The organism is Caballeronia terrestris (assembly GCF_001544515.1).
GTDB lineage: Bacteria > Pseudomonadota > Gammaproteobacteria > Burkholderiales > Burkholderiaceae > Caballeronia > Caballeronia terrestris.
In genome coordinates this window covers 1-114,153 of record NZ_FCOL02000006.1, presented here as the reverse complement: position 1 = coordinate 114,153, position 114,153 = coordinate 1, and the positions used below count along the sequence as shown (strand labels likewise).

The 114,153-nt window shown below is 63.6% G+C and carries 107 protein-coding genes and 1 tRNA gene (1 of these 108 only partly in view); 67 read left to right on the top strand and 41 right to left on the bottom strand.

The window, feature by feature from the left end; all coding sequences use genetic code 11:
- On the bottom strand, nt 1-114 hold the 5' end (the start) of the coding sequence (locus tag AWB67_RS07560; protein ID WP_087655622.1) for a DUF6515 family protein. The gene continues 273 nt to the left of window position 1, outside the view; the window shows 114 of its 387 coding nt (coding positions 1-114); it begins with the start codon at nt 112-114; the stop codon falls past the left edge of the window.
- Between the two features lie 390 nt (nt 115-504).
- On the opposite strand from AWB67_RS07560, the gene alaS reads away from it, so the two are divergent.
- The gene (gene alaS / locus AWB67_RS07555; protein ID WP_087655621.1) at nt 505-3,129 is read left to right on the top strand and encodes an alanine--tRNA ligase; all 2,625 of its coding nucleotides are present in this window, start codon (nt 505-507) and stop codon (nt 3,127-3,129) included.
- A 186-nt stretch (nt 3,130-3,315) separates the two neighbouring features.
- Nucleotides 3,316-3,510, top strand: a complete 195-nt coding sequence (locus tag AWB67_RS07550; protein ID WP_374729804.1) for a hypothetical protein — start codon at nt 3,316-3,318, stop codon at nt 3,508-3,510.
- 5 nt (nt 3,511-3,515) lie between these two features.
- Here AWB67_RS07550 and AWB67_RS07545 read toward each other — a convergent pair whose 3' ends face one another.
- Entirely contained in the window at nt 3,516-4,715 is a 1,200-nt protein-coding gene (locus AWB67_RS07545; protein ID WP_087655619.1) for a YbfB/YjiJ family MFS transporter, read from the bottom strand.
- Nucleotides 4,716-4,814: 99 nt separating this feature from the next.
- On the opposite strand from AWB67_RS07545, the gene AWB67_RS07540 reads away from it, so the two are divergent.
- The 7 genes from AWB67_RS07540 to AWB67_RS07510 all read left to right on the top strand — a co-directional run bounded on the left by AWB67_RS07540 (nt 4,815) and on the right by AWB67_RS07510 (nt 10,781).
- Entirely contained in the window at nt 4,815-5,747 is a 933-nt protein-coding gene (locus tag AWB67_RS07540; RefSeq protein WP_087655618.1) for a LysR family transcriptional regulator, read from the top strand.
- A gap of 61 nt (nt 5,748-5,808) precedes the next feature.
- Nucleotides 5,809-6,840, top strand: coding sequence for a threonine aldolase family protein (locus tag AWB67_RS07535; RefSeq protein WP_087655617.1), 1,032 nt, complete (start codon nt 5,809-5,811; stop codon nt 6,838-6,840).
- 4 nt (nt 6,841-6,844) lie between these two features.
- On the top strand, nt 6,845-7,282 hold the full coding sequence (locus AWB67_RS07530) for an acyl-CoA thioesterase (RefSeq protein WP_087655616.1): 438 nt from the start codon (nt 6,845-6,847) through the stop codon (nt 7,280-7,282).
- 2 nt (nt 7,283-7,284) lie between these two features.
- Nucleotides 7,285-8,235, top strand: a complete 951-nt coding sequence (locus tag AWB67_RS07525; RefSeq protein ID WP_327365483.1) for a branched-chain amino acid ABC transporter permease — start codon at nt 7,285-7,287, stop codon at nt 8,233-8,235.
- Entirely contained in the window at nt 8,228-9,346 is a 1,119-nt protein-coding gene (locus AWB67_RS07520) for a branched-chain amino acid ABC transporter permease (RefSeq protein ID WP_087655615.1), read from the top strand. The genes AWB67_RS07525 and AWB67_RS07520 overlap by 8 nt, the downstream gene beginning before the upstream one ends.
- On the top strand, nt 9,343-10,080 hold the full coding sequence (locus AWB67_RS07515) for an ABC transporter ATP-binding protein (protein WP_087655614.1): 738 nt from the start codon (nt 9,343-9,345) through the stop codon (nt 10,078-10,080). Before AWB67_RS07520 ends, AWB67_RS07515 begins: the two co-directional genes overlap by 4 nt.
- The gene (locus AWB67_RS07510) at nt 10,077-10,781 is read left to right on the top strand and encodes an ABC transporter ATP-binding protein (protein WP_087655613.1); all 705 of its coding nucleotides are present in this window, start codon (nt 10,077-10,079) and stop codon (nt 10,779-10,781) included. Before AWB67_RS07515 ends, AWB67_RS07510 begins: the two co-directional genes overlap by 4 nt.
- Here AWB67_RS07510 and iolB read toward each other — a convergent pair.
- The 7 genes from iolB to AWB67_RS07470 all read right to left on the bottom strand — a co-directional run bounded on the left by iolB (nt 10,778) and on the right by AWB67_RS07470 (nt 20,286).
- Entirely contained in the window at nt 10,778-11,584 is an 807-nt protein-coding gene (gene iolB / locus AWB67_RS07505) for a 5-deoxy-glucuronate isomerase (protein WP_087655612.1), read from the bottom strand. The genes AWB67_RS07510 and iolB overlap by 4 nt on opposite strands.
- Nucleotides 11,581-12,486: a myo-inosose-2 dehydratase gene (gene iolE, locus AWB67_RS07500; protein ID WP_087655611.1), complete on the bottom strand. Its 906-nt coding sequence runs from the start codon at nt 12,484-12,486 to the stop codon at nt 11,581-11,583. Before iolE ends, iolB begins: the two co-directional genes overlap by 4 nt.
- 11 nt (nt 12,487-12,497) lie before the next feature.
- On the bottom strand, nt 12,498-14,399 hold the full coding sequence (gene iolD / locus AWB67_RS07495) for a 3D-(3,5/4)-trihydroxycyclohexane-1,2-dione acylhydrolase (decyclizing) (RefSeq protein ID WP_087655610.1): 1,902 nt from the start codon (nt 14,397-14,399) through the stop codon (nt 12,498-12,500).
- Nucleotides 14,396-16,375: a bifunctional 5-dehydro-2-deoxygluconokinase/5-dehydro-2-deoxyphosphogluconate aldolase gene (locus AWB67_RS07490; RefSeq protein ID WP_087655609.1), complete on the bottom strand. Its 1,980-nt coding sequence runs from the start codon at nt 16,373-16,375 to the stop codon at nt 14,396-14,398. The genes iolD and AWB67_RS07490 overlap by 4 nt, the downstream gene beginning before the upstream one ends.
- A gap of 10 nt (nt 16,376-16,385) precedes the next feature.
- Nucleotides 16,386-17,174 carry an ATP-binding cassette domain-containing protein gene (locus tag AWB67_RS07485; protein WP_087655608.1) on the bottom strand — a complete coding sequence of 263 codons (789 nt, stop codon included), beginning with the start codon at nt 17,172-17,174 and terminating at the stop codon, nt 16,386-16,388.
- Nucleotides 17,175-17,187: 13 nt separating this feature from the next.
- Nucleotides 17,188-18,351 carry an ABC transporter permease gene (locus tag AWB67_RS07480; RefSeq protein WP_087655607.1) on the bottom strand — a complete coding sequence of 388 codons (1,164 nt, stop codon included), beginning with the start codon at nt 18,349-18,351 and terminating at the stop codon, nt 17,188-17,190.
- A gap of 882 nt (nt 18,352-19,233) precedes the next feature.
- Nucleotides 19,234-20,286, bottom strand: coding sequence for a sugar ABC transporter substrate-binding protein (locus tag AWB67_RS07470; RefSeq protein WP_087655605.1), 1,053 nt, complete (start codon nt 20,284-20,286; stop codon nt 19,234-19,236).
- 193 nt (nt 20,287-20,479) lie between these two features.
- Here AWB67_RS07470 and AWB67_RS07465 point away from each other — a divergent pair, with 193 nt between their 5' ends.
- Genes AWB67_RS07465 through AWB67_RS07450 form a run of 4 tightly spaced genes read left to right on the top strand, consistent with a single transcriptional unit; the run spans nt 20,480 to nt 23,663 of the window.
- Nucleotides 20,480-21,361: a MurR/RpiR family transcriptional regulator gene (locus AWB67_RS07465; RefSeq protein ID WP_087655716.1), complete on the top strand. Its 882-nt coding sequence runs from the start codon at nt 20,480-20,482 to the stop codon at nt 21,359-21,361.
- Nucleotides 21,351-22,355 carry an inositol 2-dehydrogenase gene (gene iolG / locus AWB67_RS07460; protein ID WP_087655604.1) on the top strand — a complete coding sequence of 335 codons (1,005 nt, stop codon included), beginning with the start codon at nt 21,351-21,353 and terminating at the stop codon, nt 22,353-22,355. Before AWB67_RS07465 ends, iolG begins: the two co-directional genes overlap by 11 nt.
- Complete coding sequence (locus AWB67_RS07455) at nt 22,352-23,386, top strand: Gfo/Idh/MocA family oxidoreductase (RefSeq protein ID WP_087655603.1); 1,035 nt, start codon at nt 22,352-22,354, stop codon at nt 23,384-23,386. Before iolG ends, AWB67_RS07455 begins: the two co-directional genes overlap by 4 nt.
- Nucleotides 23,387-23,435: 49 nt before the next feature.
- Nucleotides 23,436-23,663, top strand: a complete 228-nt coding sequence (locus AWB67_RS07450; RefSeq protein ID WP_062637362.1) for a sulfurtransferase TusA family protein — start codon at nt 23,436-23,438, stop codon at nt 23,661-23,663.
- 78 nt (nt 23,664-23,741) lie between these two features.
- Here AWB67_RS07450 and galU read toward each other — a convergent pair whose 3' ends face one another.
- Nucleotides 23,742-24,623 (bottom strand): UTP--glucose-1-phosphate uridylyltransferase GalU, encoded by an 882-nt coding sequence (galU, locus tag AWB67_RS07445; protein ID WP_087655602.1) that lies wholly within the window; start codon nt 24,621-24,623, stop codon nt 23,742-23,744.
- Between the two features lie 65 nt (nt 24,624-24,688).
- Nucleotides 24,689-27,556, bottom strand: a complete 2,868-nt coding sequence (locus AWB67_RS07440; protein WP_087655601.1) for a valine--tRNA ligase — start codon at nt 27,554-27,556, stop codon at nt 24,689-24,691.
- A 150-nt stretch (nt 27,557-27,706) separates the two neighbouring features.
- Between AWB67_RS07440 and AWB67_RS07435 the strand changes: the two genes are divergently transcribed.
- From AWB67_RS07435 to AWB67_RS07415, 5 genes are all read left to right on the top strand, one after another.
- Complete coding sequence (locus tag AWB67_RS07435; RefSeq protein WP_087655600.1) at nt 27,707-30,070, top strand: UvrD-helicase domain-containing protein; 2,364 nt, start codon at nt 27,707-27,709, stop codon at nt 30,068-30,070.
- A gap of 5 nt (nt 30,071-30,075) precedes the next feature.
- On the top strand, nt 30,076-30,822 hold the full coding sequence (locus AWB67_RS07430; RefSeq protein WP_327365477.1) for a 5'-methylthioadenosine/adenosylhomocysteine nucleosidase: 747 nt from the start codon (nt 30,076-30,078) through the stop codon (nt 30,820-30,822).
- 88 nt (nt 30,823-30,910) lie between these two features.
- Entirely contained in the window at nt 30,911-31,150 is a 240-nt protein-coding gene (locus tag AWB67_RS07425) for a hypothetical protein (RefSeq protein ID WP_087655598.1), read from the top strand.
- Nucleotides 31,147-31,629, top strand: a complete 483-nt coding sequence (locus tag AWB67_RS07420; protein ID WP_235025068.1) for a hypothetical protein — start codon at nt 31,147-31,149, stop codon at nt 31,627-31,629. The genes AWB67_RS07425 and AWB67_RS07420 overlap by 4 nt, the downstream gene beginning before the upstream one ends.
- 62 nt (nt 31,630-31,691) lie before the next feature.
- Entirely contained in the window at nt 31,692-33,584 is a 1,893-nt protein-coding gene (locus tag AWB67_RS07415; protein WP_087655596.1) for a propionate--CoA ligase, read from the top strand.
- A gap of 73 nt (nt 33,585-33,657) precedes the next feature.
- Here AWB67_RS07415 and AWB67_RS07410 read toward each other — a convergent pair whose 3' ends face one another.
- The gene (locus AWB67_RS07410; RefSeq protein WP_087655595.1) at nt 33,658-34,908 is read right to left on the bottom strand and encodes an MFS transporter; all 1,251 of its coding nucleotides are present in this window, start codon (nt 34,906-34,908) and stop codon (nt 33,658-33,660) included.
- Nucleotides 34,909-35,273: 365 nt separating this feature from the next.
- On the opposite strand from AWB67_RS07410, the gene AWB67_RS07405 reads away from it, so the two are divergent.
- The gene (locus AWB67_RS07405; RefSeq protein WP_087655594.1) at nt 35,274-36,926 is read left to right on the top strand and encodes a methyl-accepting chemotaxis protein; all 1,653 of its coding nucleotides are present in this window, start codon (nt 35,274-35,276) and stop codon (nt 36,924-36,926) included.
- Between the two features lie 172 nt (nt 36,927-37,098).
- Here the strand turns inward: AWB67_RS07405 and AWB67_RS07400 are convergent, their stop codons facing one another.
- Nucleotides 37,099-38,574 (bottom strand): HDOD domain-containing protein, encoded by a 1,476-nt coding sequence (locus AWB67_RS07400; RefSeq protein WP_087655593.1) that lies wholly within the window; start codon nt 38,572-38,574, stop codon nt 37,099-37,101.
- A gap of 147 nt (nt 38,575-38,721) precedes the next feature.
- The gene (locus AWB67_RS07395; protein ID WP_087655592.1) at nt 38,722-40,575 is read right to left on the bottom strand and encodes a putative bifunctional diguanylate cyclase/phosphodiesterase; all 1,854 of its coding nucleotides are present in this window, start codon (nt 40,573-40,575) and stop codon (nt 38,722-38,724) included.
- Nucleotides 40,576-41,025: 450 nt separating this feature from the next.
- Here AWB67_RS07395 and AWB67_RS07390 point away from each other — a divergent pair, with 450 nt between their 5' ends.
- From AWB67_RS07390 to AWB67_RS07380, 3 genes are read left to right on the top strand one after another with little or no spacing between them, the layout of a single operon-like run.
- A complete protein-coding gene (locus tag AWB67_RS07390) occupies nt 41,026-42,306 on the top strand; it encodes an EAL and HDOD domain-containing protein (RefSeq protein ID WP_087655591.1) in 1,281 nt (426 codons plus the stop codon).
- Between the two features lie 60 nt (nt 42,307-42,366).
- Nucleotides 42,367-42,930, top strand: a complete 564-nt coding sequence (locus tag AWB67_RS07385; RefSeq protein WP_087655590.1) for a peroxiredoxin — start codon at nt 42,367-42,369, stop codon at nt 42,928-42,930.
- A 19-nt stretch (nt 42,931-42,949) separates the two neighbouring features.
- Complete coding sequence (locus AWB67_RS07380; protein ID WP_087655589.1) at nt 42,950-43,441, top strand: hypothetical protein; 492 nt, start codon at nt 42,950-42,952, stop codon at nt 43,439-43,441.
- 10 nt (nt 43,442-43,451) lie between these two features.
- Here the strand turns inward: AWB67_RS07380 and cydB are convergent, their stop codons facing one another.
- Nucleotides 43,452-44,456, bottom strand: a complete 1,005-nt coding sequence (gene cydB / locus AWB67_RS07375; protein WP_087655588.1) for a cytochrome d ubiquinol oxidase subunit II — start codon at nt 44,454-44,456, stop codon at nt 43,452-43,454.
- A 14-nt stretch (nt 44,457-44,470) separates the two neighbouring features.
- Nucleotides 44,471-45,898, bottom strand: coding sequence for a cytochrome ubiquinol oxidase subunit I (locus AWB67_RS07370; protein ID WP_087655587.1), 1,428 nt, complete (start codon nt 45,896-45,898; stop codon nt 44,471-44,473).
- Between the two features lie 346 nt (nt 45,899-46,244).
- On the opposite strand from AWB67_RS07370, the gene sugE reads away from it, so the two are divergent.
- The 8 genes from sugE to AWB67_RS07330 all read left to right on the top strand — a co-directional run bounded on the left by sugE (nt 46,245) and on the right by AWB67_RS07330 (nt 53,661).
- Nucleotides 46,245-46,565, top strand: coding sequence for a quaternary ammonium compound efflux SMR transporter SugE (sugE, locus tag AWB67_RS07365; RefSeq protein WP_087655586.1), 321 nt, complete (start codon nt 46,245-46,247; stop codon nt 46,563-46,565).
- 229 nt (nt 46,566-46,794) lie between these two features.
- Nucleotides 46,795-47,424 (top strand): DUF4126 domain-containing protein, encoded by a 630-nt coding sequence (locus tag AWB67_RS07360; RefSeq protein WP_087655585.1) that lies wholly within the window; start codon nt 46,795-46,797, stop codon nt 47,422-47,424.
- A gap of 59 nt (nt 47,425-47,483) precedes the next feature.
- Nucleotides 47,484-49,973, top strand: coding sequence for an ABC transporter permease (locus AWB67_RS07355; RefSeq protein WP_087655584.1), 2,490 nt, complete (start codon nt 47,484-47,486; stop codon nt 49,971-49,973).
- Between the two features lie 26 nt (nt 49,974-49,999).
- Nucleotides 50,000-50,404 (top strand): group II truncated hemoglobin, encoded by a 405-nt coding sequence (locus AWB67_RS07350; protein ID WP_087655583.1) that lies wholly within the window; start codon nt 50,000-50,002, stop codon nt 50,402-50,404.
- Nucleotides 50,405-50,637: 233 nt separating this feature from the next.
- Entirely contained in the window at nt 50,638-50,940 is a 303-nt protein-coding gene (locus tag AWB67_RS07345) for a helix-turn-helix domain-containing protein (RefSeq protein WP_087655582.1), read from the top strand.
- Complete coding sequence (locus tag AWB67_RS07340; protein ID WP_087655581.1) at nt 50,937-52,160, top strand: type II toxin-antitoxin system HipA family toxin; 1,224 nt, start codon at nt 50,937-50,939, stop codon at nt 52,158-52,160. The genes AWB67_RS07345 and AWB67_RS07340 overlap by 4 nt, the downstream gene beginning before the upstream one ends.
- Before the next feature lie 203 nt (nt 52,161-52,363).
- On the top strand, nt 52,364-53,095 hold the full coding sequence (locus AWB67_RS07335; protein WP_087655580.1) for an alanyl-tRNA editing protein: 732 nt from the start codon (nt 52,364-52,366) through the stop codon (nt 53,093-53,095).
- The gene (locus AWB67_RS07330) at nt 53,095-53,661 is read left to right on the top strand and encodes a DUF924 family protein (protein ID WP_087655579.1); all 567 of its coding nucleotides are present in this window, start codon (nt 53,095-53,097) and stop codon (nt 53,659-53,661) included. Before AWB67_RS07335 ends, AWB67_RS07330 begins: the two co-directional genes overlap by 1 nt.
- On the opposite strand, the gene AWB67_RS07325 is transcribed toward AWB67_RS07330, so the two are convergent.
- From AWB67_RS07325 to AWB67_RS07280, 10 genes are all read right to left on the bottom strand, one after another.
- Nucleotides 53,658-54,404 carry an SDR family oxidoreductase gene (locus AWB67_RS07325; protein ID WP_087655578.1) on the bottom strand — a complete coding sequence of 249 codons (747 nt, stop codon included), beginning with the start codon at nt 54,402-54,404 and terminating at the stop codon, nt 53,658-53,660. The two genes, AWB67_RS07330 and AWB67_RS07325, sit on opposite strands and share 4 nt — an antisense overlap.
- Before the next feature lie 27 nt (nt 54,405-54,431).
- The gene (locus tag AWB67_RS07320; RefSeq protein ID WP_087655715.1) at nt 54,432-55,016 is read right to left on the bottom strand and encodes an LOG family protein; all 585 of its coding nucleotides are present in this window, start codon (nt 55,014-55,016) and stop codon (nt 54,432-54,434) included.
- The gene (locus tag AWB67_RS07315) at nt 55,016-55,747 is read right to left on the bottom strand and encodes a TetR/AcrR family transcriptional regulator (RefSeq protein ID WP_087655577.1); all 732 of its coding nucleotides are present in this window, start codon (nt 55,745-55,747) and stop codon (nt 55,016-55,018) included. Before AWB67_RS07315 ends, AWB67_RS07320 begins: the two co-directional genes overlap by 1 nt.
- Nucleotides 55,748-55,895: 148 nt before the next feature.
- On the bottom strand, nt 55,896-56,495 hold the full coding sequence (locus AWB67_RS07310; RefSeq protein WP_087655576.1) for a diacylglycerol kinase: 600 nt from the start codon (nt 56,493-56,495) through the stop codon (nt 55,896-55,898).
- Entirely contained in the window at nt 56,492-57,523 is a 1,032-nt protein-coding gene (locus tag AWB67_RS07305) for a glycosyltransferase family 4 protein (RefSeq protein WP_087655575.1), read from the bottom strand. The genes AWB67_RS07310 and AWB67_RS07305 overlap by 4 nt, the downstream gene beginning before the upstream one ends.
- A 26-nt stretch (nt 57,524-57,549) precedes the next feature.
- Nucleotides 57,550-58,485, bottom strand: coding sequence for a UDP-2,3-diacylglucosamine diphosphatase (locus tag AWB67_RS07300; RefSeq protein ID WP_087655574.1), 936 nt, complete (start codon nt 58,483-58,485; stop codon nt 57,550-57,552).
- A 409-nt stretch (nt 58,486-58,894) separates the two neighbouring features.
- Nucleotides 58,895-59,410: an RDD family protein gene (locus tag AWB67_RS07295; RefSeq protein WP_087655573.1), complete on the bottom strand. Its 516-nt coding sequence runs from the start codon at nt 59,408-59,410 to the stop codon at nt 58,895-58,897.
- 5 nt (nt 59,411-59,415) lie between these two features.
- Nucleotides 59,416-60,168, bottom strand: coding sequence for a DUF3106 domain-containing protein (locus AWB67_RS07290; protein WP_087655572.1), 753 nt, complete (start codon nt 60,166-60,168; stop codon nt 59,416-59,418).
- Between the two features lie 18 nt (nt 60,169-60,186).
- Nucleotides 60,187-60,627, bottom strand: coding sequence for a DUF3619 family protein (locus AWB67_RS07285; protein WP_087655571.1), 441 nt, complete (start codon nt 60,625-60,627; stop codon nt 60,187-60,189).
- Nucleotides 60,624-61,187 (bottom strand): RNA polymerase sigma factor, encoded by a 564-nt coding sequence (locus AWB67_RS07280; RefSeq protein WP_087655714.1) that lies wholly within the window; start codon nt 61,185-61,187, stop codon nt 60,624-60,626. The genes AWB67_RS07285 and AWB67_RS07280 overlap by 4 nt, the downstream gene beginning before the upstream one ends.
- A 375-nt stretch (nt 61,188-61,562) precedes the next feature.
- Between AWB67_RS07280 and AWB67_RS07275 the strand changes: the two genes are divergently transcribed.
- The 6 genes from AWB67_RS07275 to AWB67_RS07250 all read left to right on the top strand — a co-directional run bounded on the left by AWB67_RS07275 (nt 61,563) and on the right by AWB67_RS07250 (nt 68,520).
- Nucleotides 61,563-63,326 carry an acetolactate synthase 3 catalytic subunit gene (locus tag AWB67_RS07275; RefSeq protein ID WP_087655570.1) on the top strand — a complete coding sequence of 588 codons (1,764 nt, stop codon included), beginning with the start codon at nt 61,563-61,565 and terminating at the stop codon, nt 63,324-63,326.
- 101 nt (nt 63,327-63,427) lie between these two features.
- Nucleotides 63,428-63,919: an acetolactate synthase small subunit gene (gene ilvN, locus AWB67_RS07270; protein ID WP_035939651.1), complete on the top strand. Its 492-nt coding sequence runs from the start codon at nt 63,428-63,430 to the stop codon at nt 63,917-63,919.
- Between the two features lie 70 nt (nt 63,920-63,989).
- Entirely contained in the window at nt 63,990-65,006 is a 1,017-nt protein-coding gene (ilvC, locus tag AWB67_RS07265) for a ketol-acid reductoisomerase (protein WP_087655569.1), read from the top strand.
- Between the two features lie 105 nt (nt 65,007-65,111).
- Nucleotides 65,112-65,756, top strand: coding sequence for a phosphatidylserine decarboxylase (locus AWB67_RS07260; protein WP_087655568.1), 645 nt, complete (start codon nt 65,112-65,114; stop codon nt 65,754-65,756).
- A 34-nt stretch (nt 65,757-65,790) separates the two neighbouring features.
- Nucleotides 65,791-66,654, top strand: a complete 864-nt coding sequence (pssA, locus tag AWB67_RS07255) for a CDP-diacylglycerol--serine O-phosphatidyltransferase (protein ID WP_087655567.1) — start codon at nt 65,791-65,793, stop codon at nt 66,652-66,654.
- 324 nt (nt 66,655-66,978) lie between these two features.
- Nucleotides 66,979-68,520 carry a 2-isopropylmalate synthase gene (locus AWB67_RS07250; RefSeq protein WP_087655566.1) on the top strand — a complete coding sequence of 514 codons (1,542 nt, stop codon included), beginning with the start codon at nt 66,979-66,981 and terminating at the stop codon, nt 68,518-68,520.
- An 84-nt stretch (nt 68,521-68,604) separates the two neighbouring features.
- On the opposite strand, the gene AWB67_RS07245 is transcribed toward AWB67_RS07250, so the two are convergent.
- From AWB67_RS07245 to AWB67_RS07235, 3 genes are all read right to left on the bottom strand, one after another.
- Nucleotides 68,605-70,173: a SulP family inorganic anion transporter gene (locus AWB67_RS07245; RefSeq protein WP_087655565.1), complete on the bottom strand. Its 1,569-nt coding sequence runs from the start codon at nt 70,171-70,173 to the stop codon at nt 68,605-68,607.
- 76 nt (nt 70,174-70,249) lie between these two features.
- Entirely contained in the window at nt 70,250-70,894 is a 645-nt protein-coding gene (locus AWB67_RS07240; protein ID WP_087655564.1) for a carbonic anhydrase, read from the bottom strand.
- A gap of 210 nt (nt 70,895-71,104) precedes the next feature.
- Entirely contained in the window at nt 71,105-71,617 is a 513-nt protein-coding gene (locus AWB67_RS07235) for a hypothetical protein (protein ID WP_087655563.1), read from the bottom strand.
- 216 nt (nt 71,618-71,833) lie between these two features.
- On the opposite strand from AWB67_RS07235, the gene AWB67_RS07230 reads away from it, so the two are divergent.
- The 28 genes from AWB67_RS07230 (at nt 71,834) to AWB67_RS07095 (ending at nt 98,800) form a co-directional block, all read left to right on the top strand.
- Nucleotides 71,834-73,081: a branched-chain amino acid ABC transporter substrate-binding protein gene (locus AWB67_RS07230; RefSeq protein WP_374729803.1), complete on the top strand. Its 1,248-nt coding sequence runs from the start codon at nt 71,834-71,836 to the stop codon at nt 73,079-73,081.
- Nucleotides 73,082-73,254: 173 nt separating this feature from the next.
- Nucleotides 73,255-73,524 (top strand): 30S ribosomal protein S15, encoded by a 270-nt coding sequence (gene rpsO, locus AWB67_RS07225; protein WP_035924595.1) that lies wholly within the window; start codon nt 73,255-73,257, stop codon nt 73,522-73,524.
- Between the two features lie 315 nt (nt 73,525-73,839).
- Complete coding sequence (pnp, locus tag AWB67_RS07220) at nt 73,840-75,984, top strand: polyribonucleotide nucleotidyltransferase (RefSeq protein ID WP_200822191.1); 2,145 nt, start codon at nt 73,840-73,842, stop codon at nt 75,982-75,984.
- A gap of 146 nt (nt 75,985-76,130) precedes the next feature.
- Nucleotides 76,131-77,156 carry an NAD(P)H-quinone oxidoreductase gene (locus AWB67_RS07215; RefSeq protein ID WP_087655561.1) on the top strand — a complete coding sequence of 342 codons (1,026 nt, stop codon included), beginning with the start codon at nt 76,131-76,133 and terminating at the stop codon, nt 77,154-77,156.
- A gap of 174 nt (nt 77,157-77,330) precedes the next feature.
- Nucleotides 77,331-78,104 (top strand): triose-phosphate isomerase, encoded by a 774-nt coding sequence (gene tpiA / locus AWB67_RS07210; RefSeq protein ID WP_087655560.1) that lies wholly within the window; start codon nt 77,331-77,333, stop codon nt 78,102-78,104.
- Between the two features lie 77 nt (nt 78,105-78,181).
- Nucleotides 78,182-78,547 carry a preprotein translocase subunit SecG gene (gene secG / locus AWB67_RS07205; protein WP_087655559.1) on the top strand — a complete coding sequence of 122 codons (366 nt, stop codon included), beginning with the start codon at nt 78,182-78,184 and terminating at the stop codon, nt 78,545-78,547.
- A gap of 127 nt (nt 78,548-78,674) precedes the next feature.
- A tRNA-Leu gene (locus AWB67_RS07200) sits at nt 78,675-78,759 on the top strand.
- Nucleotides 78,760-78,932: 173 nt separating this feature from the next.
- On the top strand, nt 78,933-79,292 hold the full coding sequence (locus tag AWB67_RS07195; protein ID WP_087655558.1) for an NADH-quinone oxidoreductase subunit A: 360 nt from the start codon (nt 78,933-78,935) through the stop codon (nt 79,290-79,292).
- Between the two features lie 61 nt (nt 79,293-79,353).
- Entirely contained in the window at nt 79,354-79,833 is a 480-nt protein-coding gene (locus tag AWB67_RS07190) for a NuoB/complex I 20 kDa subunit family protein (RefSeq protein ID WP_087655712.1), read from the top strand.
- A 19-nt stretch (nt 79,834-79,852) separates the two neighbouring features.
- The gene (locus AWB67_RS07185) at nt 79,853-80,455 is read left to right on the top strand and encodes an NADH-quinone oxidoreductase subunit C (protein WP_087655557.1); all 603 of its coding nucleotides are present in this window, start codon (nt 79,853-79,855) and stop codon (nt 80,453-80,455) included.
- Nucleotides 80,456-80,464: 9 nt separating this feature from the next.
- Nucleotides 80,465-81,718, top strand: coding sequence for an NADH-quinone oxidoreductase subunit D (locus AWB67_RS07180; protein ID WP_087655556.1), 1,254 nt, complete (start codon nt 80,465-80,467; stop codon nt 81,716-81,718).
- 147 nt (nt 81,719-81,865) lie between these two features.
- Nucleotides 81,866-82,351: an NADH-quinone oxidoreductase subunit NuoE gene (nuoE, locus tag AWB67_RS07175; protein WP_087655555.1), complete on the top strand. Its 486-nt coding sequence runs from the start codon at nt 81,866-81,868 to the stop codon at nt 82,349-82,351.
- On the top strand, nt 82,348-83,670 hold the full coding sequence (nuoF, locus tag AWB67_RS07170; protein WP_087655554.1) for an NADH-quinone oxidoreductase subunit NuoF: 1,323 nt from the start codon (nt 82,348-82,350) through the stop codon (nt 83,668-83,670). Before nuoE ends, nuoF begins: the two co-directional genes overlap by 4 nt.
- 30 nt (nt 83,671-83,700) lie before the next feature.
- Nucleotides 83,701-86,040, top strand: a complete 2,340-nt coding sequence (gene nuoG, locus AWB67_RS07165) for an NADH-quinone oxidoreductase subunit NuoG (protein ID WP_087655553.1) — start codon at nt 83,701-83,703, stop codon at nt 86,038-86,040.
- A complete protein-coding gene (gene nuoH, locus AWB67_RS07160; RefSeq protein WP_087655552.1) occupies nt 86,041-87,105 on the top strand; it encodes an NADH-quinone oxidoreductase subunit NuoH in 1,065 nt (354 codons plus the stop codon).
- A gap of 18 nt (nt 87,106-87,123) precedes the next feature.
- Complete coding sequence (gene nuoI, locus AWB67_RS07155) at nt 87,124-87,612, top strand: NADH-quinone oxidoreductase subunit NuoI (protein WP_062637266.1); 489 nt, start codon at nt 87,124-87,126, stop codon at nt 87,610-87,612.
- 157 nt (nt 87,613-87,769) lie between these two features.
- Nucleotides 87,770-88,459 (top strand): NADH-quinone oxidoreductase subunit J, encoded by a 690-nt coding sequence (locus tag AWB67_RS07150; RefSeq protein WP_087655551.1) that lies wholly within the window; start codon nt 87,770-87,772, stop codon nt 88,457-88,459.
- A 19-nt stretch (nt 88,460-88,478) separates the two neighbouring features.
- Complete coding sequence (gene nuoK / locus AWB67_RS07145; protein WP_007588140.1) at nt 88,479-88,784, top strand: NADH-quinone oxidoreductase subunit NuoK; 306 nt, start codon at nt 88,479-88,481, stop codon at nt 88,782-88,784.
- Nucleotides 88,785-88,801: 17 nt separating this feature from the next.
- Complete coding sequence (nuoL, locus tag AWB67_RS07140) at nt 88,802-90,862, top strand: NADH-quinone oxidoreductase subunit L (protein ID WP_087655550.1); 2,061 nt, start codon at nt 88,802-88,804, stop codon at nt 90,860-90,862.
- A 13-nt stretch (nt 90,863-90,875) separates the two neighbouring features.
- Entirely contained in the window at nt 90,876-92,366 is a 1,491-nt protein-coding gene (locus tag AWB67_RS07135; RefSeq protein WP_087655549.1) for an NADH-quinone oxidoreductase subunit M, read from the top strand.
- A 25-nt stretch (nt 92,367-92,391) separates the two neighbouring features.
- The gene (nuoN, locus tag AWB67_RS07130; RefSeq protein WP_087655548.1) at nt 92,392-93,864 is read left to right on the top strand and encodes an NADH-quinone oxidoreductase subunit NuoN; all 1,473 of its coding nucleotides are present in this window, start codon (nt 92,392-92,394) and stop codon (nt 93,862-93,864) included.
- Nucleotides 93,864-94,166, top strand: a complete 303-nt coding sequence (locus tag AWB67_RS07125) for a DUF2818 family protein (protein WP_087655547.1) — start codon at nt 93,864-93,866, stop codon at nt 94,164-94,166. Before nuoN ends, AWB67_RS07125 begins: the two co-directional genes overlap by 1 nt.
- Before the next feature lie 41 nt (nt 94,167-94,207).
- Nucleotides 94,208-94,807, top strand: a complete 600-nt coding sequence (locus AWB67_RS07120; RefSeq protein ID WP_087655546.1) for an NUDIX domain-containing protein — start codon at nt 94,208-94,210, stop codon at nt 94,805-94,807.
- A 204-nt stretch (nt 94,808-95,011) separates the two neighbouring features.
- On the top strand, nt 95,012-95,461 hold the full coding sequence (locus tag AWB67_RS07115; protein WP_087655545.1) for a DUF1178 family protein: 450 nt from the start codon (nt 95,012-95,014) through the stop codon (nt 95,459-95,461).
- A 57-nt stretch (nt 95,462-95,518) separates the two neighbouring features.
- On the top strand, nt 95,519-96,715 hold the full coding sequence (locus AWB67_RS07110; RefSeq protein ID WP_087655544.1) for an acyl-CoA dehydrogenase family protein: 1,197 nt from the start codon (nt 95,519-95,521) through the stop codon (nt 96,713-96,715).
- A gap of 10 nt (nt 96,716-96,725) precedes the next feature.
- Complete coding sequence (locus AWB67_RS07105) at nt 96,726-97,835, top strand: acyl-CoA dehydrogenase family protein (protein WP_087655543.1); 1,110 nt, start codon at nt 96,726-96,728, stop codon at nt 97,833-97,835.
- Between the two features lie 48 nt (nt 97,836-97,883).
- Complete coding sequence (locus tag AWB67_RS07100) at nt 97,884-98,342, top strand: MaoC family dehydratase (RefSeq protein ID WP_087655542.1); 459 nt, start codon at nt 97,884-97,886, stop codon at nt 98,340-98,342.
- Nucleotides 98,339-98,800 carry a MaoC family dehydratase gene (locus tag AWB67_RS07095; protein WP_087655541.1) on the top strand — a complete coding sequence of 154 codons (462 nt, stop codon included), beginning with the start codon at nt 98,339-98,341 and terminating at the stop codon, nt 98,798-98,800. The genes AWB67_RS07100 and AWB67_RS07095 overlap by 4 nt, the downstream gene beginning before the upstream one ends.
- Before the next feature lie 6 nt (nt 98,801-98,806).
- Here AWB67_RS07095 and AWB67_RS07090 read toward each other — a convergent pair whose 3' ends face one another.
- From AWB67_RS07090 to AWB67_RS07065, 6 genes are all read right to left on the bottom strand, one after another.
- Entirely contained in the window at nt 98,807-99,496 is a 690-nt protein-coding gene (locus AWB67_RS07090; RefSeq protein ID WP_087655540.1) for a glutathione binding-like protein, read from the bottom strand.
- 123 nt (nt 99,497-99,619) lie between these two features.
- Nucleotides 99,620-100,846 (bottom strand): acyl-CoA dehydrogenase family protein, encoded by a 1,227-nt coding sequence (locus tag AWB67_RS07085; protein WP_087655539.1) that lies wholly within the window; start codon nt 100,844-100,846, stop codon nt 99,620-99,622.
- A gap of 28 nt (nt 100,847-100,874) precedes the next feature.
- Nucleotides 100,875-101,981, bottom strand: a complete 1,107-nt coding sequence (locus AWB67_RS07080) for a phosphotransferase (RefSeq protein ID WP_087655538.1) — start codon at nt 101,979-101,981, stop codon at nt 100,875-100,877.
- Between the two features lie 84 nt (nt 101,982-102,065).
- Entirely contained in the window at nt 102,066-102,794 is a 729-nt protein-coding gene (locus AWB67_RS07075) for a histidine phosphatase family protein (protein ID WP_087655537.1), read from the bottom strand.
- Nucleotides 102,791-103,579: an oxepin-CoA hydrolase, alternative type gene (locus AWB67_RS07070; protein WP_087655536.1), complete on the bottom strand. Its 789-nt coding sequence runs from the start codon at nt 103,577-103,579 to the stop codon at nt 102,791-102,793. Before AWB67_RS07070 ends, AWB67_RS07075 begins: the two co-directional genes overlap by 4 nt.
- Before the next feature lie 3 nt (nt 103,580-103,582).
- A complete protein-coding gene (locus AWB67_RS07065) occupies nt 103,583-105,118 on the bottom strand; it encodes a 3-hydroxyacyl-CoA dehydrogenase (RefSeq protein WP_087655535.1) in 1,536 nt (511 codons plus the stop codon).
- A 109-nt stretch (nt 105,119-105,227) separates the two neighbouring features.
- Between AWB67_RS07065 and AWB67_RS07060 the strand changes: the two genes are divergently transcribed.
- Nucleotides 105,228-105,875 carry a glutathione S-transferase family protein gene (locus tag AWB67_RS07060; RefSeq protein WP_087655534.1) on the top strand — a complete coding sequence of 216 codons (648 nt, stop codon included), beginning with the start codon at nt 105,228-105,230 and terminating at the stop codon, nt 105,873-105,875.
- Between the two features lie 33 nt (nt 105,876-105,908).
- On the opposite strand, the gene AWB67_RS07055 is transcribed toward AWB67_RS07060, so the two are convergent.
- Both AWB67_RS07055 and AWB67_RS07050 read right to left on the bottom strand, forming a co-directional pair.
- Nucleotides 105,909-107,090, bottom strand: coding sequence for a pyridoxal phosphate-dependent aminotransferase (locus AWB67_RS07055; protein ID WP_087655533.1), 1,182 nt, complete (start codon nt 107,088-107,090; stop codon nt 105,909-105,911).
- A 34-nt stretch (nt 107,091-107,124) separates the two neighbouring features.
- On the bottom strand, nt 107,125-107,610 hold the full coding sequence (locus AWB67_RS07050) for a putative toxin-antitoxin system toxin component, PIN family (protein WP_087655532.1): 486 nt from the start codon (nt 107,608-107,610) through the stop codon (nt 107,125-107,127).
- A 56-nt stretch (nt 107,611-107,666) separates the two neighbouring features.
- On the opposite strand from AWB67_RS07050, the gene yaaA reads away from it, so the two are divergent.
- Entirely contained in the window at nt 107,667-108,446 is a 780-nt protein-coding gene (gene yaaA / locus AWB67_RS07045; protein ID WP_087655531.1) for a peroxide stress protein YaaA, read from the top strand.
- A gap of 18 nt (nt 108,447-108,464) precedes the next feature.
- Entirely contained in the window at nt 108,465-109,619 is a 1,155-nt protein-coding gene (locus AWB67_RS07040; RefSeq protein WP_087655530.1) for a M14 family metallopeptidase, read from the top strand.
- Nucleotides 109,620-109,706: 87 nt separating this feature from the next.
- Here the strand turns inward: AWB67_RS07040 and AWB67_RS07035 are convergent, their stop codons facing one another.
- From AWB67_RS07035 to AWB67_RS07020, 4 genes are all read right to left on the bottom strand, one after another.
- Entirely contained in the window at nt 109,707-110,297 is a 591-nt protein-coding gene (locus tag AWB67_RS07035; RefSeq protein WP_087655529.1) for a BspC domain-containing protein, read from the bottom strand.
- A gap of 127 nt (nt 110,298-110,424) precedes the next feature.
- On the bottom strand, nt 110,425-111,099 hold the full coding sequence (locus tag AWB67_RS07030; protein WP_087655528.1) for an energy-coupling factor ABC transporter permease: 675 nt from the start codon (nt 111,097-111,099) through the stop codon (nt 110,425-110,427).
- A 354-nt stretch (nt 111,100-111,453) separates the two neighbouring features.
- Entirely contained in the window at nt 111,454-112,266 is an 813-nt protein-coding gene (locus AWB67_RS07025) for a LuxR C-terminal-related transcriptional regulator (protein ID WP_087655527.1), read from the bottom strand.
- 195 nt (nt 112,267-112,461) lie between these two features.
- Nucleotides 112,462-113,676, bottom strand: coding sequence for a DUF2863 family protein (locus AWB67_RS07020; protein WP_087655526.1), 1,215 nt, complete (start codon nt 113,674-113,676; stop codon nt 112,462-112,464).
- Nucleotides 113,677-114,153 lie beyond the last annotated feature (477 nt).

Genomic DNA, 114,153 nt, shown 5'->3' with positions numbered 1-114,153 from the left:
GACGTGGACGTTGTTCACGCGGGCATCGCGGCCCCGGACTTCGGCGCTGGCGTTCATTGCGATGGCGAGGGTGGCTACGCTCAGGGCGAGCGTCATCAGGAGGCGGTTTGTCATGCTGGAATCGTGGTTCTCATGCTCGGGACGCCTTGCGGCGCGGGTGGAGTTCGGCGTTTTCAGCGAAGCTGTGAAGCCGCGACGTGTGCCCCTTTTTGGGGCCGCTGCAATCTCTCACGCACGCCGGGACGGGTCAATTTTCGAGATGCCATGCATCAACGTTTCACATTTCGCAACGCCGGCCACGCTCGGCCGAACTTCGCGCGCCGCCCTGAAAACCGCGCCGAGACTGGCGCTCAGCGATCCGACAGCGATCCCGTATAATCAATGACCACCTTTGTCCGCGCGTTCGCACCCGGCGCGCGGCAAAACCGGCACAGTAGGCGGCGTGAGCCAAGCCCTCGCCGCCAGTCCGACGCCTCACAAAACAGCAGACCGCCCCAGTACGCCATGAAAGCTGCCGAAATCCGCGAGAAATTCCTGAAGTTCTTCGAATCGAAGGGCCATACGATCGTCCGTTCGTCGAGCCTCGTGCCCGGCAACGACCCGACGCTGCTCTTCACCAATTCGGGCATGGTCCAGTTCAAGGACGTGTTCCTCGGCGCCGAGTCGCGCCCGTACTCGCGCGCGACCACCGCGCAGCGCAGCGTGCGCGCGGGCGGCAAGCACAACGACCTCGAAAACGTCGGCTACACGGCGCGGCATCACACGTTTTTCGAGATGCTCGGCAACTTCTCGTTCGGCGACTATTTCAAGCGCGACGCGATCCACTACTGCTGGGAACTGCTGACGAAGGTCTACAAACTCCCCGCTGACAAGCTCACCGTCACCGTCTATCAGGAAGACGACGAGGCCTACGGCATCTGGGAAAAGGAAATCGGCGTGCCGGCCGAGCGCATCATCCGCATCGGCGACAACAAGGGCGCGCGCTACGCCTCCGACAACTTCTGGCAGATGGCCGACACCGGCCCGTGCGGCCCGTGCTCAGAAGTGTTCTATGACCACGGCCCGGAGATTTGGGGCGGCCCGCCGGGATCGCCCGAGGAAGACGGCGACCGCTTCATCGAGATCTGGAATCTCGTGTTCATGCAGTTCAACCGCGACGCTCAAGCCAACATGACGCCGCTGCCCAAGCAATGCGTCGATACGGGCATGGGGCTGGAGCGGCTCGCGGCGGTGCTGCAGCACGTCCACAGCAATTACGAGATCGACCTGTTCCAGACGCTCATCAAGGCTGCGGGCCGCGAAACCGATACCGCCGACCTCGAGAACAATTCGCTGAAGGTGATCGCCGACCACATCCGCGCGTGCTCGTTTTTGATCGTCGATGGCGTGATTCCCGGCAACGAAGGCCGCGGCTACGTGCTGCGCCGGATCGTGCGCCGCGCGATCCGCCACGGCTACAAGCTCGGCCGCAAGGGCGCGTTCTTTCACAAGCTCGTGCCTGACCTCGTCGAGGAAATGGGCGCGGCTTATCCCGAATTGAAGGATGCACAGGCGCGCGTCACTGACGTGCTGCGCCAGGAAGAGGAACGCTTTTTCGAGACGATCGAGCACGGCATGTCGATCCTCGAAGGCGAACTCGCGGCGCTGGAAAAGAAAGGCTCGAAGACGCTCGACGGCGAACTCGCGTTCAAGTTGCACGACACCTACGGCTTCCCGCTCGATCTGACGGCGGACGTGTGCCGCGAGCGCGGCGTGACCGTCGACGAACCCGCCTTCGACGACGCTATGTCCCGCCAGCGCGACCAGGCGCGCGCGGCCGGCAAGTTCAAGATCGCGACGGGCCTCGAATACTCGGGCGCGAAGACCACGTTCCACGGCTACGAGAAGGAAATCTTCGACGACGCCAAGATCGTCGCGGTGTATGTCGAAGGCGCGTCGGTGCAGGAGGCGAAGGCCGGCCAGCAAGCCGTCGTCGTGCTCGATCACACGCCGTTCTACGCCGAATCAGGCGGTCAGGCGGGCGACCAGGGCGTGCTCGCGAACGCGAGCGTGCGTTTCGCTGTCCTCGATACGCTGAAGGTGCAGGCCGATGTCGTCGGGCATCACGGCTCGGTGGAGCAGGGGACGCTCAAGGTTGGCGACGTCGTGAAGGCCGAGATCGACGCCATCCGCCGCGCCCGCACCGCGCGCAACCACTCCGCGACGCACCTGATGCACAAGGCGCTGCGCGAGGTGCTCGGCGGCCACGTGCAGCAAAAAGGCTCGCTCGTCGATGCCGACAAGACGCGCTTCGACTTCGCCCACAACGCGCCGGTGACCGATGACCAGATCCGCCGCGTCGAGGCCATCGTGAACGAGGAAGTGCTCGCGAACGCGCCGGGCATCGTGCGCGTGATGCCGTACGACGAAGCCGTGAAAGGCGGCGCGATGGCGCTCTTCGGCGAAAAATACGGCGACACCGTGCGCGTGCTCGACCTCGGCTTCTCGCGCGAACTCTGCGGCGGCACGCACGTGCATCGCACGGGCGATATCGGCTTCTTCAAGATCGTGATGGAGGGAGGCGTGGCGGCGGGCATTCGCCGCGTCGAGGCGATCACCGGCGACAACGCCGTGCGCTTCGTGCAGGAACTCGATGCGCGCATCAACGCGGCGGCCGCCGTGCTGAAGGCGCAGCCGTCGGAGCTGACGCAGCGCATCGCGCAGGTGCAGGAGCATGTGAAGTCGCTGGAGAAGGAACTCGGCGCGCTGAAGTCGAAGCTCGCATCGAGCCAGGGCGACGAACTCGTGTCGCAGGCGGTCAATGTGAGCGGCGTGCAGGTGCTCGCCGCGCAACTCGATGGCGCCGACGTCAAGACGCTGCGCGAAACCGTCGACAAGCTGAAGGACAAGCTAAAGAGCGCGGCGATCGTGCTGGCTTCCGTCGATGGCGGGAAGGTCAGCCTGATCGCGGGCGTGACAGCGGATGCATCGAAGAAGGTGAAGGCGGGCGAACTCGTGAACTTCGTCGCGCAGCAGGTGGGCGGCAAAGGCGGCGGCCGGCCCGACATGGCGCAGGCAGGCGGCACGGAGCCGGCGAATCTGGCAGCGGCGCTGGCGGGTGTCACCGGCTGGGTGCAGCAGCAGCTTTGATGTTTCGGGCGCCTGTTACGGGCGCCGTGCTTTAGAAAAACCTGCTTCGTTCGACGGAGCAGGTTTTTTTTTATGTCCTTGCAAAACGCCAACAGGTACGCGCCGTGCGGATACCAAGCCACCTCAACCAATAAACAGGGACCCTCGATGAATATCAAACTTGCCTCTCTTGCCCTTGCATCGACGATGCTGATCGCAACCGGCGCCGCAGAGGCGAAGGGCTGTATCGAAGGCGCGGCCGTCGGTGGCGTGGCGGGACACGTGGCCGGCAAGCACGGCGCGGTCGGCGCAGCGGGCGGCTGCGCCATCGGCCATCACGAAGCGAGCAAGAAGGACAAAGCGCAGAAGGATGCCGCCGCGAGCCAGCCGGCGGCGAAGTAGGGAGCTCAACCGCGCGGCCGATGCCGCATCGCCACTCCGACCAGCCCCGCACTTCCACCAGCCAGCGCCGCAACCGCCAGCCACAGCGCGATCGAAAACGATCCGGTGTGCGCGGCGATCGGCGCGGCGACGAGCGGCCCCGCGATCTGTCCAAGGCCGTAGGCCGCCGTCGCGTAACCCATCAGCCCGGCTGCGCGCTCGCCGCGTAGCCGCCGCGCTTCGCGCATCGCGAAAAGCGTGATCGCGGTGAACGGCAAGCCGATCAGCAAACTGCCGACGGTGAAGCCGACCGTCGTCGGAAAGACGATCCCCGATGCGATTCCCAACGCCTGCAGCACGTAGCAGCCGGCTAGAAGCGTGCGATTGTCCCAAGCGATCGGCAAGCGCGCGGCGATCAGCGCACCTGCGATCAGCGCCGCGCCGAACATCGGCCAGAACAGGTCGGGCCAGGGCGATCCCGGCAATGCGTGTCGCGCGATGACAGGCAGGAAGGTTGCCGTGATGATGTAGCCGAAGCCCGGTAGGGCGTAGAGGAACACGAGCCACGCGGCCTGTGCCCGATGCGCTGTGACCGGTACGAAAGCGCTCGCGCCGGCTTGAGCGACAGGCTTTCCCGCAACGCCGGAAGCCTTCCCGAAAATTCCCCAAACGAACGCGCCGGCGACCGCCGATAGCACCGCGAACCCGATCCACGCCACGTTCGCACCGAGCGCTCCGGCCGCTCCTCCGAGCAACCCCGTCACGACGATCCCCACACCCGGCCCCGTGTAAATCACGCCGCTCCAGCCGTGCGCGCCGAGTTCGGCGAGCCGCCGCAAGCCCCACTGCGACGCGAACACGAAGGTCCACGCGCTCACCACGCCTCCGACGAACCGCACGATCGCCCAGAGCCAGAACGCATCGGTGACGCCCATCGCGAGCGTCAGGACGACTGTCGCGACGAGGCCGCCGCGCACCATCTTCGCGGGATCGGCGGAAATGGCCGCGCACGACAGCGCGCCCACGAAATAGCCCGCGTAGTTGAACGACGCGAGCCAGCCGCCGTGACGGATATCGAGGGCACCGCTCGCGAGCATCATCGGCAGGAGCGGCGTGAACGCGAAGCGCCCGACGCCGAGCGCAACCGCCAGCACGACGGCGCAGCCGAGCGCGGCATCGCGTGCGGGATGACGGGCGGAGAGGTGAAGCGGCAGCAAGGCGGACATTTTTAGCGCACCGGGAAGAACTTAAGCCTATGCTAACTTGACCGATCCATCCTGAAAAATGAATAATCGAGATTGAATGGATCACCAGGAGAGATTCAAATGGATCTCGCAGCGCTTCATATTTTTCGTACGGTCGTGCGCGAAAACGGCGTAACGCGTGCGGCGGCGAAGCTGAACCGCGTGCAGTCAAACGTGACGACGCGCATCAAGCAACTCGAAGAGCAACTCGGCGCCGAGCTTTTCACGCGCGACGGCCGTCGACTCGTGCTGACGCCCGCCGGCGAGACACTCCTGCCCTACGCCGAGCGCCTGCTCGCGCTTGCGGACGAAGCGCGCCATGCGATCGCGGAAAACCGTCCGCGCGGGCGTTTGCGGCTCGGGACGATGGAAAGCACCGCCGCGAGCCGTCTGCCGCGCGCGCTTGCGCAGTATCACCAGAACTGGCCCGAGGTGACGCTCGAACTCGTGACCGGCGTGACGCGTGACCTGATCGAGAGCGTGCGCAATTTCGAAGTCGATGCCGCGCTCGTCGCGAAGGCGCCCGGCGCGCAAACCACGCCCTCCGATACCTTCGATTACGTGCCGGTCTTTCACGAGGAACTCGTGATGCTGACGCCGCGCGGGCATCGACCGATCGTTAGCGCGCGAGATATCGCGCTGTCGACTCTGGTCGCGTTCGAGCGCGGCTGCGAGTACCGCGCGTATGCGGAACGATGGTACGAGCGCGACGGCGTGCGGCCGGCGCGCGTGCTCGAACTCGGCTCGTACCACGCGATCATCGCTTGCGTGGCGGCGGGCGCAGGCGTCGCAGTCGCGCCGCGCGCGGTGCTCAGCAGCACGCCGAGCGAGGGCGTCGCGGTGCATGCGCTGCCGTCGATCGGCATCATCGATACGCTGCTCGTCTGGCGGCGCGGACATTTCTCGGCGGCGCTCAACGTGCTGCGCGAGATGCTGCTCGCGGATGCGGCGGCGCTCGAATCGGCCCACGAACCTGTCGAAGCCTCGCCAGAGCCGGCTCATCCCGCGCGCTGATTTAGCACGGGCTAAAATGGCCCGCACTACCGACCCACCACGTGACCTCAAGAAAAACCGCATGCAACATTTCGCCTCCGACAACTACGCCGGCATCTGCCCCGAAGCGCTCGCTGCGCTGATCGACGCCAACAACAGCGGCCACGAGCCGTCCTACGGCGAGGATTCGTGGACGCAGCAAGTCTGCGACCGCATCCGCGACCTGTTTCAGACCGATTGCGAAGTCTTCTTCGTGTTCAACGGCACGGCGGCGAATTCCCTTGCGCTGGCGTCGCTGTGCCAGTCGTACCACTCGGTGATCTGCCACGAACTGGCGCACGTCGAAACCGACGAATGCGGCGGCCCCGAATTTTTCTCCGGCGGCTCGAAGCTCCTCACCGCGACCGGCGCGAACGGGAAGCTCACGCCAGATGCGATCGAAGCCGTCGTCACGCGCCGCGCGGACATCCACTATCCGAAGCCGAAGGTCGTCACGCTCACGCAATCGACGGAAGTCGGCACCGTGTACACCGTCGAGGAAGTGCGCGCGATCGCGGCGATCGCCAAGCGGCGGCATTTGACGGTCCACATGGACGGCGCGCGCTTCGCGAACGCGGTGGCGTCGCTCGACGTGCATCCGTCGGAGATCACGTGGCGCGCGGGCGTCGACGTGCTGTGCTTTGGCGGCACGAAGAACGGCCTGCCGGTGGGCGAGGCGGTCGTCTTCTTCGACAAGGCGCTCGCCGCCGATTTCGCCTATCGCCTGAAGCAGGCCGGGCAACTCGCCTCGAAGATGCGCTTCATCTCCGCGCCGTGGCTCGGCCTCCTCGATAACGACGTCTGGTTGCGCAATGCGCGCCACGCGAACGCGATGGCGCGCCTGATGACCGAGCGCCTCGCCGGACTCCCCGGCGTGAAGGTACTGTTCGAAACGCAATCGAACGCGGTGTTCGCGGAACTGCCGCAACATGTGGCGCTCGCGCTGCGCAACAAGGGCTGGAAGTTCTACCAGTTCATCGGCTCGGGCGGCTGCCGGCTGATGTGCGCATGGGATACGAAGCGTGAGACCGTAGAGCAATTCACCGACGAAATCCGCACGCTCTGCGCGGCGTAGAACGATGACCAAGCCGCTTCCGACAACCCGCGCCGACTATCCGCACTTCCTCGCGATCCCGACGCGCTGGTCCGATAACGACGTTTACGGCCATGTGAACAACGTCGTGTACTACAGCTACTTCGATACGGTCGTGAACGAGTATCTGATGCGCACCGGCGTGCTCGACTTCGAGCGCGGCGCGACGATCGGCCTCGTCGTCGAGACGCATTGCAACTATTTCGCGTCGATCGTGTTTCCGGAGCGCATCGAGGCGGGTCTGCGCGTGGCGAAGTTCGGCGCCACGAGCGTGCGCTACGAAGTCGCGATCTTCAGCGAAGGCGCGAGCGAGGCGGCGGCGCACGGGCATTTCGTGCATGTGTACGTCGATCGCGTGACGCGCAAGCCGGTCGCGTTGCCCGACGCGCTGCGCGCCGCGCTCGAACCGCTCGCGAACGCCTGAGCGTGCAGTCGTTCGTCCAGTGGTTCGCCCTCAGCCTGCTCAACGGCGTGAGCGTGGGGCTGCTGCTCTTCATGCTGTCGGCGGGGCTGACGCTGATTTTCAGCATGCTCGGCGTACTCAACTTCGCGCACGCGAGTTTCTACATGCTCGGCGCGTACACGGGCTACGCGCTCGCCGCGCACGGCGGATTCTGGTTCGCCCTGATCGCGGCGCCCTTGATCGTAGGTATGTTGGGCGCGCTGTTCGAGCGCTTCCTGTTGCGCCGCGTTCATGCGCGCGGCGCACTCGCCGAACTGCTGCTCACGTTCGGCGCGGCGTATCTGATCGCTGAAGCGGTGAAACTCGTCTGGGGATTGGCGCCGCTTGCCGCATCGATTCCTTCTTCGCTCGATGGCCCGCTCTTCAAGCTCTACGGCGCAGCGTTCCCGCGATATCGCGCGTTCATGATGGCGTTATCGATCGCGATGCTCATCGCGTTGTACGCGGTGCTGCGCGTCTCGAAGACGGGGCTCATCGTGCGCGCCGCGCTTACGCACCCGTCGACCGTCGAGACGCTTGGCCACGACGTGCCGCGCGTCTTCACGATGGTATTCGCCGTCGGCACCGCGCTCGCCGCATTGGCCGGCGTGATCGGCGCGCCGCTCTCCGTGATCGAGCCGTCGATGGCCGATGCGATGGGGCCGATCGTGTTCGTCGTCGTGGTGATCGGCGGATTGGGGTCGCTGGGCGGCGCGCTAGTGGCATCGCTTGTGATCGGCTGTGTGCAGACGTTTGCGGTGGCTAGCTCGGCGTCGTTAGGCAGCATCGCGGCGATGCTCGGGGCTTCGGTGCCCGAGGCGTGGGCATCGTTGACGGTGGCGCAGGTCGCGCCCGTGCTGCCTTATTTGCTGCTCGTCGCGATGCTGAGCGTGCGTCCGCGCGGACTCTTCGGCGAGCGTGGCGACAATGCGTAGATCGCTCGTGCCGTGGCTCGTGCTGATCGCGGCGCTGGGCATTCCGGCGTGCTTCTCGTCGCAAAGCTGGCTCTTCGCGTACCTTGCGCAAACCGCGACGATGATCGTCTTCGCGCTCTCCTACAATCTCCTGCTCGGCGAGACGGGACTGCTCTCGCTGGGCCACGCCGCGTATGCGGGCCTCGGCGCGTTCGCCGCGGCGCACGCATTCAATCGATACGACGTGCCGCTGCCGCTCTTGCCGCTTGCAGGCGGCGCGGCGGGCGCGCTCGCGGGCGTGCTGTTCGGCTTCATCTCGACGCGCCGCGCAGGCACCCCCTACGCGATGATCACGCTAGGCATCGGCGAACTCGTCGCGGCGAGCGTGTGGCTCGTGCCGGGCTGGTTCGGCGGGGAGGGCGGTGTATCTATCGATCGCGCGAGCGGTGCGCGCTTCTTCGCGTGGACGTTCGGCCCCGCGCGCGAAGCGTACGCGTTGATCGCGGCGTGGTGCGTGATCGCGTGCATCGCGATGTTCCTGTTCTCCCGCACGCCGACGGTTCGCCTAGCGAATGCTGTGCGTGACAACGCCGTGCGCGTCGCGGCGATCGGCTTCGATCCGCGGCGCGTGCGCTTCACGATGTCTGTCGTGTCGGCGTTCTTCGCGGGCGTCGCGGGCGTGCTAGGTTTGATCAACGTCGAGCTTGCATCGGCGGAAGGCGTCGGCTTGGCGCGCTCGGGGAGCGTGCTGATCGCGACGGTGATCGGCGGGGCGTCGTCGTTCTTCGGGCCGGTGTTGGGCGCTGCGGTGTTGACGTTTTTCAGCGTCGCGGTTGCAAGCGTGTCGCCGGCGTGGATGATGTATCTGGGCGTCTTTTTCGTGTGCGTCGTCGTGGCCGCGCCCGATGGCATTGGCCGGCGCGCTTCGCCTCTTGCGGTTCTCGCGGCGCTGGCGTGGGTGCTCGCCATCGTCATCGCCAGCGAAGTCGCCTACGCTATGCAGTTCGCGACCAGTAGCGACGGGCTCGCGCATCTCGCGGGCTTCGCGCTCGATGGCAGGACGTTGACGCCGTGGCTCCTTGCTTCAATAAGCGTTTTGATCGCTGCGTTCCTGACGCGCCTCGCACGATGACCGCCGCGCTCGAACTCCATCACATCACGAAGCGCTTCGGCGCAACGGAGATCCTGCGCGGCGTCGATCTGTCGATCGAAAAGGGCGAGCGCCATGCGCTGATCGGCCCCAACGGCGCGGGCAAATCCACGCTCTTCGATCTGATCTCCGGCCGCACGCGAGCGAGTGGGGGACGCGTCGTCCTGAACGGCATCGACATCTCGCGGATGCCTCCATACCGCATCGCGCGCTGCGGACTCGCGCGCAGCTTCCAGACTACGAGCGTGTTCGCGGGCCTCTCCGTCTTCGATAACGTACGCTGCGCGGCGTCATCGCGCTTTTTCGATCGATGGCTGCGTCCGCGCGTGATTGACCAGCGCGCGCACACGATCCTCGATGCGGTTGGCCTCGCCAGCCGCGCCGATGAACTTGCCGCGAGCCTCAGCTACGCGGAACAACGCGCGCTTGATCTTGGCATCGCGCTCGCGACCGACGCATCAACCTTGTTACTGGATGAACCGACCGCTGGCATGAACCGCGCGGAAGCCGCGCGCGCACTAGACCTGATTCGCGCGACGACCGAAGGCCGCACGTTGCTGATCGTCGAACACGATATGGAAGCGGTGTTCGCGCTCGCCGATCGCATCTCCGTGCTCGTGCGCGGCCGCGTGATCGCAATGGGCACACCCGCGCAGATTCGCGCGGACGCGCGCGTGCGCGAAGCGTATCTCGGCGATGGGGAGGTGCCGCGATGAGCGCGCTGCTGCTCGACATCGAGGGCTTGCACGCGTGGTACGGCGCGAGTCACGTGCTGCACGGTGTAACGCTATCGATCGCTGATGGCGAAGTGCTCGCTTTGAGCGGACGCAACGGCTCGGGCCGCTCGACGCTCGCCAAGGCGATCATGGGACTCGTGCGCGCGAAGGGGAGCATGCGGTTCCTGGGCCGCCCGATCGTGGGCATGCGGCCGTTCCGCATCGCGCGTCTGGGCGTCGGCTACGTGCCCGAACAGCGCGACGTCTTCCCGACGCTGACCGTCCGCGAAAACCTCATGCTCGGCGAGCGATCACGCGCCGAACGCTTCACCCTCGACGACGCCATGAGCCTCTTCCCTGTGCTGAGCGAACGAGCATCGGTGAACGCGGGCGCGCTGTCCGGCGGCGAGCAGCAGATGCTCGCCTTGGCGAGGACGCTCGTCGGCGATCCGCGACTCGTGATCATCGATGAGCCCGCCGAAGGACTCGCGCCGCAAGTGGTCACGCAACTTACCGAATGCCTCGCGACATTGAAACAACGCGGCCTCGCGATGCTGCTGATCGAACAGCGCATGACGATCGCGCGCACTCTGGCGAATCGCGTCGCGGTAATGGGCCACGGCGCAATCGTCTTCGACGGCAGCTTCGACGCGCTCGCCGCCGACGAGCGCATCACGAACGACTGGCTTTCGATCGGTTAGCTCTTGCTGTCGCGCTCGAAGATCCATTCGTGCTTCGGATCGTTCTTGAAGTGCCACGTCCTTTTGTTGCCCGCCATCACGTTCAGATAATAGTTGTCGTAGCCATACGGAACGACGACCGGGTGATAGCCGCGCGGCACCATCACGATGTCGTGATTTTCGACGGCCATCGTTTCGTCTAGATCACGTTCATCCGTATAGACGCGCTGGAACGCGAACCCCTGCGGTGGATTCAGGCGGTGATAGTAAGTCTCTTCGAGCGAACTCTCGATGGGCACGTTGTCCTTGTCGTGCTTGTGCGGCGGATAGCTCGACGCATGTCCGCCGGGCGTCCTCACCTCGACCACGAGCAAGCCTTCCGCCGGCTCCGTCTGCGGAAGAATATCGCATACGTATCGCGTATTCGCGCCTTTGCCGCGTGTCGAGCGCGCCATCTGCGAAGGCTCGATGAGACGCGGCGGGTACTTGCCGGTCGCCGGCGCACTCGCAACGCCAATCTCGCTCTCGCGATCCGCGCGCACGATCGCGGCGAGCTTCGGCGGCAAGTAGAGCGCATACGGCGCCGTATCCTCGAACACGCTGTCGCGCTTGCCGATCGACTCCCAGCGCTGATCGCCCGCTTCGACCGTTACCGTGCCCGTCAAGACGACGATGCACACCTCGCGGTCCGCTTCATAGACGTGGATGAGATCGCCGCCATCCAGACGATACGCCGCGAAGCCGACATGCTTCCAGCCGGCCGATTCCGGTGTCACGCGCGCGATCGTCTGGTCCTCGCGCGATGCCTTGACTAGCAGACTCATGCTGCCTCCTCGATGTTTGCGTCGACCAAAGCGCGCAGCGTGCGATAGCCTTTCTCGGCATACGCATAGCTCGGCGCGATGACCGGGTCCTGTTCGGCTTCCACGACGAGCCAGCCACGATAGCCGTGGCGCTTGAGGCGCGCGATGATCGAGGCGAAGTCGACCGTGCCGTCGCCGGGCACGGTGAACGCACCGTTGATCACCGCATCGAGGAAGCTCCAGTTGCGGTTGCGTGCGAGCCTGATGATCTCCGGCCGCACGTCCTTGCAATGCACGTGGCACACGCGGGCGATGTGCTTGTCGAGCACCGTCAGCGGATCGCCGCCCGCGAACGTGATGTGGCCCGCATCGAAAAGCAGGCCGACGTCGTCGCTCGTCAGGCTCATCAGACGATCGACGTCGGCGGGTGTTTCGACATATGCGCCCATGTGATGATGGTACGCCACGCGCACGCCGCGCGAGAGCGTGTATGCGGCGAACGTGTTCAGGCGCTCGGCGTACTCGCTCCAGCGCGCATCGGAGAAGAAGCGCGGACGCTGATAGAGCGGCTGCGGCGCGCCCTGGATCGAGTTTGCGACTTCGCCATAGACCATGACCGTCGCGCCGTTTTTCGCCAGCAGATCGAGATGCGGCCCGACGGCGGCGATCTCGTCCTCGGCGCTGCGTTCCGCAAGCCTTCCCGAGTACCAGCCCGACACGAGCGCGAGGTCGTATTGCGCGAGCAGCGTCTTCAGCGCCTGCGGCTCGCGGGGAAACTTGTTGCCCAGTTCGAAGCCTTCGTAGCCGATGCGGCGTCCTTCCGTCAGCGCGACATCGAGCGGCGTCTCGCCGCCGAGCGACGGCAGGTCGTCGTTCATCCACGAAAGCGGGTTGATGCCGATGCGTACATCGAAAGTCGTCATTGAAGTTTTCCTTATTGACTAGTGCTCGTCGATCGGGCCGTAAGCGCGCGTTCGTAGTCCGCGCGCGCGTCGCGCACTGCCTCGCGTTCCGACACTTCCGGCACTGCGACTTCCCACCACCAGCCGCCTTCCTCGGTGGGTCGAGCGGGATCGGTATCGATGCTGATCAGGTAGCTGCGATCGGCGGCGCGTGCGCGCTGCATCGCGGTTTCGAGTTCGCCGATGTTCGCGACGTGCTCGGCCACCGCGCCGAGCGAGCGCGCATGCATCGCGAAGTCGATCGCGGGTGCGCCTTGCGGGCCTTGCGTGCAATCGTCGATGAGGTTGTTGAACGGCGCGCCGCCGCACGCCTGCTGCAAGCGGTTGATGCAGCCGTAGCCGCGATTGTCGAGCAGCACGACGATCAGCTTCGCGCCGAGCATGACCGATGTGGCAAGCTCGCTGTTCATCATCAGATAGCTGCCGTCGCCGACGATCACGATCACTTCGCGATCCGGCTTCGCAAGCTTGGCTCCGAGGCCACCCGCGATCTCGTAGCCCATACACGAGTAGCCATATTCGACGTGATAGCCGCCGGGCGTGCTCGTGCGCCAGAGCTTCTGCAAATCGGCGGGGAGCGTCCCAGCCGCACACACGACGATGTCGTTCCGAGCCGACTGTGCATGCGAGCGCTGCACCGCGCCGATCACGTCGGCTTCGCGCGGCAAGAGGCCTTCGTGCGGCGGCGTGTGCGTCACGCTCGCGACCGCTGTGCGCCAGTCGTCGGCGAGATGATGCGCGCGCGTCGTCCATTGCGGCGCGGCGCGCCAGTCGCCGAGTGCCTGGCTCAACGCATCGAGCGCGAGTCCCGCATCGGATTCGACGGCGATGCTGTTTCGCTTCAGCGCATCGAATGCGTTCGCATTGATGCCGATAAGACGTGCTTCTGCGAAGAGCGTGTTCGAACCCGTCGTGAAGTCCTGCAGACGCGTGCCGACGGCGAGCACGCAATCGGCCGCATTGGCGAGTTCGTTGGCCGACGACGATCCCGTCACGCCGATACCGCCGACGTTCAAAGGATGATCCCAGGGCAACGCACTCTTGCCCGCCTGCGTTTCCGCGACCGGGATGCCGTGGCGTTCCGCAAACGTGCGCAGCGCATCCGTCGCTTCGCCGTAAAGCACGCCGCCGCCCGAGACGATGACCGGCTCGCGCGACTCGCGCAACGCGGCGGCGGCCTCCTCGATTTCGTATTTCACCGGCGCGGGCGCATGAAACGGCACGACGCGCGGCTCGAAGAACGAGGCGGGGTAGTCGTAGGCCATCGCCTGGACGTCTTGCGGCAACGCGAGCGTGACGGGGCCGCACAGCGCGGCATCGGTCAGCACGCGGATCGCGCGCGGCAACGCGCTCAACAACTGCGCCGGATGCACGATGCGATCGAAGTAACGCGAGACGGGCTTCAGCGCTTCGTTGGCGGACACGCCGCCGTCGTGCGCGTCCTCGACTTGCTGCAGCACCGGATCGGGCGCGCGCGAGACGAAGATGTCACCGGGCAGCAGCAACACCGGCAAGCGGTTCACATGCGCGAGCGCGGCAGCCGTGACGAGGTTCGTCGCGCCCGGTCCGATCGAAGTCGTAACCGCCATCATGCGTCTGCGGAAATTCGCCTTCGCGTAGGCGATCGCACTGTGCGCCATCGCCTGCTCGTTGTGCGCGCGATAGACCGGCAGTTCCTCGCGATGCTGATAAAGCGCCTCGCCGATCCCCGCGACGTTGCCGTGGCCGAAGATCGCGAAGACGCCGCCGAAAAGCGCTTCGCCCGATGCCGTGCGTTGCGCGGCGAGATAGCGCACGAGCGCTTGCGCTGTGGTGAGACGTACCGTTCCCATGACGGCGTGCTCCGATGTCCTATGCATAGCGCGCTGGTTCATGCTGCCTGCTCCTGTCTCGCTGCAACGCCGCTGCCGGCGCGCGCGTTGCGCCATGCATCGATCAGCGTTTCGAACGTGCGGCGCACGCGCGCGATGAGTTCGTCGTCGTCGATCTGGTTCGCCAGCCACGCGTGGCTCGGCTCATGAAAGATCGTGCGCCCGACCGTGAAGCCGCGACACGTGCTCGACGCGGCCGCCGCCTTGAAGCCGTCGCAAAGCTGATCGACCGCCGCCGACAGGCCCAGCAGCACGACGCCCCGGCAAGCCGGATCGCGCTCGGCGATGAGCGCGTCGATCGCGTGCCATTGCTGCGCGCTCATCGGTTCGAGCTTCCACCACTCCGGATAGATGCCGAGGTTATAGAGCCGCTTCAATCCACGATAAACCGTATCGTCGGCGACTGCAGGGCCGTTCTTCGGCACGATCACTTCGAGCAGCAATTCGTGTCCGCTCGTCTGCACCGCGTCGTACAGCGCGCGGATCTGCGCTTCCTGTTCGAGCCGCAATTCGTGCGGATGATCGGGATGATATTGAACGAGGCACTTCGCCACATGTTCGCGCGGCCATTCGATCAACGTCGTCCCGATCGAGCGGCCGTGATCGAAGACGAGGGGCAGCGACCCCGGCAACTCGACAGGACGACCGATCCACCAGCCGCGTCCTGTGGCTGAGTTCAATGCATCCTGTCCATACCGATCGTCGATCAATACACCGATGCGGCCTTCGAGCCCGAGCTGCTTTTCCGTCTGCGCGACCGCTTCTACGAAGAGCCCTTTGAGCTTCGCGATGCGTGTTTCATCGGCGCCGGTCTGCTGCGCGAGATCGAAGAACTGGTTGCGATGATCGAACGCGAAGCCGAGCACTTCGTCCCATTGCTTGCGATTCGGGCTTACACGATGCAAGCGCGCGAGCGTCGCATCGCGATCGGGGCGGCGCATGCGGACCGGGTCTTTCTTCGCGGCATCGAGGAAGTAGTCGAGTTCGGCCGGCGTGGGCATCGCCGGAGCGCAGCCGTGCCGCGACACGACCAGCGCGCCGCTCGCATTCGCCGTGCGCGCGCAGGCTTCGAGCGATTCGTCGCGCAGCCAGCCTGCGAGAAAGCCCGAGGCGAACGCATCGCCCGCGCCGAGCACGTTGAGCACTTCCACTTCGACGCCACCATGAATCGGCGCATCGTCGATCGATGCGGGCACCGCGCCTTCGATGATCGAGCACCCGAGCGGCCCGCGCTTGACGACGAGCGTCGCGCTCGTCACCGCGCGCACCATCGTGAGCGCGTCGATCAACTGGTCCTTGCCGCCCGCGATGCGGAACTCTTCCTCCGTGCCGATCACGAGATCGATCAGCGGCAGGATGCGCTGCAAGTGCGCGGTGACGCCTTCGTTCGCGATGAAACGCGTCTCACCATCGGCCTTGCTCGTGAGGCCCCACAACACCGGCCGATAGTCGATGTCGAGCACCGTGCGCACCTGGTTGCGCCGCGCGTAGTCGAGCGCGCGACGGCTCGTGCGGTTCACTTGCTCGGTCGAGAAGTGCGTGCCGGTGATCAGCAGGGCTTTCGACGACGCGATATACGCCTCATCGAAATCGTCCTCATCGACGGCCATGTCCGCGCAATTCTCGCGATAGAACACGAGCGGAAACGTATCGCGATCCTCGATGCCGAGCAGCACGAGGGCGGTCAGCCGCTCGCGATCGATGCGCACGTGGCTCACGTCGCAGCCTTCGCGTTCGAGCGTCTCGGTGAGAAAGCGCCCCATGTGATCGTTGCCGACGCGCGCGAGCATCGACGACTTCAGGCCGAGCCGCGCACATCCGAACGCGATGTTCGCCGACGATCCGCCGAGGTACTTCGCAAAGCTCGACACGTCTTCGAGCCGCGCGCCGACCTGCTGCGCGTAGAGATCGACTGCGAGGCGGCCCAGGCACACGATGTCGCGCGTGCGGCCCGGGGCAAAACGGGATTTCACTGGCATGTTGTCGTCCTCAGATCGTCGCGCCTTCGAGCTCGCCGATCATCTTCTGCATTTCGGCACCGCCCGCCATCATGTCGAGCACTTCGTTCTTGCTGATCGTGTCCTTCGTGAACGTGCCCATCGACTTGCCGCGATTGAGCAGCGTGAACGAATCGCCGATCGGATACGCGTGATGCACGTTGTGCGTGATGAAGATCACGGAGATGCCCTTGGCGCGCGCCGTATGGATCAGTCGCAGCACGTTGAAGCTCTGCTTCACGCCGAGCGCGGCGGTCGGCTCGTCGAGGATCAGCACGCGTGCGCCGAAGTGGATCGCCCGCGCGATCGCGAGACATTGCTTCTCGCCGCCGGACATCGTGCCGATCGGCTGATGCGGGTCGCGCACGTTGATACCCATCTCGGCGAGCTTGCCGCGCGAGGTATCGGCGGCGAGGTCGAGGTCCATTACGTTGAAGAGGCCGAAGAGCTTCTTCTGCGGCTCGCGTCCCATGAAGAAATTGCGCGCGACGGAGAGCAGCGGCACGAGCGCGAGATCCTGGTATACGGTCGCGATGCCGAGGTCGAGCGCCTCCTTCGGCGACTCGAAGTGCACCGGCTTGCCGTCGACCAGGTATTCGCCGGAAGAGGGCGTATGCACGCCGGCCAGCGTCTTGATGAGCGTGGATTTGCCCGCGCCGTTATCGCCGAGGAGGCAATGCACTTCGCCACGTTTCAGGCGCAGCGTGACGCCGTTCAGTGCGATGACCTTGCCGAAAAACTTGCTGACGTTTTCGAGCGCGAGAATGATGTCGTCGTTCATGATCGTTGTCCGCTCATTGAGCCTGTGATACGCGACGGCGCACGTAGTGATTGAAGAGCACGGCGAGCAGCAGCATCACGCCGAGGAACACGCGGAACCAGTCCGAGCTCACGTTCGTATAGGTGATGCCGATCTGCACGACGCCGAAGATCAGCGCGCCGAAGCACGCGCCGATCACCGAGCCATAACCGCCCGTCAGCAGCGTCCCGCCGATGACTGCCGCGATGATCGCTTCGAATTCCTTCTGCAAGCCGCGGTCCGCCGCCGCCGAGCCGATATCGCACACTTGCAGCACGGCGAAGAGACATGAGCAGAACGCGGTCAAGACGAAGAGCGAAATCTTCACGCGCTTCACCGGTACGCCGACGTTCTTCGCTGCATTCGCATCGCCGCCGACTGCGAGAATCCAGTTGCCGTAGCGCGTCTTCGCGAGAACGAACGCGCTGACCGCCGCGAGCGCGAACCACCAGAGGATGACTTTTGGAATGCCCGGCACGAGCGGCTGGCCGTTGTCGAGCAGCGAACCGACGCCCATGTGCGCGAGCCACGTAAAGAAGCCATGCAGCGCGACGCCATGAAACAGCACGTTCGTGATCCAGTCGTTCTGTGCAAGATCGCCTACGCCGGAGATGATCGTGCGGTCCGCGAACATGATCGAGAGCGCGAGCGTCAGGCCGCGCAGGATGAAGAGAAACGCAAGCGTGACGATGAACGACGGTAGCCGCGTCTTCATCACGAGATAGCCGTTCAGCGCGCCGAGCAGCATCGATGCGGCGAAGGCGAACACGATCGCGAGCCAGATCGGCCAGTGAAAGTACACCGAGGGGAGCGCGACCATCATCCCGGAGAAACCGATCATCGAGCCGATCGACAAGTCGAATTCGCCCGCGATCATCAGCAAGCACGCGCCCACTGCGAGCAGCCCGAGGTAGGCGGCGACCTGCGACCAGTTCATTACCCCGTCGAGGTTGAACATGCCCGACGATCCTGCGCCGAAGCCGAACACGGCGAACACCAGCACCGTGCCCGAAATCGCGGCGAATTCCGGCCGGTTCAGCAAATGCCCGAACCACGATTCGCGGCGCACGCGTTCATCGGATAGCTTCGCCTTGTCTTCCGCGTCGGCGGATTCCGGTGGCTCTGCGTGTCGAGGATAGTGCTTGCCGGCTACGCCCATGATTGCTCCTTGATGCTCGAGGTTTGTGTTTCGGGTGTTGAACACCGTTTGATGTTTGATGCGCTTCTGTGGAAGTGTGTTGTTATCGGCTTGCGGCGCTGCCCCTGTCCGGGGCGGGACTCACTTTCTTTGCACAAGGTTTGACGCTGGCGCTTGAGGCGGTTGTTTGTTTAAACCGTTTGATGCGCTCGTGCTCCGATGGAACTTGCCTTGGTATCGGTCTATTAGCTCTGCCCCTGTCCGGGGCGGGACTCACTTTCTTTGCTGCTGCAAAGAAAGTAAGCAAAGAAAGCAGCTTTCCACCGCCAGTGCTAACCAACCCTCACTCGCGTAAGAACGGATTGGCGCTGGAGAGTAAGTGTCGCCCTCACGGTGGAACCGGGCTTGGCTCGCGGACCCACTGTGGCAACGCGCACTTGCTCTGAGTGGTATGCGCTCCGTTTGGCTCCGTCCTCGCTTCGCTCCGACGTGAGGTTCACTAAAACCTTTTGCTTCGCTCTCGCTTGGAGCTATGACCTCTGCTCTGCTTCACCACCTAACGTGTTCTTTGCCCATCGCACCCCACGTCTGAGCGCGTAGCGCGAGGACGGATGTATGACTGCTGCACCTGTCCGGTGTACTGCGAGTTGCCACAGTGGGTCCGCGAGCCAAGCCCGGTTCCACCATGAGGGCGACACTTACTCTCCAGCGCCAATCCGTTTTTATGCGAGTAAGGGTTTGTTTGCTTTGGCGGTTGGAAGCTGCTTTCTTTGCTTACTTTCTTTGCAGCAGCAAAGAAAGTGAGTCCCGCCCCGGACAGGGGCAGAGCTAATAGACCGCTAAGAAAGCAAGTTCCATGGAAGCCCAAGCGCATCAAACGGCGTGGAGCAACCCCCCAAAGCGCTAGCGATACTGCCCCGCGTACTTCTGGACCTTGTCGAGGTTTTCCTTCGTGATGAAGCCCGGGCCCGAGCGAATGTTCTTCGGCCCGTACGACGGCTGCAATCCGTAGGTCTCAAGCCGCGCCTTGAACTTCGGATTCGCTTCGAGGATCTGGCGGATCTTCACCGGATCGGTCGTCTTGTCCTTCTTCACAATGGCGAGCACCGCGACCGGGATATAGCCCTGCAAGTACGGCTGCTGATCGATCGCGAACTTGATCGTACCGTCCTTGATCGCCTTCGCGATGTCGTCGGAAAAGTCGAAAGTCACGAAGTAGATCTTGTTTTGCAGACCCATCTGCGTAACGGTCTTGAGCGTCGCCGAGGCGGGCGTCGGTCCGAGCGTGAGGATCGCGTCCGTGTTCGGATGGTTGCGCAGGTACGCGCCGACCTTCGACTGGATCTCGGTCGGGTCCTGCCCTGAGTCGAGCGTCGCACCCTTGTAATCGACGCCGAGCGCGTCCGCGAAGCCGCGGCAGCGGTCGAAGGAGACCGTGTTCGTCGCAATGTGATTCACGCACAGGAACGACTTCACGCCCGCCGCCTTCGCCTTCTCGCCGGCGGCCTTGCCCGCGACATATTCCGGCTGCCCGACGTGCATGATCGCGCCGAGCTGCGCGCTCTGTTCCTCGGTGCCCGAATTGATCGTGACGAGCGGAATCTTCTTCGCCGTTACCTTGTTCAGCGAGCTTTTCAGCACGTCGAAGTCGGCGATGGTGGTGATGACGCCGTCGTAATTGCGCGCGGCCGCCTGCTCGATCAGCCGCGACATGTCCGCGATGTCGCCGTTGGGCGGATTGCGATAGTCGGTCTGGACGTTGAAGTCCTCGTCGGCCTGCTTGATCGCGTTCTTGATGGTGTTCCACCACGAGTCGGAATCCGGCGCATGGCTGATCAGGACGAACTTGGCATCGGGTGCAGCGAGCGCTGCCGTCGACGTCATTGCTGCGGCGCCGCACAAGGCGGCGGCTGCGACCAGCGCGGAAAGCGCGGTCCGGCCTTTGCAAAGTCTCATTGTCTCCACCTATCCAGGTTGTTGTTTTAAGCGAGCGCCGCATCTCGATGCCGCTGCTCACGACCAAGATTAGGACAAGTTCGCGTGCTCTGCAATGGAAATTTTAAGCGTCAGGCAAATGGAAAATACATTCCATTTCGTGAATCCGCTCCCTATAATCAGCAGCATCGAACGTGTCGAAGAAGAGTCTCCCATGCAGGAAGAAACGAGCGCGGACGTGCAGAACGTCGACGACCTGATGCAGCGGATCACCGAGGCCTATGAGACGTTGCCGCGGCAGTTGAAGAGCGTCGCGACGTATATCGAGCAGCATCGGTCGAACGTGATGATGGACCGCACGAGCGATATCGCCAGTGCGTGCGGCGTGCATCCGTCGGCGGTCGTGCGGTTTGCGCAGCGCTTCGGCTTTTCCGGTTTCTCCGATTTGCAGGCGGTCTTCAAGCAGGCGTATGCCGGGCAGAGCGGCTCGCCGCAGAGCTACCAGCAGCGCATCCGGAAACTGATCGACGAGAAGGCGGGGAAGGTGTCGGGCGTGTCGGTGGCGCGCGAATTCATCGCGGCGAGCCGCACGGGCCTCGACGAACTCGAAGTCGGTCTCGACGACGAGCACTTCGAAGCCGCCGTGAAGATGCTGCAGCAAGCGGAAAACATCTACGTGATCGGCGTGCGGCGCTCGTTCGCGGTCGCGAGCTACATCGTCTACGCGCTGCAACATACGCCGAAGCGCGTGCATCTCGTGTCGGGATTCGGTGGCATGTATCGCGAGCAGATCCGCAGCGTGAGGAAGGGCGATGTCGTCGTCGCGATCAGCTTCGCGCCGTACGGCAAGGAGACGCAGTACTGCGTGCGCGCCGCGCAGCATCACGGCGCGAAGACGCTCGTGATCACCGACAGCCAGCTTTCGCCGCTCGCGCGTCACGCGAGCGCGCATCTGTTCGTGAAGGAGGGGAGCGCGTTCGCGTTCCGCTCGCTCACGAGCACCATCTGCCTGTGCCAGGCGCTCTTCATCGCGCTCGCGTACCGGCTCGAACTGAACGTCGAAGAATCCAAGGAGACAGGTGGCTATGACGATTGATGTGGCGGTTTTTGGGGCGGGACGCATCGGCAGGATTCACGCAGCGAATCTCGCGCGGCAGCCGGGCGTGCGGCTTAAGTACGTCGTCGATGTGAACCGCGACGCGGCCTCCGCGCTCGCAGCGCTTCACGGCGCGCAAGTCGCGGACATCGACGGCGCGATGGGCGATGCGTCGATCGGCGCGACGGTCGTGTGTTCGAGCACCGATACACACGCCGGCCTGATCCTGCAATCGGCGGCAGCGGGCAAGCATGTGTTCTGCGAAAAGCCGGTCGATCTCACGGTCGAGCGCGCGCGCGCCTGCGCCGATGCGGTCGCGAAGGCGGGTGTCGTGTGCATGATCGGCTTTCAGCGGCGCTTCGATCCGACGTTCTCGGCATTGAAGGCGCGCGTCGAGGCGGGCGAGATCGGCGAGCCGGAGATGCTCGTCGTGACGAGCCGCGATCCGGGCGCGCCGCCGGTGGACTACATCCGGCATTCGGGCGGCATTTTCAAGGACATGCTGATCCACGATTTCGATATCTTCCGCTGGATGCTCGACGACGAAGCCGACACGCTGCACGCCACCGGCAGTTGCCTCTCCGACCCGGCGATCGCCGACGCGGGCGACATCGACTCGACGGCTGTCACGATCCGCACGAAGCGCGGGCGACTGTGCCAGATCAACACGGCGCGGCGCGCGGCGTACGGCTACGACCAGCGCTTCGAATTGCTCGGCAGCGCCGGGATGCTGCAGGCGGGCAACGTGCGGCCGACCGAAGTCACCGCGTACTCGAAAACGGCCGTATCCAGCGACGTGCCCGAGGCGTTCTTCCTCGAACGCTATCGCGCGGCGTACGCGCTCGAAATCGCGCATTTCTTCGAAGCAGTGAGCGAAGGGAAGCCCGTGCGCACGACCGTCGCGGACGGCCTGAAAGCGCTGGAACTTGCCGAAGCCGCGACGCTTTCGTGGCGCGAAGGGCGCGTCGTCAAGCTCGGGGAGAAGGTCGCATGAGCGCGCCGCCGGTGAGAGTCGGGATCGTCGGGCTGGGGCGGCTGGGGCGCCGGCATGCGGAAAACCTCGCGTTGCGCGTACCGGGCGCGACGCTCGCCGCGGCGTTCAGCCCGGTCGCCGAGGAGCGCGAGTGGGCGCGCGCGAATCTGCCGGAACTCGCGATCTACGACAGCTACGATACCTTGCTCGCCGACAAATCGATCGACGCCGTCTGGCTCGTCACGCCGACGTCGCTGCATCCGGCGCAGATCATCGCCGCGTTGCGTGCGGGCAAGCACGTGTTCTGCGAAAAGCCGCTGTCGCTCGATCTCGACGAATGCGACCGCGTGATAGAAGAAAGCGCGCGCCGGCCGGAATTGCAGGTGATGATCGGCTTCGTGCGCCGTTTCGATCCAAGTTATCGCGATGCTTTCGAAAAAGTCGTAAAGGGCGCGATCGGCCGGCCGTTCATGGTGCGCTCGCAAACCTGCGACAAGAACGACCCCGACGGCTTCTTCGTGCGTTTCGCGCCGACTTCAGGCGGGCTTTTCCTCGATTGCAGCGTCCACGACATCGATCTCGCGCGGTGGCTGCTCGGCAATCCGAAGCCGAAACGCGTCTTCGCGAGCGGCACGATCGCGATCCACGAAGGCCTGCGCGAATGCGGCGACATCGACAACGGCGTGGGCATCTGCGAATTCGAGGACGGGCGGCTCGCGGTGTTCTACGCGTCGCGGACGATGGCGCACGGCCACGACACGCAGACGGAGGTGATCGGCACGGGCGGCATGCTCGCGGTGGGGCGCAACGCGCGGGCGAATCGCGTGGAAATCGCCGATGCTTCAGGCGTGCGCAACGAATGCACGCCGACGTTCTTCGAGCGTTTCGAAGAAGCGTTCCTGCACGAGGCGCGCGCGTTCGTCGATGCGTTGCGGGGCGGGGCGCCGACCGGGCTCACGCTCGCGGACGCGCGCGAGGCGACGCGGATCGGCATCGCATTGCGGGAGGCGTTCGAGAGCGGGCAACCGGTGAACCTGCAGGCGCTGCGGTAGAATCGGAAGGCTCCGATTTTAGGCAACAAGCAAAACCAAGGCTCACCCGATGCAAGTTCACAAGGAAGTCGATGCGCGCGGGCTCAACTGCCCGCTGCCCATCTTGCGGGCGAAAAAAGCCCTCGCGGACATGGAAAGCGGCCAGATCCTGAAAGTCCTGGCAACCGATCCGGGTTCGCAACGCGATTTCGCCGCATTCGCCAAACAGACCGGCAACGAAATCGTCGAATCGACGGCGCAGGACAAGACGTTTGTTTTTCTGATGCGCCGCCGCTGAAGCGATTTTGAAAGCCTGAAAACGGAAATGCCCGCGATTCGCATCGCGGGCATTTTTTTCGAACCGAATCTAACGCAATCAGCCTTCGAGAATCGGCGAACGCGTCTTCAGATACTCCTCGAAATCGGCCGCGACTTCCGGATGGCGCAGCGCGAATTCCACCGTCGCCTTCAGATAGCCGAGCTTGCTGCCGCAGTCGAAACGCGTGCCGTGGTACTTGTACGCGAGCACTTGCTCGTCGGCGAGGAGCGACTGGATCGCGTCGGTAAGCTGGAATTCACCGCCCGCGCCCGGCTTCAGCGCGCGGATGTGGTCGAAAATGCGCGGCTTCAGCACATAACGCCCGACCACGCCCAGGTTCGACGGCGCCACCGCCGGTTCCGGCTTCTCGACGATACCGGCCAGCTTGAAAATATTGCTTTCCCATTCCTTGCCGTCGATCACGCCGTAGGACTTCGAGTCCTGCGCCGGAATCTCTTCGACGCCGATCACCGAGCTGTGATAGTGATCGAAGACTTCGATCATCTGCGTCATCACGGGCGGCTTGCCGTACAGCAAGTCGTCCGCGAGGATCACGGCGAACGGGTTGTCGCCGACGAGCTTCTCGGCGCACAGCACCGCGTGGCCGAGGCCCAGCGCTTCGGCCTGACGCACATAGAAGCAGTCGACGTGGCTCGGCTTGATGCTGCGCACGAGTTCCAGCAGCTTGTCCTTGCCGCGCGCTTCGAGCTCGGCTTCGATTTCATACGACTTGTCGAAGTGATCTTCGATCGCGCGCTTGCTGCGGCCCGTGACGAAGATCATTTCGGTGATGCCTGCGGCCATCGCTTCTTCCACCGCGTATTGAATCAGCGGCTTGTCGACGACCGGCAGCATTTCCTTCGGGCTTGCCTTGGTCGCGGGGAGGAACCGGGTGCCGAGACCTGCAACGGGAAAAACCGCTTTAGTAACTTTTAGCATGTGATGACCCTGATCCTCTAATTCGTGTTTGAAACGTCGAGCAATGTCGGTAAGTCTGCGCTCGATTAGGCGGGAAGACGCAATAATTGCGCCTGGAGCTTCTCGATGGTCGATTCGTATTCTGCCAGCCTTTTTCGCTCTTGATCCACGACAGCAGCCGGCGCTTTTGAAACAAAACTCTCATTTCCAAGCTTGGCGTTACATTTGAAAACTTCACTTGCGAGCCGTTCGACTTCCTTCGACAACCGCTCGCGCTCCGCCGCGACGTCGATTTCCACCTTCAGCACCAGCTTGCTCGACCCGATGATCGCGACCGGCGCGCCGTGCGCCTGCGCGTCGAGCGTGGCTTCGTCGGCGATGATCTGAACGTCCGAGAGCCGCGCAAGCGCCTGCAGGTAAGGCGCGAACGTCGTGAGACGCGCGGCGTCGCCGGTGGCGAGCATCGGCACCTTCACCGCTGGCGACAAATTCATCTCTCCGCGCAAATTACGGCACGCATCGATCACGGCCTTCAGTTCGGCGGCCCACTGTTCGGACGATTCGTCGATCTTTTCTGCCTGCGCGTGCGGATAGCGCTGCACCATGATCGACGCCTCGCCTTCCTTCGCGCCCTCGGGCCACGCATCCGTGAGCGGCGCGACCTTCTGCCAGAGCGCCTCGGTGATGAACGGAATCACCGGATGCGCCAGACGCAGCACTGTTTCGAGCACGCGCAACAGCGTGCGGCGCGTGGCGCGCTGCTGCTCCGGCGTGCCGTTCTGGATCTGCACCTTCGCGAGTTCGAGATACCAGTCGCAGTATTCGTCCCACACGAATTTATAGATCGTGCTCGCGACGTTGTCGAAACGGTAATCCGCGAAGCCTTTCTCGACCTCGGTCTCCACGCGCTGCAACAGCGACACGATCCAGAAGTCGGCGGGCGAATAGTCCGTGTAGCCACCGGGGCCGCAGTCGCCCGGCTCGCACGCGCCGGGTTTGGAAAAGCCGCAATCGTGGCCTTCGGTGTTCATCAGCACGAAGCGCGTCGCGTTCCAGAGCTTGTTGCAGAAATTGCGATACCCCTCGCAGCGTGCCAGATCAAAATTCACGTTGCGACCGAGCGTTGCCATCGACGCCATCGTGAAGCGCAGCGCGTCGGTGCCGAACGCCGGAATGCCGTCGGGGAATTCCTTGCGCGTCTTCTTTTCGATTTGCGCGGCCTGCTTCGGATTCATGAGGCCGGTGGTGCGCTTTTTGACGAGTTCGTCGAGCGCGATGCCATCGACGATATCGATCGGATCTAGCGTGTTGCCCTTGCTCTTCGACATCTTCTGGCCTTCCGCGTCGCGCACGAGGCCGTGCACGTAGACGGTGTGAAACGGCACTTTTCCGGTGAAATGCGTGGTCATCATGACCATGCGCGCGACCCAGAAGAAGATGATGTCGAAGCCGGTCACCAACACCGACGACGGCAGGAACGCCTGCAATTCCTTCGTCTCATTGGGCCAGCCGAGCGACGAAAAGGGCACGAGCGCCGACGAGAACCAGGTGTCGAGCACATCGTCGTCGCGCCGGAGCGCGCCGGTATAGCCTTGCGATTGCGCTTCGGCGCGCGCCTCGTCTTCCGTCTTCGCGACGAAAATCTCGCCGTTCTCGCCGTACCACGCCGGAATCTGGTGGCCCCACCAGAGCTGGCGCGAAATGCACCAGTCCTGGATGTTTTCGAGCCACTGATAGTAGGTCGTCATCCAGTTTTCGGGCACGAACCTGATTTCGCCGTTCTTCACGACGTCGAGCGCCGTTTGCGCGATCGACTTGCCCGGATTGAACGTGCCTTCTGGCGCCGGCTTGCTCATCGCGACGAACCACTGGTCCGTGAGCATCGGTTCGATCACGACGCCCGTGCGGTCGCCGCGCGGCACCATCAGCTTGTGCGGCTTGACGGAATCGAGCAGGCCGAGCGCTTCCAGGTCCGCGACCACGAGCTTGCGCGCATCGAAGCGGTCCATGCCGCGATACTTTTCGGGCGCGTTATCGTTGATTTTCGCGTCGAGCGTGAGGATTTCGATCTGCGGCAGCTTGTGGCGCTGACCGACCTGATAGTCGTTGAAATCGTGCGCGGGCGTGACTTTCACGACGCCCGTGCCGAACTCGCGATCGACGTAATCGTCCGCGATGATCGGGATGTCGCGGTCGCACAGCGGCAGCGTGACCGTCTTGCCGATGAGGGCCGCGTAACGCTCGTCTTCCGGATGCACCATCAGGGCGACGTCGCCGAGCATGGTTTCGGGGCGCGTGGTTGCGACCGTCAGATGGCCCGAGCCGTCCGGCAGCGGGTACTTGATGTGCCACAGGCTGCCGTTTTCCTCCTCGCTGACCACTTCGAGGTCGGACACCGCCGTGCCCAGGACCGGGTCCCAGTTCACGAGCCGCTTGCCGCGATAGATCAGGCCCTGCTTGTAGAGCGTGACGAACACGTCGCGCACGGCGAGCGACATCTTGTCGTCCATCGTGAAATATTCGCGCGGCCAGTCGATCGACGCGCCCAGGCGCCGGACCTGATTCGTGATGGTCGAGCCGGATTCCTGCTTCCACGCCCACACGCGCTTCAAAAACTCTTCACGGCCGAGATCGTGGCGCGAAATTCCCTGCGCATCGAGCTGACGTTCCACGACGATCTGCGTCGCGATGCCCGCATGATCCGTCCCCGGGACCCACAACGTGTTGTCGCCGAGCATGCGGTGGTAGCGCGTGAGGCCATCCATGATGGTCTGGTTGAACGCGTGGCCCATGTGCAGCGTGCCGGTGACGTTCGGCGGCGGGAGCTGGATCGAGAAATTCTTCGCGCCCGGAGCGAAGGCCGGGGCGGCATAACCGCGTTTTTCCCATTCCGGGCCCCACTGGGACTCGATGTTCTGGGGCTCGAAGCTCTTCGCAAGCGTGCTGTCGCTCATTGTGGAATCTGCCGAAAAATGCGTGAAAAAATGCGGGGGAACGGGCAATTATAAGGTTTTACCGGCACCGTCGACGAATCGGGCGAAGCGGCGGAGGGCGCAGCCATCGGAGCGGTCTTATAATGTTCGACCCACCGGAAGACTTCCCTCATGCCCGATCTGCTTGCCAATCTGAATCCCGAACAACTCGCTGCCGTGACGCTGCCGAACGAGCCGGCGCTGATCCTCGCGGGCGCCGGCAGCGGCAAGACGCGCGTCCTGATCACGCGCATCGCGTGGCTGATCCAGCAGGGCTACGCCTCGCCGCCGACCATCCTCGCCGTCACCTTCACGAACAAGGCGGCGCGCGAGATGATGGCGCGCCTGCAGGCGCTCCTGCCAATCGACACGCGCGGCATGTGGATCGGCACCTTCCACGGGCTGTGCAACCGGATGCTGCGCGCGCATTACCGCGACGCGGGGCTGCCGCAGACTTTCCAGATCCTCGATACCGCCGACCAGCTTTCGGCGATCAAGCGCCTGATGAAGGGCCTGAACATAGACGACGAGAAGTATCCGGCGAAGAACCTGCAGTACTTCATCAACAACGCGAAGGAACAGGGCCTGCGTCCGAAAGACGTCGATGCAACCGATGCCTTCAATCGCAAGTTCGTCGAGCTGTACGAGGCCTACGACCAGCAGTGCCAGCGAGAAGGCGTCGTCGATTTTCCGGAGCTGCTGCTGCGCTGCTACGAACTGCTCGCGCACAATCCGCCGCTGCGCGCGCACTACCAGGCGCGCTTTCGCAACATCCTCGTCGACGAATTCCAGGACACGAACAAGCTGCAATACGCGTGGCTGAAAATGCTCGCGGGCGAGCAGAACGCGATCTTCGCAGTCGGCGACGACGATCAGTCGATCTACGCCTTTCGCGGCGCCAACGTCGGCAATATGCACGACTTCGAGCGCGAATTCCGCGTGCGCAATCTCATCAAGCTGGAGCAGAACTACCGCTCGCACGGCCACATTCTCGATACCGCCAACCTGCTGATTGCGAACAATTCGCGGCGGCTCGGCAAGAACCTGCGCACCGACGCGGGGCACGGCGAGCCGGTGCGCGTCTACGAGGCCGCGACTGATTCGCAGGAAGCGGGCTGGATCGTCGAGGAAATCAGGGCGCTGATCAATACGGGCCTCTCGCGCGGCGAGATCGCCGTGCTGTACCGGAGCAACGCGCAGTCGCGCACGATCGAGCACACGCTCGTGAATACGGGCATTCCGTATCGCGTGTACGGCGGGTTGCGGTTCTTCGAGCGGCAGGAAGTGAAGCACGCGCTCGCGTACCTGCGCCTGATCGACAACCCGAACGACGACACCGCGTTCGCGCGTGTGGTGAACTTCCCGACGCGCGGCATCGGCGCGCGTTCGATCGAGCAACTCGCCGACGCCGCGCGTCTCTACAACTGTTCGATGGCCGCCGCGGTGCCTTACGTGACGGGCAAGGCGGGGTCGAGCCTCGCCAGTTTCGCGACGCTGATCGCGAAAATGCGCACCGAAACGCAGCAAATGAGCCTGCCGGAGACGGTCGAGCACGTTGTCCGGGGAAGCGGGCTCGCCGCGCACTATGAACTCGAGCGCGAAGGGCAGGACCGGCTGGAGAATTTGCAGGAAGTCGTGAACGCGGCGGCGGCGTTCGTCAGCGAGGAAGGCTACGGGCTTGATACCCCCGCGCGCTCGATCCCGCTGCGCCCCGGCGCGACGGCGGTGCCCGAGATCGCGCTCGCGACCGACGATCCGGGCATCGACGTGCTCGATGCCGCGAGTCCCGCGGATCCCGCGCAAAACCCCGACACGATGACACCGCTCGCGGGCTTCCTTTCGCATGCATCGCTTGAAGCCGGCGACAATCAGGCGCAGGCCGGCCAGGACGCCGTGCAATTGATGACGGTGCACGCGGCGAAGGGGCTCGAATTCACGGCGGTGTTCATCACCGGGATGGAAGAGGGCCTGTTCCCGCACGAGAACAGCGCGAAGGAAACCGACGGGCTGGAGGAAGAGCGGCGCCTCGCGTACGTCGCGATCACGCGGGCGAAGGAGCGGCTGTATCTGTCGTTTGCGCAGAGCCGGATGCTGCACGGCCAGACGCGCTACAACATCCGCTCGCGCTTTTTCGACGAATTGCCGGAAGGCTCGCTCAAGTGGCTAACGCCGAAGGTCGAGGCGGGCGCGCGCTGGGGTGGCCGCTCGGACAACGCCGGCTGGGGCCGCGACTGGTTCGCGCGGCCCGGCCGCGAGCGCACCGCCGACTACGTGAATCCCGACGCCGGCGCGCCGGTCCCGGCGTTCGCCAACACGCAGCGCGCCGCGGACACTGGCTTCAAGGTCGGGCAGACGGTGTTTCATACGAAGTTCGGCGAAGGCACGGTGACGGCGCTGGAAGGCTCCGGCGCCGATGCCCGCGCGCAAGTGCGTTTCAAGCGCCACGGCGAGAAATGGCTGGCGCTGGCGGTCGCGAAACTTCAGCCGGTCGAGTGACGGCAATGCTCGGCATCATGGCCGCGCTGCCGCAGGAACTCGGCGATCTGGTCGCCGGGATGCGAGCGGCCGGTGAAGTAGAAACGCTGACGCTCGGTCAGCGCGAGTACACCGTCGGCGAGGCGCATGGCGTGCAGTGCGTCGTGACGCTTGCGCGCATTGGCAAGGTCGCCGCCGCAACGACGGCCAGCGCGCTGATCCACGTGTTCAACACCGATGCGATTGTGTTCACCGGCGTCGCGGGCGGCGTGCACGCGGACGTTCAAGTGGGCGATATCGTCGTCGCGGATTCGCTGTTGCAGCACGATCTCGATGCGTCGCCGCTTTTTCCGCGCTTCGAGGTGCCGCTGCTGGACAAATCGCGCTTCGAGGCGTCCGCCGATCTGAGCGCCGCGCTTTTCAGCGCCTGCGAGGCGTTTCTCGCCGACGAAAGCGCGGCATTGCAGAGCCACTTCGCGGTCGTGCGACCGCGCGTGCATCGCGGGCTGGTGGTGAGCGGCGATCGCTTCATCGCGAGTCACGAAGGCTTGATGGCATTGCGGGATGCCTTGCCCGACGCGCTTGCCGTCGAGATGGAAGGCGCCGCGCTCGCGCAGGTCTGCTACGAGTACGGCGTGCCGTGCGCGGTCGTGCGCACGATCTCCGATACCGCAGATGCCGCCGCTCCTACCTCCTTCGCCGAATTCCTCACGGCGATCGCATCCACTTATTCCTCCGGCATTCTTTCGCGGTTCCTGCGCGCGCAAACCTGAAATCGCTCCGTCGTGCAATCGGATAAGTCCTGCTTGTAGTTGAGAATCATTCTCAACTACAATGGGTTTCGCACGACAGGAGGCTTTCATGCCACACGCGCCAACCGATTTCATCCCGACCGGTCAACCGACATCCGCGATCTCCACGAACGCGGCGAAGGTGCTCGACACCACGCGCCGCGCGTGGCAGACGAGTGCGGCCGCCGCGCCTGCTGAGACCGAGCGCGCGACGCAGAAGGCATCGTCGAAGAAACGGGTTCGGCCGCGCCGCTCGCGGTGGAGCAACCTCGTCGCCGCATTGAATTACTGGAGCCCAAGACCGCTGTGATTGCATCCGACCTCAAGTCCACACTCGCGCCGGCCCGAGTCCCGCATGTCCCCGATCAGCCGATGCACGATGCGAGCCGCTTCCCGCTCGTGCGCCTGCGCCGAAGGGCGGTGAAACCCGGCTACGCGTTCGCGTGGCGCGCCGAAATGCAGCGCCTGCTCGCGCTTGCGACGCCGTTCGTGATCGTCAGCGAGCATTGCGCCGACGAAACCCCCGACGACACGCGTCTGCGCGCCGCGTGGCTGCGCTCGCAGCAGGCGTCGCTCACGGCGTATTGCCGTGGCTTCATCGTGATCGAGCCGCGCATCGAAGCCCGCGCGACGACGCGCGAAGCATGGCGCCTCGCGACGCGGGGCAGCGGCGTTCGCACGGTGATCGTCTCGGGAATGCGCGTCGCGGGCGAACTCGCGCCGGTGCTTCTCAAGCACTCGGCCGGTGAACAGGAACACGCGCCCGCGCATAGGGCCGCCCCTCTCTAGCACGCCCTGACGGCCTGCTCTATGCTCTGAAGCAGCCTGCACACTGCTATCAGAGGGAGCGAATGTCGACTTATCGTGAAGAGTTTCGCCGTTCGATCGAGCAACCCGAGCAGTTCTGGGCCGAAGAGGCCCGCCGCATCCACTGGGAAACGCCATTCGAACAGGTGCTCGACCGCAGCCGTCCGCCGTTCGCGCGCTGGTTCATCGGCGGAACAACGAATCTCTGCTACAACGCCGTCGATCGTCATCTCGCGACGCGCGCGCAACAGAACGCGCTGATCTACGTTTCGACGGAAACGGGCATCGAGCGCCGCTACACGTATGCGGAACTGCATGCCGAAGTGAACCGCATGGCCGCGGTCATGCGCTCGCTGAACGTGAAGAAGGGCGATCGCGTGCTGATCTATCTGCCGATGATCGCCGAGGCGCTCTTCGCGATGCTCGCCTGCGCGCGGCTCGGCGCGGTCCATTCGGTCGTGTTCGGCGGCTTCGCGGCGCCGAATCTCGCGGCGCGCATCGACGATGCGAAGCCCGCGCTCATCGTCACCGCGGACGCCGGCGCGCGCGCGGGCAAGGTGATCGACTACACGCCGCTCGTCGATGAAGCGCTTGCCCGCGCCGAGTACAAGGTGCCGCAGGTGCTCCTGATCGACCGGCAGCTCGCACCCGAGCGCCTGCAAGCGAACTACCTGATCGCCTACGAGCCGCTGCGCGAGAAGTTCTTCGATGCCTGCGTGCCGTGCGAATGGCTCGAATCGAACGAGCCGTCGTACGTGCTCTACACCTCGGGCACGACGGGGCGGCCGAAGGGCGTTCAGCGCGACGTGGGCGGCTATGCGGTGGCGCTCGCGGCATCGATGGAACACATCTTTCAGGGCGCGCCCGGCGACGTGATGTTCACCGCTTCGGACATCGGCTGGGTGGTCGGGCACAGCTACATCATCTATGCGCCGCTGATCGCAGGGCTCACCACCGTCATGTACGAGGGCACGCCGGTGCGGCCGGACGGCGGCATCTGGTGGCGGCTCGTCGAGCAGTACAGGATCAACCTGATGTTTACCGCGCCGACCGCGATTCGCGTGCTCAAGAAGCAGGACCCGCAACTGATGTCGCAAGCGGATCTATCGAGCCTGCGCGCGCTTTTTCTCGCCGGCGAACCTCTCGACGAACCCACCGCGCAATGGATCCAGAGCGCGCTCAAGCGCCCCGTCATCGATAACTACTGGCAGACCGAAACCGGCTGGCCGATGATCGCGATCCCGCACGGCATCGAGGACTTGCCGCCGAAGCTTGGCTCGCCCGGCGTGCCGTCGATGGGCTTCAACCTCACGGTGCGCAACGAGCAGACGGGCGACGTCTGCGCGCCGGGCGAGAAAGGCGTGATCGCGCTCGACTATCCGCTGCCGCCGGGCTGCATGCAGACGGTATGGGGCGATGATCGACGCTTCATCGATACGTATTGGAAGAGCGTGCCGAACCAGCAGGTCTATTCGACCTTCGACTGGGGCGTGCGCGACGAGGACGGCTACGTGTCGATCCTCGGCCGCACGGACGATGTGATCAACGTTGCGGGGCATCGGCTGGGCACGCGGGAGATCGAGGAGGCGTTGTCGAGCCATCCGGCGGTGGCGGAAGTGGCGGTGGTCGGCGTCGCGGATGCGTTGAAGGGGCAGGCGGCGCTCGCGTTCGTCGTACTGCGCGACGCGAACCGGCTGAACGCGCCGGGCGCGCGGCAAGGACTGGAGGCGGAACTGACACATACCGTCGATACGCAGCTTGGCGCGATCGCGCGGCCGGCGCGCGTGCATTTCGTATCGATGCTGCCGAAGACACGCTCGGGCAAGCTCTTGAGGCGTGCGATTGCGGCGCTTGCCGAGGGACGCGAGCCGGGCGAGTTGCCGACCATCGAGGACATAAGCGCGTTGCAGCAGGTGAAAGCTGCGTTAAGCGAATAGCGCTGCAAGAGCTAAAAAGCCGCTTCGAAATTTCGAAGCGGCTTTTCTTTCCGGCTAAGGCATGGCGTGGACCTCAAGCCTTCTTCAACTTCGGCTCCGTCGTCCTTGGCAGGAACACCGCGAGCAACCCAAGCAACGGCAGGAACGAACACAGCTTGTACACGTAGTCGATGCTCGTCGCATCGGCAAGATGGCCGAGCACGGCCGCACCGATGCCGCCCATCCCGAACGCGAAGCCGAAGAACAGTCCCGCGACCATGCCGACCTTGCCCGGAATCAGCTCCTGCGCATAGACGAGGATCGCCGAGAACGCCGACGCCAGCACGAGCCCGATGATCACCGACAACACGCCCGTCCAGAACAGATTCGCATAGGGCAGGAGCAGCGTGAACGGGGCGACGCCCAGGATCGATACCCAGATCACGACCTTGCGCCCGATGCGGTCACCGACCGGCCCGCCGATGATCGTCCCCGCTGCGACGGCCGCGAGGAACACGAACAGATGAATCTGCGCCGTCTGCACGCTCATGCCGAACTTGCTGATCAGATAGAACGTGAAGTAGCTCATGATGCTCGCCATGTAGAAATACTTGGAGAACACGAGCAGCACCAGCACGCTCATCGCGGCGATGACCTTGTTGCGCGGCAAGGTTGAATGTGCAACTTGTGCGCGCCCCTTCTTCGTCGCGGGATGACGCTTGTACCAGCGGCCGATATTCGTGAGCACGACGATCGCGACGAGCGCCGCCGCCGAGAACCACGCGATGCTCTTCTGGCCGTGCGGAATCACGATCAGCGCGGCGAGCAGCGGCCCGAGCGACGAACCGGCGTTGCCGCCCACCTGAAAGAGCGACTGCGCGAGACCGTGCTTGCCACCGGACGCCATGCGCGCCACCCGCGACGACTCCGGATGAAACACCGACGACCCGCAGCCGACGAGCGCCGCCGCGACGAGCAGCGTCGGAAAGTTGCCCGCAACCGACATCAGCAACAGACCCGAAAGCGTGAAGCCCATGCCGACGGGCAGCGAATACGGCTTCGGATGCTTATCGGTATAGAGGCCGACGAGCGGCTGCAGAAGCGACGCCGTAATCTGGTAAGTGAGCGTGATCAGCCCGATCTGGCCAAACGAGAGCGCGAATTCGCTCTTGAACATCGGATAGATTGCGAGGATCAGCGACTGGATCATGTCGTTCAGCAGGTGCGAGAAGCTGATCGCGCCCAGCACCGAATAAACGGTGCGCTGCGGATTGATGGCAGTCGTTGTACTCGCTGTCGCTGAAGGCGTTGCCGCAAGCGCGGCCTTGTCGATACTCGTTTGCATGGTGAGAAAAGGCCCGGAAGGTTGTCTCGTGATTCTCGTCGCGTGAATCATTTGCTGCCCGCGCGTTGTTTTAATCGATTCATGAGCGGGCGGCATTTCTCGTAGTTTAGTTTGTCCGGTATGCGTTGTCCTGCCAACCTTCGTCGCGAATCGGACAGCAATTGAACCTCGAAGCTTTCGTCTGCTTTTTCCGCACGCGCGTTTATTTTGGCCGGGTATAACGCGGAATCGGCCGCCGGATTGTGAAACGCCCCGCGCGTATACGCTCATTCAAGTAACGCAACGAAGCTGCCGTAGACCACTGACAAAGGCGTGCGTCACAAGCGACATCGCCTTGCAACCAGAATCATTCGGGGAATGAATCGATGAAACCGTTTTCGCTACGCGGCCATACCGGCGCGGGCTTCGTCTCGCAAGCAGCCAACCTCCGGCACACCCATCGCGCGGCCAAGGGCGGCCTGACAGTCAAGGCATCGCTCAGGCTCGCCTTCGCGCTGATTCTGGCGGGCACACTCGCGATCGGCATCATCGCGCTCACGCAGATCAGCCGTCTCAACGCATCGACGGAAACGATCTACACGCAGGGTTACGTCGCGAGCCGCGCTGCCGAGGAAACGCGCGGCTACGTGCTGCGCGCGAGCCGTTCGCAGAAGATGTTGCTCACCGCGACCACCGCGAAGGAACGCGAAGAACTCGGCGTGCAGATCGATCGCGCGCTCGGCGACATCGGCCGCGAACAGGCGCAGTTGCAGCAATACGTCGATGCGTCGGATCAGGACGCGCTTGCGCAGCAAAAGCGCCTCGCCACCGCGATCACGACGTGGAGCGGCAATCTGCGCGCCTTCGTCAAGCTCGTGCAGGAACAGCCGCTCGATCTGTCGCAGATGAACTGGCAGGTCGGCATCCAGGACGTGTCGCTGCTGGTGGAGACGGGCAAGCTCGAAAAGATGGTCGATGATCTCGTCACGCGTCGCGGCAGCGCGGCCAAGTCGACTATCGATGCCGCCTCGTTCATCTATCACTCGTCGTTCGTAATGCTCTCCGCGCTGACCGTCGCGATCTTCGTGCTGGCGATCGTCGTGAGCGAATGGGTCGTGCGGCGCCTCGCGGGCCAACTCGGCGGCGAGCCGGTGTATGCAAAGGAGATCGCGCGCCGGATCGCGGCGGGTGACCTGTCGAACCGCATTGATATCGCGAAGCGCGACAACGCGAGCATGCTGCGCGCGCTTTCCGAGATGCAGACGGGGTTGTCGTCGACAGTCGGCGAAATTGCGGCTAGCGCGGAGGCGATTGCATCGGCATCGAGCGAAATCTCGACGGGCAACGTCGACTTGTCGCATCGCACGGAGCAGCAGGCGGTCGCGCTCGAAAAGACGGCTACCAGCATGGAGCAGTTGACGTCGACGGTGCGTCAGAACGCCGATAACGCCCAGCAGGCTAGCGTGCTTGCCCACAATGCATCGGCGATTGCGGAGAAGGGCGGAGTGGTCGTGGGGCGCGTCGTCACGACGATGGAGCAGATCAACGCCAGCGCCAGGAGTATCGGCGACATCATCGGCGTGATCGAAGGCATTGCCTTTCAGACCAATATCCTTGCTTTGAACGCGGCCGTCGAGGCTGCGCGTGCCGGGGAGCAGGGGCGCGGGTTTGCTGTCGTCGCGGGCGAGGTGCGCAGTCTCGCCCAGCGATCGTCGGCGGCAGCCAAGGAGATCAAGGGGCTGATTCACGCGTCCGTTTCGCGGGTGACGGATGGGTCGACTTATGCGCAGGAAGCGGGAGCGACGATGGATGAGGTCGTGCGGGCGGTCAAGCGTGTGACCGACATCATGGGCGAGATTTCAGCGGCTTCGGCCGAGCAGAAGAGCGGTATCGAAGAGATCAGTCACGCCGTCACGCAGATGGACGCGGGGACGCAGCAGAATGCGGCTCTCGTCGAGGAAGCTGCGGCTGCGGCGCAATCGCTCGATGATCAGGCGCGGGCGCTCAAAGGGCTTGTGCAGAAGTTTCAACTGGCGTGAGGATGCTCGCTGGCGCTTTGATGCGCCAGCGATCTTTCCATAGACTGCTAAGCAAACGAGTTCCATCGAAGCTCAGGCGCATCAAAAAACGCAAAAAGACCGCTAAGGAAAAGATTCTTTAGCGGTCTTAGTACATCAGGGTTTCAACTTCGAAGCGCAAGCACCTCAGCGCCTACAAAAGCTCCACTTCCTTCCAATCCGCATTGGAAAAAAACCGGCTAAGCTCCCGCGTGAGTTCATTGAGCACACTCATCTCCGGCGGAGTGATCTTCCGCACCTGCGGCTGCAACGTCCAATCGCCGTATACGAGCGCGACGGTCGAATCCTTGGCCTTCACGGGCAGCAGAACAAACGCCTGTGCATCGCCGAAAGCGTTCTTGAACCATCGCGGCAAGCGCGCATCGATCCGCGGATCATGTGCATTCTCGATAAAAATCCCGACGGGATTCGAGATCGCAAGATGAAACACATCCGGCTGAAAAGCCGCATCGAACCGCAACGCCGGCAGCATCTTCTCGACGTTCGGCCCAAGCCCCAGCCGCGCCTGAAACTCGTCGTTAGCCTGCCGCACGAAGACCACCGTGCGTGAAAACCCCAGCCCGGCAAGCACCGCTTCAGAAGCCAGCGCAAGCACCGGCCCAAGCGCATTTTTGGAAGGCAGCGAACGCAGATCCTCGAGCCCCGCGCCGATGCGCGCCTCCGCCGATACCCCGGCCCGCGCAATAGCATCGGCATTCGCGCGCAGTTCGACGATCTCGCGCATCACGCCGTCGCCGCTCTCTTCGTTCGCGAGCGCGAGGCTCATTGCGGCAAGTGTCTCGGCGTCGGTGTTCAACGCGATGCTATAGCGGTTCGCGATATCGACCAGCAACGTCTCGCGGCTGGCGTCAGCCATGTTCTGCGCAGTGAGCGCATCGGCGACTTCGGTCGAATAATTGGTGACGGCCTGCAGCCAGCGCACGTGGCGCGGCTTGGTTTCGTCGGGCGGCGCGAGCGGATCGCTCACCTGCATGCCCGAACGGATCGTCTCGGGCAGACGCCAGCGGTCCGCAGCCTCGATGCCGATCTCCTCGAACGACACGCCGAGCAGCACGGCACAAGCGTGGCTATCGGTAATGTTTTCGGCGGCGGCCTTGCGGCGCAACTGATCCCACTCGCTCTCGAGATAAAACGCGACGAGCAGCTTGCCGATCTGCCGCATCAGCGTGCAGACGACTGCTTCCTCGGCCGAGCGCAGGTCGGTGTTCTCGGTGATCTGCCGCGCGACGGCGCCGGAAAGCAGGGTGCGGTTGAGTTCGAGCTTGGCGTCGATCCGGCGCGGCGCGCTCGCATGAAAATGATCGACGAGCTTCAGGCCCACGACGAGATGGCCCACCGCATCCATGCCGAGCACCATCAGCGCGCGCGTAACGGTCGTGATGTTGCCGCCGAACGCCATGTACATCGCTGAATTGGCGAGGCGCAGCACCTTTTGCGTGAGGCCGAAGTCCGACAGCACGACTTGCACGAGGGCGGTGAAGTCGAGGTCGTCGTCGCTCATCGCGGACACGGTCGTGCGCAGCGCCTGCGAGAGCATCGGGAAATCCCCGCGCTCGCTCATGCGCTGCCACAGCTTGTCCAGTAATTCGGCCTTGACGGTGCTTGCCATGCGTATTGTGAGAAAGCCCTACACGTGCCGCGTCGGCTTGGCCGGCGCGGCGTAAATCGTCGGCGAGGAGACCCTGAAGTCATATCAGGCCGGACGATATCCGATGGTGCGGCACGCTGTCCGATTAAAACACGAACGTGCCCTGAATCATAATGCCTCGTGCAGGAACAACGAATTGGACTTGAAGGACCGCGCCAGCTCCTCCGACGGCAACGCGTGGCTGATCAGCCAGCCTTGTATGTGGTCGCACCCCATCTCGGTCAGCAAGTCGCGCTGCGCTTCGGTCTCGACACCCTCCGCGACGAGTTCCAGCCCGAGCGACTGCGCAAGCCCCACCACGGCGCTCACGATCGCGCGGTTATTGCGCGAAGTCAGCAGGTTCTCGACGAAACTCCGGTCGATTTTAAGCTTCGACAGCGGGAAGCGCTGCAGGTAGGCGAGGCTCGAGTAGCCCGTGCCGAAATCGTCCACGGCAAAGCGGATGCCGAACGCCCGCAGCGTCTCCAGCAGGCGCGTGGCCTCTTCCGGATCGTGCATCAGGAGGCTTTCGGTGATCTCGAAGACGAGCCGCTTGGGATCGAGCCCCGTCAGCGCGAGCGCTTCCTGCACGGCGAACGTGAAGCGCTTGTCGCGGAACTGCTGCGGTGACACGTTCACCGACACATATTCCAGCCGGATGCCGATCGCGTCCCATTGCACGAGCTGCATGCAGGCCGCCTTCAGCACCCAGTTGCCCAGGTAATTGATGAGCCCGATCGACTCGGCAAGCGGAATGAAATCCGACGGCGGCACGAGGCCATGCACCGGATGCTGCCAGCGCATCAGCGCTTCGACGCCCACCACGCCGCCCGACAGGCTGCTCGTGATCGGCTGGAAGTGCAGCGAAAACTCGCCGTTGCGCACGGCTTCGTACAGGTCCGCTTCGAGCTTCAGGCGCTCGGCGTCGGCGGTATCGTCGTCGATCGCGTGGAAGACGAGCGTATTGCCGCCCGCTTCCTTCGCCTCCGCGAGCGCGTGGTCGGCCATGCGCAAGAGATGCGCGTCGATGGTGCCGGGCGCGCTCGTCGCCGGTCCCGCGTGGTCCGGATACAACGCAACGCCCACGCTCGCCGACAAATGCGTGTGCTGTCCGCGATACCGGTACGGCTGCGCAATGGCAGTCAAGAGGCGCCGGCCGAGGCTCTCGGCGGATTCCGCGGTTGCGCCGGCGGGCAGCAGCACGGCGAATTCGTCGCTCGCGATGCGCGCCACGGTCTCGCCGTGCCCCGCCGCGTGCTGGATGCGCCGCGCGGTCTCGCGCAGCATGTCGTCGCCGGCGTCGTAGCCGAGCGCGCGGTTGATGCGCTGATAGTCGTCGATATCGATGAGCACGAGCGCGGCCTGCGTGCGCGTGTGCTCGGCTTCCGCCTGCACGGCGTTGACGGCCGGGATCAGCGCGGCGAGATTGGCCAGGCCCGTCAGCGGGTCGTGGTTCAGCGCGTGCGTGAGCTTCGCTTCGTTGTCACGCCAGTGCGAGACCTCGAACGCGGCGAGCGCGAAGCCGGGCACGCCTTGCGCGGCGGTCGACAAGAGCCGCAGTTCGACGCAGATCGGATAGGTCAGCGACTTGACGAGCGAGAGCGTCGCCGATTCCAGCTTGCCGCTCGCCTTCGCACGCGCGACGAGCGCGTTCAGTTCGTCGGCTTCGGACGACGGCACGAGGTCGTGCAGCGTCAGCATGCCGAGATAGTCGCGGTGATAGCCAATGAACGCGATGCTCGCATCGGACACGTAGACGAAGCGCAGCGCGTCGTCGATCTGCGCGAGGAAATCGACGGCATTGAGCGTCGCTTCGAGCGGTTTCGTGACGGCTTCAGGCAACGCTTCCGGCGGCGTCGCGTCTTCGACGGGCAACGACGAAGCCTCCACGTCCTGGGGACGCGCACGGATGAGCCCGAGCACGGTCTCGAGTGCGATGCGCCAGGGACTGCGGCGTTTGGCGGTGATCCGGTTCGCTTGCATGTTTTCGTTTGGTCTTCTGGTTGCGCGACCCGTCGGTGGACGAACGGCGGCACGTCCGTGAGGGACTCCACGCGCGGTTCGCCCGAGGCTTTTTCGCGCGGCAGTTACACGCCCTATCAGGCAGGTTATCGGCTTTGTCAGGGTTTTTCTTTAATTGACCGCTACCCCGGCCGCGTGCGTCGCGCAATGCTTGCGGCGTCGAAGTGTCAAGGGTTTGTCCGCGTGGGGGTATCAGGGTGTGCGAAAGCGTTTTCGGTTACAGTGTCGCGAATCTCATAGCGCCGCTCGCCAGCGGATTTTTCATGCGCCAGGCGAGCCAAAACAATCAACTACTACGCGCTATTTGCCTGTTGCATTCCGATCCTCACATCACGTCCTCGACTTGCCTGATCATGTGTGATGCGAGTTCCTTGCGGCCAACGGCTGCACTTTCCCTGTCATGTTCGAGTCATGGAAGATTTGTTGAAGCCGGCTGAACCCGGCGAGGCACGCGAACCGGAGAGCGTCTATCTTGGACGCCAGCCGATTCTCGATCGCGCCGGCGCACTGCACGCCTACGAACTGCTGTTTCGCGACAGCCCTGAGAACCGCGCGCGCGTCCACGACGACGTCCAGGCGACCGCGCATGTCGTCGCGCGCACGGTCGGCGAGATCGGGCTGTCGGCGGTGCTGGGGGACTATCGCGGCTACGTGAACATGAATCGCGCGCTGCTCTTCGACGACATCGTCCACATCATGCCGCCCGGGCGCTTCGTGCTCGAACTGCTGGAAACGATCACCTTCGATGCCGCGCTCTTTCGGCGCTGCACGCAGTTGCGCGAGGCGGGCTTCCAGTTCGCGCTCGACGACGTCGTCGCCCTCGACGACCAGATCCTGAGAGCGCTGCCTTACGTCGATAAGGTGAAGGTCGATTTCCTCGGCGTCGAGGAAGGGCGGCTGCCCGAGCTTGCGCAAGTGCTCAAGCGCCACGGCAAGAAGCTCGTCGCCGAAAAGATCGAGACGCACGAGGACTTCGTGCGCGCGCGCGATCTCGGCTTCGACTACTTCCAGGGCTATTTCTTCGCGCGTCCACAAGTGCTCGCGACGCGCCGTCCGAGCGCATCGCGCGTCGCGCTCCTGAGCCTTCTGACGCTGCTCGCCGATGAACCCGCAATGGCGCGGCTCGAACTCGAATTGAAGCGCAACCCGGAACTCGTCGTGCAATTGTTGCGCGTCGCGAATTCGAGTGCGTTCGGATTGAGCCGGGAGGTGTCGTCGCTGCGCGAGGCGGTTGCGGCGATCGGCACGCGGCAAATCGCGCGCTGGACGCAGTTGCTTCTCTACGCGGGCGGGCGCGGTCTGCCGTGGCGCTCGGACCCGCTCGTGCAACTCGTCGGCACGCGCGCGCGTTTCATGGAACTTGCGGCGCGCGAATTGCGTCCATCGGATGAAGCGTTTGCCGACGCCGCGTTTCTCACCGGTATCTTTTCGCTCGTGCATGTCGTACTCGACATGCCGCCGGCGGAGGTCCTCGACCAGTTGAAGGTGTCGGAGTCGATCCGTGCCGCGATCATCGACGGCGAGGGCGCGTTGGGCGTGCTGCTCAAGATCTCGCAGGCAGCGGATCGCGGCGATTCGCCGGAAGTCGACGCGAGCATCTCCGATCACGCGTTCGCGCACCTCACGCCCGCATTGCTGGCAAAGCTTCAGGTCGATGCGGCGACGTGGTTCGCGGCGCATCGGCTGGAATGAGACGTGCGCTGGTGCTTTGTTTTAGACGATTCGAAACAATCAACCGAAGGCAGGGGACAGATGAAACGCAAATTTGCAGGCAGGATGCTCGCGGCCGCGCTCGGCACAGGGCTCGCGGTGTATGCGCTCGTCGCGTTCGCGACGCTCAAGCCGGGCGATCACGCGCCGTCGTTCGTCGCGCAGGCGTCGCTCGGCGGCAACGTCTACGACTATTCGCTCGCTGACGAGCTGAAGAAAGGTCCCGTCGTGCTGTATTTCTATCCGGCCGCGTTCACCAAGGGCTGCACGATCGAGGCGCACGAATTCGCCGAGGCCGTAGACCAGTACAAGGCCGAGGGCGCGACGGTGATCGGCGTGTCGCACGACAACATCGACACGCTCAAGCGCTTTTCCGTAAGCGAATGCCGCAGCAAGTTCCCGGTCGCCGCCGATGCCGAATCGAAGATCATCAAGTCCTTCGATGCCTCGATGCCGATGACCGCGACGATGGCCAATCGCGTGTCGTATGTGATCGCGCCCGATGGCACGGTGATCTACGAGTACACGAGCCTTTCGCCGGAGAAGCACGTCTCCAACACGCTGCAGGCGCTGCGCGAGTGGAACGCGAAGCACAAGACGCAGTGATTTTTTCGACTCCGCCAACATGCCGATCGTCGTTGCCCTCGCTGTACTCGTCGCGCTGATCTACGGCGCGGTGTGGTCGTTTCATGCGCTTTCGGCGCGCTTCGGCGTGGGCGTCGCGACGGGCGTCGCGGTCGTGGCGGCGGCGCTGATCGTCGCGGCGATCGCGTACTGGCTGCAGCGGCGGCGCGAAGTCGCGCCGAACATCGCGAAAGGGCAGGACGGCGACTGGACGCACGAACTCACGCGCGACTGGGGCGGCGTGCGGCTGGCGGCGGGCAAGCGTCTGTGCGATCTGCGCGTCGGAGATCAAAGCGGCGGCTATATCTTCGCGGACCTGCGCGGCGCCCGTGTGCAGCCGGCGGCGGGCGAGGCGGGCGCGTGGCAGGTCGCGCTGGACGTGCGCGACGCGAAGGACCCGCAGCGCCGCGAATGGCTCCTGCCGATGCGCGATCAGCGCGAGGCGCGCAAGTGGGCGAGGATTTTGTCGCGGGCGGTGGAGCAGAGGCTTTAGGGCGCCTCACTCACCCGTGATACCCCATATCCCCCCGCACCTTCCCGCGAAATACCCAGTACGACCAGATCACATACAGCACGATCACCGGCAGCAGGAACATCGTCCCGATCAGCAGGAATTGCTGTGACAGCGGTGCCGCCGACGCATCCCACAGCGTCACCGATGGCGGCGCGATAAACGGCCACAAGCTGATCACGAGCCCCGTGAACGCGAGAAAGAACAACCCGATCGAGCACAAAAACGGCAACACCTCACGCCCCTTGGCCAGACTGGTCCACAACGTCCAGGCGAGAAGCGCCGTCAGAACCGGCACCGGCGCGAACACGAAGCTCACCGGGAAATCGAACCAGCGCGCGGCGATGCGTGCGTCCTTGAGCGGCGTCCAGATGCTGATCAGCAAGACGAACGCGATCACGCCAATCAGCGCAAAACGCGCCATCCGCCGCGCCCACGCCTGCAAGTCGCCTTCGGTTTTCAACACGAGCCACGTCGTGCCCTGCAACGCATAGCCGAACACGAGCCCCACGCCGACGAGCAGCGGAAACGGCGCCACCCAGTCCCAACTCGTGCCGGAAAACACGCGTCCTTGAATTGGAAAGCCCTGGATGAACATGCCGAGCACGATGCCCTGCGAGAACGTTGCGACGAGCGATCCGTAGCCGAACGCACGGTCCCACAGCCACTTGCGCGCGCCGACCACTTCGCGGAATTCGAACGCGACGCCCCGGAAGATCAGCCCGAGCAGCATGAACAGAATCGGAAAGTAGACGGCCGGCACGATGATCGCGAACGCGAGCGGGAACACGGCGAGCAATCCGCCGCCGCCGAGGATCAGCCACGTCTCGTTGAAGTCCCAGACGGGCGCGACCGAGTTGATCATCATGTCGCGGTCGTGCGGATCGCGCCGCACGAGAAACACCATGCCGACGCCGAGGTCGAAGCCGTCGAGCAGCACGTACATGAACACCGCCAGCGCGAGAATGGCGGCCCACAGCGGCACGAGATCGAGCATGCAGGGTCTCCTCTTCAGACGCCGGACGGCGGCTTGGAATGGTTCGCCGTTTTCGTCGATAACGCCGAAAGCGGCCGCGCCGCGCGCGTCTCGGGCTGCAGCAGTTCGCTGTCCTGGCCCTGCGTCGCTTCCGACGGCCCGACGCGCACCAGCCGCCGCAGCAGCGTGAACCCCGCGCCGAAGATCACGATATACGCGAGCACGTAAAGCAGCCACGACAGCCCGACGTTCGCCGCGGTCAGCGAGGGCGTCACCGAATCGCGGGTGCGCAGGATCCCGTAGACCGTCCACGGCTGGCGGCCGGCTTCGGTCGTCGTCCACCCGGCGATCACCGCGATGAACCCGAGCGGCATGCTGAACGTCGCGCACCGTAGCCACTTGCGGCTTTGTTCGAGCCGCCCGCGCGCAAAGAGCACGATGCCGGACAGCACGAGCCCGAACATCAACAGCGCGATGCCGACCATGATGTGGAACGCGAAGAACACGACGGCGACGTTAGGCCGGTCCTCGCGCGGGAACGCCTTGAGGCCCTGCACGGTGCCGTTCGGATCGTGCGTCAGGTAGATGCTGCCGAGCACCGGAATCGCGATCTCAAAGTAATTCTTCTCGGCTTGCTGATCGGGGATCGCGAAGAGATTGGCGGGCACGCGCGAGCGGGTTTCCCACAGGCCCTCCATCGCGGCGATCTTCACCGGCTGGTGCTTGAGCGTGTTGAGGCCGTGCATGTCGCCGATCACCATCTGCACCGGCACCATGATGACCAGAAAGATCAGCGACATCTTCAGCATCACGCGGCTTTCCTCGAGGGCGCGCCGCTGCAGGATGTACATCGCGCCGACGCCGAGGATCACGAAGCCGGCCGTCACCAGAAAGGCGCTCACCGTGTGGCCGAGCCGGTACGGAAAAGAGGGCGTGAAGATCACGTCGAAGAAGCTGACGACTTCGAAGCGGCCGTCGGGCAGGATTCGATGGCCTTGCGGAGTCTGCATCCAGCTATTGACCGCGAGAATCCAGAACGACGACACCACGGTGCCCGTCGCCACGAAAATCGCGGACATCACGTGCGCCCACTGCGGCACGAGCTTGCGCCCGAAGAGCAGCACGCCGAGGAACGCGGCTTCGAGGAAGAACGCGGTCAGCACTTCGTAGCCCATCAGCGGGCCGATGACGTTCGCGGTGGCATCGGAAAAACGGCTCCAGTTGGTGCCGAACTGGAACGGCATTACGATGCCGGAGACCACGCCCATCCCGAACGAGACCGCGAAAATCTTCAGCCAGAAAGCGGAAAGCCGTCGATAGACGTCGCGCTTGGTGATCCACCAGTTGAATTCGAGCGTGGCGATAAAGCACGACAAGCCGACCGTGAAAGCCGGCAGGAGAATGTGAAAAGCGACGACCCAGGCAAACTGGAAGCGGGATAAGAGGACGGCATCGAACTCCATGAGCACTCCGCGTCGAAGATGTCGATAGGGATATCCCGCTTTCGCCGCGCTGCACGGCAAAACCACCGGCGAATTAAAGGAGTCGCGCCATTCAGATTAATACACGATTTCGTTGATTAACGCGCTTTATTCAATGATTCGTTTTTGTCTGCCAAAGACATTTAAAGCGGATCAAGTGGGGGTTATCAAATTTATCTATCGTCATATAAGACGGATCGACGAATCCTCTGCGCTGAACGTTTTGCACCATTTTGGTACAATTACACTTCACCTACAGCCACGCGGACGACCGCGCGCGCTCCATCATCAACGGGGACGGCCCCATGTTTTTTATGGAGTGTCTCCGATGTCCTGGATTCTTCTTCTCATCGCCGGCCTGCTCGAAGTTGCCTGGGCCGCCGGTCTCAAAACGTCCGAAGGCTTCACGCGGCTCTGGCCGTCGGTGTTCACGCTCGTCACCGCTGTCGGCAGCTTCGTGCTGCTCGCCATCGCGATGCGCCAGTTGCCGCTCGGCACGGCGTATGCCGTCTGGACGGGCATCGGCGCGGTCGGCGCCTTCGTGTTCGGCATCGTCGTGATGGGGGAGGCGCTGACTGTCGCGCGGGTCGCTAGCGCGGCGCTGATCGTAATCGGGCTCATCGGGCTGAAGCTGTCTTCGGGACATTGAGCGCCTGCGGGAATGCATCGGTTGTTTTTATGCTAGATGCAATGGCTGCCCGTGCGTGGCTATAATGGTCTGAAGTCATCTCGAAATCATCCTTCGGGCCGCAACCGTCACATCAATTGCCGGCATCTTCCGCGATGCGGGCGGCTTCTTCCGGCAACTCCGGCGGAAGCAACCGACCTGGCCGCACATGCCAAGCGCGGCTTCGCGTGCAGCACGCAAGGAGGCGGCAATGCTGGAAACTCTTTCGCTCGCAGCGGGCCTTTCGTGGGCCAGCGGGCTGCGCCTGTATCTCACGATTTTCGTCGCGGGTCTGCTTGAGCGCATGGGTCTCGTGCATCTACCCGACACGCTCGCCGTGCTCAGTTCACCGTGGGTGATCGGCGTGGCGGGCTTTCTCGCCGTCGTCGAATTTCTTGCTGACAAGATCCCCGCCTTCGATTCCCTCTGGGACGCCATCCACACGCTGATCCGCATTCCAGCAGGCGCCGTGCTCGCGGCTGCGTCATTCGGTCACGCCGATCCGGCGCTCGTCACCGTCGCCGCGCTTGCTGGCGGCACGCTTGCTGGCGCGTCGCATTTCGCCAAGGCGGGCACGCGCGCGCTGATCAACCTGTCGCCGGAACCGGTGTCGAACTGGGCCGCGTCGGCGACCGAGGATGTCGGCGCGCTCGGCGGCCTCACGCTCGCGCTGTTCGTGCCGCTCCTGTTCCTCGTGCTCGTGATCGCGTTTCTCGTGTTCGCCGGCTGGGCCTTGCCGCGCCTCGTGCGCGGCGTGCACGGTGGCGTGAGCCGCATGGCGAAGCACATGCTGCCGGGCGGCGTCGAGCGCTTCAGCCGGCTGCGGAGCAAGCACGATTGAGCGCCGCGTCCCGGAAAAACCGCCCCGGATTCACCGATACCTTCCGCCAGTCCCTCCGAATGACCGCGCGCGACTGGCGCGCGGGCGAACTCACGATGCTCTTGTTCGCGCTCGTGCTCGCCGTAGCGGCGCTCGCGAGCGTCGGCTTTCTCGCCGACCGCATGCGCCACGGCCTCGAGCGTGATGCCCGCCAGATGATCGCCGCCGATTTCCTCGTGCGCGCCGATCATCCGGTCGATCCGTCGTTCGCGCAGGAAGCGGCCGCGCTCAAGCTCGCGACGGCCACCACCACGATTTTCCCGAGCATGATCAGCGCGACCGGTGCGCAGCCGGTGTCGCGGCTTGCGGCGATCAAGGGCGTGTCGCCGGGTTATCCGTTGCGCGGCGCCGTGCGGATTGCCCCCGCGCCCGGCGCCGCCGATGCCCCTGCAACCGCGATCCCCGCGCCCGGCACCGTCTGGCTGGACCCGGCACTCGCCGATGCGCTGAAGACGCGCGTCGGCGGCACGGTGAAGGTCGGCACGCGGACGTTCACGGTGGTGGCGGTCATCACGCGCGAGCTGGATCGCGGCTTCGGCTTCGTCAACTTCTCACCGCGCCTGATGATGCGCGCCGACGAACTCGCGGGCACGGGCCTGGTCGGTTATGGAAGCCGCGTCACGTACCGGCTGCTGGTCGCGGGACCGGAGGCGCAGGTCGACCGGTTCGCGACGTGGGCGCGGGAACGGGTCGATGGCGGCAAGCTGCGCGGTGTCAATCTCGAATCGCTGCAGGACGGCCAGCCGCAGGTGCGCCAGACGATCGATCGCGCGAGTCACTTTCTCACGCTCGTTTCGCTGTTGACCGCGCTCCTCGCGGCGGTCGCGATCGCGATGGCCGCGCACCGTTTCGCGCGGCGCCATCTCGACGGCTGCGCCGCGATGCGCTGTCTCGGCGTCAGCCAATGGACGCTGCGTTCGCTTTTCATCGGCGAATTCCTGACGATCGGCGTGCTGGGTAGCGTCGTGGGCGTTGTACTCGGGTTCGGCGGGCATCTCGTGCTGCTGAACTGGCTCGGGACGCTGGTTGAAGTGGAATTGCCGAAGCCGAGCGTCTGGCCCGCACTGCAAGGCATCGCGATGGGGCTCGTGCTGCTGCTCGGCTTCGCGGTGCCGCCGCTCCTGCCGCTCACGCGCGTGCCGCCGGTCCACGTGATCAGGCGCGAAATCGGCGCGGAGGAACGCGTCGCACATGCCGCTTACGGTGTCGGCGTTTTGCTGTTCGGGCTGCTGCTGGTGATCGCGGCGGGCGAGTGGAAGCTCGGTGGGATCGTAGCGGGTGGGTTCGCGGGCGGGCTGCTCATTTTCGGCGCGATCGCGCGCGCGGCGCTTTGGGCAGCGGCGCGCTATGTGCGGCGCGAGCGCGGCGGCGCGGGCGTAGGCTGGCGCTATGCGCTGGCGTCGCTGGAACGCCGGAGCGGCGCGAGCGCGCTGCAGATCACGGCGCTCGGCATCGGCCTGATGTGCCTGTTGCTGATCGCGATGACGCGTAACGACCTGATCGCCGGCTGGCGCAACGCCACGCCGCCCGACGCGCCGAACCAGTTCCTGATCGACATCCAGCCGGACCAGCGGCCGGGCGTCGCGACTTATCTGAAGCAGCACGGCCAGGCCGACGCGGCCCTCTCACCGATGGTGCGCGGCCGGCTGATCGCGATCAACGGTAAGCCTGTAAGCCCGGACAACTACCAGAAGGCCGACGCGAAGCGCCTCGTGGACCGCGAATTCAACCTGTCGTATCAGACTGAACTGCCGAGCGACAACCGCGTTGTCGAGGGCGACTGGTTCGGCACGAACGAGAAGCCGCAGGTTTCGATCGAGCAGGGGCTGGCGAAGACGATCAACGTGAAACTCGGCGACACGCTGCGCTTCGACGTCGCCGGGCTGCAGGTGGAGGGGCCCGTCACGAGCGTGCGCAAGCTCGACTGGAATTCGTTCAAGGTCAACTTCTTCGTTCTGATGCCGCCCGCCGCGCTCGCCGATTTCCCCGCGACGTTCATCACGAGCTTCTACTTGCCGTCGAACCAGCAGGCGCTGATCGACGGCATCGTCGCGCAGTATCCGAACGTCACCGCGATCGACACCGCGCCGATCCTCGCGCAGATCCAGCGCACGCTCGCGCAGGTGATCGGCGCGGTGCAGTTCCTGTTCCTCTTCACGCTCGCCGCGGGCGTGCTCGTGCTTTACGCGGCGCTCGCCGGCACGCGCGACGAGCGCATGCGCGAATCGGCGCTCCTGCGCGCGCTGGGTGCGTCGCACAGGCAGGTGCGTTCGGTGCAGGTGGCGGAATTCGTCGCGGTCGGCGCGCTCGCGGGCCTGATGGCGGCGCTCGGCGCGCAGGTGATCGGCTACGTGCTGGCGTCGCGCGTGTTCGAATTCCACATCGATTTCAATCCATGGCTCCTGCCGGCCGGCATCGTCGCGGGCGTGGCGTGCGCGGGTGTCGGCGGGTGGCTCAGCTTGCGGCGCGTGCTCTCGCGGCCCGCGTTGCAGTCGTTGCGCGATGCCTAGACACTTTATCGACCTTTTCTGAACTTATGAGCGAAGTGAACAGCGAAGCGCCGCAACCGACGGCGTTCGAACTCGTTGGCGGCGAAGAGTGCGTGCGCGCGCTGGTCGACCGGTTCTATGACTTGATGGACCTCGAACCCGAATTCGCGGGCATCCGCGCGCTGCATCCGCCGACGCTCGACGGCTCGCGCGACAAGTTCTTCTGGTTCCTGTGCGGCTGGATGGGCGGCCCGGACCATTACATCAGCCGCTTCGGCCATCCGCGTTTGCGGGCGCGGCACCTGCCGTTCGCGATCGCCACCGATGAGCGCGACCAGTGGCTGCGCTGCATGGCGTGGGCGATGGAAGACGTCGGCCTCGACGTGACGCTGCGCGAGCGACTCCTCACCTCCTTCTTCGATACCGCCGACTGGATGCGCAACCGTCGTTAGTCAGGCTTCGGCTCGACCACGCCTTGGCGATTACGCGAGTCATCGCCTCAAACGCTGTCGAGCAGGCGAGAGCGCTTCGAACGCCTTTTATCGGTAATTTTAAGCCGGTTAAGACGCCAATGATGATTTAGTCAATCAATACATGCCGGTTAACGCACTTTCATTGACCACCAAATCCGTAAGCAGCATAATTGTGCCGATAAGCCAATTTCAGCGGCCTAACCGGCACAAAAATGCACTTTGCACTGTCTAGCTCTCAAGAAATCGCGGAGGAGTTGGGGCAACGTCTCCGCGCGCAGCGGCTCTCACAGAATCTGCAGCAGGAAGAGCTCGCTAGCCGTGCTGGTATATCCGAGAGGGCTTTACGCAATCTCGAGCGCAGCGGGCAAGCCACACTCGACAACTTCGTCAGAGTCGTCATGGCTTTGGGACTAGCGGAAGAACTGGGCGGAATGTTCGAGCTGAAACCCAGGTCCATCAAGGCGATGGAGGCGGCCAGCGTCAAGCGCCAACGTGCTTCACGGGCAACGAAATGAAAAAACTCAGTGTGATCTACGCGGGTTGGGGTGAGCGCTTCGAGCTCGGCCAGCTGGCCGACGATGGCACTGACCTCCTGTTCGAATACTCCGCGCTCGCGCAGCAAAGCGGATTGAATCTGTCTCCGTTCAAGATGCCGCTCGCAGCGACGACCTACGGAGATTTCCCTGCGCATCAGCTGCGCCTGCCCGGCCTCGTGAGCGACTCATTGCCGGACGGCTGGGGCATGCTTCTGATGGACCGGCTGTTTCGGAAGCAGGGCTTGGACCCCCGGCGCATGTCTCCGCTGGACCGACTGGCCTTCATCGGCGAGAAAGCGATGGGCGCGCTCGTCTTTGAACCCAATGACGGCGAAGTACTTGTTCCGCAGGATGTTCAATTGCTTACTCTTGCTCACGAAGTCCGCCAGGTGATGGCGGACGACAGTGAGGCGCTCTTGCGCGAGCTTGCGCTGATGGGCGGCTCGCCGCACGGCGCGCGCCCCAAGGTGCTCGTCAACTATGACCGGCATTCCAACCGGATGTCGAACTCGGAGCAAGGCGCGGGAACACCGTGGCTCGTGAAATTCCCGGCGCAGTACGACCATAAGGAGGTCTGTGCGGTCGAGGCGATGTACGGGGCGATTGCTGCGGCCTGTGACCTTCGGATGCCCGTCACGGCTTACTTCGACCTCGGTCCCTCGCTGTCGGCGTTTGGCGTGGAGCGGTTCGACCGCGTGAATGAGATGCGTGTGCCGATGCATACGGCGGCGGGTGTGGCCCACGCCGATTTTCGCGTCCCGCAGATGGACTACATCACGTTGCTGCGGCTGACGCAGTTCATGACGCGGGACGCGCGCGAGGTTCAGCAGGCGTTTGAGCGATGTGTGTTCAACGTCGTGTTCAACAACCGCGATGACCACGCAAAAAACTTCTCGTTCGTGATGGGCGCAGATGGCCGCTGGCAGTTTTCACCCGCCTATGACCTGACGTTCAACGGGGGGCCGGGCGGGGAGCATCAGATGGACATCTGCGGCGAGGCGAGGGCGCCGGCGCGCGAGCACTTGATGAATCTCGCCAGCATGACCGGCGTCGTACCGCGTATGGCATCCGAGAGCATCGAACGCATCGCCTCGGTTGCGTCAGGGTTCCGGCAGTATGCCGACGGCTTGCCGATCACTGAGGAAACGCTCGGCACGATGGAGCGCACCGTCAGGGCGAATCAGTCGCGGATGGCCTGACTGTCCGCTCGACGAATGGCATGTCAGCCCGCGTCTGGCAGCCAGCCGAAATGGAGACCTCGACGCCTATCCATAAGCTCCACTGTTCAGATTGTTCGTCGAGCGGAAAACAGCCGACTGATCCCTGTAGCGTAACGGGGCGCGATCGACCGGGCATAATGACCGTTCGTTCGCTTTCTCGACGGCATCACAAGGACAACCCCATGAGCACACGCGCACTCTTTCGCGAAGACGCCTATCAGACGCGCTGCGACGCGACGATCACCGCCATCGATGAGCAGGGCATTCAACTCGATCAGACCGTGTTCTATCCGCTCGGCGGCGGCCAGGCGGGCGACGCCGGCACGCTCACGCTCGCCGACGGCACGCTGCTGACGATCGCCGACACGCGCAAGGCCAAATTTGAAGGCGCGACACCCGATGACGCCGTCCACGTTCCCGCGCCGGGGCAGGAAGAAACGCTCGCGGGCCTAAAACCGGGCGATCGCGTGAGCGCCGAGATCGACTGGGAGCGACGTTACCGGCATATGCGCCTGCACACGGCGAGCCACCTGATGTGCGCGGTGCTGCCTTATCCGGTCGACGGCTGCAGCATCACGACCGATTACGCGAGGCTCGATTTCGCGACCGTCGAACCGATCGAGCGCGAGTTCGTCGAGGCGCGGCTGGCGGAACTCGTTGGCGGATCGCACGCGGTCGAGACCGAATGGATCACCGACGATGAAATGGCCGAGCGTCCCGAACTCGTGCGCACAATGAGCGTGAAGCCGCCGATGGGGCTCGGACGCGTGCGGCTTCTGCGAATTCAGAACGTCGATTTGCAGCCGTGCGGCGGCACGCACGTGCGCAATACGGGCGAGATCGGGCGGCTGCGGGTGGCGAAAGTCGAGAAGAAGAGCGCGCGCACGCGGCGCCTCGTGCTGGAATTCGTTTGATGGAACCGCGCGCGCAACAGGTGCTCGATGCATGGTTCGGCGCGCCTGGATCGGCGGAATTCGGCACGGAAAGGAAGGTGTGGTTCAAGAAAAACCGTGCGTTCGATGCGGCGTTGTCCGAGCGCTTTAGCGCGGTTCTCGAAGGAGCGCAGGCTGGAAAACTCGCGCGCTGGGCCGAAACGCCGCTCGGCGCGCTCGCGCTGATCGTGGTGCTCGACCAGTTTTCGCGCAACTGCTATCGCGGCACGCCGCGCGCGTTCGCGGGCGATGCTCAAGCGCTCGCACTAGCGAAAGCGCTGGTCGCTTCGGGCGATGATCTTCGCATGCCGACTCCGCAGCACCGCAGCTTCGTCTACATGCCGTTCGAGCACGACGAAACGCTCGCGAGCCAGCGCGAATCGGTGCGGCTATTCACGGCGCTGCGTGACGACGATTTGCTCAAGTACGCGCTGCGGCATTCGGAAGTGATCGAGCGCTTCGGGCGCTTTCCACATCGCAACTGCATTCTCGGCCGCGCGACGCGGCCGGAAGAGGAAGCGTGGCTCAAGGAGCGTGGCGGGTTCTAACGCCCGCCGGTCACATCGATGATCGCGCCCGTCACATAGGACGACGCATCCGACAGCAGCCAGATGATCGATTCCGCGACTTCATCGGCGGTTCCCGGACGTCCTAACGGCGTTTGCACGCCGAGAACGGCTGCGCGATCTGGCTTGCCGCCGCTCGCGTGGATATCGGTATCGATAAGACCGGGGCGCACGGCGTTCACGCGCACGCCTTCCGGGCCGAGTTCCTTCGAGAGCCCGATGGTGAGCGTATCGATGGCGCCTTTCGATCCCGCGTAGTCGACGTATTCGTTCGGTGCGCCGAGCCGCGCTGCCGCAGATGAGATGTTCACGATCGACCCCCCGTTGCCGCCGCGTGAGCGCGACATGTGGCGGGCGGCTTCGCGCGCGCAGAGATAGGCGCCGAGGACGTTGGTGTCGAAGATGCGCTTCAGGCGCGCGAGGTCCATGTCGGCGAGGGCCGAACCCGGCGCGACAATGCCCGCGTTGTTCACGAAACCGTCGATGGGGCCGAAGGCTTCGCGCGTCGCGTCGAACATGGCGATGACGGCGGTTTCATCGGTGACGTCGGCCTGGATCGCGATGGCGTTGCCGCCGGCCGATTGCACCGCGGCGACGGTTTGCCCGGCGGCGGACGCGTTGGTCGCGTAGTTCACGCTGACCGACCAGCCGAGGGCTCCGGCCAGCACGGCCGTCGAGTGGCCGATGCCTCGGCTGGCGCCGGTTATCAAAATCGTCTTCGACATTGTTTTCCCTCAAGCGCCAGCGAAAATTCAAACGGCGTTACGTTTCTCGGCCCACTTGTCGATCAAGGGCGGCACGTAGCGCTGCAGCAACTTGATCATCGCAGCCGGGTCCGCTGCCACCTGCAGCATGTCGAGATACGCCGCCCGCATGAACCCTTCCTCGACCGTATGCCGCAGCATCGCGATGAGCGGATCGTAATACCCATCGACATCGAGCAGCGCGACAGGCTTCTGGTGATACCCAAGCTGCGCCCACGTATATACCTCGAACAGTTCCTCGAACGTGCCTACGCCCCCGGGCATGGCAACGAACGCATCCGACAGATCCGCCATCTTCTTCTTGCGCTCGTGCATATCGGGCACGACGTGAAGCTCGGTCAGATCCGTATGTCCGACTTCCTTGCTGAGCAGCAACTCGGGAATCACGCCGACCGCACGCCCGCCGCAGGCGAGCACTTCATCGGCGATGAGCCCCATCAACCCGACCCGTCCGCCGCCATACACGAGCGACATGTCCGCCTCGACCAGCGCCCGCCCGAACGCCTTCGCGGCCTCGGCATAAACCGGCTTGGCTCCGGGCGCGGAGCCGCAATACACACAAACCGCCTTGATCATCTCGAATCCTTGGGTGTTTCGTTTTTCGACGCGGCATCGTCACGCGGCGGAAGAAAGTCGGCGTACTGGCGCATCGGCATCTTGCCGGAAGCCAGATCGTCGAAAAGCTGTCGCGAGCGGCCCCGCAGATACGGCGCCATTACCGAAATGATGTGCAAGCTCGCCTGATGCAATTCGGCACGGATCGCTTCTTGATCGTTGTACTTGCGCGGATTCATCACATATTGATACGACAGCCAGTAAGTCGCGATCACGCCGATGTTCGTCGCGATCACCTTGATCTCGGCGGGCGTCGCGACCATCTCCTGATCGGCGACGAGCGCCTCGCACAACTGGCTCGCGAAATGCACCTTGTGCGTGATGATCTGCTTGAAGTGCGTTTCGAGGGTCCGGTTGCGCGCGAGCAGGTCGTTCAGGTCGCGGTAGAGGAACCGGTAGGTCCAGAGAAAATCGGCCATGTACTGCAGATACGACCACATTTCGTCGATGGTCGGACGGTGGTCGTCGGGGAACCGCAGCCGCTTTTCGATCTGCTGCTCGAACTGCGCGAAGATGCTGTTGATGATGTCGTCTTTGTTGCGGAAATGGTAGTACAGGTTGCCTGGACTGATTTCCATCTCTTCGGCGATCGTCGTCGTCGTGACGTTCGGCTCGCCGATATCGTTGAACAGCTTCAGCGACAACTCGAGTATCCGTTCGCGGGTGCGGCGGGGAGGTTTGGCTTCCATTTCGTCCGTACCTTGTTATCCGGGGCGCATCGGCCTCGTTAAGAGCGTGGCGGACCCTGGATCGGTTGCTATTTTTGAGAATATCGGACGATTATAAACCGGTCGTTCGGGCCCTCGGAAACGGGCTTACGCTTAAGACGATTCTTGACTATGAGATACGCGCGAGCCAATGCCAGGCGAGCGGCCCGACGATCAGCGCCCACGTCAGCACGCAGACGGCGAGCGCGAGCAGAACAGCGGCGCTGCCGAAGTCCTTCGCGCGTTTGGAGAGCTCGTGGCGTTCGAGCGAGATTCGGTCGATCGCGGCTTCCACGCTCGAATTCAGCAACTCGACGATCAGGACGAGCAGCACGGTGGCGAGCAACGCGGCGCGCTCGACCGGCGCGACCGGCACGACGATGCCGCACGGCACGAGGATCGCGGCGAGCGTGAGTTCCTGACGAAACGCGCTTTCCTCGCGGATCGCCACGCGGATGCCGCACAGCGAATTCTTGAGCGCGTGCCACGCGCGCGTGAAGCCGCGATTGCCCTTGTACGGATTGAAGGGCAGCGGGGCGAGTGGATCGTCGGGGGAGAGCGGCTCGGGGCGCTCGCGCTCGCGGTCGGTCTCTTGCTCGTCGGCGGGGTCTTGTTCGAAAGGGGCGCGCATGGCGGCGATGGTAGCGCGAGGCGTCGCATTGCGTCGCGTTGTGCGCGTGCGCTCTCCGCCGACCCGAGCCTCCGCGCCTGCGGGCGCGCGCCGCGTCATGCGGTCGCCCGCTTGGTGCTCGCCTCGCGCGTGCCGAGCGGCTTCAGATGCGACGCGAACTGCTCCGACGCCGCGCGCCACGAAAAACGCTCGGCCCAGGCGCGGGCATCGCCGCGTTCAATTTTCAGCGCCTGCAGGCACGCCTCGCGCAGGTCTTCGTTCAGCGCGCCGGGACCTTCGCTGCCGAGCACGTCGATCGGGCCCGTCACCGGATACGCCGCGACGGGCGTCCCGCACGCCATCGCTTCGAGCAGCACGAGGCCGAAGGTATCGGTGCGGCTCGGGAACACGAAGACGTCGGCGGCGGCGTAAACCTTCGCCAGTTCCGGCTGCGACAGCACGCCCAGATAGTTCACGTTCGTATAGCGCGACTTGAGCTCGGCGAGCGCCGGGCCTTCGCCCGCGACCCACTTCGAGCCGGGCAGATCCAGCTTCAGAAACGCCTCGACGTTCTTCTCCACCGCCACGCGCCCGACATACAGAAAGATCGGCCGCGCGGTATTCAGCACCTTCGATTCCATGGGCCGGAAGATGTCGAGATCGACGCCACGCGTCCACAGCACGACGTTCGTGAAGCCGTGCTTCTCCAGGTCGCTCTGGACGACGGGCGTCGGCGCCATCACAGCCTGCGAGCGCTTGTGGAACCAGTGCAGGAAGCGATACGTCAGCGTGACCGGAATTCCGAAGCGCGCGTGGACGTACTCGGGAAAGCGCGTGTGATAGGCGGTGGTGAACGGCAGGCCGTGGCGGATGGCGTAGGCGCGCGCGGCCATGCCGAGCGGGCCTTCGGTCGCGATGTGGAGCGCATCGGGCGCGAATTCGTCGATGCGCCGCGCGACGCGCCGCTTCGGCATCAGCGAGAGGCGAATTTCGGGATAGGTCGGGCAGGGGATTGTTTTGAACTCGAGCGGCGTCAGCAATTCCACGCGGTGCCCGAGCGCAGTCAGTTCGCGCGTCGTGTTCTTCAGCGTCCGGACGACGCCGTTGACCTGCGGTTCCCATGCATCGGTGACGATCATGATCTTCATCGTATTCGGCCCAGGTAGTGAGTAGCTCAGGCGGTCGCCCGGGCTTTTTCGGTGGCTTGCTCGGGCGAGCGCATGACGGTCCAGTAGACGATCTTCAGCTCGCCGTCGAGCGTTTCGACGAGCGCCGAGAGGCTCTCGACCCAATCGCCGTCGTTGCAGTAGAGAACGCCGTCGATGTCGCGGATCTCCGCCTTGTGGATGTGCCCGCAGACGACGCCGTCGCAGCCGCGGCGACGCGCTTCGTCGGTCATCACGCGCTCGAATTGCGAGATGAAGTTGACCGCGTTCTTGACCTGGTGCTTGAGGTACTGCGAGAGCGACCAGTAGTTCAGCCCGAGCCGCGAGCGCACGCGATTGAACCAGCGGTTCAGAAGCAGTATCAGCGTGTAAAGCGTGTCGCCGAGATAGGCGAGCCATTTCGCGTGCTGGATGACGCCATCGAAGAGATCGCCGTGCACGATCCAGAGGCGCTTGCCGGCGAGCGTCGTGTGGAAGGCTTCGCCGCGCACGTGGATGTCGCCGAACGCGAGGTCGCAGAACTGGCGCGCGGCTTCATCGTGATTGCCGGGGATGTAGACGACCTGCGTGCCCTTGCGCGCCTTGCGCAGGATCTTCTGGACGACGTCGTTGTGCGCCTGCGGCCAGAACCAGCCTTTGCGGAGCTGCCATCCGTCGATGATGTCGCCGACGAGGTACAGGTATTCCGAATCGTTGTGCCGCAGGAAATCGAGCAGGTACGGCGCCTGGCAGCCGCCGGAGCCTAAATGGATATCCGAGAGCCAGATCGTGCGATAGCGGTGGGGCGCTTCGTCGGGATCGGTTGCCAGCGCAGTATGAGCGTCGTCGAGGCGCTCGGGCGCCAGGGCCGTCGCGCCTGCGTGGGCGCTGGGAAGGAACGCGAGCGGGTCGATGTTCGACTCGGGCTTGCGCAAACGGAAAGTCGCGGACGGTCTGAAGGCCATTGGCTCGCGCGTCGGGTTGCAGTAAGCGCATTGCGCCATGCAGCCGTGACGGAGCCATGACAGTCACGAGAAGTTCTTACTACTCGCAGGTGAGGCGATGTGTTTTTGCGACAGGGGATGGCCGTGCGGCCGATGCGAGGCGTGTCTACGCGATGCGTTCTCGCGTCGCGAAAGCACCTATTACCGGAGATCGAGGGAATTGGTGCGACCGGGCGTCCAAACGGGTTGCGCGTCCCCCGCGCCGCTTGTCTCGGAATTCGCCGTGAGCGACGTGCAGGGTTATTCGCGGGTTGCCGGGCGACACAGAGTGGCGTGCGCATGTGCGATGCGTTCTCCCGGGGCGAGCCTCGATTACGTGAAGCTGTGCGAGGGCTGCAAACGCACGCAGGAAACGCCGACGCCGCGCCGTTCAAGCCGTAGCCGTCACCGCGACGATCCGCGTCCCTGCGATACGGTCATGGAGAAACTGCCGCGCCGGGTCGAGCCACACAGTCGCGGCCCATAGCGCGACCCAGACGCCCGCTAAGCCAAGCGTCTGCGGCACTGAAAGTCCGAAAATCGGATGCAGGGCGAGCGGCGGCAAAAACCACAGCCACGCGAGCGCATAACGCGCGAGCGCCCGCGCGGGACGCACGGGCCGGCCATATACGTCGACGAGCTTGAGGCGCCACGTTTTCATCGGCAGGGTTTGCCCGCCGTGCGTCCAGAACCAGACGAAATACGCCGCGAGCACGATGCCGATCCACGTCATCAGCAGGTTGTGATGCGTGAGGCCGTTGCGTTGCTGGGTGAGGGTGCTGAAGAGATACCCCGCGATGAACACGATGCCGAAGAGAATCAAGCCTTCATAGAGCATCGTCGCGAGCCGACGGCGCAGGGTGGGCGCGCGCATCGGCGGGACGGCGGGGGCATCCGGTGCGCGCATGCGGCTCACGAACCGTTGAAGATCGACGGCGCCTGCTGCGGCGAGACCGGAATCGGCGTCGCGGGGACGAAGCTGCCCGCGCTCGGGATCGCCGGCGTTATCGGCTGGGAGCCGGGCAGTGCGGCGCCCGGTGCCTCGGACCCGTGTTCCGCGTGCTCGGCTGCGTGGCCCTGCTCGCGCGCGGTCACGATGCGATTGATGTCCTTGAGCTCGGCCTTGCCGCTCGGCGGCGCGCTGACGACGTTCGGCCGCCGCGTGCGCTCGGTCGCGGCAAGCTTCTTCTTTTGCTCCTCGGAGAGCTTCTGATAAGCGTCCCAGGCGCTCTCGCGCTTTTCGACCGGCACGGATTTCGACACCTGATAGTTCTCGCGCGCGACCTTGCGCTGATCGGGCGTCATGCGCGTCCATTCGGCCATGCGCTGATGCAGCCGCTTTTGCGCTTCAGGCGACATCCGGTGATAACGCGACGCGATCTTCAGCCATTTCTGTTTGCGCTCGTCGCTGAACTGGTCCCATTGCTCGGCGAACGGCGCGAGCGCGGCGCGCTGCAGATCGGTCAGACGATTCCACGAAAGCGGACTCGACGACGACAGCGCGAGGAGACTGCCACCCGAACCGGCGCTTGCGCCAGCGGGCGTAGCGACGCTGGCGGACGTGGCGGTCGAGGGCGAGTAGAAGCGCGGATAAGTCGCGGCAAACGCGACCATTCCCGCAATCGCGCATCCAAAAACAATCGCGAGACCGCGCTTGTAACTCACCCGGGAACTCCTGCTGTCTTAGTGATTGCGCGTCAGGTACGCGTTGAAGCCGTGATCGAGGTAGGCGTCGAGTGGCAGGTTGTCGCTCAGCATGGCGGCGTCGATGTCGGCGAGTTCCGCCGTGCGCTCCTGGTCTTCCCAGTAAGCGATGCCGGCCAGTCCGATGACCAATGCGAGTACCGGCCACGCAAGGCCGAAGCGTCCGAAGCGCGCAAACCGTCCGCGCGGCCCGGAAACATTGGGCGAGCTGAACTGGCCGCCCGCCGCGCCTGCAAAAGCGGGCGCGAACGCCGGCGCCGTGACGGCCACCTTCTCTGGCTTCTTGCGGGCGATCGCGGCGCGCCGCGCAGCAGCGAGCCGGTCGACGGCCGCAGCCGGTATGCCGGACGTCGTTTCGTCGAGCGCGTGAACTAACTTGCGCGCGAATTCATTTTCTTTCGATTCAAGAGCGGTGCTCATAGCGTGATCCCTTTCGCCTTCAGCGCGTGTGCGAGCGCGTGCGTCGCCCGGGAGCAATGCGTCTTTACGCTGCCCTCGGAGCAGCCCATCGCCGCGGCGGTCTCGGCGACATCCATATCTTCCCAGTAACGCATGAGAAAGGCTTCCCGTTGACGAGTCGGTAATTTCTGGATCTCCGCGTCGATCAGGTTGAGCACCTGTTCACGCTCGAGCTTGTTCTCGCTGCTCTCCGCGCCCACCGTTCCGTCCTGGGATTCAAAGGTTTCGAGGGGGTCGAATTCGTCGTCATCCGCGTTGCCGAACGACGAGAACAGACTTACCCACGTATTGCGCACCTTCTGGCGGCGGAAATAGTCATGCGTCGCATTCTGCAGGATACGCTGAAACAATAGCGGGAGCTCCGCCGGAGGACGATCGCCGTATTTTTCGGCGAGCTTGATCATCGCATCCTGCACGATGTCGAGCGCCGCGTCGTCGTCGCGCACGGTGTAGACGGTCTGCTTGAACGCGCGTCTTTCGACGCCCGCCAGAAAATCGGCGAGTTCCTTGTCTGATGCCATCCGTGGGGGCCGGCGCAGCGAGTGTGCGTCGAAAGGGTTCGTGAGATTTTTGAGAAACCTGCGGATGCTAGCAAATTTTTGCTTGTCCCGATAGAAACGCGTCGCCGGTTTTCTCGTGCGCGAGACCGAAAACGTGCGAAAGCCGCTCGGAATCGCGGTGTTTTGCGCCTTTTCCCGCGCTGAACACCAATTTTTCGCTTGACCCGCCGATCGCCCCAAGCTATCGTTTCCGACTCGCATCATAAAGTGAATGTCTAATTTGAGGCGAGCCCAAGAAGCACGCCTGTCAAACCAAGACGCGCCGCTTGAACCCGAGCCACAAGCCCGGCAGAGAGCACCCGATCAATTTTTTGCCGAAAATTCGAAAGGTGATTAATGAATATGCCCAGCGCGGAATTCTCCACGTCGGATACGACCCCCTCGCACGATTCTGAATCCATCGGCGGCACCGTGCTCATGCGCGCGCTGGCGGACGAGAACGTCGAGTTCATCTGGGGCTATCCCGGCGGCTCGGTACTCTATATCTACGACGAGCTGTACAAGCAGGACCAGATCCAGCACATCCTCGTGCGCCACGAGCAGGCCGCCGTCCACGCCGCCGACGCCTACGCGCGCTCCACCGGCAACGTCGGTGTGTGTCTCGTGACTTCCGGCCCCGGCGTCACCAATGCGGTGACCGGCATCGCCACCGCCTACATGGATTCGATCCCGATGGTCGTGATCAGCGGCCAGGTGCCGACTGCCGCGATCGGTCTCGATGCGTTTCAGGAGTGCGATACCGTCGGCATCACGCGGCCGTGCGTGAAGCACAACTTCCTCGTGAAGGACGTGCGCGATCTCGCCGCGACCGTCAAGAAAGCGTTCTACATTGCCCGCACCGGCCGTCCCGGTCCCGTGCTGATCGACATTCCGAAGGATGTGTCGAAAGCGCCGTGCAAGTACGAGCCGCTCAAGAGCGTGTCGCTGCGTTCGTACAACCCGGTCACGAAGGGCCATTCGGGCCAGATCCGCAAGGCGGTGCAACTGCTTTTGTCGGCGAAGCGCCCGTATGTCTATACCGGCGGCGGCATCATCCTCGCGGATGCGTCGCGCGAGCTGAACCAGTTCGTCGACCTGCTCGGTTATCCGGTCACCAACACGCTGATGGGCCTCGGCGGCTATCGTGCGAGCGACAAGAAGTTCCTCGGCATGCTCGGCATGCACGGCACGTACGAAGCCAACATGGCGATGCAGAACTGCGACGTGCTGATCGCGATCGGCGCGCGTTTCGACGACCGCGTGATCGGCGACCCGAAGCATTTCGCGTCGACGCCGCGCAAGATCATCCATATCGACGTCGATCCGTCGTCCATTTCGAAGCGCGTGAAGGTCGATATCCCGATCGTCGGCGATGTGAAGGAAGTGCTGAAGGAATTGCTCGAGCAACTCCAGACCGCCGACCACGGCCCGGACACCAAGGCGCTCGCCGACTGGTGGAAGGACATCGAAGTCTGGCGCTCGAAGAACTGTCTCGCGTACGACCGCAGTAGCGAGATCATCAAGCCGCAGTACGTGGTGGAAAAGGCGTGGGAACTGACCGACGGCAACGCGTTCGTCTGCTCCGATGTCGGCCAGCACCAGATGTGGGCGGCGCAGTTCTATCGCTTCAACAAGCCGCGCCGCTGGATCAATTCGGGCGGCCTTGGCACGATGGGCTTCGGCCTGCCGGCGGCGATGGGCGTGAAGATGGCGTTCCCCGACGAGGAAGTGCTCTGCATCACGGGCGAAGGCTCGATCCAGATGTGCATCCAGGAACTCTCGACGTGCAAGCAGTACAACACGCCCGTCAAGATCATTTCGCTCAACAACCGCTATCTCGGCATGGTGCGCCAGTGGCAGCAGATCGAATACAAGAAGCGCTACTCCAGTTCGTACATGGACGCGCTGCCCGATTTCGTGAAGCTGGCTGAAGCGTACGGCCACGTCGGCATCCGTGTCGAGAAGACGGCCGACGTCGAGCCTGCGCTGAAGGAAGCGCTGCGCCTGAAGGATCGCACCGTATTTCTCGACTTCCAGACCGATCCCACCGAAAACGTCTTTCCGATGGTCCAGGCAGGCAAGGGCATCACGGAAATGCTGCTCGGATCGGAAGATCTATAAGGCTTCTGGCCTTTTCGAGGCTCGCGCGCGCACGTCTTCACAAAGGACGTCCACCGCGCGCGGGCCGAGTGAAAACTGGATAAATCGGGAACGCTGACATCATGAAACACATCATCTCCGTGCTGCTGGAAAACGAACCGGGCGCGTTATCGCGCGTCGTCGGGCTCTTTTCGGCACGCGGCTACAACATTGAAACCTTGACGGTGGCCCCGACCGAGGACAGTTCGCTGTCGCGGCTGACCATCGTCTCCATTGGCTCGGACGACGTGATCGAACAGATCACGAAGCATCTCAACCGCCTGATCGAGGTGGTGAAGGTGGTCGACCTGACCGAGGGCGCCCACATCGAGCGCGAGCTGATGCTGATCAAGGTTCGGGCGGTCGGCAAGGAACGCGAAGAAATGAAGCGGATGGCGGACATTTTCCGGGGCCGCATCATCGACGTGACCGAGAAGACCTACACGATGGAACTGACGGGCGCGAGCGACAAACTCGATGCGTTCATCCAGGGCCTCGACGCCACGGCGATCCTGGAAACGGTTCGCACGGGCAGTTCCGGCATCGGCCGGGGCGAGCGCATTTTGAAGGTTTAGGCGCCGCCAGCAGTTCCACCGCATTTCAAGCTTCACCAAATTTCAACGAATCACGACTCAAGGAACCACCATGAAAGTTTTCTACGACAAGGACGCCGACCTCTCCCTCATCAAGGGCAAGCAAGTGACCATCATCGGCTATGGCTCGCAAGGCCATGCGCACGCGCTGAACCTGAAGGAAAGCGGCGTGAAGGTGACGGTCGGCCTGCGCAAGGGCGGCGCATCGTGGAGCAAGGCCGAGAACGCGGGCCTGACCGTCAAGGAAGTGGCGGAAGCCGTGAAGGGCGCCGACGTCGTGATGATGCTCCTGCCCGACGAGCAGATCGCCGAAGTCTACAAGACCGAAGTGCACGCGAACATCAAGGAAGGCGCGGCACTCGCCTTCGCGCACGGCTTCAACGTGCACTACGGCCAGGTGATCCCGCGCGCCGACCTCGACGTGATCATGATCGCGCCGAAGGCCCCGGGCCACACGGTGCGCAACACGTACCAGCAAGGCGGCGGCGTGCCGCACCTGATCGCGGTCGCGCAGGACAAGTCGGGCTCGGCGCGTGACGTCGCGCTGTCGTACGCGGCGGCGAACGGCGGCGGCCGTGCCGGCATCATCGAAACGAACTTCCGCGAAGAAACCGAAACCGACCTGTTCGGCGAGCAAGCCGTGCTGTGCGGCGGCACCGTCGACCTGATCAAGGCCGGCTTCGAAACGCTGGTGGAAGCGGGTTATGCGCCGGAAATGGCGTACTTCGAGTGCCTGCACGAACTGAAGCTGATCGTCGACCTGATCTACGAAGGCGGCATCGCGAACATGAACTACTCGATCTCGAACAACGCCGAGTACGGCGAGTACGTGACGGGTCCGCGCATCGTGACGGAAGAAACGAAGAAGGCGATGAAGGCCGTCCTGAAGGACATCCAGACGGGCGAGTACGCGAAGAGCTTCATCATCGAGAACCGCGCCGGCGCGCCGACGCTGCAATCGCGCCGCCGCCTGACGAGCGAGCATCAGGTCGAACAAGTCGGTTCGAAGCTGCGCGCGATGATGCCGTGGATCGCGAAGAACAAGCTCGTCGATCAGTCGAAGAACTAAAGTTCAAAGCACCACGCAGTGCGGTAACACCTGAGAGCCGTCCGGGCGTCGCTGACCCCGGACGGCTTTTGCTATCCTACGGTTTTGAAAAACTCGAACTCATCCATGAACTATCCCCATCCGATCATTGCCCGCGAAGGCTGGCCGTTCATTGCCGCCGCGGTCGTCGTTGCCCTGATCGTCCACGCGATCGGCGGCTTCGGCTTTGCGTGGCTCTTCTGGCTGATCGTGATCTTCATCGTGCAGTTCTTCCGTGATCCGCAGCGCCCGATCCCGACGCAGCCGAACGCCGTGCTGTGTCCCGCCGATGGCCGGATCGTCGCCGTCGAAACCGCGCACGATCCGTACGCGGGCCGCGAAGCCGTGAAGATCAGCGTGTTCATGAATGTGTTCAACGTGCATTCGCAACGCTCGCCCGTCGATGGCGCGATCAGCAAGGTCGAGTATTTCCCGGGCGCCTACCTGAACGCCGCCGTCGATAAAGCATCGACCGAGAACGAGCGCAACGCCATCGTCATCCAGACGGCCGCGGGGCATACCGTGACGTCGGTGCAGATCGCCGGGCTGATCGCGCGGCGCATTTTGTGCTACGTCCACGTGGGCGAGCCGCTCACACGCGGCCAGCGTTACGGCTTTATCCGTTTCGGCTCGCGCGTCGACGTGTATCTGCCGGTGGGCAGCCGTCCGCGCGTGTCGATTGGCGAGAAGGTTTCTGCATCGTCAACCATCCTTGCCGAATTCGCCGAATAACGAGCTTAAAACAAGCGGCACAAGGGAGAACTCGATGGCGGCATTCAAACCGCGCCGTACCCGGACCAACGGCACGCCTCCGCGTGCATTTCGTCGTAACAAGGCGCAGGACGTCGCCACCGTGGAAACGCGGCGCGCGCAGCGGCAGCAGTTCCTGAGAAAGCGCGGCATCTATCTGCTGCCGAACGCGTTCACGACGGCCGCGCTCTTCTGCGGCTTCTTCGCCGTCGTCCAGGCGATGAACGTGCGTTTCGAGATCGCGGCGATCGCGATCTTCGTCGCGATGGTGCTCGACGGCATGGATGGCCGCGTCGCGCGCATGACGCACACGCAAAGCGCGTTCGGCGAGCAGTTCGACAGCCTGTCGGACATGGTGTCGTTCGGCGTCGCGCCGGCGCTCGTGATGTACGAATGGGTGCTGAAGGACCTCGGCCGGTGGGGCTGGCTCGCGGCGTTCGTCTACTGCTCGGGCGCGGCGCTCAGGCTCGCGCGCTTCAATACAAATGTCGGCGTGGTCGACAAGCGGTACTTCCAGGGTCTGCCGAGCCCTGCGGCGGCGGCGCTGATCGCCGGTTTCGTCTGGCTCGCAACCGATAACCGCGTACCGCTCAAACTCGTGTGGCTGCCGTGGGTCGCCTTCGCGCTGACGATCTACGCAGGCGTGACCATGGTTTCGAACGCGCCGTTCTACAGCGGCAAGGCGCTCGACGTGCGCTATCGCGTGCCGTTCGCGGGCGTGCTGCTGGTCGTGGTGGCGTTCGTGCTGGTTTCGTCCGATCCGCCGCTGATGCTCTTCGGCCTCTTCGTGCTGTACGGCTTCTCAGGTTACGCGTGGTGGGGCTACATGGCGATGCGCGGCAGACCGAATCCCGCGCGAAGTTCGCAGCGGGATCATTGAAATCGAAGGCGGCGGCCCACAAGGCCAGCCGCCTTTTTTTACGTGCGCCGCGCAAATCGTCCTCATTGGAAAGCCCAATTGCACGCATCCTGAAATCTCGTTATAGTTTGTGGATGAACTTTTTTCCGTTCCCCTTCTCGTCTCTTCTAGCTGGTGCGCCGCTATGCGCGCTATCGCTACTAGCGCGCCTACTGCGCTAATCCGTCTCGCCTCCCGTCTGCTCGTTCGTGGTTTTCGACGCCAGCGGTGGCGCGAACGCCCGGATTCCGTATTTGTTTTCCCCACCGTTTTTCAAAATCCAAAATCTCCCCACTGGAGGCCGACATGGCAGACAAGCTGATCATTTTCGACACGACCTTGCGTGATGGCGAACAATCGCCCGGCGCGTCGATGACGAAGGAAGAGAAGATCCGTATCGCGAAGCAGCTCGAACGGATGAAGGTCGACGTGATCGAGGCGGGTTTCGCCGCGAGCTCGAACGGCGACTTCGACGCGATCCAGACGATCGCCTCGCTCGTGAAGGACAGCACAGTCTGCTCGCTCGCCCGCGCGAACGACAAGGACATCCAGCGCGCCGCGGACGCCCTCAAGCCCGCGAGCCAGTTCCGCATCCACACGTTCATCGCGACTTCCGCGCTGCACATGGAGAAGAAGCTGCGCATGACGCCTGAGCAGGTGTACGAGCAGGCGCGCCTCGCGGTGCGTTTCGCGCGCAAGTTCACCGACGACGTCGAGTTCTCGCCGGAGGACGGCAGCCGCTCGGATCTCGACTTCCTTTGCCGCGTGCTTGAAGCTGTGATCAACGAAGGTGCCCGCACGATCAACATCACCGATACGGTCGGTTACGGCGTGCCCGAGATGTACGGCCAACTCGTGAAGACGCTGCGCGAGCGCATCCCGAATTCGGATAAGGCGATCTTCTCGGTCCATTGTCACGACGACCTCGGTCTCGCGGTCGCGAATTCGCTCGCCGGCGTGCAGATCGGCGGGGCGCGGCAGGTGGAATGCACGATCAACGGTCTCGGCGAACGCGCGGGCAATACGTCGCTCGAAGAAATCGTGATGGCTGTCAAGACGCGGAAGGACTATTTCGGACTCGAAGTCGGTATCGATACGACGCAGATCGTGCCGACCTCCAAGCTCGTGTCGCAAATCACCGGTTTCGTCGTGCAGCCGAACAAGGCGGTGGTCGGGGCGAACGCGTTCGCGCACGCGTCGGGCATCCACCAGGACGGCGTGCTCAAGGCGCGCGACACCTACGAAATCATGCGTGCCGAAGACGTGGGTTGGGCGACCAACAAGATCGTCCTCGGCAAGCTCTCGGGCCGCAACGCGTTCAAGCAGCGGTTGCAGGAACTGGGCGTGACGCTGGAATCGGAAGGCGACGTCAACGCCGCGTTCGCGCGCTTCAAGGAACTCGCCGACCGCAAGGCCGAAATCTTCGACGAGGACATCATGGCGATCGTGTCCGAGGAATCGGCGGAAGCGCAGGCGAAGGAACATTTCCGCTTCGTCTCGATGGCGCAGCATTCGGAAACCGGCGAGCAGCCGCATGCGCGCGTGGTGTTCGCCGTCGACGGCTCAGAGGTGACGGGCGAATCGCGCGGCAACGGCCCGGTCGACGCGACGCTGCACGCGATCGAATCGAAGGTGTCGAGCGGCGCGGAACTCGTGCTGTACTCGGTCAACGCGATCACGACCGGCACGCAGGCGCAGGGCGAAGTGACGGTGCGGCTCTCGAAGAGCGGGCGCATCGTGAACGGCGTCGGCACCGATCCGGATATCGTCGCGGCATCCGCGAAGGCGTATATCGCCGCGCTGAACAAACTGCATTCGAAGGTCGAAAAGCTCAATCCGCAACTTTGATGCGCTTTTGCTCGTGACGCCGATCGCGTCGCAGGCAAGTCGAAAGCCCTCGCCAGAAGCGAGGGCTTTTGCGTTGTGCGCGCCTTATTTCGCCACCGAGCGCCCGAAAAACGGCAGCCGCGCGCGCATCGACGGCCGCTCGCGCGCCGCGCGTTCCAGTTGCCTGCACTCGACGTGGATACCGCGCGCCGGCGCAGCGGCCACGAAAGCGTCGATCAGCTCGCGCACGTCGGGATCGATGAAATCGGCGCGCGTCGCGTCGACGATCACCGTCGCGTTATCCGGAATCTGCCGCAGTTGGTGCTTCAGCGCGACTTTGCCGAGAAACGACACGTCCTTGCGAAACGACAGCAGGAAGTGGTCGTCGTGCTGCGCGATCGTGATCGGCCGCTGCAGGTTCGCGTGGATCGCGAGCGCGACGCTGCACGCGATGCCGAGCACGATGCCGATCAGCAAATCGGTGAGCAGCACGCCCGCGATCGTCACGATGAACGGCGCGAAGCGCTCGAACCCCTGTTTCGCGACGGCCGCGAACAACGACGGCTTCGCGAGCTTGAGCCCCGTGAAGATCAGGATCGCGGCGAGGCAGGCGAGCGGGATCAGGTTGATCACGCTCGCGAGCGCGAAGACGCTCGCGAGCAGCAGCAGGCCGTGCACGAACGACGCCCAGCGGCTTTGCGCGCCCGCGTGAACGTTTGCGGAGCTGCGCACGATGACGGACGTGATCGGCAGGGCGCCGAGCGCGCCGGCCATCATGTTGCCGATGCCCTGCGCCTTCAGCTCGCGATCCGGGTGCGTGGCGCGCTTTTTCGGATCGATCTGCTCGACCGCTTCGAGGCTCAGCAGCGTTTCGAGACTCGCGACAATGGCGAGCGTCATCGCGAGGCGCCAGACGTCGGGGTTCACGAGCTGCGCGAAGTTAGGCAATTCGAGCGCCGCCCAGAGCGCCGCGAACGAACCCAGCGACGGCAGCGCCACGCGATGCTCCGCAGGCGGCGCGAAGCCGGGCGCGGCGAAATCGAGCAAAAGCGTCGCGCCGATGCCGAGCGCCACGATGGCGAGCGGCGCGGGCGTCGTGCGCACGAGGGCGAAGCGGCGCATCGCTCGAGTTTCCCAGCCGGCGAGGATCGCAAGCGACGCCACGGCGATCACGCAGGCCGCGATCGACATCGTGCCGAATGGGGTGTCTAGCGTGCCGGCGCCCGGGGCGGCGAGCGCGGCGCCATCGTTCGCGAAACCGGCGGCGAGCGGCACCTGCTTGATGATCAGCAGAAGCCCGATCGCGGCGAGCATGCCCTTGATCACCGACGACGGCACGTACGCCGCGAAGCGCCCGGCCTTCAGCATGCCGAAGCCGAACTGGATCGCGCCCGACAGCAGCACGGCGAGCAGGAACGCGGAAAAGCTGCCGAGCCGCGCGATGCCATCGACCACGATCACGATCAGGCCCGCCGCCGGACCGCTCACGCTCAGATGAGAGCCGCTCAGGAGCGCGACCACCAGCCCGCCGATGATGCCCGAGAGCAGCCCCGCGAACGGATCGACGCCCGATGCGTTGGCGATACCGAGACAGAGCGGCATCGCGACCAGAAAGACAACGGTGCCGGCGAACATGTCGCGCGGAAAGGTGGCGAAGGTTTCTCGTAGGTTCATGTTTTCTCAGGACGAGTTGGCCGTGCGGCGTCTTGCGGCGCCGCATTGATTGTTGCGGGATGAAGCGGAGCCGGGCTTAGCGGCCGGCGGTTTCGAGCACGGGTTCGCGTTCGATGAGAGCGGGTTCGTCGTCCGGATAGCCCGTCGCGAGGACTTTGATGCGGCCGTCGTGCAGGCCGAAGATCCAGCCGTGCACGCGCGGCGGCGCATTGGCGTCGCGCACGAGCGGCGTCTCGCGCAGCGCGCGCACCTGCTCGAGCACGCTAAGTTCGGCGAGGCGGTTGACGCGCTCATCGGCATCGGCGACGCGCTCAAGTTCGCCGCGATGCGTCTGCGCCAGCGCGCATAGCGGAGCGATGCGGCGGTTCACGTGCGGCAAATCGGGCGACGCCGGCAAGAGCGACGCGCGCACGCCGCCGCAGCCGTAGTGCCCGCAGACGATGACGTCGTCGACCTTCAGCACGCGCACGGCGTACTCGAGGACGCTCATCACGTTGTCGTCGGCGGGAGAAAACAGGTTCGCGATGTTGCGGTGCACGAACAGATCGCCGGGATTGGCGTTGGTGACGGTTTCGGCGGGAACGCGGCTGTCCGAGCAGCCGATCCATAGCGCGCGCGGGCTTTGGCCTTCAACCAGACGAGGGAAGAAGGCACGATCGCTTTCGGCGGTTTCACGCGCCCAGGCGATGTTTTCGACTAGCATGCGTTTGGGACGATTCATCAGGTGAACTCCGGTTCGGGGACGAGCAGCCGCGCCATGCACCGCGCTGGGGCGGCTATCTCGATATTTCCGCGCTTCGTTGCAGCGCAGCGGAAACCTTACGAAATACTTTCTCAAGAAAAGTTCACATTCGTCTACTGATAAAAAAATGCCGCCTTAGCGGGCGGCATTTTCATCAGATCATTAGTCTGATTGATTTAAGCGGGCGTTTCAGAACATGTTGCGCCGATCCGGGTCATGCAGCGGATCAGGCGTCTTCTGCGTGAGACGCAGAATGCCCTGGTCGTCGAAATAGAAGCTGTACATCATGTACCAGACGTTCGCCTCCATGTAGCGATAGGTCCAGACCTCGCGCTTCATCAGCGGGAAATACGAGGTTTCAACCGGCCGGCCAAAGTTCACGAGGACGTCTTTCTTCGTCCAGGTGCCGATCTGCGCCTTGTAGAACTCGTTCTCGTCGAGCACCTGGCGCACGTTCACGATCTTGCCGGAGGCGTCGATATCGGCGGCGGTGGTGACTTCGCCGAGCGGCTGCGTCGGCCACATCAGGCGCTTGCCCCCGTCGGGGAGATCGTAGACTTCGCGCGGCGGGCCGAGGCGGGCGGTGATCGTCGATTCGTCGGCGCCGGCCTGGTAGTTCTGCCACGGCTGCGCGCAGGCCGAAAGCAGGAGCGCGAGGCCGCAGGCGGCGGCGCGCGCGGCACGATGTGGTTTGAGCGGCATGGAAACCTCCAGAAGCCTTGTGCCCCGGCGTTGCCGCCGGGATTTCTTGGTGTTTCCGATTTTGACACGCTAACGGTGAAAAGCTTCCGCCGCGAGATCAGGATATTCGGCGCTGGCTTGCGCCCTCGGTGCGGCGCGGCCTATGATCCGCGCTCTCGGATCTTGGGTGGAGCGGCAATGTGGGGCGCTAAGAAACTACAAAAATTGACGGGACTGATGCGGGTCGCGTTGGCGGCGGCGGTTTGCGCCGTCTCGATGAGCGCATCGGCGGCCGACAAAGCGCCGATCCGCATCGCGATGATCGAAGGCATGTCGGGGCCGTTCGCCAATGCCGGCGCGGCCGTCGAGCGCAATCTGCGCTTCGGCGTCGAGCGCGTGAACGCGCGCGGCGGCGTGAAACTCGCCGACGGTGCGCATCCGCTCGAACTCGTCGTGCTCGACGGCAAGGGCAGCAGCGAGGCGAGTCTCGTGCAGCTGCGCGCCGTCGTCGACCAGAAGATCGGCTTCGTGATGCAGGGCAATAGCTCGGCGGTAGCGGCGGCACTGATCGCCGCCATCGACAAGCAGAACGCGCGCGAGCCGGATTCGCGCGTCGTGTTCCTCAACTATTCCGCCGACGATCCCGCGCTCACCAACGCCGCATGCAGTTTCTGGCATTTCCGTTTCGACGCCCACGCCGGCATGCGCATGGACGCGCTTGCGGACGTGATCCAGCGCGATCAATCGGTGAAGAAGGTGTATCTGCTGAACCAGGACTACAGCTTCGGCCACGATGTGAGTCGCGAGGCGCAGCGGGCGCTGAAGGCGCGCCGTCCGGACATCGAAATCGCTGGCGACGAGTTCCATCCGATCGGCCGCGTGAAGGATTTCGCGCCGTATATTGCCAAGATTCGCGCGAGCGGCACGGACGCGGTGGTGACCGGCAACTGGGGCAACGACCTGACGCTGCTCGTCAAGGCGGCGCGCGAGCAGGGCCTGAACACGAAGTTCTACACGTTCTACGGCAACAGCCTGGGCGCGCCAGCCGCGCTCGGCGACGCGGGCGTGAAGCGGGTGGTCGCTGTCGCCGACTGGCATCCGAACGCGGGCGGCGCGGACTCCGATGCGTACTATCAGGCGTTCCGCGCGCGCTACCCGTCGCCCGCCGACGACTATCTCGTGCTGCGCATGCCGCTTATGATCGGCATGCTCGCAGAAGGGATGACCCGAGCCGGCAGCGCCGATCCGACGGCCGTCGCTCGTGCACTGGAGGGCATGAAGTCCGACAGCGGCTTCCACACGTCGGCGATGCGCGCGCAGGACCATCAGTTGATCCAGCCCCTATATGTGATGGAGATGGACCGCGCGGGCACGTCCGGCGCGCGTTTCGACAACGAGGGTTCCGGTTACGGATTCCGCACGCTGCTCGCGCTTCCCGCCGACAAGACCGCCCCGCCGACGACCTGCGTCATGAAACGGCCGTAGCGTCACGGGTCAACGGGCATCGGAGCTGTGCTATAATTCGCGCTTCGTTTTGGGCAGGGCCTGGCAACGCGTCCATCGGACCGATCCTAAACGATGAAGAAAGTGAAGCAATCAAGCAACCCACGGCACGGCCTTTCTTCCGTGACCGCCTGTCTGTTTTAAAGGAAAAGTTAATGTCCGTAGCTCAAGTCAAGAAGTCCGACGTCGTCGCAGAATACGCGCGCGCCGCCAACGACACCGGTTCGCCCGAAGTGCAGGTCGCACTGCTGACGACCCGCATCAACGAACTGACCCTGCATTTCAAGGCTCACACGAAGGATCACCACAGCCGCCGCGGCCTGCTGCGCATGGTGAGCCGTCGTCGCAAGCTGCTCGATTACCTGAAGGGCAAAGACGCTGACCGTTATCGCTCGCTGATCGAGAAGCTGGGCCTGCGTAAGTAATTGGCAACAAGCGGCCAGCGTTCCATCGAAGTGCCTGTGTCAGTCCGCTGATACAGGCATTTTGTTTTTGAACGGTCGCTGGCCGGTATGTGTTTCAAACGCTTTACCTGTTTCACCGGGGATTCTGAAGAATCCGACACCCGGCCTGTGCCTCGCGGCGGAGCTTTGTGTCATTCCAGCGCGTCATGCGCTTCGCGTGTCGTGTTGCGTTGGAATGGCATAACACACCTCTTCTTGCGCGGTCCGGCCGTCGACTGGCTTAGCGCCGCTCATCGGCAGTTGCGATCGGGCGCAGCGCGGCGTAACGAACAAGGAGTGATGATGTTCAATAAAATCGTCAAAGAATTTAAGTGGGGACAACACACGGTCCGCCTCGAAACCGGTGAGATCGCTCGCCAGGCGGGCGGCGCGGTGATCGTCGACATCGAAGATACCGTCGTGCTCGCGACGGTCGTCGGCGCGAAGACGGCGAAGCCGGGGCAGGATTTCTTCCCGCTGACCGTCGATTACCTCGAAAAGACCTACGCCGCCGGCAAGATCCCGGGCGGTTTCTTCCGCCGCGAAGGCCGTCCGTCGGAAGGCGAAACGCTGATCTCGCGCCTGATTGACCGCCCGCTGCGTCCGCTCTTCCCAGAAGGCTTCTATAACGAAGTGCAGGTCGTGATCCACGTCCTGTCGCTGAACCCGGACGTTCCCGCCGACATCCCCGCGCTGATCGGCGCGTCGGCGGCACTCGCCGTGTCGGGCCTGCCGTTCAACGGGCCGGTCGGTGCCGCGCGCGTCGCGTACATCAACAACGAGTACGTGCTGAACCCCACGCGCACGCAGATGAAGGAATCGGCGCTCGACCTGATCGTCGCCGGTACCGAGCGCGCCGTGCTGATGGTGGAATCGGAAGCGAAGCAGTTGAGCGAAGAAGTGATGCTCGGCGGCGTCGTGTTCGGTCACGAGCAGATGCAGACCGCGATCGACGCGATCCATGAACTGGTCCGTGACGGCGGCAAGCCGGAATGGGACTGGGCGCCGGCGGCGAAGAACGAAACGCTGATCGGCCGCGTGACGGAACTGGCGCAAGCCGATCTGCTCGCCGCTTACCAACTGCGCAACAAGCAGGCGCGTTCGGCCAAGCTGAAGGAAATCTACGCGGCGACGTCCGCTTCGCTCGAACAGGATGCCGCGGCATCGGGTTCGGTCGCCGCCGACAAGGCGACGGTCGGCAACGTGCTGTTCGACATCGAAGCGAAGATCGTCCGCTCGCAGATCCTGAACGGCGAGCCGCGCATCGACGGCCGCGACACGCGCACCGTCCGCCCGATCGAAATCCGCACGGGTGTCTTGCCGCGTACGCACGGCTCGGCGCTCTTCACGCGTGGCGAAACGCAGGCGCTCGTCGTCGCGACGCTCGGCACGAAGGGCGACGAACAGAACATCGACGCGCTCGAAGGCGAATATCGCGAGCGCTTCATGCTCCACTACAACATGCCGCCGTTCGCGACCGGTGAAACGGGCCGCGTCGGTTCGCCGAAGCGCCGTGAAATCGGTCACGGCCGTCTGGCCAAGCGCGCGCTGGCCGCGTGCCTGCCGTCCGCCGACGAATTCGGCTACTCGATCCGCGTCGTCTCGGAAATCACGGAATCGAACGGTTCGTCGTCGATGGCTTCGGTCTGCGGCGGCTGTCTCGCACTGATGGACGCTGGCGTGCCGATGAAGGCACACGTTGCGGGCATCGCGATGGGCCTGATCCTCGAAGGCAACAAGTTCGCGGTTCTGACCGACATCCTGGGCGACGAAGATCACCTCGGCGACATGGACTTCAAGGTGGCGGGCACGGCGCAAGGCGTGACGGCACTGCAGATGGACATCAAGATCCAGGGCATCACGAAGGAAATCATGCAGGTCGCGCTCGCGCAGGCGAAGGAAGGCCGCATGCACATCCTCGGCAAGATGACGGCTGCTGTTCCGGGCACGAACACGGTGCTGTCGGAGTTCGCGCCGCGCATGATCACGATCAAGATCAATCCGGAAAAGATCCGCGACGTGATCGGCAAGGGCGGTTCGGTGATCCGCGCGCTGACGGAAGAGACCAACACGACGATCGACATTTCGGATGACGGCGTCGTGACCATCGCGAGCACGAGCAGCGAAGGCATGGCGGAAGCGAAGAAGCGCATCGAGAACATCACGGCCGAAGTGGAAGTCGGACAGATTTACGAAGGCCCGGTGCTCAAGCTGCTGGACTTCGGCGCGATCGTCAACATCCTGCCAGGCAAGGATGGTCTGCTGCACATCTCGGAAATCGTCAACGAGCGCATCAAGGACATCAACGACTATCTGAAGGAAGGCCAGATCGTGCGCGTGAAGGTCATCCAGACGGACGAGAAGGGTCGCGTGCGTCTGTCGGCGAAGGCGCTGCTGAATGAAGGTGCGCCGCAAGCAGAACCGACGCATCCGCAGCACTAATGCGGTAACGTCTCATCGGCCGGTCGCGTTTCTTGCGCACCGGCCGTTTTTTTGCCTGACTCGATGGCCGTGTGGATTAAGCTTTACTACCGTCCGCACCGCCATCCGGTCAAGAAAACCGACGAATCCGACTCAAGGGGAAGCAGATGAAAGCGATCGAAATCACTGAATTTGGCGCACCCGAAGTGTTGAAACTGGGTGAGCGCCCGCTGCCCGCGCCGAAGTCGGGCGAAGTGTTGATCAAGGTCGCGGCGTCGGGCGTGAATCGTCCGGACGTGTTTCAGAGGAAGGGCGGCTATGCGCCGCCGCCGGGCGCGTCGGACCTGCCGGGGCTGGAAGTGGCGGGCGAAATCGTAGATGCCGCCGAGGACGCATTCGATCCGAAGCACAATCCGTTTGGTCTGAAGAAGGGCGATCGCGTGTGCGCGTTGCTTGCGGGCGGCGGCTACGCGGAATACGCCGTCGCGCCGATGGAGCAGTGTCTGCCGGCGCCGAAGGGCTTGTCGGATGTCGAGGCGGCTTCGCTGCCGGAGACGTTTTTCACCGTGTGGAGCAACGTGTTCGAGCGCGCGCATCTCGGCGCGGGCGAAAACGGCGCGGAAGAGACGCTGCTGATCCAGGGCGGATCGAGCGGAATCGGCGTGACGGCGATCCAGATCGCGAAGGCACTCGGTCATCGCGTGTTCGTGACGGCCGGCACCGACGAAAAATGCCGCGCGTGCGAAGCGCTCGGCGCCGAGCGGGCGATCAATTACAAGACGGAGGATTTCGTCGAAGTGGTGAAGTCGCTCACGAACGATCGCGGCGTCGACGTGATTCTCGACATGGTCGCGGGAGATTATCTGCCGCGCGAACTGAAGGCGCTCGCCGATGGCGGACGTGTCTGCGTGATCGCGCTGCTCGGCGGGGCCAAGGCGGAGATCAACCTGAACGACGTGTTGCGGCGGCGTCTCGTCATCACCGGATCGACTTTGCGTCCGCGTCCGGTCGCATTCAAGGCGAAGATTGCGGCGCAACTGAAGGAACGCGTTTGGCCGGAAATCGAGGCGGGGCGCATCAAGCCGGTGATCCACGAAGTCTTTCCCGCCGCCGATGCAGCCGCCGCGCACACGTTGATGGAAGGCAGCACGCACGTCGGCAAGATCGTGCTGGATTGGACTCAGGGCGCGTAGCACGCGCTGGACCCGCGGCGAAAATCGTGCCGGTTTGACCGGGTTCGCCGCGACACAGTAAAATCGTGCGTTTTGCAGACGATTTGCGCGGCGCGCCGTGGTATCGAACAAATCGGCGCGCACACCGAAAACCATACCAAGACTCCGTAACGGCGCGGCCGGGCGGCGAGACACATGTCGAAACAACGAGCAAAACTGGTAGTCGGAAACTGGAAAATGCACGGCCGGCTCGCGGAGAATGGCGCGCTGTTGACCGAGGTGGCATCGGGTGCGTCGGCTTTGCAGAAGGGCGTGCGGGTCGGTGTTTGCATTCCGTGTCCGTATTTGTCGCAATCGCAGGCGTTGTTGGGTGGATCGGTTGTCGCCTGGGGCGTGCAGGACGTATCGGCGTATGAGAAGGGCGCATACACCGGTGAGGTTGCAGCAGAAATGGCCGTCGATTTCGGCGCGACTTATGCGATCGTCGGCCATTCGGAGCGGCGTGCGTATCATCGTGAATCATCCGATCTCGTCGCGGTGAAGGCGCGTCGCGCGCTGGAAGCGGGTCTCACGCCGATCGTGTGCGTTGGCGAGACGCTCGAGCAGCGTGACACCGGTGTGACGGAGCAGGTTGTTGGCACGCAACTCGAAGCGGTGCTGCTCGTGCTGACGGAAGAGCAGGCGGCGAAGATCGTCGTCGCGTACGAACCGGTGTGGGCGATCGGCACGGGCAAGAGCGCGAGTTCGGCTGAGGCGCAACAGGTTCACGCGTTCCTGCGGACGAAGCTTGCGGAGAAGGGCGCATCGGTCGCCGACGTGCCGTTGCTCTACGGCGGCAGCGTCAAGGCGGACAATGCACAGGAATTGTTCGCGCAGCAGGATATCGACGGCGGGCTCATTGGCGGCGCGGCGTTGAAGTCGAAGGATTTTCTGGCGATTTGCCAGGCGGCACAGGACGTGTCGAACTGAACTGGTAATCGTGAAGCAGTGGCAGGAAGCGCGACGCATCGGTGTCGCGTCAACATTAAAGATTTGGGTGAGTAGAAATGCTGTATTTGAAGACTTTGATCATCGTCGTCCAGTTGATGTCGGCGTTAGGCGTTATCGGCCTGGTGCTGTTGCAGCATGGCAAGGGCGCCGACATGGGCGCCGCTTTCGGCAGCGGCGCATCGGGTAGCCTGTTCGGCGCCACGGGATCGGCGAACTTCCTTTCGCGCACGACCGCGGTTCTCGCTGCCGTGTTCTTTATCTCGACGCTGGCGCTTACCTATCTCGGCAGCTACAAGCCGCAGGCGTCGGCGGGTGTGCTGGCGGGCGCGGCTACGGCACCTGCTTCGGCGGCTGTCGCTGGATCGGCGCCGGCTTCCGCGCCTGTCGTTTCGTCCGCGCCGGGCGCTGACGTGCCCAAATAAGTGCCGAATTAAATTTTTCGCGAAATTCGCTTTTTGTGCGTTGAACAAACTGTTGGGCCCAGTTATAATTCAAGTCTTGAAGCGATTCGCAGCGATAACAAGTTGTTTTCCCGGATTGCAAGACAGTGCCGACGTGGTGAAATTGGTAGACACGCTATCTTGAGGGGGTAGTGGCGAAAGCTGTGCGAGTTCGAGTCTCGCCGTCGGCACCAAAGTTATCCAATGCCAGCCGCATGCATCGCTTCGGCTGGCATTGTCACTTCTGGAGTATGCTTACGATCCGATTGTGTTCGTGAGCGATCCGAAGCGAAATTCTTGGCCGGGTGGTCTGTCCCGGAAGAAACGCACGTATCAATTAACTGACCCAACCGATTTGAGGATAGCCTTGAACCTCGCACCCTACTACCCCGTCTTGTTGTTCCTGCTCGTGGGCACCGGTTTAGGCATAGCGTTGGTCAGTATCGGCAAGATCCTCGGTCCCAACAGGCCTGACACCGAAAAGAACGCACCGTACGAATGCGGCTTCGAAGCCTTCGAAGACGCCCGTATGAAATTTGACGTGCGTTACTATCTCGTCGCCATTCTGTTCATTATTTTCGACCTTGAAACGGCTTTCCTGTTCCCGTGGGGCGTCGCCCTGCGCGACATCGGCTGGCCGGGTTTCATGGCCATGATGATTTTTCTGCTCGAATTTTTGCTCGGATTCGCCTACATCTGGAGAAAGGGCGGTCTCGACTGGGAATGACAGTTAAATCACCGGATTCATGGGCGGCTTTGGCTGGCTGCTCATCTGGAGTGGAAAGCAAATGAGTATCGAAGGGGTCTTGAAGGAAGGGTTTGTCACCACTACGGCTGACAAACTGATCAACTGGACGCGCACCGGCTCCCTTTGGCCGATGACGTTCGGTCTCGCGTGTTGCGCGGTTGAGATGATGCATGCGGGCGCCGCCCGCTACGACCTCGACCGTTTTGGCGTGGTGTTCCGTCCGAGCCCGCGCCAGTCCGACGTGATGATCGTCGCCGGCACGCTGTGCAACAAGATGGCGCCCGCGCTGCGCAAGGTCTACGACCAGATGGCCGAGCCTCGCTGGGTAATCTCGATGGGTTCCTGTGCGAACGGCGGTGGCTACTACCACTACTCGTATTCCGTCGTGCGCGGCTGCGACCGGATCGTTCCGGTCGACGTCTATGTGCCGGGCTGTCCGCCGACGGCGGAAGCGCTGGTGTACGGCGTGATCCAGTTGCAAGCGAAGATTCGCCGCACCAACACCATCGCTCGTACATAAGGCCTGAGCCTCCCCAATTATGGCAAGCAAACTCGAGACCCTTAAAGCGAACCTCGAGGCGGCGTTTGGCGACCGCCTCCAGAGCATCACCGAGGCGCTTGGGCAACTGACGGTCGTCGTCAAGGCGAGCAACTACGCCGACGTCGCGCTGCAACTGCGCGACGATCGCAAGCTCGGCTTCGAACAACTCGTCGATCTGTGCGGCGTCGATTACTCGACCTATGGCGAAGGCGCGTACGAAGGCCCGCGTTTCGCCGCCGTGCTCCATCTTCTGTCGATCTCGAACAACTGGCGTCTGCGCGTGCGCGTGTTCGCACCGGACGACGAAGTGCCGATCGTGCCGTCTGTGGTCGACGTCTGGTCGTCGTCGAACTGGTACGAGCGCGAAGCGTTCGACCTCTACGGCATAGTCTTCGAAGGTCACCCCGACCTGCGCCGCATTCTCACCGACTACGGTTTCATCGGCCATCCGTTCCGCAAGGACTTCCCGGTGTCGGGCTATGTCGAAATGCGCTACGACCCGGAAGAGAAGCGCGTGGTCTACCAGCCAGTGACGATCGAGCCGCGCGAAATCACGCCGCGCGTGATCCGCGAAGATCGCTATGGCGGTCTGAAACACTAAGAGAACGCCATGGCAGAGATCAAGAACTACACGCTGAATTTTGGCCCGCAACATCCGGCAGCGCACGGCGTGCTGCGCCTCGTGCTCGAACTCGACGGCGAAGTGATCCAGCGCGCCGATCCGCACATCGGCCTGCTGCATCGCGCGACCGAGAAGCTCGCCGAAACGAAGACGTTCATCCAGTCGGTGCCGTACATGGACCGTCTCGACTACGTGTCGATGATGGTCAACGAGCACGGCTACGTGATGGCGATCGAAAAGCTGCTCGGCGTCGACGTGCCGGTGCGCGCGAAGTACATCCGCGTGCTGTTCGACGAAATCACGCGCGTGCTGAACCACCTCATGTGGATCGGCTCGCACGCGCTCGACGTCGGCGCGATGGCGGTCTTCCTGTACGCGTTCCGCGAGCGCGAAGACCTGATGGACGTGTACGAAGCCGTGTCGGGCGCGCGGATGCACGCGGCGTACTATCGTCCGGGCGGCGTGTATCGCGACCTGCCTGACGCAATGCCGCAATACAAGGCGTCCAAGATTCGCAATGCGAAGGCGCTTTCGAAGATGAACGAGACCCGCCAAGGGTCGCTGCTCGACTTCATCGATGATTTCTTCAACCGTTTCCCGCATTGCGTTGACGAGTATGAGACGCTTCTGACCGACAACCGCATCTGGAAGCAGCGTCTGGTCGGTATCGGCGTGGTGAGCCCGGAGCGCGCGATGCAGCTCGGCATGACGGGCGCGATGCTGCGCGGCTCGGGAATCGAGTGGGATTTGCGCAAGAAGCAGCCGTATGAAGTGTATGACCAACTCGATTTCGATATCCCGGTTGGCGTGAACGGCGATTGCTATGACCGTTACCTGGTGCGTGTCGAGGAAATGCGTCAATCGACTCGCATCGCGAAGCAGTGTATCGAGTGGCTGCGCAAGAACCCCGGTCCGGTAATGATCGACAATCACAAGATTGCACCGCCGTCGCGCGTGGGCATGAAGACCAACATGGAAGAGCTGATTCACCACTTCAAGCTCTTCACGGAAGGTTTTCACGTGCCGGAAGGCGAGACGTACGCCGCGGTCGAGCATCCGAAGGGCGAGTTCGGCATCTACCTGATTTCGGATGGCGCGAACAAGCCGTATCGCCTCAAGATTCGCGCGCCCGGTTACGCGCACCTCGCGTCGCTCGACGAAATGGCGCGCGGCCACATGATCGCCGATGCCGTGACGATCATCGGGACGCAGGACATCGTGTTCGGCGAGATCGATCGCTGATCAAATTCGGTCGCTTGGCGAGACGCGCGCTGACTTCAACGCCGCGGACACCGAGCGAACAAGCAACAGCAGGACGCCAGGTCTGCCGCAACAAGAAGGGCGCGGCAGGTTTTCGTTCGGTAGGAATTGAAAGAGTCGTGTCTGAAAATGATCTCAGCTGAAGGCCTGAAAGAAATCGATCGTGCGATCGCGAAATATCCCGCGGAGCAGAAGCAATCCGCGGTGATGTCGGCGCTGGCTACCGCTCAAGAAGAGCACGGCTGGCTGTCGCCCGAGCTGATGCAGTTCGTCGCCGACTATCTCGGCATGCCGGCCGTCGCCGTGCAGGAAGTCGCGACGTTCTACACCATGTACGAGACGTCGCCGGTCGGCACGCACAAGATCACGCTGTGCACCAACCTGCCGTGTCAGCTTGGCCCGGACGGCGGCTCGGACAGCGCGGCGCAATATCTGAAGCAGAAGCTCGGCATCGACTTTGGCGAAACCACCGCCGATGGCAAGTTCACCTTGAAGGAAGGCGAGTGCTTCGGCTCGTGCGGCGATGCGCCGGTCCTGCTGGTGAACAACCATCGCATGTGCAGCTTCATGAGCCGCGAGAAGATCGACCAGTTGATCGAGGAACTTTCGAAATGACGTCTCTCCACGATCGTCACATCAAACCGCTGATCCTCGCTGGCCTGAACGGCGAGAACTGGCATCTCGAAGACTACGTCGCGCGCGGCGGCTACAAGCAGTTGCGCCGTATCCTCGAAGAGAAGATTCCGCCTGAGCAGGTGATCGCCGATGTGAAGGCGTCGGGCTTGCGTGGCCGCGGCGGTGCGGGCTTCCCGACCGGCCTCAAGTGGAGCTTCATGCCGCGCCAGTTTCCGGGGCAGAAGTATCTCGTCTGCAATTCGGACGAAGGCGAGCCGGGCACGTTCAAGGATCGCGACATCCTGCGCTGGAATCCGCATTCGCTGATCGAAGGCATGGCGATCGGCGCGTATGCGATGGGCATCACCGTCGGCTACAACTATATTCACGGCGAAATCTGGGAAACCTACAAGGTGTTCGAAGCGGCGCTCGAAGAAGCGCGCGCGGCCGGGTATCTCGGCGCGAACATCCTGGGCTCGGGTTTCTCGTTCGAGCTTCACGCGCACCATGGTTACGGCGCGTACATCTGCGGCGAAGAAACGGCATTGCTCGAATCGCTCGAAGGCAAGAAGGGCCAGCCGCGCTTCAAGCCGCCGTTCCCGGCGAGCTTTGGCGTGTACGGCAAGCCGACCACGATCAACAACACCGAGACGTTTGCTGCCGTGCCTTTCCTGCTGGAAATCGGCCCGCAGAATTACCTCGAACTAGGCAAGCCGAACAACGGCGGCACGAAGATCTTCTCGATCTCGGGCGACGTCAATCGTCCGGGTAATTACGAGATTCCGCTCGGCACGCCGTTCTCGACGCTGATGGAACTCGCGGGCGGCGTGCGCGGCCAGTCGATCAAGGCTGTGATTCCGGGTGGATCGTCGGCGCCGGTCGTGCCGGGCGACATGATGCTCGCCACCGACCTGGACTACGACTCGATCGCGAAGGCCGGCTCGATGCTTGGTTCCGGCGCGGTGATCGTGATGAACGAAACGCGCTGCATGGTGCGTTCGCTCTTGCGCCTGTCGTACTTCTACTACGAGGAATCGTGCGGTCAGTGCACGCCGTGCCGCGAAGGCACGGGCTGGCTGTATCGCGTCGTGCATCGTATCGAACACGGTCTTGGCCGCAAGGAAGATCTGGATCTGCTGAACTCGGTGGCCGAAAACATCATGGGCCGCACGATTTGCGCCCTCGGCGACGCGGCCGCGATGCCGGTGCGCGGCATGCTCAAGCATTTCTGGAACGAATTCGAATATCACGTCGAGCACAAGCATTGTCTCGTCGGCGGACACGCGCACCACGCGACGTCCGAAGCGCTTACCGCGTGAGCGAAAAAAGGTTAAGGACCATTCCCCATCATGGTTGAACTAGAAATTGACGGCAAGACGGTAGAGGTGCCTGAGGGCAGCATGGTGATCCAGGCTGCGCACAAGGTCGATACGTACATTCCTCACTTCTGCTATCACAAGAAGCTGTCGATCGCGGCGAACTGCCGGATGTGTCTCGTCGAAGTCGAGAAGATGCCGAAGGCCGTGCCCGCCTGTGCGACGCCGGTGTCGGCGGGCATGATCGTGCGCACGACGTCGGACAAGGCCGTGAAGGCGCAGCAGTCCGTGATGGAGTTCCTGCTGATCAACCACCCGCTCGATTGCCCGATCTGCGATCAGGGCGGCGAATGCCAGTTGCAGGACTTGGCCGTCGGTTATGGCAAGTCGCAGTCGCGTTATAACGAAGAGAAGCGCGTCGTGTTTCATAAGAACGTCGGTCCGCTGATCTCGATGGAAGAAATGACGCGCTGCATCCACTGCACGCGCTGCGTTCGCTTCGGCCAGGAAGTCGCCGGCGTGATGGAACTCGGCATGCTGGGTCGCGGCGAGCATTCGGAGATCACGTCGTTCGTCGGCAAGACGGTCGATTCCGAGCTGTCGGGCAACATGATCGACCTGTGCCCGGTCGGCGCGCTCACAAGCAAGCCGTTCCGCTACAGTGCGCGGACGTGGGAACTGTCGCGCCGCAAGTCGGTGAGCCCGCACGATTCCGTCGGCGCGAACCTCGTCGTGCAGGTGAAGAACAACCGCGTGATGCGCGTCCTGCCGATGGAAAACGAATCCATCAACGAATGCTGGATTTCGGACAAGGACCGTTTCTCGTACGAAGCGCTCAACGGCGCCGACCGTCTCACGACGCCGATGCTCAAGCAAGACGGCAAGTGGCTCGAGACGGACTGGCAGACGGCGCTGGAATACGTCGCGAAGGGTTTCAAGGGCATCAAGGCTGATCACGGCGCCGACGCCGTCGCGTTGCTGGCTACGCCGCACAGCACGGTCGAAGAGCTGTATCTGCTGAAGCAACTGGCTGAAGGCGTCGGCACGCCGAACATCGATTTCCGTCTGCGCCAGAGCGATTTCTCGGCGCCCGCGGGCGTCGGTGCGCCGTGGCTCGGTGTGAAGATCGCGGATCTGTCGAATATCGATACCGCGTTCGTCATCGGCTCGTTCCTGCGACGCGATCATCCGCTGTTCGCCGCGCGCCTGCGTCAGGCCGCGAAGAGCGGCGCGAAACTGACGTTCCTGCACGCCAGCAATGACGACTCGCTTATTCCGGCCGCGCATCGCGTGGTCGCGGCGCCGTCGGCGTGGCTCGAACAGCTCGCGGGCATCGCGGCAGCGGTGGCCGAAGGACGCGGCGTCGCGTTGCCGGAAGCGTTCGCCGGGCGCGAAGTGTCGGCGGCGGCGAAGGACGTGGCGGCATCGCTGTCGGCGGGCGAAAAGCGCGTCGTGCTGCTCGGCAACAGCGCGGTCCAACATCCTGATTTCGCGCAGATTCAAGCGGCGGCCCAGTGGATCGCCGACAACACCGGCGCAACGCTCGGCTTCCTGACGGAAGCAGCAAACACGGTCGGCGCGCATCTCGTCGATGCATTGCCGGGCGAGGGCGGCCTGAACGCGCGCGAAGTGTTCGAGCAGCCCCGCAAGGGCTACGTGCTCCTGAACGTCGAACCCGAATTCGATACCGCGAACCCCGCGCAAGCGCTCGCCGCGTTGAAGCAGGCGGAGATGGTCGTCGCGCTGTCGGCGTTCAAGCACGGCGCGGACTACGCCGACGTGCTCTTGCCGATCGCGCCGTTCTCGGAGACGTCGGGCACGTTCGTCAATGCCGAAGGCACCGCGCAGTCGTTCAACGGCATCGTGCGACCGCTCGGCGAGACGCGTCCGGGCTGGAAGGTCCTGCGCGTGCTGGGCAGCGTGCTCGGCCTGCCGGGCTTCGAGTTCGATACCGCCGAAGAAGTGCGCAATGCCGCGCTCGGCACGGGCGACCTGACGGCGCAACTGTCGAACAAGACGAACGTCGCACCGGCGCGCAAGACGGCGACGACCACGACGCAAGCAGGCAAGTTCGAGCGCCTCGCCGATGTGCCGATCTACCACGCCGACGCGCTTTCGCGCCGCGCGGAATCGCTGCATCTGACGGCCGCCGCGCGCGATGCGAACGTCGCCGCGTTGCCGACGTCGCTCTTCGACAAGCTCGGCCTCAAGAACGGCGACGCGGTACGCGTCGCTCAAGGCAACCTCTCGGTGGTCCTGCCGGCGGTTCGCGATGCGAACCTGGCGGAAACGGTGGTCCGCGTGTCGGCGGGGACGGCTGCTGGCGCCGCGCTCGGCGGCTTGTTCGGTGAACTGGTAGTGGAGAAGGCGTAAATGGGCTTGTTCGATACGATCAACGCGGGCGGCACGCAGATTCTCGGCGTCGCATGGCCGACGGTGTGGGCGCTGGTCCGCATCCTGGTGGTCTCCGTCGTCATCCTGCTGTGCGTGGCGTACCTGATCCTTTGGGAACGCAAGCTCATCGGCTGGATGCACGTGCGTCTGGGGCCGAACCGCGTCGGTCCGATGGGCTTGCTGCAGCCTATTGCCGACGTGCTGAAGCTCCTGCTGAAGGAAGTGATTCAGCCGAGCCAGGCGAGCAAGTGGATCTACCTGATCGCGCCCGTCATGACCGTGGTCCCGGCGTTCGCCGTGTGGGCGGTGATTCCGTTCCAGGCGAAGGCGGTGCTCGGCGACGTCAACGCGGGCCTGCTCTACGTGATGGCGATTTCGTCGGTTGGCGTGTACGGCGTGATTCTCGCCGGCTGGGCGTCGAATTCGAAGTACGCGTTCCTCGGCGCGATGCGCGCCGCAGCGCAGATGGTCTCGTACGAAATCTCGATGGGCTTCGCGCTCGTCGTCGTGCTGATGGTGGCCGGGTCGCTGAACATGTCGGAGATCGTGACGTCGCAGCAGCGTGGCATCTTCGCCGGCTTCGGCGTCAACTTCCTGTCGTGGAACTGGCTGCCGCTCCTGCCGATGTTCGTCGTGTACTTCATCTCGGGCATCGCGGAAACGAACCGTCACCCGTTCGACGTGGTGGAAGGCGAGTCGGAAATCGTCGCGGGTCACATGATCGACTACTCTGGCATGGCGTTCGCGCTCTTCTTCCTCGCCGAGTACATCAACATGATCGTGATCTCGGCGATCGCGACGACGCTGTTCCTCGGCGGCTGGGACGCGCCGTTCGGCTTCCTGTCGTTCATTCCCGGCTTCTTCTGGTTCTTGCTGAAGGTTTTCCTTCTGCTGTCGGTGTTCATCTGGGCGCGCGCAACGTTTCCGCGCTACCGCTACGACCAGATCATGCGCCTCGGCTGGAAGGTGTTCTTGCCGGTGTCGGTAGTGTGGGTGGTGGTGGTCGGCTTCTGGATCATGTCGCCGCTGAACATCTGGAAATAATGGGCGGATGAACTAACCATGACCGCAATTCAGAATTTTTTTAAGACCTTCTTCCTGACCGAGCTGCTCAAGGGCCTCGCGCTGACGGGACGCTACACGTTCCAGCGCAAGATCACCGTGCAGTTCCCGGAGGAGAAGACGCCGATTTCCCCGCGCTTTCGCGGCCTGCACGCGCTGCGCCGCTACGAGAACGGCGAAGAGCGCTGCATCGCGTGCAAGCTGTGCGAAGCGGTGTGCCCGGCGCTCGCGATCACGATCGAATCCGAGACGCGCGCCGACAACACCCGCCGCACGACACGCTACGACATCGACCTGACCAAGTGTATCTTCTGCGGATTCTGCGAAGAAAGCTGCCCGGTCGATTCGATCGTCGAGACGCACATCCTCGAGTATCACGGCGAAAAGCGCGGTGACCTGTATTTCACGAAGGACATGCTGCTGGCAGTCGGTGACCGTTACGAGACGGAAATCGCGGCATCGAAGGCGGCCGACGCGCCTTACCGCTGACCTGCTGGCGCGGGGAAGAATCAGAACGAAGTCCCCGCTCGAAACGATGACACCTGCTGTTCCGGCCCGCGCGCCGGGTGCGCTGCAAACGCGGCGCAGGCCAGCGCCCGCGTCACAACACAATGCCTGATGATGGCCTAACGATGAACCGGTAATCATGGAATTCACGACCGTACTGTTCTATATCTTCGCGCTGTTGCTGACCGTGTCGGCGCTGAAGGTGATCACTTCGCGCAATCCGGTGGCATCCGCGCTGTTCCTCGTGCTCGCGTTCTTCAACGCGGCCGCGATCTGGATGCTGCTCCAGGCCGAATTCCTCGCGATCCTGCTGGTTCTCGTCTATGTGGGCGCCGTGATGGTGCTGTTCCTGTTTGTGGTCATGATGCTCGACATCAACCTCGACGAGCTGCACCGCGACTTCAAGAAGTTCGTGCCGCTCGCGAGCATCGTCGGCGCGATCATCATCATCGAGACCGCGCTGATCCTCTGGCACGGCTTCGGCGCGACGGTCACGCCGGTGCATGACGTGACGGCGGGCGCGGGCGTCGGCGGCGGGGCGGCGATGTCGAACACGCGCCTCATCGGCAAGGTCATCTACACCGACTACATCTTCGCGTTCGAAATCGCGGGCCTGATCCTGCTGGTCGCGATCATCGCGGCGATCGCGCTCACGCTCCGCGAGAAGAAGGACAACAAGCGTCAGACGATCAGCGAACAGGTGAAAGTGCGCGCGTCGGATCGCGTGCGCCTCGTCAAGATGAAGTCCGAAACGGAAGCGCCCGATGCGGCGACCAATCCCCCGGTGACCGGCAATGTCGGCGCGGGCACGGTCGACAATAAAGGCTGAGCGAGAAGGAGAGAAGAAAATGTTGAGTCTTGCCCATTACCTCGTGCTCGGCGCGATCCTTTTCGCGATCAGCATCGTCGGGATTTTCCTGAACCGCCGCAACGTGATCATCATCCTGATGGCGATCGAACTGATGCTGCTCGCGGTGAACACCAATTTTGTCGCGTTCTCACACTATCTCGGCGATGTGCACGGCCAGATCTTCGTGTTCTTCGTGTTGACCGTGGCCGCCGCCGAAGCGGCGATCGGTCTCGCGATTCTCGTGACCCTGTTCCGTAGCCTCGACACGATCAACGTCGAGGATCTCGATCAGCTCAAAGGTTAAATTCAGGCTAGGCTGTTATGTCCACGACACTCAATGAAAACCTTCTGCTCGCGATTCCGCTGGCGCCGCTAGCCGGCTCGCTGATCGCCGGGCTGTTCGGGAAAGCGGTAGGGCGCAAGGGCTCGCATCGCGTGACCATTCTCAGCGTGATGATCTCGTTCGTGCTGTCTGCGATCGTGCTCGTCGACGTGATGAAGGGCGCGAGCTTCAACGCCACCATCTATCAATGGATGAACGTCGGCTCGCTGAAGATGGAAATCGGCTTCCTCGTCGATTCGCTGACCGCGATGATGATGGTCATCGTGACCTTCGTCTCGCTGATGGTGCACATCTACACGATCGGCTACATGGCCGAAGACGACGGCTACGAGCGCTTTTTCTCGTACATCTCGCTCTTCACGTTCTCGATGCTGATGCTCGTGATGAGCAACAACTTCCTGCAGCTCTTCTTCGGCTGGGAAGCGGTGGGTCTCGTGTCGTACCTGCTGATCGGCTTCTACTACACCCGCGAAAGCGCGATCTACGCGAACATGAAGGCGTTCATCGTGAACCGCGTCGGCGACTTCGGGTTCCTGCTTGGCATCGGCCTGCTGCTCGCGTTCGGCGGCTCGCTCAACTACGGCGACGTCTTCGCGCAAGGCACGCAACTCGTGGGCATGACCCTCCCGGGCACCGACTGGGGCCTGCTGACCGTCGCGTGTATCTGCCTCTTCATCGGCGCAATGGGCAAGTCGGCGCAGTTCCCGCTGCATGTGTGGCTGCCGGATTCGATGGAAGGCCCGACGCCGATCTCCGCACTGATCCACGCGGCAACGATGGTGACGGCCGGCATCTTCATGGTGACACGCATGTCGCCGCTCTTCGAGCACTCGGACGCGGCGCTGTCGTTCGTCACGGTGATCGGCGCGATCACCGCACTCTTCATGGGCTTCCTCGGCGTCGTGCAGAACGACATCAAGCGCGTCGTCGCTTACTCGACGCTGTCGCAGCTCGGCTACATGACGGTGGCGCTCGGGGTGTCGGCGTATCCGGTGGCGGTGTTCCACCTCGCGACGCACGCATTTTTCAAGGCGCTGCTGTTCCTCGGCGCGGGCTCGGTGATCATCGGCATGCACCACGACCAGGACATCCGCAACATGGGCGGCCTGCGCAAGTACATGCCGATCACGTGGATCACGTCGCTGATCGGGTCGCTCGCGCTGATCGGCACGCCGTTCTTCTCGGGCTTCTATTCGAAGGATTCGATCATCGATGCGGTGAAGCTGTCGCATCTTCCGGGTTCGGGCTTCGCGTACTTTGCGGTGGTGGCGAGCGTGTTCGTCACGGCGCTGTACTCGTTCCGCATGTATTTCATGGTCTTCCACGGTGAGGAGCGCTTCCGCGGTCCGAAGCATCCGGAATCTCCGATGGCGATCGAAGCGGCGCACGGCCACGGTCACGACGATCATGGTCACGGTCATGACGATCACGGCCACGCGCACGTACCGCACGAAACGCCGTGGGTGGTCTGGTTGCCGCTCGTGCTGCTGGCGATTCCGTCGGTGGTGATCGGCGCGATCGCGATCGGCCCGTTGCTGTACGGCGATTTCTTCGCGCACGGCGTCGTGTTCGAGAAAGTCATCTTCATCGGCGAGAACCATCCGGCACTGCACGAGATGGCCGAGGAATTCCACGGCTGGGCGGCGATGGCGGTGCATTCGCTCTCGGGCCTGCCGGTGTGGCTGGCGCTTGCGGGCGTGGTCGTCGCGTGGTTCCTGTACCTGAAGCGCACGGACCTGCCGGGCAAGATCCGCGCACGTTTCCCGGGCGTCTACGCGCTGCTCGACAACAAGTACTACTTCGACAAGATCAACGAAGTCGTCTTTGCAAAGGGCGCGGTCGCGATTGGCCGCGGACTCTGGAAGGAGGGCGACGTCGCCGTCATCGACGGTATCGTCAACGGCAGTGCGCGGTTCGTCGGCTGGTTTGCCGGCGTGATCCGCTTCCTTCAATCTGGTTACATCTATCACTACGCGTTCGCCATGATTATCGGCATGTTGGGGCTCTTGACCCTGTTTGTAACGCTCGGCGGCAAATAAGGCGAGGGACCCTATGCACTCTTTTCCGATTCTCAGTGTCGCGATCTGGTTGCCGATCGTATTCGGCGTCCTGGTCCTGGCTGTTGGCTCCGATACCAACCCCGCGCCCGCGCGCTGGGTCGCGCTGATCGGCTCGATCCTCGGGCTGCTCGTCACGATTCCGCTCATCACCGGCTTCGATTCGTCGACGGCCGCGCTGCAGTTCGTCGAACAGGCGAACTGGATCGAACGCTTCAACATCACGTATCACCTCGGCGTGGACGGCATCTCGATGTGGTTTGTGGTGCTGACCGCGCTCATTACGGTGATCGTCGTAATCGCGGGCTGGGAAGTGATCACGACGCGCGTCGCGCAATACTTCGCGGCCTTCCTGATCCTGTCGGGCATCATGGTCGGCGTGTTCTCGACCGCCGACGGCATGCTCTTCTACGTGTTCTTCGAAGCGACGCTGATTCCGATGTACATCATCATCGGCGTGTGGGGTGGACCGAACCGCGTGTACGCGGCGTTCAAGTTCTTCCTGTACACGCTGATGGGCTCGCTGCTGATGCTGATCGCGCTCCTGTACCTGTACACGCAGACGCACACGTTCGACCTTGCTACATGGCAAGCCGCGAAGATCGGCTTCACGCCGCAGGTGCTGCTGTTTATCGCGTTCTTCCTTGCGTTTGCCGTGAAAGTGCCGATGTGGCCGGTCCACACGTGGTTGCCCGACGCCCACGTGGAAGCGCCGACAGGCGGCTCTGTTGTGCTGGCCGCGATCATGCTGAAGCTCGGCGCATACGGTTTCCTGCGCTTCTCGATGCCGATCGCACCGGACGCGAGCCATTTCCTCGCGCCCGTGGTGATCACGCTGTCGCTGATCGCGGTGATCTACATTGGTCTCGTCGCGCTCGTGCAGACGGACATGAAGAAGCTCGTCGCGTATTCGTCGATTGCGCACATGGGCTTCGTCACGCTCGGCTTCTTCATCTTCAGCCAGCTCGGCGCGGAAGGCGCAATCATTCAGATGATCTCGCACGGCTTCGTGTCGGGCGCGATGTTCCTTTCGATCGGCGTGCTCTATGACCGCGTCCACTCGCGCGAAATCGCGGACTACGGCGGCGTCGTGAACACGATGCCGAAGTTCGCCGCGTTCTCGATGCTCTTCGCGATGGCCAATTGCGGCCTGCCGGGCACGTCGGGTTTTGTCGGCGAGTTCATGGTGATCCTGGCTGCCGTCAAGTACAACTTCTGGATCGGCTTCCTCGCCACGTTTACGCTGATCCTCGGCGCAGCCTACACGCTGTGGATGTACAAGCGCGTGCACTTTGGCGCGGTCACGAACGACCACGTCGCGAAGCTCACGGACATCAACAAGCGCGAAATCCTGATGCTGTCCGTGCTCGCGATCTTCACGCTGTACATGGGTCTCTATCCGAAGCCCTTTACCGATGTGATGCACGAATCCGTGGCAAACCTCCTCTCCCACGTCGCGCAGTCGAAGCTGCCGCTCACCCAGTAACGTCGTGCGGAGGAACTAAAAGATCATGCAAAACGCCCCTATGAGTGCCCTGTTGCCCGACACGATCCTGATGCTCGCGATCGTCGTGGCCTGGTTGAACGACACGATCTTCGGACCGCCGAGCCGTCGCGTCACGTACCTGATCGCCGTGCTGTCGACGCTCGTCGTTGGCGTGTGGTTCGCGTTCGTCGCGCTCGATCCGGTGCCGCATTACTACTTCTCGCGCATGTACGTCGTCGACTCGTTCGCGAGCGCGATGAAAGCGGTGGTGTGCCTCGGTTATGCGGTAACAGTGATCTATTCGAAGAAGTATCTCGAAGACCGCGACCTGTTCCGCGGCGACTTCTTCCTGCTCGGTCTTTTCTCGCTGCTCGGCCAGTGCGTGATGATCTCGGGCAACAACTTCCTGATGCTGTATCTCGGCCTCGAACTGATGTCGCTTTCGCTGTACGCGGTGATCGCGCTGCGCAAGGACTCGCCGCAGGCTAACGAATCGGCGATGAAGTACTACGTGCTCGGCGCGCTGGCTTCCGGTTTTCTGCTCTACGGCATTTCGATGCTGTACGGCGCGACCGGTTCGCTGGAGTTGAACGAAGTGCTGAAGGCGGTCGCATCGGGCCGTATCAACGATGCCGTGCTGCTCTTCGGCGTGATCTTCGTCGTGGCCGGTGTGGCGTTCAAGATGGGCGCGGTGCCGTTCCACATGTGGGTGCCGGACGTGTATCAAGGCGCACCGACCGCGATGACGCTCCTCACTGGCGGTGGCCCGAAGGTCGCGGCGTTCGCGTGGGGTTTGCGCTTCCTGGTGATGGGTTTGTTGCCGCTCGCCGTCGACTGGCAGGAGATGCTGGTGATCCTCGCGGCGCTGTCGCTGATCGTCGGCAACGTGACCGGTATCGTGCAGAAGAACATCAAGCGGATGCTGGCTTACTCGGCCATCTCGAACATGGGTTTCGTGCTGCTCGGTTTGCTCGCGGGCGTGGTCGACGGCAAGCTGACCGGCGCGGCCGGCGCATATAGCTCCGCGATGTTCTACAGCATCATCTATCTGGTGACGACGCTGGGCACGTTCGGCGTGGTGATGCTGCTCGCGCGCCGCGACTTCGAAGCCGAAACGCTCGACGACTTCAAGGGCCTGAACCAGCGCAGCCCCGTGTTCGCGTTCGTGATGATGGTGATGATGTTCTCGCTCGCCGGCATCCCGCCGACGGTCGGCTTCTACGCGAAGCTCGCCGTCCTCGAAGCGACGATGAACGCCGGCCTCACGTGGCTCGCCGTACTGGCTGTGATCACGTCGCTGGTGGGCGCGTTCTACTACCTGCGCATCGTGAAGCTGATGTACTTCGACGCACCGCAGGACGCTTCGCCGATCGTCGCGGGCAGCCTGAACCGTGGTCTGCTGGCGTTCAACGGACTCGCCGTGCTCGTGCTCGGCCTGGTTCCGGGTCCGCTGATGTCGGCGTGTCTCACGGCGATCACGCATACGCTCTCGTTCTGATGTCGGCTGCGGGCTGGTTTATCGTGTTGTTGGCGCTCGTCGGCGCCAACCTTCCGTTTCTGAACCAGCGTCTCTTCGCTGTCGTGCCAATCAAGGCCAAGGCAGCGAAGAAGAATGCCTGGATCCGCATCGCCGAGCTGATCGTCCTTTATTTTGTCGTGGGCGCGCTCGGCTTTATGCTTGAAGCGCGCGCGGGCAATCGCTTCGAACAGGGCTGGCAGTTCTACGCCATCACCTTCAGCCTGTTCGTCGTGCTCGCGTTTCCCGGCTTCACGTATCAATACCTCGTCAAACGCCGCTGACAGCGCATCCGCTGTCGTGGCTCATTCGCATAGGGCGCACGATGGCTGACCATTTCTCTCTTCCCGACAGCGACGACGGCCTCATCGAAAAGACGGTCGAAAGCGTGACCGTTCACGAAGGCAAGTTCCTGACGCTCAAGTGCGACACGGTCGAATTGCCCGACGGCAAGCACGCGACGCGCGAATACGTCGAGCATCCGGGCGCCGTGATGATCCTACCGATGTACGACGACGGCCGCGTGCTGCTCGAACGCCAGTTTCGCTATCCGATCGGGAAGGTTCTGCTCGAATTCCCCGCCGGCAAGCTCGATCCGGACGAGGACGAACTCGCTTGCGCGAAGCGCGAGCTGCAGGAAGAGACGGGCTATACGGCGCGCGACTGGTTTTTCCTGACGCGCGTTCATCCGGTCATTTCGTATTCGACGGAGTTCATCGATCTCTACCTCGCGCGCGGTTTGACGGAAGGCGAAAGCAAGCTCGACGACGGCGAGTTCCTCGAGACCTTCGTCGCGACGCAGGCGCAGCTCGCCGAATGGGTCAAGAGCGGCAAGATCAGCGACGTGAAGACGATCATCGGCGCGTTCTGGGTCGAAAAAATCCTGTCGGGCGAGTGGAAACTCGGCGATCCGATCGACGCCTGATCTCGACGATCGACAACTCACGCAAAGCGGCCGTCAGGGCCGCTTTGTCGTTTCCGGACGCACGTTCGGCAGACGCTGAGCCGACAGGCTAGAATCATTCCTCCACCGTGCGGGTTTTCCAGATCCGTCACGCCAATGCGTTTTTACGAACGATCGTTCCAAAAACGAGATTTTGAGATACACTCAGCCAAAGCTCCGATCAGCATGAAGGTCCTCGATTTAAAGTGCTCGCACGAACATCGTTTTGAAGGCTGGTTCGCTTCGACGGAAGAGTTCGAATCGCAGTTGTCGCGTGGACTGGTCGCATGTCCGGTTTGCTCGACGGCCGAGGTGAGCCGCATGCCTTCGGCGCCGCGCCTGAACTTGTCGTCGAGCCGGAACGACGTTGCGCCACCTCCCCGAGCGAGCGGCGACAAGGTCGATCCGGCCGCGGTCCAGGCGCGTGCGCTGCAGTTCCTGCGCGAGGTCCTTGAAAAGACTGAGAACGTGGGCGACCGCTTTGCCGAGGAAGCGCGGCGCATTCACTACAACGAAGCGCCGTCACGCAACATTCGCGGCGTCACGACGCCCGAAGATGCGCACGCCTTGCTCGAAGAAGGCATTGACGTGATGCCGCTGCCCGTTCCGGCCGCACTGAAAGAGCCGCTGCAGTAATCATCGCGCGGCGTCTCCAACGTGGTCGATTGCGGGCCATGACAGGAGACACTGAGCATGGACCTGAACTATTCCCTTGCCGACGACGCCTTTCGCGCCGACATCCGCGCCTGGCTCGAAGCCCACTTGCCGCACGCACTGCGCGACAAGGTACTCCACCACAAGCGACTGAACCGCGACGACTTCGCGAGCTGGCACAAGCTGCTCGGCGCGCGAGGCTGGTCGGTGGTCGCGTGGCCGAAGGAGTACGGCGGTCCGGGCTGGGACGCCACCCAGCGCCACATTTGGGATGAAGAATGCGCGCGCGTCGGCGCGCCCAGCGTGTTGCCGTTCGGGGTATCGATGGTGGCGCCCGTGCTGATGAAATACGGCAGCGACGCGCAGAAAGCCCACTATCTGCCGCGCATCCTCGATGGGTCCGACTGGTGGTGCCAGGGCTATTCCGAGCCGGGTTCGGGCTCCGACCTCGCGTCGCTCAGGACGCGCGCCGATCGCCGGGGCGATCACTACGTCGTCAACGGCCAGAAGACCTGGACCACGCTCGGCCAGCACGCCGACATGATGTTCTGCCTCGTGCGCACCGATCCCGCTGCGAAGAAGCAGGAGGGCATCTCGTTCCTTCTGATCGACATGAAGACGCCGGGCATCACCGTGCGTCCGATCATCACGCTCGATGAAGATCACGAAGTCAACGAAGTGTTCTTCGATGATGTGGAAGTGCCGGTCGAAAACCTCGTCGGCGAAGAGAATCGCGGCTGGACTTACGCGAAGTATCTGCTCGGCCACGAGCGCACGGGCATTGCGCGCGTCGGGCAGTCGAAGCGTGAGCTCGTGTTCCTGAAGCACCTCGCGCTCAAGCAGAGGAAGCAAGGCCGGCCGCTGCTGCATGACCCGGTCTTCGCCGCGAAGATCGCCGCGCTCGAAATCGAAATGATGGCGCTGGAGGTGACCGTGCAGCGCGTCGTCGCAAGCGAGACGAGCGGGCGCGGGCCGGGGCCGGAAGCATCGATGCTGAAGATCAAGGGCACTGAAGTCCAGCAGGCGCTGACCGAACTGATGTTCGAAGCGATCGGCCCGCAGGCTGCCGCGTTCGATCCCGCGTTCCTCGAAAGCGAGCGCGAACACAGCATCGCCGGCGACGACGACGCCGCGCCGATCGCCGCGTACTACTTCAACTTCCGCAAGACCTCGATCTACGGCGGCTCGAACGAAATTCAAAAGAACATCATCGCGCAGATGATTCTCGGACTCTGAGGAGCGGCGCATGGACTTCAATTTCACGGACGAACAGGAACAGTTCCGCGATGCGCTGCGTCGCTATCTCGATAGCGAATACCGCTTCGACGCGCGGCAGAAGATCGTGGCGTCGGAGGCGGGCGTCGATGCGAAGCACTGGAACGCGTTCGCCGAACTCGGACTGACCGCGCTGCCGGTGCCGTCGGGGCAGGGAGGCTTCGACGGTGGGGCCTTCGACATGCTCGTCGTCATGCAGGAACTGGGGCGGGCGCTCGTCGTCGAGCCGTATTGGGCGACGGCGGTGGGTATCGAGGCGTTGCGGCTGGCTTCACCGTACGGCAACGCGCTGTTGGAACGCGCGGCGTTGGGAGAAATCAGGCTCGCCGTGGCTTTTCATGAGCCTAAGGCCCGTTACGATCTCTTCGACATCCGCACGACCGCGCGCGCCGAAGGCGACACTTACTCCCTCACCGGCGAGAAGTCGATCGTCGAGCACGGCGCGCAGGCCGACTACTGGATCGTGCCGGCGCGGCTGGACGGCGAAATCACGCTTTTCGTCATCGCGCGCGATGCTGTGAACACAAAAGTCATCGACTATCGAACGATCGACGGCCAGCGCGCCGCGACGCTCAGATTCACCGACACGCCCGCGACGCCTCTCGGAACCGGCGCAGCAACGCTGGAACAAATCGCCGACTACGCAACGTTGCTGCTATGCGCGGAAGCCGTCGGCGCGCTCGATGCGCTGAACCTCGCCACCGTCGACTACACGAAGAACCGCCAACAGTTCGGCGCGCCGATCGCACGCTTTCAGGCGCTGCAGCATCGCATGGTCGAGATGCTGATTCACGCCGAACAGGCGCGTTCGATCACGTATCTCGCCGCCGCGCGCTACGCGAGCACGGATGCCGATGCGCGCCGTCAGGCGATTTCCGCTGCGAAGGCGCGCGTCGGACAGGCTGCGCGCTTTGTCGGACAGCAGGCGGTGCAGTTGCACGGCGGCATGGGCGTGACGAACGAAGTCGCGGCGGCGCACTGGTTCAAGCGCCTCTCGATCATCGAAACGACGCTCGGCGACGTCGATCACCATCTCGCGCGCTTTGCGTCGCTGCCGACTTTCGCGGACACCGATATCTAAAACGTCGATGCAACCTCGTTGCATGGGGCCCGAGCACAGAGGAACTGAATGACCTACAGCTACGAAGATTTTGAAGTCGGCGAGGCGCGGCAACTGAGCGCGCATACCTTCACGCGCGAGGAGATCGTCGAATTCGCGTCGAAGTACGATCCACAGCCGTTCCACGTTTCGGAGGAAGCGGGCGAGGCGTCGCACTTCGGCGGGCTCGTCGCAAGCGGCTGGAACACCTGTTCCGCGATGATGGGCATCCTCGTGCGCGACATGCTCGCCGATTCCACGTCGATGGGTTCGCCCGGCCTCGACAACATCCGCTGGCTCAAGCCGGTGCTCGTCGGCGATGCGGTGCGCCTGACCGTGCGCGTGCTCGACAAGCGCGTCTCGGCGAGCAAGCCGGATCGCGGCATCGTCTCGACGCGCTGGGAAGCGCACAACCAGCGCGGCGAACTCGTGCTGACCGTCGATTCGGCGGCGCTCTTCGGCTTGCGCAGCCCGGCAGCCAACCGATGAGCGCGGCGCGCCTCGCCAGTGCCGCGGATTTTCACGCGGCGGTGGGCCACGCGCGGTACGAGAGCGAATGGACCGAGGTCGATCAGGCGCGCGTGAACCGCTTTGCCGATGCCACCGACGATCATCAATGGATCCACGTCGATCCTGACCGCGCGCAGCGCGAGTCGCCGTTCGGCGGGGCGATCGCGCACGGCTTCCTGACACTCGCACTCGTGCCGATGTGGCTCGAACGATGCGTGCCGCTCGTGCAGCGGCTGGGCGTGAACTACGGCCTGAACCGCGTGCGCTTCATGTCGCCGGTGCCAGTCGGCTCGATGCTGCGCGCGACCTTCGCGATCGAAAAGGTCGCCGATGTCGATGCGGGCGGCGTGCAGGTCGAGTGGCTCGTGACCGTCGAGCGGCGGGGCGCCGAGCGGCCGGTCTGCGTCGCCGAGTTCATCACGCGCCACTACTTCTAGAAACGCTTAGTGCTTCGCGTACTGCGTCGCGCCGAATAGCACTTCCTTTTCCTTGTCGGTAAAGGGCTTGCGTTCCCTCGCGAGCACTTCGACACCTCGCTTTACGGCGGGCCGCGCGGCAATCGCATCGAACCAGCGCTTCACGTTCGGGAATTCGTCGAGCACGATGCCCTGGTTTTCCCAGGACCGCGTCCACGGGAACGTCGCGATATCGGCGATGGTGTATTCGTCGCCCGCGAGGTACTTCGTCACGCCCAGCTGCTTGTCCATCACGCCGTAAAGCCGCCGCGCCTCGTTCGAATAACGGTTGATCGCATACTCGATCTTCTCCGGCGCGTAGTTTCGAAAGTGATGCGTCTGCCCGAGCATCGGCCCGATGCCGCCCATCTGGAACATCAGCCACTGAATCGTCTCGTACCGTCCGACGGGATCGGACGGCAGGAACTTGCCCGTCTTCTCGGCGAGATAGATCAGGATCGCGCCCGACTCGAACAGCGCGAGCGGCCGGCCTTCGGGTCCGGCGTTATCGATGATCGCGGGGATCTTGTTGTTCGGGCTGATCGCGAGGAAGTCGGGTGTGAACTGGTCGCCCGCGCCGATATCGACGGCATGCACGCTGTACTCGAGCCCCGTCTCCTCGAGCATGATGTGGATCTTGTGGCCGTTGGGCGTTGCCCAGCTATAGACGTCGATCATTTCCGCTCCTGAATCCCGTGGGTGATTTGGGCGGCGTCTTGCAAGCAAGCAAAACGCCGCAAAAGTCAGGCGAAAATTAGACCATGATTCGATTGGGCGTGCTGAAGCGGCCGGTGCGCCGGTTCAGGCGTGCGGTTCCATGTAGCGCGACAGTTCGAGCTTCGCGATCGCATTGCGATGCACTTCGTCGGGACCGTCGGCGAGACGCAGCGAGCGCGCCGATGCATACGCATACGCGAGCGGAAAGTCGTCGCTGACGCCGCCCGCGCCGTGCGCCTGAATTGCCCAGTCGATCACCTGGCACGCGACGTTCGGCGCGACCACCTTGATCATCGCGATCTCGCCGCGCGCGCCCTTGTTGCCGACGGTATCCATCATGTACGCGGCCTTGAGCGTCAACAGCCGCGCCTGCTCGATCATGATGCGTGCCTCGGCGATGCGTTCCTGCGTCACACCATGCTGCGCGATCGGCTTGCCGAACGCGACGCGTGCGAGCGTGCGCTTCGCCATCAATTCGAGCGCGCGCTCGGCCAAGCCGATCAAACGCATGCAGTGATGAATGCGGCCCGGCCCGAGGCGTCCCTGCGCGATCTCGAAGCCGCGTCCTTCGCCGAGCAGGATATTCGATGCCGGCACGCGCACGTTTGCGAGCGTGATGTCCATGTGGCCGTGCGGCGCGTCGTCGTAGCCGAACACGCTCAACGGCCGATGCACCGTGATGCCGCTCGCATCCGCCGGAACGAGGATCATCGACTGCTGCTGATGCTTCGGCGCCTCCGGGTCGGTCTTGCCCATCACGATGTAGACCTTGCAGCGCGGATCGCCCGCACCGGATGACCACCACTTGTGGCCGTCGATCACGTAGTCGTCGCCATCGCGCGTGATGCTGCACTGAATGTTCGTCGCATCCGACGATGCCACTTCCGGCTCCGTCATCAGGAACGCCGAACGGATCTCGCCGCGCAACAGTGGTTCGAGCCATTGCTGCTTTTGCTCGTCGCTGCCGTAGCGTTCGATCGTCTCCATGTTGCCGGTATCGGGTGCGTTGCAGTTGAACACTTCCGGCGCCCAAGGCACGCGTCCCATGATTTCGCACAGCGGCGCGTATTCGAGATTCGTCAGCCCCGCACCGCGCGCCGAGGCGGGCAGGAACAGATTCCACAGCCCGGCCTCGCGCGCCTTGTCCTTCAGCGTTTCGATAAGCTCAGCAGGAACCCACGCGTTGCCGTTCGAGCGATTGGCGGCGATTTCATCGATGAACGCGCGCTCGTTCGGATAGAGGTGTTCATCGAGGAAGGCGAGCAGCTTTTCGCGCAAAGCCTGAACCTTCGGGGTGTAGTCGAAATTCATGCGATTCCCTTTTTTTTGCCCGACGCGCTCACACGCCGACTTTCTGCGCGTAAAGCCAGGCGAGTTCGGCCATCGGCTTTGCGCGCTTGCCGGCGTCGATGGCTTGCTCGCTCGACGCCGTTCCCTCCGACACGCGCTTCATGATCCCCTGCAGGATCGCGGCGATGCGGAACATGTTGTAGGCGAGATAGAAATTCCAGTCGCCTTCGATCGTGAAGCCGGTCCGCTCGCAATACTTCGCGACATAGGCGGTTTCGTCGGGGATACCGAGTGCGGCCCAGTCCAGTCCGCCGATGCCGCGAAACTGCGACGGATCGACGTGCCACGCCATGCAGTGGTAAGCGAAGTCGGCGAGCGGATCGCCGAGTGTGGAGAGTTCCCAGTCGAGCACGGCGAGCACGCGCGGCTCGCTCGGATGGAAGATCAGGTTGTCGAGGCGGTAGTCGCCGTGAACGATCGAGACGCGTTCGATCGATTCAGAGGAACCGCGCGGAATGTGCTTCGGCAGCCAGTCGATGAGCTTGTTCATCGATTCGATTGGCTCGGTCTCGGATGCCACGTACTGCTTGCTCCAGCGCCCGATCTGCCGCTCGAAGTAGTTGCCGGGCTTGCCGTAAGCCGCGAGGCCGATCGCATCGACATCGACGGAATGCAGCGCCGCGATCACGCGATTCATCTCGTCGTAGATGGCGCCGCGCCCGGCGGGCGACATGCCGGGCAGCGCCTGGTCCCACAGCACGCGGCCCTCGATGAACTCCATCACGTAGAACGCGCGGCCGATCACGCTTTCGTCCTCGCAGAGCGCGAACATCTTCGCGACGGGAACGTCAGTGGCGGCGAGCGCATCCATCACGCGATACTCGCGCTCGATCGCATGCGCCGACTTCAGGAGCTTCGCCGCCGGCCCCGGCTTCGAGCGCATCACATAGCTGCGCGCGGGCGTGATCAGCTTGTACGTGGGATTCGACTGGCCGCCCGCGAACTGCTCGATGGTGAGCGGCCCCACGAAGCCATCGACGTGCGCGGCGAGCCACGCGGCTAGCGCATCGGTATCGAAGCGCAGGCGCTCGTTGACGGGCCGCGTTCCTTCGAACGCGGAAAAATCCTGCGGCTGCTGGGCGTCGCTGTCTGACATTGTCTCCTCCGTGGGCCGGTCCGGGGGCGGGGCCGCGTCGTCGTCGACGCTGTGTGTGCGCACCCGGATCGATGGGATGTCACTTCATGAACTGCGGATCGACCGTGAGAACTTGATGAATTGCGCGTAGAGCAGTTCCATCGTCGTGTTGCGCACGCTGATGTGAAGCGGCGAGGGCGGCGAATGGTTGATCGCGTGGATGACCCAGTCGCTGCTTTTCTCGCCGACGTCGAGCACGTTGATGCAGCCGGTCGCTTGCGAAAGATGCCCGAAGAACGCGCGGCCGCCGGCGGTGATCGCATGCGACAGTAGCGCGCGATTCACGCCGCCGTGCAGCACGAGCAGCACGGTGTCCCACGATGCGTCCGCGCGCAGCCGCGCCATCGCCGGCAGCGCGCGATCGAGCAGTTCGCCGATCGTCTCGCCGCCGAGAAACTGCGTCTCCTCCGGTACGACGCCATCGAACACGGAGAGAAACGCGCGCTCGATGTCGTCCGTAGAAAGATTCTTCAGATGCCCGCCGCGAATCTCCTCCCACTCCGGCCAGACTTCGATATCCACCGATTGGCCGGTCTCGTCCAGCACGCGCCGCGCCGTTTCGAGCGTGCGCGGCAAGCCGCTTGCGATCACGCGATCGAAGCGCACGCTTTGCGTCGCGAACTCGCGCCCCGCCGCGCTCGCTTCCTCCCGGCCGCGAACGTTCAACGGCACGCTGACGGGATCGATGCCGCGGCCGGAATCGTCGAAATAGGTCACGTCGCCGTGACGCATCAGGAAGATGCGGCGGCGTTTAGGCAACTGGTAGGCGCTCATTTGTAGTTCGGCTGGCGTTTTTCGAGGAACGCGTTGATGCCTTCGAGCGCGTCGCCGTGATGCAGGGCATCGACGAAGCTGTCGCGTTCGGCGTCGAGGTGCGCGGCGAGCGGCTGGACGTCGGCGGACGTGATCAGCGACTTGATGCGCGCGAGCGATTTCGGCGACAGGCTGCCGAGATCGTCGGCCCAGGCGACCGCCGAATCGAGCGCGGTGCCACGGCGCGTCAGCCGGTTGACGACGCCGACGTCATGCAGGCGCACCGCGCCGATCGGCTTCGCTTCCAGCAGGATTTCGCTGGCGAGCGCGCGCGGCAGGGCGCGCGCGAGAAACCACGAGCCGCCGCCATCGGGCGTGAGGCCCACGCGCGCATATGACATCACGAAGCGGGCGTCGTCGGCGGAGACGATCAGGTCGCACGCGAGCGCGAGCGAAAAGCCCGCGCCCGCCGCTGCGCCTTCGACCGCCGCGATCACCGGTTTCGACGACGCCCTGATCGCGCTGATCCATTCGCCGAGCAGGTCGACGCTCGCCGCCTGCACGGACGGATCCTTCGCGCGGTTCTCCAGCAGCCGGTTCAGGTTGCCGCCCGCGCAGAAGAAGTTGTCGGCGCCGGTCAGCACGATCACGCGTACCGAAGAATCGCGCTCGGCCGTGTTGAGCGCCTCGATGCCGGCGGCATACATGTCCGGATGCAGCGCGTTTTTCGCGCCCGGATTCGATAGCTTGAGAACGAGCGTGGTGTCGCTGCCGGCGGGGCGGTCGGTCAAGAGTTCGGCGCTCATCGCTTATTCCTCGGAGTGGGTGAGGGGAAGGCCAAGTTGCGCGCGGCGCGCGAGCCACGGCGACGGCCGGTAGCGCGGGTCGCCCAGCACGCTGTGCATGTTGCGCAGGATCGTGAGGATCGTCTTCGCGCCGAGCGTGTCTCCGAGCGCGAGCGGCCCGTGCGGGTAGCCGAGGCCAAGCGTCACGGCGAGGTCGATGTCCTGCGGCGTCGCGATCTGCTGCTGCGCGATGTCGCAACCGATGTTGACGATCGTCGCCACGACGCGTTGCGCGACGAAACCGGTCGAATCGCGGATCACCGTGACGGGCACGCCATCAGCGGCGAAGAGCGCGTGCGCAGCGTCGCGCGCGGCGTGCGAGGTCGCGGGCGTGGTCATCAGCGTGCGGCGCGCGACGGTATCGAGCGGAAAGAGCGTATCGATCGCCACGACGCGGGTTGCGTCTAGATTCTCGGCGAGCGCGGCGGTCGTCGCGTCGTGCCCAAGCGGCGTCACGACGATCAGCGAATCGGGTGCGGGCGTGTTGCCCGTATCGATGGTGACGGCGGCGTCGGACTTTGCGATCAGCTTCAGCACCTGCTCGCGCGCCGCATGCGACGCGCGGCTGATCCACACGCGGCGCGGCATTGCGGTCGGCGCGGGTGCTTCATCGGGCGTCTGCTGCTTGCCGTCGGCGTACTTGTAGAAGCCTTCCCCCGTCTTGCGCCCGATCAGCCCGCCCGCGAGCCGCGTGCCGGTAATCGGCGACGGCGTGAAGCGCGGCTCCTCGTAGAACTGGTGATAGATCGACTCCATCACCGGATGCGACACGTCGAGCGCGGTCAGGTCGAGCAGTTCGAACGGCCCGAGCCTGAATCCGGCCTGCTCGCGCATGATCCGGTCGACATCGACGAAACTCGCCACGCCTTCGCTCGCGATCCGCAGGCCTTCGGTGTTCATCCCGCGTCCCGCGTGATTCACGATGAAGCCGGGCATGTCCTTCGCGCGCACTGGCGTGTGGCCCATGCGGCGCGCGAGTTCCATGAGCGCGTCGCCGGCGGTCGGATCGCCGCGCAGGCCGTCGATCACTTCGACGACCTTCATCAGTGGCACCGGGTTGAAGAAGTGATAGCCGACGACGCGCTCGGGATGCGCGCATCCGGCGGCGATCGCGGTGATCGGCAGCGACGACGTGTTCGACGCCAGAATGCACCGCTCGCCGACCACGGCTTCGAGTTCGCGGAAGAGGGCGCGCTTGACGTCCAGTTTCTCGACGATCGCCTCGATGACGACCTGGCAGTCCGACAGCGCGCCGATCTCGTTCGCCGCGTGGATGTTCGCCAGCGCGGCGTGCGCGTCGGCTTCCTTGATCTTGCCTTTTGTTGCGAGCTTGTTCAGTGTGTCGAAAAGATAGTCGCGCGCGGCGGCGACCGCTTGCGGGTTGGTATCGAAGAGACGCACGGTGAGTCCGCCGAGCGCCGCGATCTGCGCGATGCCGCGCCCCATCGCACCGCTGCCGACGATACCTATTGTCCCCACATCAAAATCGCGAAAGCTCATGGTGTGTCTCGACTCCTGATATCTACAAGTTAGCACGATCGTGCTGTTTTTAGGATAGTGTCACGTCTTCGCAAGGAAGACGCTTTGATTCAAACGAGGAGATGCTGCAATGATCAGGCTGTACGGGTTCCCATTGTCCAATTATTTCAACAAGGTCAAGTTCGTACTGCTCGAGCACGGCATCCCGTTCGAGGAAGTGCGCGCGGGTTTCGGCCAGGACGCGACCACGCTGGCCGGCTCGCCGCTCGGCAAGGTGCCGTACATCGAAACCGATGCGGGGCCGCTTTGCGAGTCGCAGGTGATCGTCGAATATCTGGCGGCGGCGTATCCGGACAAGCCCATTTTCCCCGCCGATTCTTACGCGGCCGCGAAGGCGCGCGAACTGTCGGTGTTCATCGACATGCATCTGGAACTCGTCGCGCGCGATCTGTACAAGCAGGCGTTCTTCGGCGGCACTGTCACCGATTACACGAAATCGCGCGTCGAAAAGCTGTTGACGCGGCATATCGCGGGCTTTGCGCGGATCGCGAAATTCGGGCCGTATGTCGCGGGCCCGGACTTCAGTATCGCCGATGTGTGCGCGTTCGTGAGCCTGCCGCTCGTCGGGCTGGCGACGAAGGTGGTCTACGGTAGGGATTTCCTGCTCGACGCCGGTATCGACTGGAAGACGCACGTCAGGAAAATCGGTGAGCGGCCCGCCGCGCAACAGGTGACAGCCGACCGGCTCGCCTATATGGAAGCGCAGAAGCGCGGGTGAACGAAACGGCTTTCGCATCGCCCGCGCCATCGCTCAGAGTTTCGCGAGACGGTCGAGCGCGAGCTGCAGCGTCTCTTCCTTCTTCGCGAAGCAAAAGCGCACGACGCCCGATTCGTGGCTCTCGTGATAGAACGCCGAGACCGGAATCGCCGCGACGCCGATCTCGCTCGTGAGCCACTGCGCGAAGTCGGCTTCGGGCAGGTCGCTGATCGCCGAGTAATCGACGGTCTGGAAATACGTGCCGTCGCAGGGCAGCATCTTGAAGCGCGAGTTCGCGAGGCCGGTGCGGAAGAAGTCGCGCTTCTTCTGATAGAACGCGGGCAGGTTCAGGTACGGCGCCGGGTCCTCCAGATAGTGCGCGAGGCCGACCTGCATCGGCGTGTTGACGGTGAACACGTTGAACTGGTGAACCTTGCGGAATTCGGCGGTCAGCGCGGTGGGCGCAGCCACGTAGCCGATCTTCCAGCCCGTCACATGAAACGTCTTGCCGAAGCTCGACACCACGAAACTGCGCTTCGCGAGTTCCGGATAGCGCGACACGCTTTCGTGCGGCGCGTCGTCGTAGACCATGTGCTCGTAGACTTCATCGGAGACGATCAGCACGTTCGTGCCGCGCACGATGTCTTCGAGCTTCCGCATGTCGGCTTCGCGCCAGACGCGGCCAGTCGGATTGTGCGGCGTGTTGATCATCAGGAGGCGCGTCTTCGGCGTGATCGCGGCGGCGATCTTGTCGAAGGGCAGCGCGTAGTCCGGCGCTTCCAGCGAGACGAACACCGGCGTGCCGCCCGCCAGTTCGATCGACGGCACGTAGCTGTCGTACATCGGCTCGATCACGATGACTTCGTCGCCCGGATGCACGCAGCAGAGGATCGCGGTCAAAAGCGCCTGCGTCGCGCCGGCGGTGACGGTGATTTCGCGATCGGCGTCGTATTCGCGGCCGTAGAGGCGGTCGATCTTCTTCGCGATCGCCTGGCGCAGCGGCGCAGCGCCGGCCATCGGCGGGTACTGGTTGTGGCCGTCGCGCATGGCCTGGGCGACCGCATCGACGATGCGCGGATCGCAATCGAAATCGGGGAACCCCTGGCCCAGGTTGACCGCGCCCTTTTGCGCGGCGAGCGCGCTCATCACGGTGAAGATCGTGGTGCCGACGTTCGGCAGGCGCGAAGGAAAGGCGAGTTCGGCGGGCGTTTGCGTGAGTTCGTGCGTGGCGTTCATGGTGGCGTTGGCGTGTACGGTTTCGCGTTCTATTTTAAACAGCGGCGGATTCGGTAAGCCTGTGCGCTTCGATAGCCGCGACGAACGGCGCAGGCTGCGCGATCCGGAAGCCGAAGTCGCGAGCGGTGCGGCGCGCGAGCTTCAGCACCGCGCGATCCTTCGACACGAGCCACGCCGCCCTCGATGCATGCGCGAGTTCGAGGAACTTCTGGTCGTCGCGATCGCGGCATTTGGGCAACGGGCGTTCGTCGGCGGGCGGCTCGGGCGCGATCAGTTGCGACAGGCGCGCGACGGTGTCGAGCGCAGCGGCTTTGTCGACGGCCATGCGCACGAACTGCGGATAGTCGAGCACGCGCGTGAGTTCCTTCAGACAGCGCGCGTCGATCAGCGCGGTCAGCGTGCGCGCTTCGAGCGCGGCGCGGATCGGGCGGGTGGCGGGATCGTCGAACACGAGGATGTCGATCCATACGTTCGAGTCCAGCACCACGCTCAATGCGGGCGACGCAGGGGAATTTTCCATTCGATACAATTGGAGGTTTGTGTCCTTGATCGTCGGCGGTGCGCCGGCGAGCCTCCATGATAATCGTTCTTTCGCCAGCCAAATCGCTCGACTACGAGACCCCGCCGCACGTCAAGAAGCACACGCTCCCCGAATTCATCGACGACGCCGCCGAACTGATCGACGGCCTGAGAAAGCTCTCGCCGCAGCAGATCGGCACCATGATGCGCATTTCGGACCCGCTCGCGCAGCTCAATTTCCAGCGTTACGCCGACTGGTCGAAGCGTTTCGGCCCCGACAACGCGAAACAGGCAATGCTCGCGTTCAACGGCGACGTGTACGAGGGATTCGCCGCGAAGTCGCTGTCGGCGAGCGATCTCGACTACGCGCAGAATCACGTACGCGTGCTCTCCGGGCTGTACGGTCTGCTGCGGCCACTCGATTTGCTGCAGCCTTACCGGCTGGAAATGGGCACCAAATTCGCGAACGCGCGCGGACGCGATCTATACGCGTTCTGGGGCGAGCGCATCACGGCGGCGCTCAACGCGCAACTGAAAAAGCAGCGCGGCGCGCGTGTGCTGATCAATTGCGCGTCGGAGGAGTATTTCAGGTCGGTCAGGCCGAACAAGCTGGAGGCGCCCGTGATCTCGCCCGTCTTCGAGGACTTCAAGGGCGGCCGGTACAAGATCATCAGCTTCCACGCGAAACGCGCGCGCGGGATGATGGCGCGCTACGCGGTGGAGAACCGCATCGACGAGCCCGAGGCGCTGCAAGGCTTTCACAGCGAAGGCTACAAGTTCGACAAAAAAGCATCGAACGATACGACTTACGTGTTTCGCCGGCGTATTGCCGAGTGATGGATTAAAGGAAACGTCATGAGCATTTCAATTACGAGCAACTTCGACGCCGGCGCCATCGACATCGTCTCCGCCGACAATCCCGCCGACGTCCGCCTGCGCGTGCGCCCCGACAGTCACGCCGAATTCGCGCAGTGGTTCTATTTCCGGGTGTCTGGCGCGCGCGGCGAGCGTCTCGTGATAACGTTCGAGAACGCCGCCGACTGCGCGTTCGCCGAAGGCTGGCGCGACTATGAGGCGGTCGCGAGCTACGATCGCGTGAACTGGTTCCGCGTGCCGACTGCCTACGACGGCCGCGTGATGACGATCGACCACACGCCGGACTTCGACCGCATCTATTACGCGTACTTCGAGCCGTACAGCGAGGAGCGTCATTCGGAGTTCCTCGGCGCCGTCCAGCAGATGCCGCACGCCGCGCTCACCGAGATCGGCCAGACCGTGCAGGGGCGGCCGATGTCGGTGCTCACGCTCGGCGTCTCCAGCGCCGACGACGCCGCGCCGAAGAAGAACATCTGGATCATCGCGCGCCAGCACCCGGGCGAGACGATGGCGGAATGGTTCGTCGAGGGGCTCGTCAAACGTCTCGCGGGCTGGGGCGACTGGTCGGGCGATGCGGTCGCGCGCAAGCTCTTCGATCGCGCCGTGTTCCATATCGTGCCGAACATGAATCCGGACGGCAGCGTGCTCGGCAACCTGCGCACCAACGCGGCGGGCGCGAACCTGAACCGCGAGTGGATGGAGCCGGACGCGGCGCGCAGCCCCGAAGTGCTGTGCGTGCGCAACGCGATCCACGCGCTCGGCTGCGATCTCTTCTTCGATATCCACGGCGACGAAGCGATTCCCTACGTGTTCGTCGCGGGGTCGGAAATGCTGCCCGGCTTCACGGAACGGCAGTCGAAGGAACAGGCGGCGTTCCTCGAATTCTTCAAGCAGTCGAGTCCGGACTTCCAGGACGTGCATGGCTATGAGTCGAGCAAGTATCAGACGGATGCGCTGAAGCTCGCATCGAAATACATTGGCAACGCATTCGGCTGCCTGTCGCTGACGCTCGAGATGCCGTTCAAGGACAACGCCGGCTTGCCGGACGAGCGCGTCGGCTGGAACGGCGAGCGTAGCGCGGCGCTGGGGGCGTCGATGCTTCAGGCGATCTTGCGTCACGTCGAAACGTTTTGACGTTTCTGTTTTACGCACGGCGCCAAAAGAGAAGGGCTTGATCACTGGTTGGTGATCAAGCCCTTGGTTTTTTGCGTGGTTGCTGGGTCAGTGTTTCTTCGTTGATTTCGATTTTGATTTCGTGGATTTGCTACTCGACGACTTAGCCGCCGCATTCGACGACTTGGACTTGCCCTTGGTCGTGTGCTTGCCTTTGCCTCCACGCGTCGAGCGCGGTTCGGCGCGGGCTTTCGACGGCGGCACCGGATCGTTCCAGCCGAACGCGAGCATCTGGCTGCCGACGTATCCGCAACGGAACTTGAGCGTGGCCGGATCGCGATCGGCGTTCTTGCCGACGCCGAGTCCTTCGACCGTCACCACGTTGTCGACCTTGATGCGCTGCTTGTGATCATCGAAGGAATCATTCCACGGCATCAGCGACGAGTGCGATGCATCGAACGACGTGGCGGGGAACTCGACGTGATCGAACGCCGTCGACGTGCTCGCGACGAAGCTGCCATGTGCGGCGCAGTCGGCGATCAGCGGATTGGCGTGGAAGTCGGTGACGAAGTGGTGGACGAGTTCGTTGCGTTCATCGAGCGAGTCGGCAAAAGCGGTGGTGGTGCAGGCGAGCGAGGCGCATACGACCAACCGGCCGGCCAGCCGAAGCAGTCGGCGCGATGCGTGGTTTCTTTCCATCAATTTCGGCGCAAAAAAGACACAGGCACGTAAGATGCCCTGCAGGGGGAAGGAGTTCCATCTTATCGCAATTACCGCGACGATTTGCCTTCAGCGCGAGGGCTGCCGCAACGTTGCAGCACTCGATTCAGACACGCGGTCCGCGATCGAGACGATAGCGCCGGAGGTCGTAAGTCGTGACCCACGCGGGCTTGTAAACCGAAATGAGTATCGTGAGAAGCCCGGTGAAGAGGGCCTCGCCGGCGCCGAGCAACAGCGATCCGCGCATGAAGGCTGGAGGAACGGGGAGCGCTCGGCCGGCGAGCGCGAACTCGAACAGCACCATCGCACCGCATGCGGCGCCGACGGCGAGCGCCGAAATGATGAAGCCGTGACCGATAATGAACGTGAAGAGATTGCGCGGCAGCCACGCGTTGCTCGCACGCTCGAAGAGCGTCGACACACCGACGGGCAGCGCGCCGAACAGCAGATAGGTGAACGGCGCGGTGAGCCAGGAGGCATCGAGCACGACCGCGGCCAGGGCGGTCGTGGCGGCCATGCCGATCAGCGCGAGTTGCCAGTCGAACAGCGTGACCATCAGCGTGGCGCCGAGCAGGTGGATGACCGGCCCGTCGTCGAACCAGGCGTTGCACGCCCACAGCACGGTAATCGCCACGATGATGCCGAGCCACACATGCTGAAGCGTCGGGTCCTGCACGCGGCGGAAGGGTTTCTGCGCAAACGCAAGCGCGAGCGCTCCCGCGGCGACGATCCAGCCACCGGCAGCGAGCCAAAGCGGAAGCGGTGTGTAGAAGAACCCCATGAGTCGCATATTACTCGTTGCGCGTAAAACATGCGCGCCATGTGGCGCAACAAAGGGCCGCAAGCTTTGTCATGGTTCGACGGGCCTGCCGGGCTCCGTTACGCGCTTTTGTCATGGTCCGACGACGTGCCGGACCCTGCCACGCTTCATTACGGCGCAACGAGCACGCGGGGCTCCGCCGGGAGCATTATCACGGCCCGAAGAGCGTGCCGGACTTCGCCACCAGCTTCGTCACGGCCCGTCCGGCATGCCGGATTCCGGCCGCAAGCTTGACCGCGGCCCGGCGAGCATGCCGGGCTCCGCCGCAAGTTTCGTCACGGCCCGACGAGCCGTCGGGCTCTACCAAAAGCTTCATCACGGCCCGAAAGGCTTGACCGGCTCCGCCGCGAGCAGCATCTGCTCGTCGTTGTCGGCCGGATCGGGATAGCGCGCGTTCGCCGCGCGCAACGGAATGGGCCCGGCTTGCCCAAGCGTAGGGCGAATCGCGGCATGGTCTTCGCGGCGCAGGACTTCGAGACAGCCGTTCTGCCAGCCGTTGTAGATCGCGACCGCCGCGGCGCGATTGACGGCCCCGAGCTGCTGGAAAATGCTCGCGAGGTGGATCTTCACGGTGCCTTCGCTGATGCCGAGCGTCTTCGCGATCACCTTGTTGGTATTACCCATGTGCACGCAGCGCATGATCTGGTGCTGGCGCGGCGAGAGCGTCGTGCAGCGCCGCGTAGTTTGCATGAACTTCAGGGGATCGGCGAAACGGCGCGGCGCGAACTCGGCCGCGAAGTTCGGGTCGAGGGCGCCGGCCGGCACGTAGTGACCGCCGAGCAGCACCATCTCGAGCGCGCGCACCAGCAATTGCGGATCGAGCGCCCGCGGTACGACGCCGAGCGCGCCCGCAATCAAGAGACGCCGCGCGTGTCCACCCGTGACATCGTCGACGACGACCGCCGTCGGGATGCCGGGGCACAGGCGCAACAGGTCGTGCAGATCGGACGGGTTCATGTTCTCCTGCCAGTCGATCACGATCAGATCCGGCTTCAGCCGCGCGATGGCGTGCCGCGCCTGCCGCCAGTCCTTCGCCTCGTTGAACTGCCCCTGACGGTCGATGTGCCGCAGCAGCGTCTTGAGCCCTTCGCGCCGTTCCGGATTCGAATTGATCAGTATGAATTTCATGCCTGCCTCTTATGGTTTTGGTTTTACGCGGTCGGCTCTCTCAGGCCGAACCCTTCGGCGACGATCGGTGCGCCGCCGATCCAATATTGACAAAATCCGCGGTTTTTGGCGCCCTGTCCGGATGGCATAGGCCGAAATGCAAAAAGCCCCGCTCGATGGCGGGGCTTGGTTCTCCGGGGTGAGACGCGGCCGCTTTCAGTGAAAATGCGGCTGGGCGGGCTCGGCGTCCTCGGGCATTTCAGCGTGGACGATTTCGCCGAGCGGATCGGCGTAGAGCGGCACACCGCAGTCGTCGCAATATTCCGGCTCGAAGCGGCCCGCGTGGCGGCGCACTTCCGAGACGCCGGTTTTCTTCAAGAGCGCAACGATTTCCTCGACCGGGCCATCGGCGCCTTCGAGATCGACCGCCTCGTCTTCCATCCCGACCTCGCCGTTCTCGCGCCCATAGAGCGGCCAGACGACGCCGTAGATCACCTCATTGCTGCCGCGCCGCGTAAAGCCGATGCGGTATTCGTCGACCCGCCGTTCGCCGAAGCCGGCGATCACGGCGCGCAATTCCTGCGGCGCCGCGCCGAGCGTATCGAAGAGATAGCGGACCGCCGTGCGCACGGTGTGTGGGCGGACTTGCTCGTCGGCGTCGCGGCAAGCCGAGTAGTAGGCGTCCGGCAGCAGGCACTCCAGTTCGCAGCCCGGCAGGATCGCGGCGAAGCTCGGCCCGCCTTGCGCCGTCCACTGCTCGAGACACTGTCCTCGCTCGATCCGGTTGCCGTTCTCGTCCTCCTGCCAGCGGAAAAGCGGTGCGCCAGCCGGCACGACGGCGACGGCGAGCAGAAAGCGCGGGTCGGCGAGAATCGGCGACGTTTCGGGCAGATCGGAGAGGTTCAGACGCGCCGCGGGGCCGCCGAGGGCAGTCTGCATGAGCTGTTGCGCGAGACGCGCGGTATCGATGTGATGGCGCGGCAACTGGTCGATGCTGTAAAGATAGGGAGCGACCGCGATGCGCGCGCCGGCGCCGAGCACGTGCGCCTGCATCTGCGTGCGCAGGGCGTCGGCGACGTCGGCCTTCAGCGGCCCCGACGGAATCGCATAGCGCGTCCACGCGAGGACCGGCGCGGCGATCAGCAGGGCCTCGTGGGGCGTGCCGTCGATGTCGGTCGTGAACGACTCGCTGTGCGTTTCGGCCATGTCGGCGAGCGCGCCGTAGGCGTCGGGATGATTTTGTTGAAGGTGATCTAGAGCGGCGTCGAGCGTCGTCTGATTGCCGTTGCGCACGATTTTCGCGAGCAGCGCGTCGAGGCGCGCTTCCCAGAAGCGATCCTCGATGCGGCTGCCGGACGCGAACAAGGCGAGTGCGAGGCCGACGAGCTTGTCGGCATCCGGAGGAAGACGTTTGGCGATTCGCGAGCGCATAGGTATTGGAATGGTCAGGTGCAGAGAACCTTTAATTGTAGTCGCTATGCAGCCGCTTTTACCGGTCGACGGCGAATACCGGCCAATCGGCCAAGCCCTTATGGGCCCATGGGGGAGGATGCGCTTTGCCGTCTCGTGTATATAAAAGGACGCGACAAGCGTTAATAAAAATCTTTGAAAACCGCTTGCGAAACAGGTACGCGGGCACTAGAATTCCGTTCCTTCGCAGCTCACTGAGCGGCGAAGGGAGCGGGAAGAAGGGGTGGGTGCTTAAGTCGGAGAGCCTTGCTGGACGGGCGCTACGACGCGGTCGACAGGTTGGGTGGTTAAAAAAACCTGTTGACGAAAAGCGAAACGTTCTTCATAATCTCGTTTCTCTGCTGCTGATGCAGCGACGCAGAACGAAGCGCTGAAGTTGAGTGCTGTAGGCGACTGAAGGTGTGGGCGCCGGTTCGTGCGAATGTTCTTTAAAAACTA

Coding starts and splice junctions, on each gene's coding strand:
- alaS (WP_087655621.1), top strand. CDS start 505: ATGAAAGCTGCCGAAATCCGCGAGAAATTCCTGAAGTTCTTCGAATCG.
- AWB67_RS07550 (WP_374729804.1), top strand. CDS start 3,316: ATGCTGATCGCAACCGGCGCCGCAGAGGCGAAGGGCTGTATCGAAGGC.
- AWB67_RS07545 (WP_087655619.1), bottom strand. CDS start 4,715: ATGTCCGCCTTGCTGCCGCTTCACCTCTCCGCCCGTCATCCCGCACGC.
- AWB67_RS07540 (WP_087655618.1), top strand. CDS start 4,815: ATGGATCTCGCAGCGCTTCATATTTTTCGTACGGTCGTGCGCGAAAAC.
- AWB67_RS07535 (WP_087655617.1), top strand. CDS start 5,809: ATGCAACATTTCGCCTCCGACAACTACGCCGGCATCTGCCCCGAAGCG.
- AWB67_RS07530 (WP_087655616.1), top strand. CDS start 6,845: ATGACCAAGCCGCTTCCGACAACCCGCGCCGACTATCCGCACTTCCTC.
- AWB67_RS07520 (WP_087655615.1), top strand. CDS start 8,228: ATGCGTAGATCGCTCGTGCCGTGGCTCGTGCTGATCGCGGCGCTGGGC.
- AWB67_RS07515 (WP_087655614.1), top strand. CDS start 9,343: ATGACCGCCGCGCTCGAACTCCATCACATCACGAAGCGCTTCGGCGCA.
- AWB67_RS07510 (WP_087655613.1), top strand. CDS start 10,077: ATGAGCGCGCTGCTGCTCGACATCGAGGGCTTGCACGCGTGGTACGGC.
- iolB (WP_087655612.1), bottom strand. CDS start 11,584: ATGAGTCTGCTAGTCAAGGCATCGCGCGAGGACCAGACGATCGCGCGC.
- iolE (WP_087655611.1), bottom strand. CDS start 12,486: ATGACGACTTTCGATGTACGCATCGGCATCAACCCGCTTTCGTGGATG.
- iolD (WP_087655610.1), bottom strand. CDS start 14,399: ATGAACCAGCGCGCTATGCATAGGACATCGGAGCACGCCGTCATGGGA.
- AWB67_RS07490 (WP_087655609.1), bottom strand. CDS start 16,375: ATGCCAGTGAAATCCCGTTTTGCCCCGGGCCGCACGCGCGACATCGTG.
- AWB67_RS07485 (WP_087655608.1), bottom strand. CDS start 17,174: ATGAACGACGACATCATTCTCGCGCTCGAAAACGTCAGCAAGTTTTTC.
- AWB67_RS07480 (WP_087655607.1), bottom strand. CDS start 18,351: ATGGGCGTAGCCGGCAAGCACTATCCTCGACACGCAGAGCCACCGGAA.
- AWB67_RS07470 (WP_087655605.1), bottom strand. CDS start 20,286: ATGAGACTTTGCAAAGGCCGGACCGCGCTTTCCGCGCTGGTCGCAGCC.
- AWB67_RS07465 (WP_087655716.1), top strand. CDS start 20,480: ATGCAGGAAGAAACGAGCGCGGACGTGCAGAACGTCGACGACCTGATG.
- iolG (WP_087655604.1), top strand. CDS start 21,351: ATGACGATTGATGTGGCGGTTTTTGGGGCGGGACGCATCGGCAGGATT.
- AWB67_RS07455 (WP_087655603.1), top strand. CDS start 22,352: ATGAGCGCGCCGCCGGTGAGAGTCGGGATCGTCGGGCTGGGGCGGCTG.
- AWB67_RS07450 (WP_062637362.1), top strand. CDS start 23,436: ATGCAAGTTCACAAGGAAGTCGATGCGCGCGGGCTCAACTGCCCGCTG.
- galU (WP_087655602.1), bottom strand. CDS start 24,623: ATGCTAAAAGTTACTAAAGCGGTTTTTCCCGTTGCAGGTCTCGGCACC.
- AWB67_RS07440 (WP_087655601.1), bottom strand. CDS start 27,556: ATGAGCGACAGCACGCTTGCGAAGAGCTTCGAGCCCCAGAACATCGAG.
- AWB67_RS07435 (WP_087655600.1), top strand. CDS start 27,707: ATGCCCGATCTGCTTGCCAATCTGAATCCCGAACAACTCGCTGCCGTG.
- AWB67_RS07430 (WP_327365477.1), top strand. CDS start 30,076: ATGCTCGGCATCATGGCCGCGCTGCCGCAGGAACTCGGCGATCTGGTC.
- AWB67_RS07425 (WP_087655598.1), top strand. CDS start 30,911: ATGCCACACGCGCCAACCGATTTCATCCCGACCGGTCAACCGACATCC.
- AWB67_RS07415 (WP_087655596.1), top strand. CDS start 31,692: ATGTCGACTTATCGTGAAGAGTTTCGCCGTTCGATCGAGCAACCCGAG.
- AWB67_RS07410 (WP_087655595.1), bottom strand. CDS start 34,908: ATGCAAACGAGTATCGACAAGGCCGCGCTTGCGGCAACGCCTTCAGCG.
- AWB67_RS07405 (WP_087655594.1), top strand. CDS start 35,274: ATGAAACCGTTTTCGCTACGCGGCCATACCGGCGCGGGCTTCGTCTCG.
- AWB67_RS07400 (WP_087655593.1), bottom strand. CDS start 38,574: ATGGCAAGCACCGTCAAGGCCGAATTACTGGACAAGCTGTGGCAGCGC.
- AWB67_RS07395 (WP_087655592.1), bottom strand. CDS start 40,575: ATGCAAGCGAACCGGATCACCGCCAAACGCCGCAGTCCCTGGCGCATC.
- AWB67_RS07390 (WP_087655591.1), top strand. CDS start 41,026: ATGGAAGATTTGTTGAAGCCGGCTGAACCCGGCGAGGCACGCGAACCG.
- AWB67_RS07385 (WP_087655590.1), top strand. CDS start 42,367: ATGAAACGCAAATTTGCAGGCAGGATGCTCGCGGCCGCGCTCGGCACA.
- AWB67_RS07380 (WP_087655589.1), top strand. CDS start 42,950: ATGCCGATCGTCGTTGCCCTCGCTGTACTCGTCGCGCTGATCTACGGC.
- cydB (WP_087655588.1), bottom strand. CDS start 44,456: ATGCTCGATCTCGTGCCGCTGTGGGCCGCCATTCTCGCGCTGGCGGTG.
- AWB67_RS07370 (WP_087655587.1), bottom strand. CDS start 45,898: ATGGAGTTCGATGCCGTCCTCTTATCCCGCTTCCAGTTTGCCTGGGTC.
- sugE (WP_087655586.1), top strand. CDS start 46,245: ATGTCCTGGATTCTTCTTCTCATCGCCGGCCTGCTCGAAGTTGCCTGG.
- AWB67_RS07360 (WP_087655585.1), top strand. CDS start 46,795: ATGCTGGAAACTCTTTCGCTCGCAGCGGGCCTTTCGTGGGCCAGCGGG.
- AWB67_RS07355 (WP_087655584.1), top strand. CDS start 47,484: ATGACCGCGCGCGACTGGCGCGCGGGCGAACTCACGATGCTCTTGTTC.
- AWB67_RS07350 (WP_087655583.1), top strand. CDS start 50,000: ATGAGCGAAGTGAACAGCGAAGCGCCGCAACCGACGGCGTTCGAACTC.
- AWB67_RS07345 (WP_087655582.1), top strand. CDS start 50,638: ATGCACTTTGCACTGTCTAGCTCTCAAGAAATCGCGGAGGAGTTGGGG.
- AWB67_RS07340 (WP_087655581.1), top strand. CDS start 50,937: ATGAAAAAACTCAGTGTGATCTACGCGGGTTGGGGTGAGCGCTTCGAG.
- AWB67_RS07335 (WP_087655580.1), top strand. CDS start 52,364: ATGAGCACACGCGCACTCTTTCGCGAAGACGCCTATCAGACGCGCTGC.
- AWB67_RS07330 (WP_087655579.1), top strand. CDS start 53,095: ATGGAACCGCGCGCGCAACAGGTGCTCGATGCATGGTTCGGCGCGCCT.
- AWB67_RS07325 (WP_087655578.1), bottom strand. CDS start 54,404: ATGTCGAAGACGATTTTGATAACCGGCGCCAGCCGAGGCATCGGCCAC.
- AWB67_RS07315 (WP_087655577.1), bottom strand. CDS start 55,747: ATGGAAGCCAAACCTCCCCGCCGCACCCGCGAACGGATACTCGAGTTG.
- AWB67_RS07310 (WP_087655576.1), bottom strand. CDS start 56,495: ATGACGCGGCGCGCGCCCGCAGGCGCGGAGGCTCGGGTCGGCGGAGAG.
- AWB67_RS07305 (WP_087655575.1), bottom strand. CDS start 57,523: ATGAAGATCATGATCGTCACCGATGCATGGGAACCGCAGGTCAACGGC.
- AWB67_RS07300 (WP_087655574.1), bottom strand. CDS start 58,485: ATGGCCTTCAGACCGTCCGCGACTTTCCGTTTGCGCAAGCCCGAGTCG.
- AWB67_RS07295 (WP_087655573.1), bottom strand. CDS start 59,410: ATGCGCGCACCGGATGCCCCCGCCGTCCCGCCGATGCGCGCGCCCACC.
- AWB67_RS07285 (WP_087655571.1), bottom strand. CDS start 60,627: ATGAGCACCGCTCTTGAATCGAAAGAAAATGAATTCGCGCGCAAGTTA.
- AWB67_RS07280 (WP_087655714.1), bottom strand. CDS start 61,187: ATGGCATCAGACAAGGAACTCGCCGATTTTCTGGCGGGCGTCGAAAGA.
- AWB67_RS07275 (WP_087655570.1), top strand. CDS start 61,563: ATGAATATGCCCAGCGCGGAATTCTCCACGTCGGATACGACCCCCTCG.
- ilvN (WP_035939651.1), top strand. CDS start 63,428: ATGAAACACATCATCTCCGTGCTGCTGGAAAACGAACCGGGCGCGTTA.
- ilvC (WP_087655569.1), top strand. CDS start 63,990: ATGAAAGTTTTCTACGACAAGGACGCCGACCTCTCCCTCATCAAGGGC.
- AWB67_RS07260 (WP_087655568.1), top strand. CDS start 65,112: ATGAACTATCCCCATCCGATCATTGCCCGCGAAGGCTGGCCGTTCATT.
- pssA (WP_087655567.1), top strand. CDS start 65,791: ATGGCGGCATTCAAACCGCGCCGTACCCGGACCAACGGCACGCCTCCG.
- AWB67_RS07250 (WP_087655566.1), top strand. CDS start 66,979: ATGGCAGACAAGCTGATCATTTTCGACACGACCTTGCGTGATGGCGAA.
- AWB67_RS07245 (WP_087655565.1), bottom strand. CDS start 70,173: ATGAACCTACGAGAAACCTTCGCCACCTTTCCGCGCGACATGTTCGCC.
- AWB67_RS07240 (WP_087655564.1), bottom strand. CDS start 70,894: ATGAATCGTCCCAAACGCATGCTAGTCGAAAACATCGCCTGGGCGCGT.
- AWB67_RS07235 (WP_087655563.1), bottom strand. CDS start 71,617: ATGCCGCTCAAACCACATCGTGCCGCGCGCGCCGCCGCCTGCGGCCTC.
- AWB67_RS07230 (WP_374729803.1), top strand. CDS start 71,834: ATGCGGGTCGCGTTGGCGGCGGCGGTTTGCGCCGTCTCGATGAGCGCA.
- rpsO (WP_035924595.1), top strand. CDS start 73,255: ATGTCCGTAGCTCAAGTCAAGAAGTCCGACGTCGTCGCAGAATACGCG.
- AWB67_RS07215 (WP_087655561.1), top strand. CDS start 76,131: ATGAAAGCGATCGAAATCACTGAATTTGGCGCACCCGAAGTGTTGAAA.
- tpiA (WP_087655560.1), top strand. CDS start 77,331: ATGTCGAAACAACGAGCAAAACTGGTAGTCGGAAACTGGAAAATGCAC.
- secG (WP_087655559.1), top strand. CDS start 78,182: ATGCTGTATTTGAAGACTTTGATCATCGTCGTCCAGTTGATGTCGGCG.
- AWB67_RS07190 (WP_087655712.1), top strand. CDS start 79,354: ATGAGTATCGAAGGGGTCTTGAAGGAAGGGTTTGTCACCACTACGGCT.
- AWB67_RS07185 (WP_087655557.1), top strand. CDS start 79,853: ATGGCAAGCAAACTCGAGACCCTTAAAGCGAACCTCGAGGCGGCGTTT.
- AWB67_RS07180 (WP_087655556.1), top strand. CDS start 80,465: ATGGCAGAGATCAAGAACTACACGCTGAATTTTGGCCCGCAACATCCG.
- nuoE (WP_087655555.1), top strand. CDS start 81,866: ATGATCTCAGCTGAAGGCCTGAAAGAAATCGATCGTGCGATCGCGAAA.
- nuoF (WP_087655554.1), top strand. CDS start 82,348: ATGACGTCTCTCCACGATCGTCACATCAAACCGCTGATCCTCGCTGGC.
- nuoG (WP_087655553.1), top strand. CDS start 83,701: ATGGTTGAACTAGAAATTGACGGCAAGACGGTAGAGGTGCCTGAGGGC.
- nuoH (WP_087655552.1), top strand. CDS start 86,041: ATGGGCTTGTTCGATACGATCAACGCGGGCGGCACGCAGATTCTCGGC.
- nuoI (WP_062637266.1), top strand. CDS start 87,124: ATGACCGCAATTCAGAATTTTTTTAAGACCTTCTTCCTGACCGAGCTG.
- AWB67_RS07150 (WP_087655551.1), top strand. CDS start 87,770: ATGGAATTCACGACCGTACTGTTCTATATCTTCGCGCTGTTGCTGACC.
- nuoK (WP_007588140.1), top strand. CDS start 88,479: ATGTTGAGTCTTGCCCATTACCTCGTGCTCGGCGCGATCCTTTTCGCG.
- nuoL (WP_087655550.1), top strand. CDS start 88,802: ATGTCCACGACACTCAATGAAAACCTTCTGCTCGCGATTCCGCTGGCG.
- AWB67_RS07135 (WP_087655549.1), top strand. CDS start 90,876: ATGCACTCTTTTCCGATTCTCAGTGTCGCGATCTGGTTGCCGATCGTA.
- nuoN (WP_087655548.1), top strand. CDS start 92,392: ATGCAAAACGCCCCTATGAGTGCCCTGTTGCCCGACACGATCCTGATG.
- AWB67_RS07125 (WP_087655547.1), top strand. CDS start 93,864: ATGTCGGCTGCGGGCTGGTTTATCGTGTTGTTGGCGCTCGTCGGCGCC.
- AWB67_RS07120 (WP_087655546.1), top strand. CDS start 94,208: ATGGCTGACCATTTCTCTCTTCCCGACAGCGACGACGGCCTCATCGAA.
- AWB67_RS07115 (WP_087655545.1), top strand. CDS start 95,012: ATGAAGGTCCTCGATTTAAAGTGCTCGCACGAACATCGTTTTGAAGGC.
- AWB67_RS07110 (WP_087655544.1), top strand. CDS start 95,519: ATGGACCTGAACTATTCCCTTGCCGACGACGCCTTTCGCGCCGACATC.
- AWB67_RS07105 (WP_087655543.1), top strand. CDS start 96,726: ATGGACTTCAATTTCACGGACGAACAGGAACAGTTCCGCGATGCGCTG.
- AWB67_RS07100 (WP_087655542.1), top strand. CDS start 97,884: ATGACCTACAGCTACGAAGATTTTGAAGTCGGCGAGGCGCGGCAACTG.
- AWB67_RS07095 (WP_087655541.1), top strand. CDS start 98,339: ATGAGCGCGGCGCGCCTCGCCAGTGCCGCGGATTTTCACGCGGCGGTG.
- AWB67_RS07090 (WP_087655540.1), bottom strand. CDS start 99,496: ATGATCGACGTCTATAGCTGGGCAACGCCCAACGGCCACAAGATCCAC.
- AWB67_RS07085 (WP_087655539.1), bottom strand. CDS start 100,846: ATGAATTTCGACTACACCCCGAAGGTTCAGGCTTTGCGCGAAAAGCTG.
- AWB67_RS07080 (WP_087655538.1), bottom strand. CDS start 101,981: ATGTCAGACAGCGACGCCCAGCAGCCGCAGGATTTTTCCGCGTTCGAA.
- AWB67_RS07075 (WP_087655537.1), bottom strand. CDS start 102,794: ATGAGCGCCTACCAGTTGCCTAAACGCCGCCGCATCTTCCTGATGCGT.
- AWB67_RS07070 (WP_087655536.1), bottom strand. CDS start 103,579: ATGAGCGCCGAACTCTTGACCGACCGCCCCGCCGGCAGCGACACCACG.
- AWB67_RS07065 (WP_087655535.1), bottom strand. CDS start 105,118: ATGAGCTTTCGCGATTTTGATGTGGGGACAATAGGTATCGTCGGCAGC.
- AWB67_RS07060 (WP_087655534.1), top strand. CDS start 105,228: ATGATCAGGCTGTACGGGTTCCCATTGTCCAATTATTTCAACAAGGTC.
- AWB67_RS07055 (WP_087655533.1), bottom strand. CDS start 107,090: ATGAACGCCACGCACGAACTCACGCAAACGCCCGCCGAACTCGCCTTT.
- AWB67_RS07050 (WP_087655532.1), bottom strand. CDS start 107,610: ATGGAAAATTCCCCTGCGTCGCCCGCATTGAGCGTGGTGCTGGACTCG.
- yaaA (WP_087655531.1), top strand. CDS start 107,667: ATGATAATCGTTCTTTCGCCAGCCAAATCGCTCGACTACGAGACCCCG.
- AWB67_RS07040 (WP_087655530.1), top strand. CDS start 108,465: ATGAGCATTTCAATTACGAGCAACTTCGACGCCGGCGCCATCGACATC.
- AWB67_RS07035 (WP_087655529.1), bottom strand. CDS start 110,297: ATGGAAAGAAACCACGCATCGCGCCGACTGCTTCGGCTGGCCGGCCGG.
- AWB67_RS07030 (WP_087655528.1), bottom strand. CDS start 111,099: ATGGGGTTCTTCTACACACCGCTTCCGCTTTGGCTCGCTGCCGGTGGC.
- AWB67_RS07025 (WP_087655527.1), bottom strand. CDS start 112,266: ATGAAATTCATACTGATCAATTCGAATCCGGAACGGCGCGAAGGGCTC.
- AWB67_RS07020 (WP_087655526.1), bottom strand. CDS start 113,676: ATGCGCTCGCGAATCGCCAAACGTCTTCCTCCGGATGCCGACAAGCTC.